The organism is Rhodoferax sp. GW821-FHT07G04, from assembly GCF_059418585.1.
This window is the reverse complement of the sequence record NZ_JBWKQD010000002.1, coordinates 340754-455201: the sequence shown is the minus strand read 5'-3', so window position 1 is coordinate 455201 and position 114448 is coordinate 340754. Positions and strand designations below refer to the sequence as shown.

Annotated in this window: 104 protein-coding genes (2 of these 104 cut by a window edge); 61 read left to right on the top strand and 43 right to left on the bottom strand. The window is 63.2% G+C overall.

The annotated features are described in order from the left end of the window. The 3 genes in view from AC07OO_RS11260 to AC07OO_RS11250 are tightly spaced (at most 54 nt apart) and all read left to right on the top strand, a layout consistent with a single transcriptional unit that may run on beyond the window. On the top strand, positions 1-2937 hold the 3' portion of the coding sequence (locus tag AC07OO_RS11260; RefSeq protein WP_495082199.1) for a hybrid sensor histidine kinase/response regulator. Its footprint begins 3 nt before the window's first position; 2937 of the gene's 2940 nt are visible here — the last part of the coding sequence; its start codon lies off the left edge, out of view; the stop codon is at positions 2935-2937. Positions 2938-2991: 54 nt separating this feature from the next. Continuing rightward, a complete protein-coding gene (locus tag AC07OO_RS11255) occupies positions 2992-4764 on the top strand; it encodes a GAF domain-containing hybrid sensor histidine kinase/response regulator (RefSeq protein WP_495082198.1) in 1773 nt (590 codons plus the stop codon). A gap of 37 nt (positions 4765-4801) precedes the next feature. Continuing rightward, the gene (locus AC07OO_RS11250) at positions 4802-6451 is read left to right on the top strand and encodes a SulP family inorganic anion transporter (RefSeq protein WP_495082197.1); all 1650 of its coding nucleotides are present in this window, start codon (positions 4802-4804) and stop codon (positions 6449-6451) included. 5 nt (positions 6452-6456) lie between these two features. Here the strand turns inward: AC07OO_RS11250 and ureG are convergent, their stop codons facing one another. The 7 genes from ureG to AC07OO_RS11215 form a co-directional block, all read right to left on the bottom strand. Then, positions 6457-7116: an urease accessory protein UreG gene (gene ureG, locus AC07OO_RS11245; RefSeq protein WP_495082196.1), complete on the bottom strand. Its 660-nt coding sequence runs from the start codon at positions 7114-7116 to the stop codon at positions 6457-6459. Between the two features lie 63 nt (positions 7117-7179). Next, positions 7180-7860 (bottom strand): urease accessory protein UreF, encoded by a 681-nt coding sequence (locus AC07OO_RS11240; protein ID WP_495082195.1) that lies wholly within the window; start codon positions 7858-7860, stop codon positions 7180-7182. 21 nt (positions 7861-7881) lie between these two features. After that, positions 7882-8529 carry an urease accessory protein UreE gene (gene ureE / locus AC07OO_RS11235; RefSeq protein ID WP_495083335.1) on the bottom strand — a complete coding sequence of 216 codons (648 nt, stop codon included), beginning with the start codon at positions 8527-8529 and terminating at the stop codon, positions 7882-7884. 2 nt (positions 8530-8531) lie between these two features. Continuing rightward, positions 8532-10250 carry an urease subunit alpha gene (ureC, locus tag AC07OO_RS11230; RefSeq protein WP_495082194.1) on the bottom strand — a complete coding sequence of 573 codons (1719 nt, stop codon included), beginning with the start codon at positions 10248-10250 and terminating at the stop codon, positions 8532-8534. A gap of 2 nt (positions 10251-10252) precedes the next feature. Beyond that, on the bottom strand, positions 10253-10558 hold the full coding sequence (locus AC07OO_RS11225) for an urease subunit beta (protein WP_495082193.1): 306 nt from the start codon (positions 10556-10558) through the stop codon (positions 10253-10255). A gap of 13 nt (positions 10559-10571) precedes the next feature. After that, on the bottom strand, positions 10572-11165 hold the full coding sequence (locus AC07OO_RS11220) for a HupE/UreJ family protein (RefSeq protein WP_495082192.1): 594 nt from the start codon (positions 11163-11165) through the stop codon (positions 10572-10574). Positions 11166-11187: 22 nt separating this feature from the next. Further along, complete coding sequence (locus AC07OO_RS11215) at positions 11188-11490, bottom strand: urease subunit gamma (RefSeq protein WP_495082191.1); 303 nt, start codon at positions 11488-11490, stop codon at positions 11188-11190. An 88-nt stretch (positions 11491-11578) separates the two neighbouring features. Here AC07OO_RS11215 and AC07OO_RS11210 point away from each other — a divergent pair, with 88 nt between their 5' ends. Together AC07OO_RS11210 and AC07OO_RS11205 are read left to right on the top strand one after the other, a co-directional pair. Further along, positions 11579-15229 (top strand): ATP-binding protein, encoded by a 3651-nt coding sequence (locus AC07OO_RS11210; RefSeq protein ID WP_495082190.1) that lies wholly within the window; start codon positions 11579-11581, stop codon positions 15227-15229. Continuing rightward, positions 15219-16250, top strand: a complete 1032-nt coding sequence (locus tag AC07OO_RS11205; RefSeq protein WP_495082189.1) for a response regulator — start codon at positions 15219-15221, stop codon at positions 16248-16250. The genes AC07OO_RS11210 and AC07OO_RS11205 overlap by 11 nt, the downstream gene beginning before the upstream one ends. Positions 16251-16414: 164 nt before the next feature. On the opposite strand, the gene AC07OO_RS11200 is transcribed toward AC07OO_RS11205, so the two are convergent. Beyond that, on the bottom strand, positions 16415-18565 hold the full coding sequence (locus tag AC07OO_RS11200) for a hypothetical protein (protein WP_495082188.1): 2151 nt from the start codon (positions 18563-18565) through the stop codon (positions 16415-16417). Between the two features lie 502 nt (positions 18566-19067). Here AC07OO_RS11200 and AC07OO_RS11195 point away from each other — a divergent pair. Beyond that, positions 19068-19934, top strand: coding sequence for a phosphate/phosphite/phosphonate ABC transporter substrate-binding protein (locus tag AC07OO_RS11195; protein WP_495082187.1), 867 nt, complete (start codon positions 19068-19070; stop codon positions 19932-19934). A gap of 31 nt (positions 19935-19965) precedes the next feature. Here the strand turns inward: AC07OO_RS11195 and AC07OO_RS11190 are convergent, their stop codons facing one another. Continuing rightward, complete coding sequence (locus AC07OO_RS11190; protein WP_495082186.1) at positions 19966-21891, bottom strand: sensor histidine kinase; 1926 nt, start codon at positions 21889-21891, stop codon at positions 19966-19968. A gap of 388 nt (positions 21892-22279) precedes the next feature. Here AC07OO_RS11190 and AC07OO_RS11185 point away from each other — a divergent pair, with 388 nt between their 5' ends. Together AC07OO_RS11185 and AC07OO_RS11180 are read left to right on the top strand one after the other, a co-directional pair. After that, on the top strand, positions 22280-24589 hold the full coding sequence (locus AC07OO_RS11185; RefSeq protein WP_495082185.1) for an EAL domain-containing protein: 2310 nt from the start codon (positions 22280-22282) through the stop codon (positions 24587-24589). A 15-nt stretch (positions 24590-24604) separates the two neighbouring features. Then, entirely contained in the window at positions 24605-25294 is a 690-nt protein-coding gene (locus AC07OO_RS11180; protein ID WP_495082184.1) for a methyl-accepting chemotaxis protein, read from the top strand. A gap of 29 nt (positions 25295-25323) precedes the next feature. Here AC07OO_RS11180 and AC07OO_RS11175 read toward each other — a convergent pair whose 3' ends face one another. Both AC07OO_RS11175 and AC07OO_RS11170 read right to left on the bottom strand, forming a co-directional pair. Then, entirely contained in the window at positions 25324-26124 is an 801-nt protein-coding gene (locus tag AC07OO_RS11175) for an MBL fold metallo-hydrolase (protein WP_495082183.1), read from the bottom strand. A 16-nt stretch (positions 26125-26140) separates the two neighbouring features. Beyond that, positions 26141-26803 (bottom strand): DJ-1/PfpI family protein, encoded by a 663-nt coding sequence (locus AC07OO_RS11170; RefSeq protein ID WP_495082182.1) that lies wholly within the window; start codon positions 26801-26803, stop codon positions 26141-26143. 150 nt (positions 26804-26953) lie between these two features. Between AC07OO_RS11170 and AC07OO_RS11165 the strand changes: the two genes are divergently transcribed. Beyond that, positions 26954-27925: a GlxA family transcriptional regulator gene (locus AC07OO_RS11165; RefSeq protein WP_495082181.1), complete on the top strand. Its 972-nt coding sequence runs from the start codon at positions 26954-26956 to the stop codon at positions 27923-27925. A gap of 43 nt (positions 27926-27968) precedes the next feature. On the opposite strand, the gene AC07OO_RS11160 is transcribed toward AC07OO_RS11165, so the two are convergent. After that, positions 27969-28637, bottom strand: a complete 669-nt coding sequence (locus tag AC07OO_RS11160; protein ID WP_495082180.1) for a TetR/AcrR family transcriptional regulator — start codon at positions 28635-28637, stop codon at positions 27969-27971. A gap of 246 nt (positions 28638-28883) precedes the next feature. On the opposite strand from AC07OO_RS11160, the gene AC07OO_RS11155 reads away from it, so the two are divergent. The 6 genes from AC07OO_RS11155 (at position 28884) to AC07OO_RS11130 (ending at position 35464) form a co-directional block, all read left to right on the top strand. Then, positions 28884-30884 (top strand): neutral/alkaline ceramidase, encoded by a 2001-nt coding sequence (locus AC07OO_RS11155; RefSeq protein WP_495082179.1) that lies wholly within the window; start codon positions 28884-28886, stop codon positions 30882-30884. A 13-nt stretch (positions 30885-30897) separates the two neighbouring features. Continuing rightward, positions 30898-31386 (top strand): DUF2147 domain-containing protein, encoded by a 489-nt coding sequence (locus AC07OO_RS11150; RefSeq protein ID WP_495082178.1) that lies wholly within the window; start codon positions 30898-30900, stop codon positions 31384-31386. Positions 31387-31448: 62 nt separating this feature from the next. Beyond that, on the top strand, positions 31449-32369 hold the full coding sequence (locus AC07OO_RS11145; RefSeq protein WP_495082177.1) for a TorF family putative porin: 921 nt from the start codon (positions 31449-31451) through the stop codon (positions 32367-32369). Beyond that, positions 32369-32734, top strand: a complete 366-nt coding sequence (locus AC07OO_RS11140; RefSeq protein WP_495082176.1) for a c-type cytochrome — start codon at positions 32369-32371, stop codon at positions 32732-32734. Before AC07OO_RS11145 ends, AC07OO_RS11140 begins: the two co-directional genes overlap by 1 nt. Next, entirely contained in the window at positions 32731-34179 is a 1449-nt protein-coding gene (locus AC07OO_RS11135; protein WP_495082175.1) for a D-arabinono-1,4-lactone oxidase, read from the top strand. The genes AC07OO_RS11140 and AC07OO_RS11135 overlap by 4 nt, the downstream gene beginning before the upstream one ends. Position 34180: 1 nt before the next feature. Beyond that, the gene (locus tag AC07OO_RS11130) at positions 34181-35464 is read left to right on the top strand and encodes an alanine racemase (protein ID WP_495082174.1); all 1284 of its coding nucleotides are present in this window, start codon (positions 34181-34183) and stop codon (positions 35462-35464) included. 101 nt (positions 35465-35565) lie between these two features. Here the strand turns inward: AC07OO_RS11130 and AC07OO_RS11125 are convergent, their stop codons facing one another. Continuing rightward, positions 35566-36789 (bottom strand): hypothetical protein, encoded by a 1224-nt coding sequence (locus AC07OO_RS11125; protein ID WP_495082173.1) that lies wholly within the window; start codon positions 36787-36789, stop codon positions 35566-35568. A 42-nt stretch (positions 36790-36831) separates the two neighbouring features. Here AC07OO_RS11125 and AC07OO_RS11120 point away from each other — a divergent pair, with 42 nt between their 5' ends. Further along, entirely contained in the window at positions 36832-37311 is a 480-nt protein-coding gene (locus AC07OO_RS11120) for a pilin (RefSeq protein ID WP_495082172.1), read from the top strand. Positions 37312-37339: 28 nt separating this feature from the next. On the opposite strand, the gene AC07OO_RS11115 is transcribed toward AC07OO_RS11120, so the two are convergent. Both AC07OO_RS11115 and pdxR read right to left on the bottom strand, forming a co-directional pair. Further along, a complete protein-coding gene (locus tag AC07OO_RS11115) occupies positions 37340-37798 on the bottom strand; it encodes a hypothetical protein (RefSeq protein ID WP_495082171.1) in 459 nt (152 codons plus the stop codon). A 62-nt stretch (positions 37799-37860) separates the two neighbouring features. Beyond that, a complete protein-coding gene (gene pdxR, locus AC07OO_RS11110; RefSeq protein ID WP_495082170.1) occupies positions 37861-39327 on the bottom strand; it encodes a MocR-like pyridoxine biosynthesis transcription factor PdxR in 1467 nt (488 codons plus the stop codon). Between the two features lie 227 nt (positions 39328-39554). Between pdxR and AC07OO_RS11105 the strand changes: the two genes are divergently transcribed. After that, a complete protein-coding gene (locus AC07OO_RS11105) occupies positions 39555-41879 on the top strand; it encodes a sensor histidine kinase (protein WP_495082169.1) in 2325 nt (774 codons plus the stop codon). On the opposite strand, the gene AC07OO_RS11100 is transcribed toward AC07OO_RS11105, so the two are convergent. Continuing rightward, positions 41876-44251 carry a sensor histidine kinase gene (locus AC07OO_RS11100; protein WP_495082168.1) on the bottom strand — a complete coding sequence of 792 codons (2376 nt, stop codon included), beginning with the start codon at positions 44249-44251 and terminating at the stop codon, positions 41876-41878. The two genes, AC07OO_RS11105 and AC07OO_RS11100, sit on opposite strands and share 4 nt — an antisense overlap. Between AC07OO_RS11100 and AC07OO_RS11095 the strand changes: the two genes are divergently transcribed. The 23 genes from AC07OO_RS11095 to AC07OO_RS10985 all read left to right on the top strand — a co-directional run bounded on the left by AC07OO_RS11095 (position 44238) and on the right by AC07OO_RS10985 (position 66114). Then, the gene (locus AC07OO_RS11095) at positions 44238-44420 is read left to right on the top strand and encodes a hypothetical protein (RefSeq protein WP_495082167.1); all 183 of its coding nucleotides are present in this window, start codon (positions 44238-44240) and stop codon (positions 44418-44420) included. The genes AC07OO_RS11100 and AC07OO_RS11095 overlap by 14 nt on opposite strands. A 157-nt stretch (positions 44421-44577) precedes the next feature. Then, positions 44578-46398: a hypothetical protein gene (locus AC07OO_RS11090; protein WP_495082166.1), complete on the top strand. Its 1821-nt coding sequence runs from the start codon at positions 44578-44580 to the stop codon at positions 46396-46398. Positions 46399-46523: 125 nt separating this feature from the next. Then, positions 46524-48074 (top strand): FecR family protein, encoded by a 1551-nt coding sequence (locus AC07OO_RS11085; protein WP_495082165.1) that lies wholly within the window; start codon positions 46524-46526, stop codon positions 48072-48074. A gap of 146 nt (positions 48075-48220) precedes the next feature. After that, on the top strand, positions 48221-48814 hold the full coding sequence (locus AC07OO_RS11080) for an RNA polymerase sigma factor (RefSeq protein WP_495082164.1): 594 nt from the start codon (positions 48221-48223) through the stop codon (positions 48812-48814). After that, on the top strand, positions 48814-49464 hold the full coding sequence (locus AC07OO_RS11075) for a hypothetical protein (protein ID WP_495082163.1): 651 nt from the start codon (positions 48814-48816) through the stop codon (positions 49462-49464). The genes AC07OO_RS11080 and AC07OO_RS11075 overlap by 1 nt, the downstream gene beginning before the upstream one ends. Positions 49465-49606: 142 nt before the next feature. Next, entirely contained in the window at positions 49607-50014 is a 408-nt protein-coding gene (locus AC07OO_RS11070) for a hypothetical protein (protein WP_495082162.1), read from the top strand. A 22-nt stretch (positions 50015-50036) separates the two neighbouring features. After that, the gene (locus AC07OO_RS11065) at positions 50037-51194 is read left to right on the top strand and encodes a S8 family serine peptidase (RefSeq protein WP_495082161.1); all 1158 of its coding nucleotides are present in this window, start codon (positions 50037-50039) and stop codon (positions 51192-51194) included. Between the two features lie 119 nt (positions 51195-51313). Continuing rightward, entirely contained in the window at positions 51314-52660 is a 1347-nt protein-coding gene (locus AC07OO_RS11060; RefSeq protein ID WP_495082160.1) for a sigma 54-interacting transcriptional regulator, read from the top strand. A 331-nt stretch (positions 52661-52991) separates the two neighbouring features. Beyond that, on the top strand, positions 52992-54071 hold the full coding sequence (locus tag AC07OO_RS11055; protein WP_495082159.1) for a PAS domain-containing sensor histidine kinase: 1080 nt from the start codon (positions 52992-52994) through the stop codon (positions 54069-54071). A 216-nt stretch (positions 54072-54287) separates the two neighbouring features. After that, positions 54288-54722, top strand: a complete 435-nt coding sequence (locus AC07OO_RS11050; protein ID WP_495082158.1) for a globin family protein — start codon at positions 54288-54290, stop codon at positions 54720-54722. Between the two features lie 96 nt (positions 54723-54818). Then, the gene (locus AC07OO_RS11045; protein WP_495082157.1) at positions 54819-55319 is read left to right on the top strand and encodes a hypothetical protein; all 501 of its coding nucleotides are present in this window, start codon (positions 54819-54821) and stop codon (positions 55317-55319) included. Positions 55320-55402: 83 nt separating this feature from the next. Beyond that, on the top strand, positions 55403-55816 hold the full coding sequence (locus AC07OO_RS11040; protein WP_495082156.1) for a hypothetical protein: 414 nt from the start codon (positions 55403-55405) through the stop codon (positions 55814-55816). 125 nt (positions 55817-55941) lie between these two features. Further along, positions 55942-57213: a hypothetical protein gene (locus tag AC07OO_RS11035; RefSeq protein ID WP_495082155.1), complete on the top strand. Its 1272-nt coding sequence runs from the start codon at positions 55942-55944 to the stop codon at positions 57211-57213. Positions 57214-57236: 23 nt separating this feature from the next. Then, positions 57237-57398: a hypothetical protein gene (locus AC07OO_RS11030; RefSeq protein WP_495082154.1), complete on the top strand. Its 162-nt coding sequence runs from the start codon at positions 57237-57239 to the stop codon at positions 57396-57398. A gap of 434 nt (positions 57399-57832) precedes the next feature. Continuing rightward, positions 57833-58315, top strand: a complete 483-nt coding sequence (locus tag AC07OO_RS11025) for a hypothetical protein (protein WP_495082153.1) — start codon at positions 57833-57835, stop codon at positions 58313-58315. A 30-nt stretch (positions 58316-58345) separates the two neighbouring features. Beyond that, positions 58346-58954, top strand: coding sequence for a hypothetical protein (locus tag AC07OO_RS11020; RefSeq protein WP_495082152.1), 609 nt, complete (start codon positions 58346-58348; stop codon positions 58952-58954). A 32-nt stretch (positions 58955-58986) separates the two neighbouring features. Continuing rightward, positions 58987-59277: a hypothetical protein gene (locus AC07OO_RS11015; protein ID WP_495082151.1), complete on the top strand. Its 291-nt coding sequence runs from the start codon at positions 58987-58989 to the stop codon at positions 59275-59277. Between the two features lie 189 nt (positions 59278-59466). Continuing rightward, positions 59467-59931 (top strand): OsmC family protein, encoded by a 465-nt coding sequence (locus AC07OO_RS11010; protein WP_495082150.1) that lies wholly within the window; start codon positions 59467-59469, stop codon positions 59929-59931. A gap of 27 nt (positions 59932-59958) precedes the next feature. Continuing rightward, a complete protein-coding gene (locus tag AC07OO_RS11005; RefSeq protein WP_495082149.1) occupies positions 59959-60600 on the top strand; it encodes an FMN-binding negative transcriptional regulator in 642 nt (213 codons plus the stop codon). Further along, positions 60597-61064 carry a GNAT family N-acetyltransferase gene (locus AC07OO_RS11000; RefSeq protein ID WP_495082148.1) on the top strand — a complete coding sequence of 156 codons (468 nt, stop codon included), beginning with the start codon at positions 60597-60599 and terminating at the stop codon, positions 61062-61064. Before AC07OO_RS11005 ends, AC07OO_RS11000 begins: the two co-directional genes overlap by 4 nt. A 127-nt stretch (positions 61065-61191) precedes the next feature. After that, positions 61192-61323, top strand: a complete 132-nt coding sequence (locus AC07OO_RS10995; protein ID WP_495082147.1) for an SDR family NAD(P)-dependent oxidoreductase — start codon at positions 61192-61194, stop codon at positions 61321-61323. A 23-nt stretch (positions 61324-61346) separates the two neighbouring features. Then, complete coding sequence (locus tag AC07OO_RS10990) at positions 61347-65258, top strand: PEP/pyruvate-binding domain-containing protein (protein ID WP_495082146.1); 3912 nt, start codon at positions 61347-61349, stop codon at positions 65256-65258. Between the two features lie 34 nt (positions 65259-65292). Continuing rightward, positions 65293-66114, top strand: a complete 822-nt coding sequence (locus AC07OO_RS10985; protein ID WP_495082145.1) for a hypothetical protein — start codon at positions 65293-65295, stop codon at positions 66112-66114. A 15-nt stretch (positions 66115-66129) separates the two neighbouring features. Here the strand turns inward: AC07OO_RS10985 and AC07OO_RS10980 are convergent, their stop codons facing one another. Then, the gene (locus AC07OO_RS10980) at positions 66130-66627 is read right to left on the bottom strand and encodes a hypothetical protein (RefSeq protein WP_495082144.1); all 498 of its coding nucleotides are present in this window, start codon (positions 66625-66627) and stop codon (positions 66130-66132) included. A 228-nt stretch (positions 66628-66855) separates the two neighbouring features. Here AC07OO_RS10980 and AC07OO_RS10975 point away from each other — a divergent pair, with 228 nt between their 5' ends. The 6 genes from AC07OO_RS10975 (at position 66856) to urtE (ending at position 76045) form a co-directional block, all read left to right on the top strand. Beyond that, on the top strand, positions 66856-70212 hold the full coding sequence (locus AC07OO_RS10975) for an EAL domain-containing protein (RefSeq protein WP_495082143.1): 3357 nt from the start codon (positions 66856-66858) through the stop codon (positions 70210-70212). Between the two features lie 203 nt (positions 70213-70415). Then, entirely contained in the window at positions 70416-71690 is a 1275-nt protein-coding gene (gene urtA / locus AC07OO_RS10970; RefSeq protein WP_495082142.1) for an urea ABC transporter substrate-binding protein, read from the top strand. A gap of 98 nt (positions 71691-71788) precedes the next feature. Next, positions 71789-73369, top strand: a complete 1581-nt coding sequence (gene urtB, locus AC07OO_RS10965) for an urea ABC transporter permease subunit UrtB (protein ID WP_495082141.1) — start codon at positions 71789-71791, stop codon at positions 73367-73369. Continuing rightward, positions 73366-74472, top strand: a complete 1107-nt coding sequence (urtC, locus tag AC07OO_RS10960) for an urea ABC transporter permease subunit UrtC (protein WP_495082140.1) — start codon at positions 73366-73368, stop codon at positions 74470-74472. The genes urtB and urtC overlap by 4 nt, the downstream gene beginning before the upstream one ends. Then, on the top strand, positions 74469-75350 hold the full coding sequence (gene urtD, locus AC07OO_RS10955) for an urea ABC transporter ATP-binding protein UrtD (RefSeq protein ID WP_495082139.1): 882 nt from the start codon (positions 74469-74471) through the stop codon (positions 75348-75350). The genes urtC and urtD overlap by 4 nt, the downstream gene beginning before the upstream one ends. 2 nt (positions 75351-75352) lie before the next feature. Continuing rightward, positions 75353-76045, top strand: coding sequence for an urea ABC transporter ATP-binding subunit UrtE (gene urtE / locus AC07OO_RS10950; protein WP_495082138.1), 693 nt, complete (start codon positions 75353-75355; stop codon positions 76043-76045). Here urtE and AC07OO_RS10945 read toward each other — a convergent pair. The 7 genes from AC07OO_RS10945 to AC07OO_RS10915 all read right to left on the bottom strand — a co-directional run bounded on the left by AC07OO_RS10945 (position 76042) and on the right by AC07OO_RS10915 (position 84907). Further along, the gene (locus AC07OO_RS10945; RefSeq protein ID WP_495082137.1) at positions 76042-77727 is read right to left on the bottom strand and encodes a response regulator; all 1686 of its coding nucleotides are present in this window, start codon (positions 77725-77727) and stop codon (positions 76042-76044) included. The genes urtE and AC07OO_RS10945 overlap by 4 nt on opposite strands. A gap of 84 nt (positions 77728-77811) precedes the next feature. Beyond that, positions 77812-78642, bottom strand: coding sequence for an urease accessory protein UreD (locus tag AC07OO_RS10940; RefSeq protein WP_495082136.1), 831 nt, complete (start codon positions 78640-78642; stop codon positions 77812-77814). Positions 78643-78669: 27 nt separating this feature from the next. Next, complete coding sequence (locus AC07OO_RS10935; protein WP_495082135.1) at positions 78670-80160, bottom strand: nucleobase:cation symporter-2 family protein; 1491 nt, start codon at positions 80158-80160, stop codon at positions 78670-78672. Between the two features lie 66 nt (positions 80161-80226). After that, complete coding sequence (locus AC07OO_RS10930; protein WP_495082134.1) at positions 80227-81450, bottom strand: M20 family metallopeptidase; 1224 nt, start codon at positions 81448-81450, stop codon at positions 80227-80229. Positions 81451-81484: 34 nt separating this feature from the next. Continuing rightward, positions 81485-83296: a 2-oxo-4-hydroxy-4-carboxy-5-ureidoimidazoline decarboxylase gene (gene uraD, locus AC07OO_RS10925; protein ID WP_495082133.1), complete on the bottom strand. Its 1812-nt coding sequence runs from the start codon at positions 83294-83296 to the stop codon at positions 81485-81487. A gap of 19 nt (positions 83297-83315) precedes the next feature. Then, positions 83316-84266 (bottom strand): allantoinase PuuE, encoded by a 951-nt coding sequence (puuE, locus tag AC07OO_RS10920; protein ID WP_495082132.1) that lies wholly within the window; start codon positions 84264-84266, stop codon positions 83316-83318. Then, positions 84263-84907 carry a GntR family transcriptional regulator gene (locus tag AC07OO_RS10915; protein ID WP_495082131.1) on the bottom strand — a complete coding sequence of 215 codons (645 nt, stop codon included), beginning with the start codon at positions 84905-84907 and terminating at the stop codon, positions 84263-84265. Before AC07OO_RS10915 ends, puuE begins: the two co-directional genes overlap by 4 nt. 79 nt (positions 84908-84986) lie before the next feature. Between AC07OO_RS10915 and uraH the strand changes: the two genes are divergently transcribed. Together uraH and AC07OO_RS10905 are read left to right on the top strand one after the other, a co-directional pair. Beyond that, entirely contained in the window at positions 84987-85340 is a 354-nt protein-coding gene (gene uraH / locus AC07OO_RS10910) for a hydroxyisourate hydrolase (protein WP_495082130.1), read from the top strand. Positions 85341-85469: 129 nt separating this feature from the next. After that, entirely contained in the window at positions 85470-85787 is a 318-nt protein-coding gene (locus AC07OO_RS10905) for a hypothetical protein (RefSeq protein ID WP_495082129.1), read from the top strand. Between the two features lie 38 nt (positions 85788-85825). On the opposite strand, the gene AC07OO_RS10900 is transcribed toward AC07OO_RS10905, so the two are convergent. After that, positions 85826-86113 (bottom strand): hypothetical protein, encoded by a 288-nt coding sequence (locus AC07OO_RS10900; protein WP_495082128.1) that lies wholly within the window; start codon positions 86111-86113, stop codon positions 85826-85828. 98 nt (positions 86114-86211) lie between these two features. Between AC07OO_RS10900 and AC07OO_RS10895 the strand changes: the two genes are divergently transcribed. The 3 genes from AC07OO_RS10895 to AC07OO_RS10885 all read left to right on the top strand — a co-directional run bounded on the left by AC07OO_RS10895 (position 86212) and on the right by AC07OO_RS10885 (position 88918). Further along, a complete protein-coding gene (locus tag AC07OO_RS10895) occupies positions 86212-87168 on the top strand; it encodes a LysR substrate-binding domain-containing protein (protein ID WP_495082127.1) in 957 nt (318 codons plus the stop codon). A gap of 37 nt (positions 87169-87205) precedes the next feature. Continuing rightward, on the top strand, positions 87206-88255 hold the full coding sequence (locus AC07OO_RS10890) for a response regulator (RefSeq protein ID WP_495082126.1): 1050 nt from the start codon (positions 87206-87208) through the stop codon (positions 88253-88255). A gap of 147 nt (positions 88256-88402) precedes the next feature. After that, on the top strand, positions 88403-88918 hold the full coding sequence (locus AC07OO_RS10885) for a Crp/Fnr family transcriptional regulator (RefSeq protein ID WP_495082125.1): 516 nt from the start codon (positions 88403-88405) through the stop codon (positions 88916-88918). Positions 88919-88922: 4 nt separating this feature from the next. Here AC07OO_RS10885 and AC07OO_RS10880 read toward each other — a convergent pair whose 3' ends face one another. The 6 genes from AC07OO_RS10880 to AC07OO_RS10855 form a co-directional block, all read right to left on the bottom strand. Beyond that, the gene (locus AC07OO_RS10880; RefSeq protein WP_495082124.1) at positions 88923-90200 is read right to left on the bottom strand and encodes a hypothetical protein; all 1278 of its coding nucleotides are present in this window, start codon (positions 90198-90200) and stop codon (positions 88923-88925) included. Positions 90201-90207: 7 nt separating this feature from the next. Next, entirely contained in the window at positions 90208-90954 is a 747-nt protein-coding gene (locus AC07OO_RS10875) for an outer membrane lipoprotein-sorting protein (protein WP_495082123.1), read from the bottom strand. A gap of 284 nt (positions 90955-91238) precedes the next feature. Continuing rightward, complete coding sequence (locus AC07OO_RS10870; RefSeq protein ID WP_495082122.1) at positions 91239-92546, bottom strand: ABC transporter permease; 1308 nt, start codon at positions 92544-92546, stop codon at positions 91239-91241. Continuing rightward, complete coding sequence (locus tag AC07OO_RS10865; RefSeq protein WP_495082121.1) at positions 92543-93244, bottom strand: ABC transporter ATP-binding protein; 702 nt, start codon at positions 93242-93244, stop codon at positions 92543-92545. The genes AC07OO_RS10870 and AC07OO_RS10865 overlap by 4 nt, the downstream gene beginning before the upstream one ends. Next, positions 93241-93903, bottom strand: a complete 663-nt coding sequence (locus AC07OO_RS10860; protein WP_495082120.1) for a hypothetical protein — start codon at positions 93901-93903, stop codon at positions 93241-93243. The genes AC07OO_RS10865 and AC07OO_RS10860 overlap by 4 nt, the downstream gene beginning before the upstream one ends. 186 nt (positions 93904-94089) lie before the next feature. Further along, positions 94090-94449 (bottom strand): hypothetical protein, encoded by a 360-nt coding sequence (locus AC07OO_RS10855; protein ID WP_495082119.1) that lies wholly within the window; start codon positions 94447-94449, stop codon positions 94090-94092. 276 nt (positions 94450-94725) lie between these two features. Here AC07OO_RS10855 and xdhC point away from each other — a divergent pair, with 276 nt between their 5' ends. From xdhC to AC07OO_RS10810, 9 genes are all read left to right on the top strand, one after another. Beyond that, positions 94726-95538, top strand: coding sequence for a xanthine dehydrogenase accessory protein XdhC (xdhC, locus tag AC07OO_RS10850; protein WP_495082118.1), 813 nt, complete (start codon positions 94726-94728; stop codon positions 95536-95538). Between the two features lie 147 nt (positions 95539-95685). Next, the gene (locus tag AC07OO_RS10845) at positions 95686-96081 is read left to right on the top strand and encodes a hypothetical protein (protein WP_495082117.1); all 396 of its coding nucleotides are present in this window, start codon (positions 95686-95688) and stop codon (positions 96079-96081) included. A gap of 33 nt (positions 96082-96114) precedes the next feature. After that, on the top strand, positions 96115-96501 hold the full coding sequence (locus tag AC07OO_RS10840; protein ID WP_495082116.1) for a VOC family protein: 387 nt from the start codon (positions 96115-96117) through the stop codon (positions 96499-96501). Positions 96502-96613: 112 nt separating this feature from the next. Beyond that, positions 96614-97264: a glutathione S-transferase family protein gene (locus tag AC07OO_RS10835; RefSeq protein ID WP_495082115.1), complete on the top strand. Its 651-nt coding sequence runs from the start codon at positions 96614-96616 to the stop codon at positions 97262-97264. Between the two features lie 237 nt (positions 97265-97501). Further along, complete coding sequence (locus tag AC07OO_RS10830; RefSeq protein ID WP_495083334.1) at positions 97502-98737, top strand: urate hydroxylase PuuD; 1236 nt, start codon at positions 97502-97504, stop codon at positions 98735-98737. 65 nt (positions 98738-98802) lie between these two features. After that, positions 98803-99171, top strand: a complete 369-nt coding sequence (locus AC07OO_RS10825; protein ID WP_495082114.1) for a PDZ domain-containing protein — start codon at positions 98803-98805, stop codon at positions 99169-99171. A 15-nt stretch (positions 99172-99186) separates the two neighbouring features. Beyond that, a complete protein-coding gene (locus AC07OO_RS10820) occupies positions 99187-99657 on the top strand; it encodes a GNAT family N-acetyltransferase (protein WP_495082113.1) in 471 nt (156 codons plus the stop codon). Between the two features lie 10 nt (positions 99658-99667). Further along, positions 99668-100210 (top strand): DUF1697 domain-containing protein, encoded by a 543-nt coding sequence (locus AC07OO_RS10815; RefSeq protein WP_495082112.1) that lies wholly within the window; start codon positions 99668-99670, stop codon positions 100208-100210. A 42-nt stretch (positions 100211-100252) separates the two neighbouring features. After that, complete coding sequence (locus AC07OO_RS10810) at positions 100253-102346, top strand: M13 family metallopeptidase (RefSeq protein WP_495082111.1); 2094 nt, start codon at positions 100253-100255, stop codon at positions 102344-102346. 66 nt (positions 102347-102412) lie between these two features. On the opposite strand, the gene AC07OO_RS10805 is transcribed toward AC07OO_RS10810, so the two are convergent. From AC07OO_RS10805 to modA, 9 genes are all read right to left on the bottom strand, one after another. Beyond that, positions 102413-103177, bottom strand: a complete 765-nt coding sequence (locus tag AC07OO_RS10805; protein WP_495082110.1) for a LytR/AlgR family response regulator transcription factor — start codon at positions 103175-103177, stop codon at positions 102413-102415. Beyond that, on the bottom strand, positions 103161-104258 hold the full coding sequence (locus tag AC07OO_RS10800) for a hypothetical protein (protein WP_495082109.1): 1098 nt from the start codon (positions 104256-104258) through the stop codon (positions 103161-103163). Before AC07OO_RS10800 ends, AC07OO_RS10805 begins: the two co-directional genes overlap by 17 nt. Position 104259: 1 nt before the next feature. Then, on the bottom strand, positions 104260-105363 hold the full coding sequence (locus tag AC07OO_RS10795; protein WP_495082108.1) for a sensor histidine kinase: 1104 nt from the start codon (positions 105361-105363) through the stop codon (positions 104260-104262). A 101-nt stretch (positions 105364-105464) separates the two neighbouring features. After that, entirely contained in the window at positions 105465-107033 is a 1569-nt protein-coding gene (locus tag AC07OO_RS10790) for a S10 family serine carboxypeptidase-like protein (RefSeq protein WP_495082107.1), read from the bottom strand. A gap of 184 nt (positions 107034-107217) precedes the next feature. After that, positions 107218-108309, bottom strand: coding sequence for a molybdenum ABC transporter ATP-binding protein (gene modC, locus AC07OO_RS10785; RefSeq protein WP_495082106.1), 1092 nt, complete (start codon positions 108307-108309; stop codon positions 107218-107220). Further along, positions 108306-108998, bottom strand: a complete 693-nt coding sequence (gene modB / locus AC07OO_RS10780) for a molybdate ABC transporter permease subunit (RefSeq protein ID WP_495082105.1) — start codon at positions 108996-108998, stop codon at positions 108306-108308. Before modB ends, modC begins: the two co-directional genes overlap by 4 nt. A 56-nt stretch (positions 108999-109054) precedes the next feature. Next, entirely contained in the window at positions 109055-109258 is a 204-nt protein-coding gene (locus AC07OO_RS10775; protein WP_495082104.1) for a hypothetical protein, read from the bottom strand. 38 nt (positions 109259-109296) lie between these two features. Then, positions 109297-109827 carry a hypothetical protein gene (locus tag AC07OO_RS10770; RefSeq protein WP_495082103.1) on the bottom strand — a complete coding sequence of 177 codons (531 nt, stop codon included), beginning with the start codon at positions 109825-109827 and terminating at the stop codon, positions 109297-109299. After that, a complete protein-coding gene (modA, locus tag AC07OO_RS10765; RefSeq protein ID WP_495082102.1) occupies positions 109824-110582 on the bottom strand; it encodes a molybdate ABC transporter substrate-binding protein in 759 nt (252 codons plus the stop codon). The genes AC07OO_RS10770 and modA overlap by 4 nt, the downstream gene beginning before the upstream one ends. A 71-nt stretch (positions 110583-110653) precedes the next feature. Between modA and AC07OO_RS10760 the strand changes: the two genes are divergently transcribed. Next, positions 110654-111424, top strand: a complete 771-nt coding sequence (locus AC07OO_RS10760) for a TOBE domain-containing protein (protein ID WP_495082101.1) — start codon at positions 110654-110656, stop codon at positions 111422-111424. Positions 111425-111443: 19 nt separating this feature from the next. Here the strand turns inward: AC07OO_RS10760 and AC07OO_RS10755 are convergent, their stop codons facing one another. The 3 genes from AC07OO_RS10755 to AC07OO_RS10745 form a co-directional block, all read right to left on the bottom strand. Next, a complete protein-coding gene (locus tag AC07OO_RS10755) occupies positions 111444-112154 on the bottom strand; it encodes a YebC/PmpR family DNA-binding transcriptional regulator (RefSeq protein ID WP_495082100.1) in 711 nt (236 codons plus the stop codon). A 40-nt stretch (positions 112155-112194) separates the two neighbouring features. Beyond that, a complete protein-coding gene (locus tag AC07OO_RS10750; protein WP_495082099.1) occupies positions 112195-113655 on the bottom strand; it encodes an 8-oxoguanine deaminase in 1461 nt (486 codons plus the stop codon). Positions 113656-113750: 95 nt separating this feature from the next. Then, on the bottom strand, positions 113751-114448 hold the 3' portion of the coding sequence (locus AC07OO_RS10745; RefSeq protein ID WP_495082098.1) for a TRAP transporter large permease. Its footprint extends 601 nt past the window's final position; 698 of the gene's 1299 nt are visible here — the last part of the coding sequence; the start codon falls outside the window, past its right edge; it ends in the stop codon at positions 113751-113753.

Sequence of the window (114448 nt, the reverse complement as noted above, 5' to 3'; positions counted from 1 at the left end):
ATTGCAGAACCCAGTGCGCCAGAGCGGCGTAGCGCGGCCCGGCCGGATGCGGACGTGGCGCGTTTGCAGGCGGCGGACAAGAAATTTGCGTTACTGGTCCAGTTCAACTGGGCCGTGGTGTTCTTCTCGGCCTTCTACGTGTTCGTCAGTTGGGCCATAGATTTCGAGCCCGGCATCTACATCATGGCCCTCAACGGCCTGCTGCTGCTGGCCAATTTGCTCTACATCGCCAAGGGTGGCAGCTACACGGTGGCGGCTAATGTGTATTTGTGCACCAACACGCTGGTGGCGGTGGCGGGCTGTACCTATTTTTCGGGCGGGCTGTATTCGCCGGTCATCCCCTGGTTTGCATTTGGCCCGGTCACGGCCACGCTGATGCTGGGCTTCAATCGCAACACCATTTTTTGGCTGCTCGTCAATTCAGCGTGTGTGCTGGTCTTTGGCATCATGGGCATGCTGGGCATAACCCTGCCCATGCTGTTCAACAAAGCCTATTCAGGCTTCTTTTTTGCAGCCTGCCAGATCGGCCTGGTGTTCACGCTGCTGATCCACACGCGGATTTTTGACTCCGAAAAGAACCGCGCTTTGGGCGAGGTGGAGAGCAAGAATGTGGAGTTGCACCTGGCCCTGCGCGACACGGCCCAGGCCCGCCAAAAAGCCGAGGCCGCCACGGCCACTAAGTCGGCCTTTCTGGCCAATATGAGCCATGAGATCCGCACGCCGATGAATGCCATCATTGGCATGTGCCACCTGGCGCTGAAGACGGACCTGACGCCGCGCCAGCGCGACTACCTGCACAAGGCCCAGCAGTCCAGCCAGCATCTGCTGGCCATCATCAACGACATTCTGGAGCTGTCCAAGGTGGAGTCGGGCAAGCTGGAGCTGGAGATTGGCGAATTCAGCCTGGAGCGCCTGTTGATCAAGGTGGCCGACCTGCTGGGCGACAAGGCTGAGGGCAAGGGGTTGGAGTTGCTGTTTGATGTGGCACAGGATGTGCCCGATGCGCTGAAGGGTGACGCCTTGCGCCTGAGCCAGATGCTGATCAATTACGCCGGCAATGCGCTGAAGTTCACCGATGCCGGAGAGATAGACATTCTGGTGCGCGTGCAAAGCAAGACCGATGACCAGCGCGTGGTGTTGCGCTTTGAGGTGCGCGACACCGGCATTGGTCTGACCGAAGACCAGATATCCAAACTGTTTCACAGCTTCCAGCAGGCCGATGTGTCCACCACACGCAAATACGGTGGCACGGGCCTGGGCCTGTCCATCACCAAGGTGCTGGCGCAGCAGATGGGGGGCGATGTGGGTGTGCACAGCGTGCCCGGCAAAGGCTCCACGTTCTGGTTCACGGTGAATCTGGAACTGGGCAGCCGCAGCACGCGCCGCCTCGAGCTGCAAAACGACATGCGGGGACGCCGGGTGCTGGTGGTAGACGATGTGGGAAACACCCGCCAGGTCTTGTCTGAAATGCTAAGCTGGATGCGTTTTGCGGTGGTCACCGTCGATACGGGCCAGGCGGCACTGCACGAGATTGCGCGCGCCGATGCCGCAGGCGAGCCCTATGAGGTGGTGTTGCTGGACTGGCACATGCCAGATGTGGATGGCGTCGCCACGGTGCGGGCACTGCAGGCCTTGTACTTGAAGCGTGTGCCCAAGCTGGTTGCGCTGACACAGCCGGGTGAAGACGTGGACATGCTGGCCGCGGCAAGCGGCGATGTGCAAGTTGGTGCCAAGCTGGGTAAGCCTGTGGCCCCGTCCAAATTGTTTGACACCTTGATGGACCTGCTGGCGGGTAGTCTGCAAAGGCTGGGCAGCGCCGCCGATGCGCGTGCCGGCCTGGCGCCTGATGCGCTGCAGGCGGTGCAGGGCGCCCGCATTCTGCTGGCCGAAGACAACGCTCTGAACCAGCAGGTGGCCAGCGAATTATTGCGCGATGCCGGCTTCATGGTCGACATCGCGGACGATGGCCGCATTGCCTGCGACATGGCCATGGCCGCCAGTGTTGCCGGCCAAGCCTATGACGTGATTCTGATGGATATGCAAATGCCCACCATGGACGGCCTGGAGGCCACGCGCCGCATACGGGCCACTCTGCAGGGTGGAGCCGTGCCCATTGTGGCCATGACGGCGAACGCCATGGCGTCGGACAAAGAGAAATGCCTGGCAGCCGGCATGGTCGACTTTGTGACCAAGCCCATAGACCCCGACGAGCTGTTCCGCGTGCTGCTGTACTGGATAGCCCCTCGCAGTGCGCCCGGGCCACAGACCACGGACTGGGCCAATACGACTGGGGGCTACTCCGCAGAATTTGTCGGTGAGGCTTTGCCGGCCTTTGTGGAAGGGCTGGACCAGGCCGCGGGCCTGCGTCGCGTCATGGGCAAGCAGCACCGCTACCTGGCGATGCTGCGCGCCTTTGCAGAGGCACAGGCCGGCACTCCCCAGGCCATCGCCCAGGCGCTGGCCGCCAACGACGTGCCCACTGCCACCCGCCTGGCCCACACACTCAAGGGGCTGGCCGGCAACATCGCGGCGGCGGAAGTGGTGCGCGCGGCCGAGGCCATGGAGCAGGCACTGCGCAGCCGTGCGGGCGAGGGCGTGCGGGCGGCCCTGCTGGACAACTTGACGACGGCGCTGCGTGCGCAAATAGCGGCCATCCACACGGCGTTGCCGCGCGAAGGCGGCCCCGATGCCGGCCGCCCGGCGCAGGCGGTGGACGCTGCGCGCTTGGCGGAGTTGTGCGCGCAGTTGGAGACCCTGTTGCGCAACGACGATGGCAATGCCGAGCGTTTGCTCAACGGGCACGCGAACCTGTTCCGGGTGGGTTTTGCGGCGCACTTCGCCGCCCTGCAAGCGGCGGTGAATGCCTTTGACAGCGAGCAGGCGCTGGTGGTGCTGCAAGAGGCCATGGCGGCGCAGCACATGGAGAGCGTACAGTGATAGCGCGCGTAGAATTTTCCAAAGCCCCATCCACCCCTTTGAAATGGTTTGGCTATGCAAATTGCAGAATTGCCGTCGACCGAACCCGCTAGATTGGCGGCATTGCACGCGCTGGATGTGTTGGACTCCGGGCCTGAGGAGGAGTTTGACGCGCTGATCAAGGTGGCATCGCTCGTGTGTGGCGTGCCCATTTCGTTGATCAGCCTGGTCGACAGCGAGCGCCAGTGGTTCAAGGCCAATCTGGGCTTGCCGGGTGTGTCGGAAACCTCACGCGACATTGCCTTTTGCGCCCACGCCATTCTGGACGACAGCCTGTTCGAAGTGCCCGATGCGACGCAGGACAAGCGCTTTGCCGACAACCCGCTGGTGACGGATGCGCCCGACATCCGCTTCTACGCCGGCGCGCCCATTGTGATGGACGACGGCAGTCGCATCGGCACGCTGTGCGTCATCGACCGCCAGCCGCGTCAGCTCAATGCTACGCAGCGCGAGATCGTCGGCAACCTGGCCATGGCCGCAGCCCATGCGCTGCAGGGGCGCCGCGCCATCCGTGCGCTGCAAGAGAATGCGATGGAGCTGGCTGCCAGCGAACTGAGCCTGAAGCAGGCGCGCGATAGTGCGCAGGCCGCCAATATTGCCAAGAGCCGCTTCCTGGCCACGATGAGCCACGAAATCCGCACGCCCATGAACGGCGTACTGGGCATGGCGCAGCTGTTGCAAGCACCGGGGCTGGCCGAGACGGAGCGCATCCAATACGCGCAAACCATTCTGACCAGTGGCCATACGCTGTTGGCGCTGCTCAATGACATCCTGGACCTGTCCAAGGTGGAGGCGGGCAAGCTGCAACTGGAGGCCAAGGCCTTTGACATGGCCGCGCTGCTGGGCAATACCCGCAACCTGTTTTCGGGTGCAGCCCAGGCCAAGGGCCTGCAACTGGATTGCCAGTGGCAAGGGCCGGTGGGGCAGCGGTACTCCGGCGATGTCCACCGCTTGGGGCAGATGCTGGCCAACCTGGTAGGTAACGCCATCAAGTTCACCACCACCGGCAGTGTGCGCATCGTTTGTGCAGAGCTGGGAGGGGACGCGGACTCGGACGGGGGCCGCAGGCGCCTCGAGTTTTCGGTGACCGACTCCGGGATTGGCATTGCGCCGGAAAACATAGGCCTGTTGTTCAAGCCGTTCTCACAAACCGACAGCTCAGTCACCCGCGAATTCGGTGGCACTGGGTTGGGGCTCTCGCTGGTGAGCATGCTGGCCCAGGCCATGGGCGGCGAGGTTGGGGTCAGTAGCACGCCGGGCAAGGGCGCGCGCTTTTGGTTCCGGGTTCCGGTGGAGGTATTGGCTTCGCAGCACGGCGATGGCAAAACCAGGGAGTCCACGCAGCCGAAGACCGACCTGCTGGGCTCGGGCGGGGCGTTGCGGGGTCACATCCTGGTGGCCGAAGACAACCCCGTCAATGCGATGGTGATGCGGTCGTTTGCCGCACGCCTGGGGCTCACGATGACGCTGGTGGGCGACGGGCAAAAGGCGGTGGACGCGATCACCCGGCAGGGTGCGGGCACACCGCACGCCCTGGTGCTGATGGATGTGCACATGCCGGTCATGGACGGCTATACGGCCATGGAGCAGATCCGCCAATGGGAGGCCGAGCAGCCCCAGCGGCCGCACATCCCCATCATCGCGCTGACGGCCGATGCCTTTGAAGAAGACCGCCAGCGCTGCCTGTCTGTCGGCATGGACGATTTCTTGTCCAAGCCCATTGCGATCGGCGTCTTGAAGACCGTGCTGGGCAAGTGGCTGGCGGCCACCACCGACAAGGTTTTGTAGAGCTGGGCCGTTGCGGCGGCTATAGTTCCGGGCATTTATGCACTGGATCAAACAGTACCGCAAAGAACTTCTGGCTGGCGATATGGCTGCCGGCGTCATCGTCGCGCTGATGCTGATCCCGCAAGGCATGGCCTATGCGCTGGTGGCAGGCCTGCCGCCAGTGACCGGGCTCTATGCCAGCCTGCTGCCGGCCGTGGCTTACGCGCTGCTAGGCAGCAGCATGGTGCAGTCGGTCGGGCCCATGGCCATCACGTCGCTGATGATTGGTACGGCCGTTGCCGCACTGGCACCCGCGAACAGCGCGCTGTTCCAGGTGCTGTCGCAACAACTGGCGCTGGCGGTGGGTGTGGTCCTGTTGCTGTGCGGCGTACTGCGCCTGGGTTTCTTGTCCAACTTCTTCAGCCGCCCGGTCATGAGTGGTTTTACCAGCGGTGCGGCGGTGGTCATTGCCGTGGGTCAGCTCAAGCCCTTGTTGGGGCTGTCGCATGGCTGGAGTGTGGCGGCCATCCATATGCCCAGCGTGGCGGTGGGCGCCGTGTCGTTGGCGCTGCTGGTGCTGGCGCGCTACGCTTTGCCCGCAGTGCTAAAACCATTGGGCGGCTGGGTGGCCGACATACTGCCCAAGCTGGCGCCGATATTTGTGGTGGTGGGTGCCACCGTTGCCGTGGCGGTGCTGGGGCTGGACGCAGCGGGTGTGCAAACGGTAGGTCAGATTCCGGCGGGTCTGCCCCACATTGGCATGGCGCTGTCGCCCGACCATTGGCGTAGCCTGTTGCTGCCGGCCCTGGTCATCGGTTTCATGGTCTTCCTGGCCAGCCAGTCGGCGGCGCAAGCGCTGGCCCAAAAGCGTGGCGAACGCATAGACACCAATCGCGAACTGCTAGGCCTGGGCGCGGCCAACCTGGCCAGTGCGGTCAGTGGTGGCTTTGTGGTGACGGGCAGTATTTCGCGTTCGGCGGTTAACTACGCAGCCGGTGCCAACACGCCGCTGGCGACCTTGTTCTCTGCGGGTCTGATCGCCATTGCGCTGTGTGTGCCCAATGCCTGGCTGTCACTGCTTCCCCTGCCGGCCATGGCGGCTACCATCATCATTGCGGTGCTGGGCATGGTGGATCTGTCCACCTTGTCCGAATCCTGGCGGCATGACCGCAGCGACGCCGCCACGCTGGTGGCCACCACCGCCGGTGTGTTGCTGCTGGGCGTGGAAGAGGGCGTGCTGATGGGCGTGGTGCTGTCCTTTGCATCGCTGATCTGGCGCAGTAGCCACCCGCACATCGCCATCGTCGGGCGCTTGCCGGGCACCGAGCACTTCCGCAACGAGGCACGCTATGCGGTGGAGACGCTGCCCCACGCGTTGATGCTGCGTATCGACTCCGACCTGGTGTTCAACAACACCGATGGCGTCGTGGACCGTATCGAACGCGAACTGCTGGCGCGGCCGGCCGTGAAGCACCTGGTGCTGGTGCTATCCGCCGTCAACATGGTGGACACGACCGCGCTGCTGGCGCTGAATGAGCTGAACAAGCACATGCGAGAGCAAAAGCGCTGCTTGCACCTGTGCGAGGTGAAAGGCCCGGTCATGGACCGGCTCAAACTCAGCAAACTGCTCGGCAAGGATTTGACAGGGCAGGTGTTCTTGAGCGCCGCACAGGCCTACGAACACCTTCTGGCCGAGAAGGCGGCTTAGCGTTTTCAGCCAGCGCGCAGCATGCCTTTGGTTTCGATAAAGGCGATGACGTCTTTCAATCCTGCTTGCGTTTTCAGATTGGTCATCACAAAAGGCTTCAAGCCCTTGGGCGTGGTGCGCATGCGGATGGTGTCCGCCTCCATCACCGCCAGGTCCGCGCCCACATAGGGCGCCAGGTCTGTCTTGTTGATGACAAACATATCGCTCTTGGTGATGCCGGGGCCACCCTTGCGCGGGATCTTTTCACCGGCCGCTACGTCGATCACGTAGATCGTCAGGTCACTCAGCTCGGGGCTGAAGGTGGCGGCCAGGTTGTCGCCACCGCTTTCGACAAACACGATATCGGCATTGGGGAAGTCCACCAGCATGCGGTCAATGGCCTCCAGATTGATGGAGGCGTCTTCGCGTATGGCCGTGTGCGGGCAGCCGCCCGTCTCCACACCCATGATGCGCTCGGCCGGCAGTGCGCCGCTGACGGTCAGCAGGCGCTGGTCTTCCTTGGTGTAGATGTCGTTGGTAATGGCCACCAGGTCGTATTGCGCGCGCATGGCCTTGCACAGCATCTCCAGCAGCGTGGTCTTGCCCGAGCCCACGGGGCCGCCTATGCCCACGCGCAGAGGGGGCAGGTGTTTGGTGCGGTTGGGTATGTGGTGCAGGGTAGACATGGTGCTTGGGGTGTTGGATGGTTGCTATTAATAGAAGAGCTACCTACGCAATACAGACGAGGGCTAGGACCTGAATAACCTGGAGTACTGTGTTTCGTGCTGGCTGCTGAGTATGGCCAGCATGGGCGTGAACGCCTGGCGGCTGTCGTCGGTGAAAGACAGAGCGTGGTCGATGGCGGCGGGTATCTCGGCCGTCAGCGCAGAGAGTATGCGTTGCCCTGCGCTCTGGCCCAGCGGGACTGATTTGATGGCAGCCTGGGCCATGTTCTCGGCCCAGCCAAAGGCGTAGGCCAGCAGGCACTCGCGTAGCGGTGCCTGTGTGGCACTGGCGGCCAGCGCGAAGGCGATGGGGTAGGTGGTGGGCGGCTGTTCGGCCAGCAGCGCAATCTGGGTTGGCGTGGCGGTGGTGTGGTTGCGCAGCCAGTCCAGCAGTGAGCGACCCATTTGCTCGGACTGCGCACGCAATTCGCTGCTCTCACGCGTTTGCAGCACCCAGGCATTCAGCGTGGCAACGCGGGCATGGTCCTGGTCGCGCCAAGCGGTGATGGCCTGGGCCACGGCGGGCAGGTCGGAGCGGCTCAGGCTCAAATGCAATTGGTCCACCAGCCAGGCCGAGGCATCGCCTTCCGTGGCGGCTCGCTCGGTATCCACGGCGGCTTCCAGGCATTCGGAATACGAGAAGCCGCCAATAGGCAGGGCCGGGGAGGCCAGCCACATCAGTTGCATCAGGCTGGAGTCGAGCATCGTCTTTCTTTTCGGAGAGGCTCAGTGTTTGTGGTCGTGGCCGCAGCCGGGGCCATGTACATGGGGCGCGGGGTCGGTAGCGGCGATGGGGATGGACGCAAGCTTTTGGCTGGCCGAGGGCTTGGCTTCGGCATGCTTGTGCGCGTGTCCCTGTTCATGGTCGTGACCATGCCCATGGCTGTGTTCATGCCCGGCATGCGCGTGCCCGTGCCCGCCCGACGCATAGGCGCCGCTCTCCGGCTCAAAGGCTTCGTCCACTGCGTGCACGATCAAATGCATGGCGCGCAGCATGTCGGCCAGCACATGGTCGGGCTCAATCTTCAGGTGGTCGGGTGTGAGCTCAATTGGCACATGCCGGTTGCCCAGGTGGTAGGCCGCGCGTAGCAGGTCAAAGGGCGTGCCATGCTCGGTGCAATGCGTGATCTTCAGCACCGCCTGCGGCGCGGCAATCACTTTGATCAAAGAGCCATCTTCCGCCACCAGCACATCCCCACCCCGCACGGCTGTGCCGCGCGGCAGGAACACGCCGATCTGCCGGCCCGCGGAGTCGGTTGCGTCAAAGCGGCTTTTTTGGCGGACGTCCCAGTCGAGCTCGACCGTGGAGGCGCGCTTCAGCAGAACGGAGGAGAGACCGGCGCCCTGCGGCAGGATTTTCGAGGCATGGATGATCATCAGAATAGAAAATAGCGTTGAGCCATCGGCAAGCTTACCGCAGGCTCGCACGTCAGCAACTGCCCATCCGCCCGCACGGTATAGGTCTGTGGGTCGATCTCCATCACTGGCAAGTAGCTGTTGTGCACCATGTGCTGCTTGCGCACGCCGCGCACGTTTTTCACGGCGGACACATTCTTGGCCAGGCCAAAACTTTCCTTCACGCCAGCGTCTAAGCCGGCTTGTGACACAAAGGTGAAGGAGCCCCGGTGCAGCGCGCCGCCGAAGGAGCCGAACATGGGTCGGTAGTGTACGGGCTGGGGTGTGGGGATAGACGCATTGGGGTCACCCATGGCGGCGTGGGCGATGAAGCCGCCTTTGAGAATCAGTGCGGGCTTGACGCCAAAGAAGGCGGGCTTGTAGATGACTAGGTCGGCCCATTTACCGACCTCGATACTGCCCACCTCGTGGCTGATGCCGTGGGCAATGGCAGGGTTGATCGTGTACTTGGCGATATAGCGCTTGGCGCGGAAGTTGTCATTGCGCGCACTGTCTTCGGGCAGGGTGCCGCGCTGGGCCTTCATCTTGTCCGCCGTCTGCCAAGTGCGGATGATGACCTCGCCGACGCGGCCCATGGCCTGGCTGTCGCTGCTCATCATGCTGATGGCGCCCAGGTCGTGCAGGATGTCTTCGGCCGCAATGGTCTCCTTGCGGATGCGACTTTCGGCAAAGGCCAAGTCTTCGGCAATGCCCGCGTCCAGGTGGTGACAGACCATCAGCATGTCCACATGCTCGTCCAGCGTGTTCTGGGTGTAGGGCATGGTGGGGTTGGTGGAGCTGGGCAGAAAGTTCGCCTGGCCCACCACGCGCAGGATGTCGGGTGCGTGGCCGCCGCCTGCGCCCTCGGTGTGGAAGGCGCACAGGCCTCTACCCTTGGTTGCGGCAATGGTGTCTTCCACAAAGCCCGACTCGTTGAGCGTGTCGGAATGGATGGCGACCTGCGTGTCGGTTGCATCGGCCACGTCCAGGCAGTTGCTGATGGCGCTGGGCGTGGTGCCCCAGTCCTCGTGCAGCTTCAAGCCAATGACACCGGCGTTGATCTGCTCGTGCAGCGCGGTGGGTAGCGATGCATTGCCCTTGCCCAGAAAGCCCAGGTTCATGGGAAAGGCATCGGCCGCCTGCAGCATGCGCTCAATATTCCAGGGGCCGGGGGTGCAGGTGGTGGCAAAGGTGCCGGTGGCGGGGCCTGTGCCGCCGCCCAACATGGTGGTGATGCCGCTGGAGAGAGCCTCTTCGATTTGCTGTGGGCAGATGAAGTGGATGTGGCTGTCGATGCCGCCGGCGGTGACGATGTTGCCCTCGCAGCTGATGATTTCGGTGCCGGGGCCGATGATGATGTCCACACCCGGTTGCGTGTCGGGGTTGCCGGCCTTGCCGATGGCGGCGATGCGCCCGCCCTTAAGCCCAATGTCGGCCTTGACAATGCCCCAGTGGTCGAGGATCAGCGCATTGGTCAGCACGCAATCCACAGCGCCCTCGGCGCGCGTCTTTTGCGACTGCGCCATGCCGTCGCGTATGGTCTTGCCGCCGCCAAACTTCACTTCTTCGCCGTAGCTGCCGGCTGCGAGTGTGTAGTCTTTCTCCACCTCGATCAGCAGGCCGGTGTCGGCCAGGCGCACACGGTCACCCACGGTGGGGCCAAAGATTTCCGCGTAGGCGCGGCGTCCTATGGTTGCCATGGCTAGAGTTTTCCTTGTACGAGGCCGCGAAAACCGTAGACGATGCGGTCGCCGGCAAAGTCCACCAACTCCACGGTGCGCTGCTGTCCAGGCTCAAAGCGCACGGCCGAGCCGGACGCAATGTTCAGGCGCATGCCTTGCGCGGCGGCGCGATCAAAACCCAGCGCGCCATTGGTCTCCGCAAAGTGGTAGTGCGAGCCCACTTGAATAGGGCGGTCGGCCGTGTTCTGCACCACCACGGTCAAGGTGCGGCGGCCGGTGTTGAGTAGGTGTTCACCGTCGTCGGTAATGATTTCGCCGGGGATCATGGTGGCGTGCCCCTCAGACTTGGCTGAACAGATACAGCCCGGCAAAGCCCAGCAAGGCGCCCATGCCGCCCAGCACCACCGTGTTGCGTGCGGCCAGCCAGCGGCGGAGGGCCAAGCCCACGCCCACGCCACCCAGGTGCAGCACGGCGGTTGTCAGAAGGAAGCCGATGGCGTAACCAGCAAAGCCGGCCTCCGGTGCCTCGGCGCCATGGGCCAGACCATGCAGCGAAGCGGCTGCGGCGATCAGTCCCAATCCCAGGGCCTTGGGCACGGGCCGGGTCGCCGCGATGAGCATGGCACCAAACAGCACAACAGACAGCGCAATCGCATGCTCCAGGAACGGTACCGTCACACCGCTCGCGCCCAGCAGGGCACTGGTAACCAGTGCCAACATGAACGTGGCCGGGCCCTGCCAGGCCTGGCGACCAGGCAGCGCGCTCACCGACCATACGCCCACGGCGACCATGGCCAGCAGGTGGTCCAGCCCGAAGGGGTGCACCACACCCGTGGCCAGGGTCTCGGTGCCATGATCAGTATGGGCCATAGCCCTCGTGGATATTACGTAGATAGCTAGCAAAATAATAGCATTCAGTGGCCTGTTGCGCATGGGGGCTCCTGCAGTGTGGGTATCAAATGATTGGTTGGTGCACGGTGACCAACTTGGTGCCGTCAGGGAAGGTGGCCTCCACCTGGATGTCGGGAATCATCTCGGCTATACCGTCCATGACGTCGGCGCGCGTCAGCACGGTGCGGCCCTCGCTCATCAGTTGGGCCACGGTCTTGCCGTCGCGGGCGCCTTCCATGACAGCTGCGCTGATCAGGGCCACGGCTTCCGGGTAGTTGAGCTTCAGACCGCGGGCCTTGCGCCGCTCGGCCAGCAGGGCTGCGGTGAAGAGCAGCAGTTTGTCTTTTTCGCGGGGTGTGAGTTCCATGGCGCTCTCAGAGGGTAGGCAGAAGAGGTTTGGGCATTATTAGGCAATATCCGTGCCCTGAAAAACCGCCGTATACGCCAAATGCCGGATGCCCTGGGGTGGTGTGGCATGGAATCTGCACGGCCCCAGCGTGCAGCCCGTACCCGACCTTCCGCCACAGCCCCAGGCGCCGCCCCAGCGGGTGGTGAAGATCCGCCGCGACTACAACAATTGGGTGGCCAGCGAGACCATGGAAGACTATGCGCTGCGCTTTGCACCGCAGCGCTTTCGCCGATGGTCCGAATGGCGGGTGGCCAACACGGCCTTTGGCGCGGCGTCCTTCCTGGTGCTGGAGGCCGTGGGTGCCACGCTGCTGGTGCAGTACGGCTTCGTCAACGCCTTCTGGGCGATTCTGGTAACGGGGCTGGTGATATTTTTAGCTGGCCTGCCCATCAGTGTCTACGCCTCGCGCTACGGCGTGGACATGGATCTGCTGACCCGCGGCGCCGGCTTTGGCTACATAGGCTCGACGATCACCTCGCTGATCTACGCCACCTTCACCTTCATCTTCTTCGCGCTGGAGGCCGCCATCATGGCCTATGCGCTGGAGCTGGCGCTGGATATCCCGCCCAGCTGGGGCTACCTGATCTGCGCGCTGGTTGTCATACCCCTAGTCACACACGGTGTGTCGGCCATCAGCCGGCTCCAAGTCTGGACGCAGCCGCTGTGGCTGCTGATGCTGGTTGTGCCATTCGGCTTTGTGTTGGTGCGCAACCCCGCCGCATTTGAGGGCATATCGCACTATGGTGGTGAACTTGGCGTGGGTGGGGCTTTCGATCTGCACTTGTTTGGTGCTGCGCTCACGGTGGGCATTGCGCTGATCACGCAGATGGGCGAGCAGGCCGACTACCTGCGCTTTATGCCCGCGCGCACGGCGCAGAACCGGCGGCGCTGGTGGCTGTGTGTGATGCTGGGCGGGCCGGGCTGGGTACTGCTGGGCGTGGCCAAGATGTTGGGCGGTGCCTGCCTGGCTTATCTGGCCATCACGCACAGTGTGCCCACTGACCGCGCGGTGGACCCCAACCAGATGTACCTGGCGGCGTATGAGCATGTTTTCACATCGCTGCAGTGGGCGGTGGCGGCTACCGCGTTGTTTGTCGTACTGTCGCAGCTCAAGATCAATGTCACCAATGCCTATGCGGGCTCGCTGGCGTGGAGCAATTTCTTCTCGCGCCTGACCCATAGCCACCCGGGGCGCGTGGTGTGGGTGGTGTTCAACACGCTGATCGCCTTCATGCTGATGGAGATGAACGTGTTCCGCGCGCTGGGCGATGTGCTGGGCTTGTATTCGAACATCGCCATCGCATGGATCATGACCGTGGTGGCTGATCTGGTCATCAACAAGCCGCTGGGCTTGTCACCCAAGGGCATCGAGTTCAAACGCGCGCATTTGTATGACATCAACCCGGTCGGTGTGGGGGCGATGGCGCTGGCGTCCGCGCTGTCAGTGATGGCGTATCTGGGATTGTTTGGAGCGGATGCCAAGGCGTTTTCTGCGGTAGTGGCACTGGTGACGGCTTTTGTGGCAGCGCCCGCGCTGGCCTGGGCAACAAAGGGCCGCTATTACATCGCCAGAGAAAGTCTCGGGAGCCTGGGCAGCGAAGCGTTTTACGCAGGTAAAGGAGCAGCCCGCGCAGCGGGCGGGGCGAGCTGTGGAAGCGGGGGAGCAAAACGCTTCGCTGCCCAGGCTCCAGCGCATGACGATATGCCACGCGTCCAGCGCTGCGTAATCTGCGAGAGGGAATACGAAGCCCCCGACATGGCCCACTGCCCCGCCTACCGCGGCGCGATCTGTTCGTTGTGCTGCACGTTGGATGCGCGCTGTGGCGACCTGTGCAAGCCCCACGCCAGCCTGTCGTCGCAGTGGTCGGCGGCCTTGCGCTGGCTGTTGCCCCAACGGGCCTGGCCCTATCTGGATACCGGTGTCGGGCATTTCATCCTGCTGATGCTCATCATCGTGCCGCTATTGGCCACCGTGTTTGGCATGTTTTACCGACAGGAACTCTCTGGCCTGGACGGGGCCACGGGCGTCAATGCCGCCATGCAGGATGCTTTGCGCTCGGGCTTCGTCAAGGCCTATATGGCGCTCCTGCTGTTGGGCGGCATCGTGGCCTGGTGGCTGGTGCTGGCGCACAAGAGCCGCCAGGTGGCGCAGGAGGAGTCCAACCGCCAAACCCATCTGCTGATGCAGGAGATTGAGTCCCACCGCCAGACCGACGAGGCCCTGCAGGCCGCCACCGCGCTGGCGGAGCGCGCCAAACAACAGGCCCAGCAGGCCAACCAGGCCAAGAGCCGTTACATCAGCGCCATCAGCCACGAGCTGCGCACACCGCTCAACAGCATCCTCGGCTATGCGCAGCTGATGGGCGAGGACGCGTCCATTCCCCCCCACCGCGTGCAGGCTGTCAGCGTCATCAAGCGCGGGGGCGAGCATTTGCTCTCGCTGATCGAAGGCACGCTGGACATGGCGCAGATCGAAGCCGGTAAGCTCACGCTCAACCCCAAGCCCATGCAGTTTGCCAACGGCATGCACGAGATCGCCAGCCTGTTCGAACTGCAGGCAGCGGCCAAGGGGCTGGCCTTCCGCTTCGAGGTGCAGGGCAGCATTCCCGAATGGGTCAAGGCCGATGAAAAGCGCGTGCGCCAGATCGTCATCAACTTGCTGGGCAATGCGATCAAGTTCACGCAGCAGGGCAGTGTCACCTTCCGCCTGCGCTACGCGCGCGAGATGGCGCAGGTGGAGGTGCACGACACCGGCCCCGGCATGCATGCGCAGGAGATGGAGCACATTTTTGACCCCTTTGGCCGTGCCGCCAGCGTCTTGGCCGTGGGCGGCGCCAGTGGTTCGGGCCTGGGCCTGACGATTGCAAAAATGCTGACCGATTTGATGGGCGGTGAGCTCACGGCCAGCAGCCAACTGGGCCAGGGTTCGGTGTTCAAGGTACGGCTGTTCCTGCCCGAGTTGCATTTGAAATCTGGCAACAGCCTGGAGCGCTTGACCCAGGCCGTGCGGCAGCCCCGCAAGGCCTATGCCGGCGTGCGCCGCAAGATTCTGGTGGTGGACAACGAAGAGGCCGACCGCGAGCTGCTGGTCAGCCTGCTGGAGCCCTTGGGCTTTGTGCTGCGCGTGGCCGCCAGTGGGCACGATGGCTTGGACTTATTGGCTGCGGGCTATGACCCGGATGTGGTGCTGCTGGACCTGGCCATGCCCGGCATCGACGGCTGGGAGACGCTGCGCCGCATCCGGGCCCTGGACGGTCGCCAACCGCAAGTGGCCATCGTGTCGGCCAATGCCTTTGACCGTGGTGCCGACAATGTGCTGGGCATTGAGCCGGATGATTTCATCGTCAAGCCGGTACGCCATACCGAACTCTTGGATTGGTTGGAGCGCAAGCTGGCGTTGGCATGGCTGGAAACAGCCGACGCGGTCGACGTTGCCCCCATGGTGCCACCCATCGCCGCAGCCGATACCACCGACGCCACACCCCCGCCGCGTGCTGACCTGCTGGCCCTCCAAGAACTGGTGCGCCTGGGCTTCTACCGCGGTATTACCAACAAGCTCGACAACATCGTAGCGGAGCACCCGGCCTGCGCCGGCTTTGTGCACGCCCTGGGTGCCATGGCGCGGCAGTTCCAGTTTGAAGCCATGCTGGCGCTGCTGCAAAAAGACCTCGACCGAGAAAACAACCATGCGCAATGACTTGCCACTACCATCACCAGCCGAGGGCAGCGGCGGCCCCCTGCACGGCACGCTGGACCGCGCCAACAGCGACGTGGTACTGATCGTCGACGACGTGCCCGACAACCTGTCCGTGCTGCATGACGCGCTGGACGAATCCGGCTACACCGTGCTGGTGGCGACATCGGGCGAGGCCGCGTTGCAACGCGCCACGCAAGCCGTGCCCGACATCATTCTGCTCGACGCCATGATGCCCGGCATGGATGGTTTTGACGTAGCACGCCGCCTCAAAGCTTTGGCGGCCACGGCGCATATTCCCATCGTCTTCATGACCGGCCTGACCGAGACCGAATACTTGGTGGCCGCGCTGGAGTCTGGCGGTGTGGATTACGTCACCAAACCCATCAAGCCGAAGGAAGTGCTGGCCCGCATGCAGGTGCACCTGAAGGGGGCGCGCGAACGGCGCCAGACGCGCAACGCGTTGGACGCCTTTGGCTACGCCACCATCACCGTGCGCTCCAGCGACGGCGCGCTGATGTGGCAAACACCACTGGCCCGTGAGCTGCTGGAGCGCTACTGCGGCACGCAGGCGCCGCATACGCCCGAGCCGGTGCTGGTTTGGTTGCGCAGCAGCCTTGCGTTTCTGGCGCAGCAGCCGCACCCTGGCGCCGAGCCACCCCGCTTTGCCATCGAGCAAGGCGCTCGTCGCCTGACTTTCAGATTGCACCAACAGATCGGCGACGGTGAGGGTGCCGCCGAGGGTGGGGACTGGTTGATCGTGATGCGCGAGGTGTCCGACACCGCCGTCATCGAAGCCATGAGCCTGTGCTTCAAGCTGACCGCCAAGGAGGCTGAGGTGCTGTACTGGGTGGTCAAGGGCAAGACCAACAAAGACATTGGCGACATCCTGGGCTCAAGCCCCATGACGGTGAAGAAGCACCTGGAGCGCATCTTCGTCAAGATGGGGGTGGAGACGCGTACTGCTGCCGCCGGCATGGCCATGACACGCATACGCCAGCTGCATCCGCAGTTTGAGGGGTAGGCTTAAGCGATTTTGGCCGCTAGCCCTCGTCGGATATATGTGAACAGCTATCAATTCAGGAGTGAATGGGCTTCGACGTCTGCAAGCCGTCAACACGCGTCCCAAAAGAATAGCCCCACAGCGGCCAAGCTGCGGGGCTGGTTCGATGGGGTCGCGCTACAGGCCTACCAGCCAAATACCGCGCTGTACTTGCCGTTGGTGGCGCCGGTGCCGCCAGAGTAGTAATACACCTTGGCGTACACCACTTTGGCGCTGCTTCCGGTGTTGCTGTAGGACACAACGTCCGCCGCCCCCTGTCCATTGGCGCTGGACGCCAACTTGGTGCCAGTGCTGCTGTACAACTCCAGGTCGTAGTCCGAGCTGCTGTTGGGCGTCATGGTCACTTTCAGGGTCTTGCCGACTGGCAGGCTCACCATGAAGTAGTCGACATCGGTGCCGTTGGCCATGTTGGCGTTGACGGTGGTGCCGGTGGTGGTGATGCTGTTGGCCGTCGCGGTGCTGTTGTTGCTTTCCGTTTCGTTGATGGTGGGTCCCTGTATGGGGCCGGTCGCCAAGATGTTTTGCGCTTCAAACTTGGTGCGGAAGGTGTTTTCATAGGCCACGTCGGTCGGGAACAGGTTGTGCGCCGCGTTCACAATCGCCGTCGCCATGGCTGGCATCTTGACGTTGGCGCCCAGGCCAAAGTGGCCTTCCAGAATGATCTTGTCAATGTTGGCGCGCGGCTTGCCGGCTGCCAACAGGCTTTTCATGGCAGCGAACAGCGGGGCCGACCACAGCTCGTCCGATGCGAAGCTTACGCCGCCCTCGGTAACCGATACGTGGGCATCATAGGTCTTGCTGCTGTTGTACTTGGCATCGGTGCGGTTGAGCATGCGCCCGGCCCAGCAAGCGCCATGGCCGTCCCAGCTAAAGGCCCAGTCCGGGTGATAGGTCGCGCCGTTGGGGGTGCTGTAGGAATAGGAAGCCGCCCAGTAGTCGCCAAAGCCTTCGCCCATGGCGCCGGTGTCACCGCCGCTCCAACTGGAGTTGATGTTGGCTTGAATGCCATGGCCATACTCGTGCAAGATCACGTCGGCATCTTCGGTGTCGTTGACGCAGCCGTGGCCAAACGCCAAGTAGTCGGTGGTGCCGCCGCTGTAGTGCGAGTTGTCGTCGCCATTGACGCCGTCGGTATCCACATCCAGGGGGCGGTTGATGATGGACTTGGTTCCGGTGAATCCCAGCGACTGGATGTAGCGCTGGTTTTGGTCCAGATGGAAATAGACGTTGGTGTCGTCAAATGCGTTGTTGCCGCGCTTGGCCGTCCACGCGCCATTGAGCGTGGTGCTGGGCGCGGTATTGGGGGCCTCGATGTTCTTGATGTTGACGTAAGGCCCCGACAGCTTGTAGACCCCATTGGCCACTGTCAGGTCGCGCAGCGGCTTGGTGAGATAGGCGGCATCGAAGGCCGATGCCGGCGAGGTGTCCGTCAAACTGTCGTTGTTGAGGCTGGTGCGCGGATCGGGGTCGAACACCAAGCCCGTGCCGTTGATGCCCGAGGGCGCGACAGCGGCCAGTGCTGCACTGGGTGACGCCGCGGAGACGCCACCGGTCTTGTTTTGCGTGGCCAGTGCTTCGGTAATTGCTGCCGTTTCGGTAAGGCGGTCGCGGGCCGGGCCGGGTGCTGCCATACGGGCCGCGATGGAGCGCGCCTCACCCTTCAGCCGTGGCATCGACAGCGTGTAGGAATCGATCAGGCTGCCATCTTGGGCGTGCAGGTATTGCACAAAACCGCCGGTCGGCATCTGGGCGGATATTTCGACCTTGTGCGCCAATTGAAAGCCATCGCCGACCGGCATCCAGACCATCTCGGACTTGGGCACTTGCACCAGGGGATGCTGCACCTTCATATTGGTCCAGGCCTTGTCCATGGCGTTGTCAGAGGTGATGTTCGTCTGCGCATGCAGTTGGTTCACTGCGTTGGCGTCGGCCTTGTCAGATACCGGCTTGGTTTCATTGAAGATCTGCAACAAGTCGCCATTGCGGCCGATGGAAACCACGATCTCCGATCGGTCCACCGGCAGGCCGCGCAGCATCTGCTGGTAGTGGTAATGGGTGGCCAACAAAGACTCTTTGGTGCGCACCAGCACCAGATTGTTGAGCGACTGCGGCAAGCCAAAGCGGTCGGCCTGTTCACGCAAGACGGACTGCGCCGAGCCAGCCTTGGTGTTGGTGAACACCGTGACGTTTTGCACGGTGGCATCGGCCGCGTGGGCCGCTCCACCAAAGGCTAGCAAAATGAGGGAGGCCAAAACGCTACGAGAAGGAGTATGCATAGTTATCCAATTCCATAAAATCGTTTTTCGGGGACTATCGCTTTCGCAAGACACGTCGCTGGGTAGAGTTGCCATGCTCTTTCGCTTTCGGCGAAGCGGCGTCGGCAGAGTCTATGCTTGGCTGTTGCGGCCCGGCCCATGAGGCAGCCTCCAAAAAATAGTAGGTTGATGCATGGTGTTCACAGGGAGAATCCCTAGCTTGCCCCGTGCAGGTTTTTCGGCCCACGGGGCGCGGCCCAAGGCCTTACCCGCGAATTGCTGGAGCGCTACTGCGGCACCAACGTTTGCAGGTAACAAGATCGGGATGCCCATGCTTCGGCGCAATGCGCTGTAATATTCCGAGCAATTCGTTATGCGCTAAAAGGGTTTCCAGGACCACTGTCGACGGATCTCGCTGTGTTTGTGGGGCACTGGGCTACTGAAGAAGCGATCGACCCACTTCATGCCCGTGTGTTGAAATGCTGTCGGAGTTTGGATTTACTCAACAACGCCGAGAAAACTCGTGTCGAAAATCATCCATGGAATCGCCATGCTGGCAATGGCGGGGCTGGCGCTCTGGTCGGTCGGCGTTTGCGCGCAGGGAAAAGGTCTCACCATCGCAGCCAATCCCAACCTATCCGCTATTGAGTTGATCAATAATTTTGGCGCCCTGGCCAAAGCCCTGGAGCAGGAGCTTGGCATGAAAGTCACAGTGGTCAGCGGCAAGGATTACGAAGACACCATTGACCAGCTGCGCAGCGCAAAGGTCGATATCGCCGGCACTGGTGCTTTTGGCTATGTCACTGCGCGGGAGGAATTCGGCGCCAAGCAGATCGTGCGCTATGTCGAAGAAGGGGGTGACGCCTACCACTCGATCATCATCGTGCGTACCGATTCTGGCATCGACACACTGAAGGACCTTAAAGGCAAACGCTTTGCATTTACCGACGCCAAGTCGACTTCCGGCTACCTGATGCCGGTGCTGGCGCTGGAGAAGCAGGGCATCAGCACCAAAGACCTGGCCAAAGTTGAGTTCGTCAAAAAACAACCCAATTCGGCCATCGCCGTGTTCACCCGCCAAGTCGACGCGGGGGCCATGGCCGACAACCAGCTCAACGAAAAATATGGCGTAAAGCTGGCCGAATTGAAGACTATTTGGACCTCCGCACCCATACCCCATGGTGTGTGGATGGCGCGTCCGGGCTTGGCGGACGCCGAGGTTCAGCGGATTGCGCGCGCGATTCTGAAAGTGGCCCAATACAGCGAGGTCAAGCAGTCTCTGGCGAAGGCCTCGGTCCATGGTTTTGTCGAAGGACGTGAGGCCGATTTTGACGGCGTACGCGCCGCCAAGCAATTGCTGGACAAACTGGAAAGTCGCGACAAACCATAGGCGCATTTGCCAAGGACGACGCAAGGCCGCACTACCCCGGGGCGCGGCGGGGCAGTGTGAGTGTCACTGTCGTACCCTGCCCCTCGACACTGTCGAGGACAATAGTTCCGCCCAGGGCCGCCGTCACCACGTTGTACAAAACGTGCAGACCCAGTCCCACATGGCCCGCGCTGCGGCGCGTGGTGAAGAAGGGGTCAAATACCTGGGGCAGTTCGGCAGGCGAAATGCCCCGACCGTTGTCCGCAATCACAATCTGCGCTTGTTGGTCGCCCTTTGGCCGGATGCTGATGGTCAGCATACCGCCACTGTTCGGGGCGAAAGCATGGTCGCGGGCGTTGTTGACCAGGTTCAGCAGCACCTGGGTCACAAGCCCTGGAAAATTGTCCATGTCGACCTCGGATTCGACGGTCAACACCAGGCCGATCCCATCCGCCTCAAACGCCGGCCTTTGATTGGCCAACAATTCCCCTGTCAGTACGCCCAGTAGGAACTGGCACCGCTCGTCGTGTGAGCGGTTAGCAGCAATGAGCTTGAATTGGTCAATCAGTTGTCCCGTGCGGTGTGCGCTGCGAACAATCAGTTCGCTGGCTTGGGTGCAGTCGCCTATCGCTTGATGGAGTGCGGAACGTGTCAAGGTCCCGCCCGCAACGGCGGCGCTCAGCACGTCCATGCGGTCGCCCAAGGCCGAGGCCGCCGTGACCATGTTTCCGATGGGCGTATTGAGTTCATGTGCGACGCCGGCTACTAAGCGCCCCAGGGACGCAAGCTTTTCGGCCTGCACCAACTCGGCTTGGGTCGCTCGCAACTGCGCCAGCGAGTCCTGCAAGGCCTCGGTGCGCAGCGCCAATTGCGCTTGCGCCACCTTCTGCGCGCTGATGTCTTGCAGCACCCAGATGCTGCCCTTGGACAGGTCTGCCGTGTCTATCGCCTTGCCTTGGTAGCTGCACCAGATCAACGTGCCATCACGCCGTTGAAACTGCCACTCGCCGACAGCGGCCAGCCCGTCAATGATCGCCGGATAGACCGTTTCGCCGTAGATCCGGTGCGATTCGTCCGAGGCAAAGTAGACACGCGTCGGTTGGCCCTGCAATTGATCCAGCGGGTAACCCAGAAGCTCGGCCCAACCTCGGTTGCAGCGCAAAACAATGCGCTCACGCACGAACACGATACCAATGATGGCGTTGTCCAGGATGGTCTGCTGCTCTTGCAGCGTCAGTGTCAGTTCAGCCGTGCGTTGTGCAACGTTGTGTTCCAACGCCGCGTTGAGTTCCTCCAAGGCCAGCATCTTTAGTTCAACTTCCTGGCCCATGCGATTGACCGCCCGGGCCAGTTCAAGCACCTCGTCATTGCCCACTTCTGCCAGGCGCAAAGAGTAGTTGCCGTCGCCGATGGCACGACTAGCCTGCGCCGCACGCTGCAAATGCCGGGTCAACCAGATGCCGATGGCGCTCAGCAATAGCACGCTGAGGAAAATCTCGACCAAAGCGATCAACAAACCCTGTTTGACGAGGGCAGAACGGGTCTCTGCCACGATGCGGGTCGACAGCCCCAGGCGCATGGTCCCCAGGGTCTGACCCGCCATAGCAATCGGCCGCTCCATATGGTAGACGCCAAGCTCCATGGCTTCGGCCACGCTGGCGCTGAGCGGCGGTAGGGCGGCGTTGGTTGGCAAACCCGCGCGGGCGACCCACTGCCCCTGCGGGTCGGCGATGTAGACATACACCAGTTCCCGCTCCTCCTCAGTAACGGTTGCAGCCAAAAAATCCTGCAATCCCGAATAATCGCGCTGCAGCAAATAGGGTGCGGCAGCAGAGTTGAGCATGGGCACCGCCTGTGCCTGTGCCGCTTTGACACTAGCCCGCGCCGCGTCATCGATCAAACGCACGGAATTGGCGATCATCACCGATAACACGGTGACCTCGATCAGGATGCTTGCGGCTATGAGACGAAACCGCAAAGAGCCGAAGCGAAAGTGCGATGAAATCAAACGCCGCATCTAGCTACCCTGCCATGTCCTGCGCAAAGTCCTTGAACTGGGTGGCTTGGTCATTATTGATTCTATGGGCTTGAAGGTCTGCGGTAAAGACGAGTGGCACCAAGAAAAGCACAACATGCCCACTCGCAGAACCTGGCGGAAAATGCGTCCCCTCCTCGGATATGCGTGACCAGCTATCAATTCAGGAGTCTCTGGAGACTGCAACTGCGAGCCGGACCGTGAAGGCACCAAATCAATCGTTGGCGCACCAAAACCGGTCAGGAAATGGCAAGTCAAAGGGTAAATACGGATAGCTAGGGGTGAAATCGGTTGCTAGGCCTTTGGCATGGAATGTGCTGCCTGGTCGGGCATGGCTACTTTGTCAAACCCTTTGCAGCCGGCCCTCGCTACAAGCCACGCGCCCAAGGCCTCGGGCTCGGCGGGACTGTCGCACCCACTATCGCAGGCCTTGACACAGAGTGCATCGCCCAGCGCTTTGGAAGAGGCGGCGGGCTTTGGCCGCTGGTGGTTCGATCCTGCAAGCTCGCACACCGTGCTGTCGGCGCTCGCCGCGCGTTTTCTGAACGTAGAGGCACTGCACCATACGGGGCTGGACAGCTGCTTCATCCATGTGGTGTCCGACGACATGCTGGGTCTGGTCGCGGAGCTGTCTGACGGGGCGCAGCGTACGGCCAAGCGCGATTTCCGTGTCGTCAGCGCGGTGGAGGGTATGCGCTGGCTGCGCATGACACACCTGCCGCTCGACCCCGCCAACCCGGGCCTGCTCAGCGGCATCCTGGTCGATGTGACCCCCCTCAAGCATGCTGCCATGCGCGAACGCCTGGGCTTTGAGCTGACCGAGTTCCTGGTGGGCACGCACTCGTTGGGCGACGCCATCACCAATGTGATCCAGTTGATCTGCAAGAACCTGGGTTGGGACTGGGGTGCGTATTGGGCGGCCGAGCCGCCTGCGGCAGGTCAGCCGCCCCGATTGGCATGCAAATACTTTTGGCACCAGCCGGAGCTGGACCTGGCCTCGTTCGGTGCCGAGAGCGCCAGCCTGTCGCTGCTACCGGGTGAGGGTCTGGTTGGCACGGTATGGCAAAGCGGTCGGCCCGATTGGGTGGAAGACATGGTCAATGACCTGCGCTTCTCGCAGCGTACCAGCGACCGTGAATGCAAGCTGTGGTCGGGATATGTGTTTCCGGTGACCTATGCGTCGGCCGATGGCCATACCCACAGCCCTGGTGTGCTGGAGTTCTACAGCTGCCTGTCGCGCCAGCCCGAGGCCCAGTTGCCACAGGTCTCGGCCAGCATTGGCGCCTTCATCGCGCAGATGGCGCAACGCATGGAGCACCAGGCGACGATCTTGTACCTGGCCCAGGTGGATGCGTTGACCGGGCTGGCCAACCGCAACTATTTCCACGATCTGGTGGGTCAGGCCTGCGCTGCCGCCACCAGGGACAGCAGCGCCTTCGGCCTGGCCTTTATCGATCTGGATCGCTTCAAGCCCATCAACGATGCCTTTGGCCACGAGGCTGGCAACCAGGTGCTGCGGGAGTTCGCGCAACGCCTGCGCGCGCTGGCCCCGGACGAGAGCAAGGTGGGCCGCTTGGGCGGTGACGAGTTTGCATTGCTGATACCGCCACACGCCCTGCCTGAAGCGGCCCAACTGCTGGAGAACATCTTGCAAGCCGCCCGTGCGCCCTTTGTGTACGAAGGCATTGAGCTCACGGTGTCGGCCAGTGTGGGTGTCAGCACCTTTCCGCAGTGTGGCCAAACGTGTCCGGCGCTGCTGCAAAGTGCGGATGCGGCCATGTACCGCATCAAGAACAATGGACGCAACGGTTGCCATTTCTCGTCCGTCAGCAACACACACGCATTGGCCGCGCAGCAGTCGTCCATCGCCCAACGCCTGGCATTGGAGACCGAGCTGCACCATGCGCTGGACGGCAACGAGTTGCGCCTGGTCTACCAGCCGATCTTCGATATTTCCAAGGGGCGCCTGGAGTCGGTCGAGGCGCTGATACGCTGGCATAAGCCAGACGGTACATCGGTGCCGCCCGATGTGTTCATCCCCATCGCCGAACAAAGCCATCTGATTGTGCAGATCGGCAAATGGGTACTGGGCCAGGCCTGCCGAGATCTGTCCATACTGCACGCGGCCGGCTTCACTGAACTGAAGGTGCATGTGAACATGGCCGCGCCCGAGTTCAGCAACAAGAGCCTGCCCGGTGAATTGCATGCACTGGTGGCCGCCTTTGGCTTGGAGCCGAACCGCCTGTCGCTGGAGCTGACCGAGGGCATGCTGATGAAGCGGCCCGACCAGGTGATACCGGTCATGCGCGCGCTGCGCCAACTGGGCTTTGGCATCAGCCTGGATGACTTTGGCATGGGCCACTCGTCATTGGCGCTGCTCAAGAACCTGCCTATCTCGTCGCTGAAGATTGACCGCTCGTTTGTGCGCGACCTGCCGCACCAACGCAACGACCGCGCCATCGTCAAAACCATCGTCGATTTGGGTGACCAGATGGGCCTGAAAGTGATTGCCGAAGGGGTGGAGACCGAGCCGCAACGCGAGATCCTGCGCGAAGCCGGTTGCAGCCTGATCCAGGGCTACCTGATGGACCGTCCCATGGCATTGGCCGACCTGTTGAGAAAGTACCCAGCACACACTTGAAAGGGAGGAACCACCATGTACTTAGCCGTAGCTGAACGTTCAATGCCCGCTCCAGCGGCCACCGCAGCAGATGCCCCGGCACTGACCGGGGAGGTGTTCGCAACACTGATCAACCTGTCGGGGCGACGGCGGTTTACCTCGCAGCGCGTGGTGTTGTACACCCTGCTGGCGGCCAGCCAGCATCCCGAAGCCAGCCGCATCGCCACCGAGGCGTTGGACCTGTTCCGCGATGCCCACACTACGCTGATCAAAGGCAACAAGGTCTTGCCCGGCGTCTTTGGCCAGCCCCTGCAGGATGCCTACTTTGGCCCCGCACAAGGCAATGCAAAAATTCTGGCGTTTATCGCGCTGGCCGAGCGGGTGCTGTTTGCCGTTGCCTCGGGCTGGCAGCGGCAGGTGCCTGCCCTGCTGGAGGAATTGGTTGAGTCTTCGTCGTCGCTGCTCGCCGTGCTCAATAGCTTGACCGCGTTGTATGAAACCGAAGCCCGCAGCCACGCACACCGTGTTGAGAAGCAGTTGCATGGCGCCATGGAAGAGATCAAAACCATCTCCAAGCAGGCGCAAGTCGTCGCCATGAATGCGCGCATCGTGGCCGCCCGCGCGGGTGCGGTTGGCAATGAGTTCGCCGTGGTGGCCACCGAGCTCATCACCATCACGACCGACATCGGGACGATTCTGCAGCGCGCCATGCCCAAACCAGGCTAGCTTGCGCGGTGCCCGCAGCGGTCGCGGCCTCAAGCAGCTATTGCGTGTCGCGTTGCAAACTCCAAGGCCTGCCCATCCTGCGGTGTGTGCAGGCGTTGGCTGACACCCGCACGCAGTGCGGCGGCCAGCAACTCGGCCCGCGTCACCGGGCAGTGGCTGATGGCCTCCAGGTGGTTGGCCACCACGGTACCGGTGGCCAACTGCGCGAAGGTGATCACATCGTTCACACCCATGATGATGTCTTGCCCAATATCAAAGCGGGCGCCGCCGGCGGGTATGACACTGACATTGGGTTGGTGCTGGCTGACAAAGGCCCGCACACGCGGTGTCAGGATGGTGTCACCGGCCAAGTACAGGCTGGGCTCACCCGGCATCTCTATAAAGTAACCCACGCCGTGCTCCATCATGCGGCCGACAACGCCCTCTCCATGCGTGCAGCGCACCGTGCGGATGCGGCCTTCAAAGAAGGGCTGGGGCTGGTCATGCCCCTCGCGCAAGGGCTGCACGTTCAGGCCACGTTTGAGTAGATAGGGGGCGTCGTGTGGTGTGCAGATCACGGGCACTTGCCGGTCGCGCAGCCACTGTTTTCCAAAGCCATCCAGGTGGTCAAAGTGGCCTTTCTGGCAATGGGTGATCAGGCAGTGTGTAACCCGGGTCAACGCAGCGCTGGCCTGCGCGGGCAGGTCCACCGTAGGGTTGCGCAGGCGCTTGCCATCCAGCAGGCGCAGCGGTGGCAACGCACCCAGGGGTGCCAGCATGGGGTCCACGAGGATGTGGCGGTCCCCGATGTGCACGATGACCGTGGCGTTGCGGAGTTGGGTGATGCGCATGGCGTTCTCCAGTGCGTTAAAACGCGGGCTGAAGCGCGTCCAGGCGTTCCAGATTGCCCTCTTCAAAGGCGCGTATCAACGCCTGGGCCGATGCCGGAGCGGTGTCGGGTGTGCCATTGCCAAAGGGTGGGTCGGGGTAGTACTCGATGCCCAGCTGTATGGTCTTGGCGACGTCTTCCCCGGCGATCAGCCCCGCCAGGTACAGACCCACATCAATGCTGGCCGAAACGCCTGCGCCTGTCACGAGCTTGCCATCGCGTTGGTAGCGTGCGGTGCTGATGGTGGCGCCATAGGCGGCCACCCGGTCGCGGGCAAACCAGTTGGTGGTGACACGTGATATGCCGATCACCCCGGCCGCACCCAGCAGCTCCACGCCGTTGCAAATGCCCACGGTCCAGGTGGACGTGGCGTGCAGGCGGCGAATCGCCTCCAGCAGCGCGGGGTCGTGCAAGGCCTTCTCCACACCGGGGCCGCCGGGTACATAGAGGATGCCGGTGCTGGTTGTTTCTTCCAGCGTGCGGTAGGCGTGCAGGGCCAAGCGGCGGGTATCGGCAAACACCGGCCCGGTGCGTGCTGCGATGAATTCGGTGGTGATGCCGGGCACATTGGCCAGCACTTCGTAGCCGCCGACGATGTCGAGCGTGGTGAAACCGTCAAACAGAACAATGGAGAGGCGCATGGTTTTCCTTCGTTGAATGCGTGGAGCAGGGCGCTGCACCACTGCATTGTCAAATCGGTGTGCCTTGAGGTAGAGTGGCGTTATTGCCATATTTAATGGTGTTATCGCCATATGCAAACCAAGCCCCTGTCGCCCAAAAAAAGCAGACCTATGCGCATTGCCATCCTGGCCTATGCGGGTTGCATGGCGACGGAAATCTTTGCCGTGGCCGATGTGTTGCTGATTGCCAGCCACATCGCCCGTGCGATGCGCAAGGCGCCAGCATCACCCTTTGATGTACAGGTGGTGGCTCTGGGGGGTCGCAACGTAGCGGTGGCCGGTGGCTTCTCGGTTGGGGCGCAAAAGCCTGCGGGTGCGTATGACCTGCTCGTCGTGCCGGGCTTGGAGATTCGCCGGCTGGACGAGTGGGATAGCAAGTTAATCCCCCTGCGCCGCGAGCTGGCCTTTGTCCGCAAGAGCTTTGCCAGCGGCACGCCGGTGGCCTCGGTTTGTATCGGTACCTTCCTGCTGGGCGAGGCCGGCTTGCTGGACGGCCGCAAGGCTACGACGGCTTGGTTGTGCGCGGCCGAGTTGGCCCAGCGCTATCCCGCTACCGACTTGCAGGCTGATGCTGTGCTGGTGGAGGACGGCGCGGTCACCACCACAGGGGCCGTCAGTTCTGCGTTTGACCTCGCCATCCACTTGGTGAAGAGGGCGCTAGGCGCCGAGGTGGCTACCGCCACAGCGCGGCTGGCCCTGCTATCCCAACCCCGCGCAAGCCAGGCGCCGTTTGTGGACAACGCCTTGTTAGGCCCTACCAGCCTGCCATCGTTTGCCCACAGCGTGGCGCAGTGGCTGGGCGCGCGCTTGACCGAGACCTACGATCTGGAGCGTCTGGCCCAGGCCTTCCATGTCAGCACGCGCACGCTGTTGCGCCGGGTCAAGGACCAGACCGGTGATTCGCCGCTGGCCCTGTTGCAACAGGCGCGGGTGGACAAGGCCAAGCAGTTGCTGAACAACAGCGCGTGGAGCCTCGCGCAGATCACCGAGGCCGTGGGCTATGCCGATGTGCCCACCTTCTCGCGCCTGTTTGCCAGCCATGTGGGGGAAACACCGGCGCGCTACCGGCGCCGGCAAGCCTGACTGAGGGAACCGACGGCCGGGGAAGGTTCATCCTGCGCCGCCATCACGCACTTTTGCGCCGCACAGCTACCACCTGTTGCGTCAGCATCTCGGCCAGCGCCATGCCCACGGCGTGGGCATCCAGCGACGGATCGTCAAACAGCATTTCCAACGCGGCGTAGTTCATCTCCACCGCCAGCCGCGCCAGGATCACGATCTCCTTGTGCGGCGCTTTTGGGTGGGCCTGCATGAAGGCGTCGACGATCAGGCCACTGACGAAACCATGCGACTCGATGCGCACCTGCGACAGCGCCGGCACCGCGCGCAAAGCGCGCGTAACCCACAAGCCGCCCGGTAAGGACTCGGTCAGCACGCGCGTCTGGTCGAACAGGTCGTAGATTTTCTGCGTCAGTTGTTTGGGCGGCAGCTTCAGCGTGGCCGGTGTCGCCCACACCAGCACCAACTCGTTTTGCGCCTGCATCAGGCGCTGGCCCAGTTCGCGCAGCAGGGCGTATTTGTTGGGGAAATAGCGGTACAGGGCTGGCGGTGAAATGCCGGCACGCTCGCATACCAGGTTGGTCGAAAGGCGCTCAATGCCGACCTCGGACAACAGTTCCAGCGTGGCACCCAGTATCAATTCGTAGGTGTCGTGCGCCCGTTGCTGGCGCGGTTGTGCCTTGCCCTGCAAGGTGGGCGCGGCGGTGGTCTGGCGCTCGGAAGGGGGTTTGGGCATGTCCAGGTGAGTCTACCAAGGGCTAGGGTTAGTCCCAGTGTTACAGCTATTATTGATCAATACACTAGCTATCACTAGTTAATAGTGATAACTAGCGTCATGAAGGATGGTTTCAAAAGGGGTTGAGCGAAGCGCGTTGGGTGCCCACCGGGGCACCATGTGCCGCAGTCTTTTTTCCCCACCGTGCCGCGGTCTGCGGCCGGTGGGGTCTTTTCTTTGGCTGGTCAAGCAAAACGGGAGAGAGACATGTCGATTCGTAAGCATTTGGCGGTCCTGCTGGGCGCCACACTGATCACCGGCGCCGCCTGGGCCGACCCCTACCTGGTGGGCCGTGGCATGGCCGACATCACCGGGGAGGCGGCCGAGGTCGGCATGATGGGTTATGCCTCGCCCTCGCAGATTACCGGTGGCATCCACATGCGCCAGCGGGCGCGCGCCTTCATCGTCGTGGACCAGGGCAATGGCAAGCGCATGGTGTTTGTCAACAACGACCTGGGCATGGTGTTCCAGGGCGTGCAGCAGGCGGTGATCAAACAATTGCAGGTCAAGTACGGCAGCCTGTACGGCTCCGACAACGTGATCCTTTCGGCCACCCACACCCACAGCGGACCGGGCGGCTTCTCGCACTATGCGCTGTACAACTTCACCACCTTGGGCTTCAACAAGCGCACCTTCGATGCCATTGTCAGCGGCATCGTGATGGCCATCGACACGGCGCACCGCGATCTCAAGCCCGGCAGTGTGCAGATTGGCAAGGGGGAACTGACCAACGCCAACAACAACCGCTCGCTACCCGCCTATGAGCGCAACCCCCAGGCCGAACGGGATCGCTGGGGCCGCGCCATCGACCCCGACATGACGCTGCTGCGTTTCAAACAGGGCGGAACCGATGTCGGTGTGATTAGCTGGTTTGCCACCCACGGCGTCTCCATGTCGCCCAATAACCACCTGATCAGCCCGGACAACAAGGGCTACGCCGCCTGGCGCTGGGAACATGAATTGAAGGGCGTGCGCTACCAGAGCGATAGCGACTTTGTGGCCGCCTTTGCGCAGTCGAATGCCGGCGACATGACGCCAAACCTCAATCTGGACGGCACAGGCCCCACCGCCAACGAGTTTGACAACACCCGCATCATCGGCGAGCGCCAGTTGCAAAAGGCGCTGGAGATCTACAACGGACCCCTGGTCACGCTCAGCGGGCCGCTCGATTACCGCCAGCGCTTCGTGGATTTCTCGCGCATCAGCGTGGATGGCCGCTTTACCGGCGGCACGGCGCACAGCACCTGCCCGGCCGCCGTGGGCTCGGCCTTTGCCGCCGGCACCGAGGACGGTCGCGGCCTGGACGGTATCACCGAGGGTGACCTGAACGGCAACCCCTTCTTCAATGCACTGGGCGGCATCATCGCCCCGGCGCCGCAGTGGGTGCGGGACTGCCAGGCGCCCAAGCCGGTGCTGCTGGCCACCGGCACACAAACGCCGTACCCATGGTCGCCGGAGGTGTTGCCGGTGTCGATCGTGCGCATCGGCCAGCTCGCCATTGTGGCGGCACCGGGCGAGTTCACCATCATGTCGGGTCGCCGCGTGCGCGACACGGTCAAGGCAGCATTGGGTGACAGCGTTCAGCACATCGTGTTGGCTGGCTATTCCAATGCCTATTCCGGTTACGTCACCACGCCCGAGGAGTACGACGCCCAGCACTACGAAGGCGCCTCCACCCACTTTGGCCGCTGGACCCTACCGGCCTACCAACAAACCTTCCATGAGCTGGCCACTGCGCTCCAGCAAGGCCTGCCGGCCTATGCCAGCGCCACACCGCGCGATCTGTCCGGCCAGCAAATGAGCTTTCAGACCGGGGTGGTGCTGGACAACGTGCCGGTGTTCAAGAGCTTTGGCGACGTTGTGCTGCAAGCCAACGCAAGTTACACCCGCGGCCAGCAGGTCAACGTGGAATTCTGGACCGGCCACCCGAAAAACAACCTGCGCCAGAACGGTACCTTCCTGGAGGTGCAGCGGCTGGATGGCGCCTTCTGGAGCACCGTCGCAACGGACGGAGACTGGAGCACCATTTACCGCTGGTTGCGGGTCGATCCGGTGTGGGGTACGTCCAAGGCCGCCATCTCCTGGGACATCCCTTTGAACGCGACACCGGGCCAGTACCGCATCCGCCATTACGGCAACTACAAGAACGGCTGGAACGGCACCATTGGCGACGTCAGTGGCACCAGTCGCACGTTTCAAGTCAACTGAACAGGACACCAACATGACAGCTTCAAATCTATTCCAAGGGACACAACACGGTGCGCAGACGCGCGCGGCCCGCACCTATGCGCTGGCGCTGGCCTGCCTCGCCAGCACCGGCGTGCACGCAGCCACCGCGCAAGATGCACACGGCCTGTGGCTCAGCGGAGACAAGGCCGCGGTGATCCAGTTCGCGCCCTGCGCCGACAAGCCCGATGCGCTGTGCGGCAAGATCGTGTGGGACAAGGATGCCAACACCCCGGCCGACGCCTGTGGCCTGACCATTGCCAAGCTGACGCGCTACGAAGACGATGCCTGGCGCAATGGCTGGGTGCTGGACCCGCGCACCAACAAGCACTACAAAGGCGCGCTGCGGGTGCGTGCCGATGTGTTGAATCTGCGGGCCTATATCGGTACCGAGCTGCTGGGTGAAACCGAACAGATGACCCGCGTGCAGGTGCTGCCAGCGGGTTGCAAGGCGCAGCCACCCGCCGAGAAGGCGCCCGCCTGAGGGGCGCCGCGCCCGCGCACGACCTCCCCCATGTTTCGACTCCACTACTTCCACATACGCCCATGAAACACACCCCATTGCTTGCCCTTGCACTCGCCGCTGCCACGCTGGCGTCCACCAGCCACGCTGCACCGCAGGAGGAACCCACGGTACAGAGCTACTCCTTGGACTTTGAGATCAAGGCCATGACGGACAGGCGCAACCGCGGCGTATCCGACAGCTACAACAACCCGGCCCTGGAGTTCACCGTCAACGCCGCGCACGAGTCCGGCTTGGTCGGTCTGTTGCAGATCGGAACGGCCAGCCAGACGGTATTTCCCAATGGCAACGGCATGTCGGTGCTGGGGGCAGTCGGCGTGCGCAAAGGGGACCCAGAGCGCTTTCACTACGGCTTCGGCATTGCCCAAGAGTGGTTTCCTGGTGCGCACGTAGAGGCTCCTACCGGCGTGGACTGGGAGACCACAGGCGCCACGGGTGTCCCCACATTCACGGGCCAATCTGACACCAAGTTCGACACCAGCTACCTGGTGGTCGAATTGGGCTGGGGCATTGTCGAGGCGCGCTACTTGTATGTGTTGTCGGATGACTTTCGCGGCAACAACACGGCCACGCTGTGCGGCAGCACTTACCTGGTTCCAGCCCTGATGGGTGGTGACTCCACGCAGGCCATCAACTGCTACGGCTCCGGACCGCGCAAGACCGGTGGCTCGCACCTGCTGGACCTGGACATCAAATACCCCTTGAACGGGCAGACCAAGCTGATGGCCCACCTGGGCTACCAAAGCGTGAAGAACTTCTCGGAAATCGACGGCTGGGACTACCGCCTGGGCGTGGTGCACACCCGCTGGGGCCTGGACTTCTCGGCCGATGTCGTGGGTGCTGCACTGCGCAACCGCGACTACGCCAATGTGGCCGACAGCAATGGCAACACGCGCCGCCTGGACAGCACAACACTCGTGCTGGGTGTGGCCAAGCGCTTCTGATGCGTGCCTTGCGTTGTGGCAGCACCGCGGTTGCTGCGCTGCTGTTGCTGCTCGCGTGTGAATCCCGCACGGTACCCGTGGCCACACCGTTTGCCAGCGCCATCGAATCCCTGCGACCGGCGGATGCCCGCCTCGCCGAAAAATACGAAAGATCTTGTATGACTTGCCACATAGCCGCCGCCAGCGGCGCTCCGCGCACGCACGATGCGCAGGCCTGGAGCCGCCGCGCCGACACTGGGCGCGACGCGCTCATCCAGAGCGCGCAGTGCGGCATCAACGCCATGCCCCCCATGGGCCTGTGCCCGGACTGCAGCCGCGACGACCTGGGCGCGCTGATCGACTTCATGCGCGGGGTGCAGCCATGAGCCGGCGCACGCGACGTCTGGTGTTGAAGACGGCGCTGGCAACCGGCATGGGTGTGGGCGCGGCCAGTCTGCACAGTGCACAGAAAGCCGCCAGTGCGCCCGCTTCTGCGGCATCCACTGCAACGCCGCTAGCCCCGCCCGCAGCGCCCGCCGCAGGCGCCAGCGCCACGGCCCCCAACACCGCCACCTGGCGCAATTGGAGCGGCATCCACAGTTGCCAGCCCAATAGCTGGCAGGTGCCGGCCACGACGGATGCGCTGGCCGATCTGCTGCGCCAGGCGCCGGGGCCGATACGCTGCGTGGGGGCAGGGCACTCCTTCACGGCGCTGGTGCCGACCCCCGGAACACTGCTGTCGCTGGATAGGCTCAGTGGTATCAGCGCCCATAGCGACCAGCAGGCCACCCTGGGTGCCGGTACGCGCCTGCAGGTTGCCAACCGCCAGCTGGATGCCAAGGGCTTGGCCTTGCACAACCTGCCCGATATCGATGCCCAAACCTTGGCCGGCGCCATGGCCACCGCGACCCACGGAACCGGTGTCAACTTCGGCGCGCTGCATACCGACCTGCTGGGCCTGACGCTGATGACACCGAACGGGCAGTTGCTGCAATGCTCCCCAAGCCAACGGCCTGACGTATTCGCCGCGGCGCAGGTGTCGCTGGGCGCGCTGGGCGTGCTGACCGACGTGACGCTGCGGGTGCGGCCCCGCTTCCACCTGCAACGCAAGGTCTGGCTGGCCAAGACAGAGGACCTGCTGGACCAGGCACCGGCACTGGCCGCGCAACACCGCCAGTTTGAGCTCTACCTGCTGCCCTTCACCGGCTACGGTGCCGCCATCACCCATGATGAAGTGCCGATCGGCCCCGTGCAGCGCGCTGCCGCGGCGGACGAAGACGTGCTGCACGATTTGCGCCTGCTGCGCGATTGGCTGGGCCGCTGGCCCGGGCTGCGGCGCTGGGCGGCACAGCGCGCCATTGACCCAGACCAGACCGAAAGCATGCGTGACCTGTCGTGGAAGCTGCTGTCCAGCGCACGCCCCACGCGCTTCAACGAAAGCGAAGGCCATGTGCCGCGCGAGGCCGGCATCGCCTGCCTGCGCGAGGTGTTGGCCACGCTGGAGCGCCGCAACGAGGTGTTTTTTCCGATTGAGTTCCGCTACATCAAGGCGGACAAGGCTTGGCTCAGCCCCTTCCACGGCCGTGATAGTTGCTCGATTGCCGCGCACGCACTGCAAGGCGAGGCGCATGACTACCTGGTGCAGGAGCTGGGGCCGGTGTTCCGCCGCCACGGTGCGCGCCCGCACTGGGGCAAGCTGCACAACTTCAGCCCCGCCGAGTTGCGCGCGCAGTATCCCGAGTGGAAACGCTTTGCCGAGTTGCGCCGCGAGCTTGATCCGCAGGGCCGTATGCTCACGCCGTATATGAAACAACTGTTGGGAGAGAGTTGATATGCCCTCGATGAAACGCCGCTACTGGTTGGCCGGTGCCGCTGCGCTGGGCGTGGGCGGTGCACTGGCGCTGCGCCCATCCGACCAGGGCGGTGCGCACGATGCGTACTTCACCAGCCTGCAGACCGCCTTGCGCGCGGCCGGTCCGGCCCTGCCCACACTGGTGGTGGACAAGCAACGTTACCTGGCCAACCTGGACAGCATCGCCAAGACGCGGCAGCCGGGTTTGGCGCTGCGCGTCGTGGTCAAGTCCCTGCCCAGCGTCAGCCTGATCGAGCACGCGCTGAAGGCCTGGGCCACCGAGCGGGTCATGGTCTTCAACGCCCCGCAGTTGCTGGCCCTGGCCCGCGCACGGCCCAGCGTGCAGGTGCTGCTGGGCAAGCCCATGCCGGTCTCCACCGCCGCCTGGGTGCTGGAGCAATTGGCTAATGTGCCGTTTGACCCTGCACGCCAAGTCGAATGGCTGGTCGACACGCCGGCCCGCGCCGCGCAGTACCGCGACTTGGCCCGTGCCCGCGGTGTGCCCATGCGCCTCAATGTGGAGCTGGATGTGGGTCTGCACCGCGGCGGCATCGAGGACGATGCGGCGCTGGTGGATCTGCTGAAAGTGGTGCAGGGCGAACCGCTGCTGCGCTGGAGCGGCTTCATGGGCTACGACGCCCATGTGGCCGCCATCCCCGACCTGCCGGGTGCGCGTGCGGGCGCCATCGCGCATGCGCGCAACGCCTACGCGCGCCACTTCGCGACCGCGCAAACCGTGCTGGGCGCCACGGCGCGCGATACGCTGACGCTGAACGCCGCCGGTTCGCTGACCTACCACCTGCACGATGGCAAGCAGGTGCCCAACGAGGTGAGCGTGGGCTCCGCTGCCGTGAAGCCACTGGATTTTGAACGGGACAGCACGGCGGCGCTGCAGGCGGCCAGCTTCATCGCGACACCAGTGCTCAAGACCATGGACAACTTCCGCCTGCCTAATGGTGTGGAATGGATCAGCCGTGCGACTGCCCTGTGGGACCCCAACCAGGCCCGCGCTCTGGCCATACACGGCGGCCACTGGCTGGCCGATCCGGTGTCGCCACCGGGCGTCAAGCCCAGCGGCCTGTACGGTGCCTCGTCCAACCAGCAGGTGATGGTGGCACCGGCCAGCACGCCGCTGGCGGTGGATGACTGGGTGTTCCTGCGTCCGCGCCAAAGCGAGGCGGTGTTTCTGCAGTTTGGCGATATCGCCGTGTTTGACGGCCAGCGCATCGTGGAGCGCTGGCCGGTGTTCGCCGCTTCCGCTTGATGTTATAAAAACCCTTATTTGGGGTTGTTGACCGACGCCTTATGAAGAATTGGCATGTAGCCCTCGTGAAATATAAAGAGTTTGCTATCAATAAAGTAGCATCAATCCGATCCGCCTGAGTAAGCCACCGGGTGCAGGTTGTACGCATCGTTGTCGGACGGGTAGCTGACGTAGCCACCACAGCCCAGTACCTGCACAGGCAGCAGGCACAGCGTGGTCACGAAGGCGTCGAAGCTGGGGTAACGCGGTTCTTCCGCACTGACATCGTCATTGGACAGCATCACCGTGCCTGCGAAGGGGCCCTCCACCGGCAGTATCCAGTAGCTGGCGTCATAGGGTATTTTTCCAAAGGGAATGGCGCTGCGCACCCAACGGGGCAGGGCGGAAGGGTCTCTCTGAAAGTCCACGCTGCTGAGCCAGTCCACGACCTGGGTGCTGGCGTCTTCCCATTGCTGTGCGGGCAGAAACACAAAGCCGGCGGACCACAAATCCCGGGCATCGGTGCAAAACAAGGCCGCACCATTCAGCGTTTGGTACACCGCAAGCAGTTGCGCCGCGGCGGGGTGGAGGGCCAAAGCCGCATTGCTCGCCGACGGCAGGCCCTGGCTGGGACCGAAATGGTGTACGGTGATGGCTGTGGCCTCCTTCGGGGCGCCCGTGTGCTGCATGTCCCATTCGCCGGCCTGGGCCATGACGCGGGGCGCGGGGTCGCTCAGCAGGGCTTGCAGCATCTGCAGGGCCGTGCGTTCGGACAGTGCCTGGCGCACATCCTGCTCGCGCTGCCGCTTCGCGCGCACAGTAGGCCCCCAGTCGAAGGCGATTGCATCGGCGTGCAGCGCCGCCTGGTCCAGCAGGCAGTCTTCAACAGCGCTCCAGGCCAGCGAAAGCTCCATATCGGCCTCGCTGTCCGGGCTGGCAAAGGCGACCTTGGAGAAACCCTCAATGAAGGCCGCGATGCTTTTGGCCTGCGCGGGTTCGACCTTGTCCAACTGCTCCTTCAGTCCCTGCTGGAAGGTGCCGGTGGGGCGTGGCTGGGCATCCATCACGGACTGCATCAGCTTGCACACGGCATCCAAGTCCGGCCCCTGGGCCTGGCAGAGCGCCAGCAGCGACTGTGCCGTCTGTGGGTAGCGCTTGAAGGCCTTGCCAAAGCTGCTCTCGCTGGCTTTGGTGTCCAGCTTGAAGAAATCCAACAGCAATTGGTGCGTGGCCGCACCAGCGCCGGACTGCGCGGCGGGGTGTGCCAGGCCCTCCCGTAGCTGTTGCAGGATCTCGCTGCTGGACAAGCGATCGCGTTGCGACAAGAGTTCGGTCAGTGGGGTCATAGTGGGGCGACAATAGGGCAGCACAATTGCCACAGTCCACGCATGAAAACACGCAACCCAGGCTTCACGCTGATCGAAACGATGGTGGTGGTGGCCATCGTCGCCATCTTGGCGTTGATCGCCATGCCCAGCTACCAGGGCAAAATCGTCCGGGACCAGATCGTCGAAGGCAGCACCTTGGCCACTCTCGCCAAGAGCCCGATTGCGGCCCTATGGGCCGCCACCAAGACCATGCCGGCCGACAATGCCGCCATCGGCCTACCGGTTCCCGAGAAGATCGTGGGCAATCTGGTGCGCGCCGTCACCGTGCAAGACGGTGCCATCCACATCACCTATGGCAACCGCGCCAATAGCAACATCAAGGACAAGATCCTGACGCTGCGCCCCGCTGTGGTCGAAGATGCGCAGATGGTGCCGGTGGCCTGGGTGTGCGCCGCAGCCAGCGTGCCGGACAAGATGACGGTCAAGGGTGAGAACAAGACCAGCATCCCCAAGGAATATCTACCGCTAAATTGCCGCTAGTGGGGCAGCGGCCGTTTGCTGGCCAGGCCTAGCCGCCGCAACGGCTACGGTAGGTTTCTTCGAAGCGCTGCAAGTCCGCTTTTTCGCCTTCGGTCAAATCCGTGCGGGCGCGCTTGTTGTAGAGGATGCGTTTGGATTCACCGCATTGCTGTGCATGAAGAAGGGCACGCTCTTTGTCCAGGTTTTCTTCCCTCTTGGCCGTCATGAGCTGGTCCCTCTTGTCCCTGCGCTCCTGCAGCAGCCTGGTCTGGGCTTCGCTCTCACTTTCGGCGCATTCCTGTATGTACTCCCGCTGCATCTGGACGACGGTGTCGTACTTCAGGCCCCGTGTTCCGGCCGTGCGTAGCGCGTCGTTGAGGGAGGCGCAGCGCGCGCTCAGGTATTTGAGATGCGGCGGCGGCTGTCCCATGTAGCGGCTGGGCACTTGTGCTCCCGCATCGGTGGCAATCCACGTCACAGCCCATGCAATGGCAAATACAGCTCGCACAACACCCTTCGCTTTCTTCCTTCTTAGCCCTAAATGTTAACAGTTTGTAACACGGTGCCGCCCTACGCCCCAGCTTGCTGCAATAGCTTGCCCAAGGCTGCAGCCGCCCTGCGTAGTGCCGCCGTGTCATACCCCGCGTAGCCAAACAACCACCCCCGCCGCCGTGACGCCATGGTGTAGCGCGACAGCGGAGCCAGCAGGATGCCGGCCTCTTGTGCGCGGGCCGATAGCGCTTTGTCATCCTGGCCGGCCGGCAATTCATGCAGCAGGTGCATGCCCTGTTCGCTGGGCTGCAGCGCCCACTGGCCCTTGCTGGCCTTGGCCAAAGCCTCGATCAGCACCTGCTGGCGCTGTGGATACAGCTCGCGCATGCGGCGCAGGTGGCGCAGCAGGTGGCCTTCGGTGATGAAGCGGGCCAGCACGTCCTGGGTATCACCCGGTGCGTGGCGGTCGGTCAATGCGCGGGCCATTGCAAAGGCGCCGGCCAATGCGTGCGGCAGCACGATGAAGCCCAGGCGCAGACCGGGGTGCAGCGTCTTGGAGAAGGTGCCCACATACAGCACGCGCTGCGCATGGGGCAGGCTGCACAGCGCGGGCAGGCGGTGCGTGCCGTACTGGAATTCGCCGTCGTAATCGTCCTCCACAATCCAGGCCTGCTGCGCGTTGGCCCAGTCCAGCAGGGCCAGGCGACGCTGCAAGCTCATGCGCACCCCGGTGGGGAATTGCGACGTGGGCGTCACCACGGCCAGTCGGGCCGTGGGCCATTGGGCTGCGGCGTGCTCCACGACCAGGCCTTCGCCATCGACCGGCACCGGTCGTACGGTCACACCGTGGCCCACCAAGCTGGCGCGTATGCCGGGGTAGCCAGGGTCCTCTACCCAGGCCTCGTCACCCACATCCAGCAGCAGCCGCCCGACCAGATCTATGCCCTGTTGCGAGCCCGAACACACCACCACCTGCGCCGCCTCGCAGCGTATGCCGCGCGACACCCACAGCCACTGCGCAATCGCGTCACGCAGTGCAGGGGAGCCCGCAGGGTCCAGGTACTGGGCCTGGGCCATGCGCTGCTCCTTGGAAGCTTGCCGCGCCAGCCGGTCCCATACGGTAAATGGAAACGTGGCGATTTCGGGGGCGCCGATGCGGAAGGGATGGGCCGCCACCAACGGCGGGTTCCAGCGCGACACGGTGTCGGCCACCAGTTGCCCGCGTTGCGACAAACCGGCTGCAACGGGCGGGCGCAGCGCCTTGGATGAGCGGCTGGAAGAGACCAGCGTGCCCAGGTTGTCGGCCACATAGCTGCCGTCTCCCACCCGCGCCACGATATAGCCCTCGGATTGCAGCCGCTCCAGCGCCCACAGCACGCTATTGCGCGACACGCCCAATGTGACCGCCTGTTCGCGTGACGCAGGCAGGCGGGTGCCGGGCTTGAACGTGCCCTGCTCGATGGCGCGGCGTAGTTCCAGATACACCTGCTGGCGCACGGTCTCGCCACGGGATCTATCGGTGGTGGCCTCCATGGCTTTTCGCATCATCTCTGATTGGCCCCTTCAAACTTGCCATAGATGGATAAATGAAGGAACCACTGTAGCAGCAGCAAACGCCTGGGGCAGGCACTTCAGTCTGTCAAATGCCGTTATGCTCGTTGGCTATGAAGAACACTCAGACTATTTGAGATGCTGTTGCAACGGCCATGTTCGTGCCGATGAGGCCACTCCATGCGCGTACAGGCGGCTGGGTCGGCCTGCTGAACTGCCACATGCACATTACTCTGGTGCTGCTGCTTTTGTTTTGGTCTCTGCCGAGCCGGAGCGCAGAGACACCCGCGCTGAGCATCGGCACGGGCAGCAGCTATGTGTTGTCCAACCACTTTGCGGTCTTTGAGGACAAGTCCGCCACGAAGACCCTGGACGACATCCTCACGCCAGACATTCAGGCCCAGTTCAAACCGGTAGCGCAGGGGCCGACGTCGACCAATTTTGGTGCCACGGATTCGGCCATCTGGCTCAGAATGTCTTTGCAGGTGGCTGCCGATGCGCCTCAGCGCTGGATGCTGGAAGTGGCGAATGCGCCCATGGACCGCCTGGATACCTTTGTATCCCGCGCCGACGGCAGCTATGACCACCAGGTGGGAGGCGATTCTCTGCCTTTTGTCGCGCGCAGCGTTGCGCACCACAACCATGTCAAGGCACTGGACCTGGTTCCGGGCACAACCGTGACCCTCTATCTGCGGGTTGCCTCGCAAGGCGTCGTCGCGGTCCCGGCCACGTTGTGGCGCCCTGCGGCGCTATGGCAAAGCGACCAGCAAACCTACTCCGTGTTTGCCCTGTACCTGGGCCTGCTGATCGGTCTGCTGCTGTACAACCTCTTGCTGTTCGTCTCCGTGCGTGATCCGGCGTACCTGTTCTACACCGGCATGGTGGCCTGCATCGGCCTGGGTGTCGCCTCGGCTGATGGGCTGGCCGCGCAATTCCTTTGGCCGGATTCCATCGCGTGGAACAACCGCTCGCCGCTGGTCTTCCAAACCGGTAGCGGCGCATTCAGCCTCTTGTTTGTGCGCAGCTACCTGGCCAGCAAGTCCAATGCTCCCCGTTTGGACGTGTGCATGCGGATACTGGTTGGCCTGTGGGTGATCACCTTTGCAATCGCACTGGGCGGGCCCTACAAGCTGGGGCGTGATCTGCTGGCCCTGCTCAGTCTTGTCGGCATTGTTGCGGTGGTAGCAGCGCTGGTGGTCAGCGTTCGGCGGCGGCACCCCGGCGCTCCCTACTTTGCGCTGGCGTGGACCGCGTTCTTGCTGGGCGTGCTGGTACAGGTCGTACATAACACGGGGTTGATGCCCTCGGGTGTGCTGGCCGCCAATGCGGTCGAAATAGGCTCGGTGTTTGAGATGGTCTTGCTGTCGCTGGCCCTGGCGGACCGCATCAACGTCGCCAAGCGGGAGAAGCAACTGGCTTTGGTGCAAGTCAGCACCGAGCAGGCCACGGTGCAGGCCTTGCAACAATTGCAAATGCGCTACCGCGCCGTGATCGAACACGTTGCTGAAGGCATGGTGGTCTTGCAGAACAACCATATCGTCTTCGTCAATATGCGTGCCACCGAAATCTTGGAGGCGAGCAAGGACCAGATCATTGCTGAAGGCGTTGTCCGACGGGTCCACCCCGACGACCGCGCCATGCTGGTGGCGCGTGCGCAGCGGCGCTTGGCGAACCAGGATGTCCCGGAGCGCTCGCAGGTTCGGCTTGAACTGCCCGGCAAGTCCAGCAAATGGCTGGAGTTCGGCGACAGCATGGTGCCCTGGGACGGTGGGCAGGGCTTGCTGGTCTTCTTTCTCGATGTCACGCAGCGCCGCGCGGCCGAGTTGGAGACCCGCGCCGCGGTGGAGCGGCAGCAGGAGCTCAATGCCCTGCGCTCGCGCTTTGTGGCCATGACGAGCCACGAGTTCCGCACGCCGCTGGCGGCCATTCTGTCTTCGCAGGACCTGTTGAAGACCTATGGTGACCGTATTGCGGAGCCCGAGAAGCTGGAGCTTCTGGGCCTGATCGAAGCCGGCGTCAAGCGCATGACCTCCATGCTGGAGCGCGTGCTGTTGCTGGGCCAGGTGGACGCGCACATGCTGGAATTCAAACCACAAAAACTGGATCTGGAGGCCCTGTGCCGCGACCTCGTTGCAGAAGCCATGGCCCAACACAAAGGCAGCCAGTGCCATGCTGTGGTGGAGTTTCAGCACACCACCGGCGAAGCGCTGTACGACGAAAAATTACTGCGCCATATCTTTGGCAATCTGCTGTCCAATGCCATCAAGTATTCACCCCAGGGCGGCGAAGTGCGCTTGAAGGTGCATGGGCAGGGAGATCACACCGTGTTCGAGGTTTCAGACCAGGGCATAGGCATTCCTGCGGACGAGCTGGATGCCTTGTTCGCGTCTTTCCATCGGGCCAGCAATGTGGGTGATATCCAGGGCAGCGGCTTGGGGCTGGCCATTGTGAAGCAATCCGTGGAATTGCATGGCGGAACGATTGAGGTCCGAAGCCGTGCGGGACATGGCAGTTGCTTCTCCGTGCGCTTGCACCAACCTGTCTAGGTCACGGCACCAAGGCGCACGATAAAGCAGCTTCCCTGGCCTACTTGGCTCTGCACGGCAATGGTCCCGCCATGCAATTCCACGGATTGCTTCACAATGGCCAGCCCCAAGCCAGTTCCGCGGATCACCCCGACATTGCTGGCTCGGTGAAACGTTTCAAACAAATGGGCGGTTTCTGCCTCGGGGACACCAATGCCCTGGTCGGAGACCGCAAACACCGTCTGCGGGCCCTCGGTGGAGACCCGCAGGCGCACTTCGCCACCCTGGGGTGAATACTTGATGGCATTGGACAGCAGATTGCCAAAGATATGGCGCAATAGTTTGTCGTCGTACAGGCCCTCCACCGGCACGGCCAGGAACTCCAGTTCCACCTGGCAGGCATTGCCGGGTTGCTGCTTGATGGCGTCGGCCACCAGCTCCTTGCACAGCACCTGAAGGTTCAATTGCCGTGGTTTGAATTCCAGCATGTGGGCCTCTCCCTCGTCCAGCAGCAGCACCCGCTCCAGCATCGTGGTCATGCGGTGCACGCCCGATTCGATCATGTCCAGCATTTCCATCTTCTGCGCGGGTGGCAAGCGATTGCCAAAGCTCTTGAGCAGGTCTTGCGCAGACAATATCGCCGCCAGCGGTGTACGGAATTCATGGCTGGTCATGGCCACAAAGCGCGAGCGCAGAGCGTTCAATTCCTGTTGCTGGTTCAAAGCGGTACGGATTTCCAGCTCCGCTGTTTGCCGCTGCGTAACGTCGAGGAAGGACACCAGCAAGCCCTGGCCGTTATCCCATGGGACCAGGGCCTGCCCAAATTCCAGCCATTTCAATGGCTGCTCCCCCGGCTGTAGCCGGACCAGGCAGCGTTCTGGTGCGGCCGGCTCTCCAGGCTGACGGCTCTGAAGGTGCTCGGCGAGCCGTGCACGGTCTTCGGCATGGACAAAGCTCTCCAGCCCGTGTTCGATGATGGCGGCCTTGGTCGCATCCAGAATCTCGGTGGCTCGGTAGTTGACGAACGCAGTGCGCCCGTCCTGCACCACCACCATGCCCTCGCCGACATGCTCTATCACCGCCTGGTAGCGCTGCTGGGATTGCTGCAGCACTTGCACCCTCTGCTGCTTGGAGGCGACCTGGGCCTGGGCCACTTCCTTTTCGCGGCGGGTGACATTGATGCGGTTGGCCAATGCAAACGACAACAGAACCATTTCGAATGCGGAGCCGATCAGCACAGCGTTGCCAAACACCGGATTGGCTGGCAGCACGCCATAGTTGTGTAACGACTGGACCAGAATACCGACCAGCAGCGCGCTCCAGGCCAATCCGAAGTAGGGCGCACCGGGGTGGCGTTGCCGTATGCTGATAGCTGCCGCCAGCACCACCGCCAGCACGGCGACCAGTGCCAATACCGTGACCAGCAAGATGGCCACGCGGTGGGGTATCACCAGAGACAGAAAGGCCGTCGCCATCCACGCCAGGACCGTGGCGCGCAGGAGCCGGTCCAGCCTCGGCATCTGGCTGCGGCTGGTCAGGAAACTGCGGGCAAACGATATGCCAAAGGTACCGCTGGCCGCATAGGTGACGTTGATGGCGACATCGCTCCACCAGACCGCGCCGGGCCACAGGAACTGGGTTGCCAGTCCCGAGTTGACGGCTTGCGACAAGCCAATGCAAACGACAAACAACACGTACACCAGGTAGGCGCTGTCGCGCACGGACACAAAGAGCAAGGCGTTGTACAGCACCAGCCCGATCAGCAGCCCGAAGTACAGGCTGAAGACAGGGTAGGTGTGCTGGTCACTGTGCCACAGTGCCGCGGGCTGCCACAGCGTCATGGGCGCCGTGACATTCCCCTCGGATTGCGCGCGCAGGTACAGCGTGGACGCACTGCCCGGAAACAGCTCAACGGGTTGGACATGGTTGCGGTGTGGCACGGGGCGTTCGGCAAACGGCAGGGAGTCGCCGCCGCTGCTGTGCACAAAACCACCGTCGAGTTTGGAGACGTAGAGGTCAAGGCGGTCCAGCGGCGGGTTCCTGACTTCCAGCATCCATTGCGCGGGCGCATCGGCCTGCGTCTGCAATTGCACACGCAGCCAGATTGCGGAGCGCGTCACGCCAAAATTCTTGGCCAGGGCGCCTTGCACCACGGGCTTGAACTGGCGTTGCACATCCGGTAGCACGATGTCCTCCAGTGTCAGCTTGGCACTGCGGTCTTCAAAGTACATGAATGAACGTGACAGCACATAGCTGTCGTCCATTCCAATCACGATGGAACCGGTTTGGGCCATCGTCGCCTGCACCCCCACCAGCAATAGCAACAAGCCCATGCATTGGCAGGCCAGGCGCTGCCAGACGGTCAGACGGGCGCGGGTCGTGGACAACATCATGGGCGGGCTTGGCGTCGCAATGGGACTGGTGGATTGGGGTGAACAGATGGATGCCGCGCCGGACCGGCAGGCGCTTGATCATACGGTTACTACCCAGCTCCGGGCTGTTGGATGGCCTGAGTACGCCGCCACCCAACTGTCGGGATTGGCCGACACGCTAAAGCAATGATGTTGTTACGTTTTTTAACAATCCCAGGGTCGGTGTCGGGATTGGCCGACAAAGCTTGGTGGTCCAAAAACCGTAAGCCGTTGAATTCATTGACTATTTCATGTGGCACGCAATTTGAGTGATTCGGGGCGAATCAATCTATTGACAGCGGATCACCATGCCACAGAAGAATGTATTTCGGCGACTCTCCGGCCCTGGCCTGCTCGGCAGCATGCTGCTTTGCCACGGCTATGTGCACGCCCAACTGAATCCACCTGGGTTGCCCATGCCTGGCATGACCACTCCGGGAATGACCACGCCAGGCACCAATACCCCGGGCACGAACAACAATACCACCGGGCCGAACGGAACCGCGCGTGGCGCCGCCAACGAGCAGGTTCTCAAGACCTGGCAGCAGAACAACCTGGGTGGCGCTGTGCCGACCCTGACCCGTGCTGAAGATGGCTCTACCAAGCTGGACTGGCGCGGTGGTGTCACGCTGGACGTGTACACCAACGATGTGCAGTCGGCGGGCGGCAGTGCCAACACGCCCCTGCGTTCGGGCAACTTCTACAGAAGCGTGGTGACCAGCGATCTGCGCGGGCTGACGGATGACGATGGCATTGCCCACTTCCAGTTGGCCGCAACCCAAAGCGATGACCGCGCTGTGCTCAGCCAAAACCCCTATCAGATCAACCAGCTCCAACTGGGCCGCACCGGGGCGGGCTACCAGGTGGCAGTGGGTGACATTGCGCCGAACTTCTCCAACCTGAGTTCGGCACTGGCCGTGCGCGGTGCCTACGGCCAACGCCAAGTGGGCGATACCACCATCCACGGGTTTTCCGGCCAGGTGGCGGAGAGTTGGGAGGCCTTGTCCGGTACTGTCCCCGCCAACCAGTACATCCGCGAGGTCCATGGCGTCAAGGTGGAGACCGTGTTCGGCAGCAACCTGCGGACCTATGCCACCGCGCAGTCGTTCGCCGAGCGCGAGGCTCCCACCATGGCCCAGCCCGGCTACCTGCCCGTGGGGGCTTCGCGCTCCATGAGCGTGGGCTTCCAGTACCAGAAAGACCAATGGAGCCTGGCAGGCGAAACGGCCGCCAGCAGCTTTGAGGACAACGGATATTCGGATCGGCAGGGTCGCGCCACCGTCATTGATGCGGCTTGGCGCGGCGAGAGCGTGGGCTTGCGCGGCGGCTACCACCACCTGGACAGCGAATTCACATCGTTGTCGCTGTTCGCCCAACCGGGTGTGCACGAGGCCTATGTGGGCGCCGACTGGATGGCTGCGCCCTGGCTGACGCTGACGACCGATATTCGAAAATCCAAGAACTCGACGCTGGCCAATGCCTATAGCGAGGCCACCTTTGTGGACACCGATGCCGTCACGCTGCGCGCCAACGTCAATTTTGGCCCGGACTATCCCGGTTGGATGTTGTCACTGCAAAACGTGGAGGCCCAGTCCGTAGATTCCTCCGCACAGGCATCCCGCCGCAGCGACGCGGCGATCATGCTCAACTATGCCTCGCCCGTTGTGACCGTGGGCCTGGGTTTGGGCCAGGGAAAAATCAGCAGCGAGGCGTACCCCTACTACGACTCGGCCACCAGCAACTGGTCGCTGAATATTGGTAGCAACTTCTCCAATGCGCAGCCCGACATGGCGGCCACCTGGAATGCTGGCGTCAATTTCTTCGCCGTGTCCCAAAGCCAGCGTCTGCTGGCAACCGATGGAACCAGCAACAATGCCAACTACACGCTGGCCTTGACCGGCCAGATGGTCGGCTGGGGCAGCCTCAATCTGCTGTTGAGCGCGGGAGAAACCACACAACCCGATGGACCCAGCCTGCATTTGCGTAGCGCGCAGTTGGAAGCGGTCTTTCCGTTCAAAGGGCAAAGCATGTTCAAACTCTTTGCGCGCACCACGCGGCGCTACATGGAAGATCCGCTGCTGTCCGCACAGGAAGACGCCTTTGGCGTGCAACTGATCTATGCCTTTTGAGGCCCCCCCCCCTTCTAGCGGACCCCATGATGCTTATGTCTGAAAAATTGAACCCCACTAAACTGACGCACGACCCAGCAGCAGGTCCACGCAGGATATTCCCGCGGACATCCCGAGACACCTCCATGAACAACACCCGACAGATTCACCGTAGCCTCTTCGCATTTGCCGCCAGCATGCTGCTCTTGCACACTGCCTACGCAGCCGGCCAGATCGACTTGGTGGAGGGCAACGTTAGCGTAACCACTGCGTCCGGCCAGTTGCGCATTCCCGGCAAAGGGGAGCGCATCGAGGCGGGCGACACCATTGCCACCGGCAAGGGCGGTGAAATCCATGTCCACATGGATGACAACGCGCTGATCGCCCTGCGCTCCAACACCTTTCTGAAAATCGAGGCCTACAAGGCCGAGGGCAAGGCAGATGACAGCGCTGTATTCCGCCTGCTGCGCGGGTCGTTTCGGTCCATCACCGGGTGGATCGGCAAGAACAATCCCCAGCGGTATGCCGTCAACACCCCCACAGCCACGCTCGGCATCCGCGGTACCGACCATGAGACCCTGGTCGTAGAGGGCGGCGCGGACGCAGGCACCTATGACAAGGTCAATACCGGCGAAACCGAGTTGCAGACCCGGTACGGCAAGGTCGCCATCTTGCCGGGGCGTTCGGCCTTCGCGCCCAAGGGCGGGACCGAAGCGCCCAAACTGCTCGCCAGCATTCCAGCGCTGTTTGTGCCCAGCAAAAATGAAGAGCTGATCGAAAGCAGCAAAAAGGCCTTGGAAGAGTCGCGCGACAGCCGCTTGCAGCAAAAACAACGGGAGAACGAAAGGGCCGGCGGTGGCAAGGACGGCGCCGCCAAGATTGGCAACCCCGAAGATGCACGCAAGGCATTGGCGGCGTTCGAGAACTTCCTGCGCGCGTTTGAGGCCGGTGATGTCTCACAAGTGCGGCAACGCCTGAATCCGACCATGATCGGCTACCAGCAGTTGTTGGACAACATCACGCTGGGCAACAACGAATGCAAGCAGACGCGGGTGAACCTGTTCAATACGCAGGTGCAGGCCGGCCCCGATCTGGCCGTGCTGCAAACGAATTGGGAAAAGCGTTGCCTGCTGCTGCCCGCATTCACGCCCCGCCTCAAGTCGGGTCACGCAACGGTCTTGATGCACCTGGAGCCCAGCGGCTGGACATTCGCGGCCATCACGGCCGGCAATATGTTTGACCGGGCCGATCCGCCGGTCATCCCCGCCGCCCGCCCGACCACCACCACGCCGACTACGCCCGGCACGACACCGGTAACCCCCACCACACCCGGCACCACGCCCGTGACCACGGACCCCACCCTACCGGGTACCACGCCTGGCACAACACCTGTGACCACAACGCCGGGAACCACACCGGTAACGCCTCCGGCCACGACGCCAACGACCCCCACGACCCCCACCACGCCTACGACGCCTACGACGCCTACCACCTGCCGCTCGGTCACAGGCGCACCCGTACCCTGCACGTCCACACCGACGACCCCAACAACGCCCACTACACCCACAACACCTACGACCCCCCGTAGCCCCACCACCCCCACTTCTTGCACGGTCGGCGGCCGCGTCGTTTCCTGCGCCAGCATCCGCAACCCGGCCGCCTGCACCATGCGCGGCACTGTGTTGGTCTGCCCTTAATTTCAAAAGAGCGCTTCAACAGGTGGCACCCTTCGACAACTATCTCTTCCATCCTTTGAACCGCCTGCGGGTCCGCAGCGACTCATGCGCAACGGAACGGGAGGCCAGCAGCCGACCGACCGGCGGTTCCGGGGTGTGATGACCCTATGGAAATTGTTCTGAACCCTGCACAGCAGCAGGACATTGAGCTTTGCCGCCTGATGCAACAGGTGGCGGTGCAAGACGAGGCGGCACTGGCCACGCTCTACCAGCGGATGAGCCGGATGATCTACGCCTTCTCCTTGCGCCGCCTGAATGCTGCAGACGCGGCCGAGGAGGTAGTCGTGGAGACCATGTACGAAGTCTGGAAAGGTGCTGCGCGATTCGCCGGCAAATCCTTGGTGACCACCTGGATTCTGGGCATTGCCCGGCACAAGGCGATGGATAAACTGCGTGCCCGCGGGGGCGAGCACTGGGACCCTTTGGGTGATGAAGCGGAGGCCGTGGCGGACGAAAGCCCGTCTGTGTTCGACCTGATCGCTAGCCGCCAGAGCGCGGGGCAGGTCGCCCTGTGCATGGAGGCCCTGCCGGACGCCCAGCGCGAATGCCTGCACCTGGTCTTCTACGAGGACACGCCGCTGGCAGATATCGCCACGCTGCAGCAGTGCCCGGAGAACACGGTCAAGACCCGCTTGTTCCATGCGCGCCGCAAAATGCGGGAGTGCCTGGAGCGGCAAGTCCGACGCATGGAGCGTGTGTGATGCCAAGCCAGCACGAACAAGAACAAGAACAGGCGCTGCGGGCCTTGTTGCCCTGGTATGTCAACGGCACGCTGGACATTGATACCCGGCGAGCTGTGGAAGAGCAACTGCAGCAGTCCGCACCGTTGCGGGCCGAGGTGGTATGGCTCAAGCGGGTGCGCGAGCAGGTGCAGGAATCCACCGCAGCGGATCTGGGGCAGCGGTCCGCCATCGCGGGGCTGGACACGCTGATGGCGCAGATCCATGCTGAGCAATCCGGCAAGCTGACGCCGCTGCGCCGGCGTGCCAGCCAGTGGATGGCGGCTGCAAGCCGGGTACCACGATCCATGGGCATCGCCGCTGCCGTGGTGCTGGCGCAGGCGGTGGTCATTGGCAGTTTGCTCGACCAGCCCAAGCCCGATCAGCTAACAACGCTGTCGGGTGGTACCGCTGCGAGCGGCGCTATCCTGCAAGTCACCTTCAGGCCCACCGCCACCGAAAGCCAGATCCGCATGGTCTTGTCCAGTGTGCAGGGCGACATCGTGTCCGGGCCGGGTGCGTTAGGTGTCTACGCGGTGCGGGTGCCCGAGCGCCAGGGCCAGCAAGCCCTGGAGGCACTGCGCAATGCCGTAGCGGTGGTCGACTCGGTGACGCTGTTGCCAGGCCGGTAGCGCGGCCGACCCACGCCTTGTAGTTGAAGATGATGGCGCACCGCATCCGATCCTGTGTTCTCCTCGCGGCGCTGGGTATTGCCGTGCGCGCGTGGGCGGACGATCCGCCCGACTGCGCGCGTTACCGGGCCGCAGGTTTGCCGTGCCCCACGGCTCCCGCCGGTGGAAGAACGCCAAACCCTTCGGCTTTGCGGCCCGCCTTCACAACCCCCGCCGCGCTGGTGCCCGCGCGTACCCCCGAACCGGTTGCGACCGCCCCGGCCAGCGCCCCGGTGCCGCCACGCACGCCGCCCCCGGTGGGTGCGACAGCGTCGCCTTTTGCGCCCGCGCCAGCCGCGCCCACTGCGGTAACGCCCTTGCCGCCGACGCCTGGCTTGCCACCGGCGACCCCGATGGCGCCAGCGCCGGCACCGGCTGCGCCGGTTGTGGGCGCTGTGGTGCCACCCAATCCGCCGCCGGGTGCTGGCCCTATGCCACCGACACCGACCGCGTTACCCGTGCAGCCTGGGTTGCCAGCGCCATTGACCGCACCGGTAGTACGTCCACGTGAATGGATGGCAAGCGGCAACGCGTTGAGCCCCCTTGCCGCGCCGCCGCTGCCACCCCCCATTGCGCCGCGCGAACCGACACGTGAGCTGCGTGAGCCGGGGCAACTCATCATCTACTGGACCACGGCTACGCAAGCCGAGGCAGGACTGGCCACGCTGCGTCAGAGCCACCAGTTGGAGCCGACGGACACCACGGCGCTGGCGCACCTGGGTGGCGTCATCGCCGTCTTCCAGCTGGCAAGCCCTGCCGAAGCAGCGGCGATGCGCGACCAGTTGCGCAAGGAGTTCCCGGACGCGGTGATTGACTTCCACATGCGTTACCGCCCGCTGTTGCAGTCCACATCGCCGGCTCGCATCTATTTGCCGCAGAAGGTGGACCAACCCCTGCCGGCATCCAGCCTGCCGAACACCGCAGGCATCCGCATTGGCATCGTCGATGGCCCGGTGGCCCGCGCCCCAGCCCTGGCGGGTGCCAGCGTCAGCCGCAAAAGCTTTCTGCAGGCCTCTGATACCCCGGCACCCACCACCCATGCGACGGCCATCGCCGCACTGATCGCGGGGCGTGAACCGGGCACGGGCTTTGTCGGCATCGCACCGCAGGCGCAGCTGTACTCGGCAGAGATCATGCGCAGCCTGGGACCGGATGACCTGACCAATAGTGCGGCCCTGGTTCGTGCACTGGATTGGCTGCTGTCCGAGAAGGTACACATCATCAACCTGAGCCTGGGCGGCCCGCCGGACTTGGTGATGGAGAAAGCCTTTGCCAAGCTGGCCACACAGGCCGTTGTAGTGGTCGCGGCCGCGGGCAACAGTGGGCCGGATGCTGCGCCAGCCTACCCCGCCGCCTACCCGGGCGTGATCGCCGTGACCGCCACCGATGCGGCCGACCGCCTGTATGTACAGGCCAACCGCGGCAGCTACATCACATTGGCCGCACCCGGTGTGGACCTGTGGGTGCCCGATGGCGAATCGGGCCGCTATGTCAGCGGCACCTCGTTCTCGGCGGCGGTAGTGACCGGTGCCAGCGCATTGTTGATCGCCCAGAACCCCCGGCCTGCAGCACGCAGCATGGCCACCCGGCTGTGCCGCGGCGCTCGGGACCTGGGCGCGCGCGGCGCCGATACGGCGTTTGGCTGCGGACTGGTGCAAATCGGTGCGGCACTGCGTGAGGACCGCTCCTGAGGCCCTGTCAACCTCGTTTTACAGCCCTGTAGACGTTATGCTTGCGGACAATTCCGCTAAAACCCGTTGGAGACCGCTTGTGCAGGGTGGTCGCCGCTGAACCTGACTGAAGAAAAAATATGGCGCGTATCCTGATTGTTGATGATGACCCCGCACTGCTGCGACTGCTGTCCTTGCGCTTGCATTACGAAGGCCACATTGCCATAGAAGCCGATAGCGGCGCCGCCGCGCTGGCCCTGCTGGACCGCGAAGTGCCACACATCATGATCACCGACCTGCGCATGCCGGGCATGGACGGGCTGCAGTTGTTCAAGGCCGTGCACCGGCGCTTTCCTTTGCTGCCGGTGTTGATACTGACCGCCAACGGCACGATACCGGACGCCGTCGATGCCATGCAAAAAGGCATCTTCGGCTACATCACCAAGCCATTCGAAGGCGCCGACCTGATGCGCGAGGTGGACCGTGCACTGGAAGTCTCATCCGCGCTGGGTGCCGACATGCCGGGCGAAGAAGCCGGTGAATCCTGGCGCGAAGCCATCATCACACGCAGCCCGCGCATGGAGAAGCTGCTGGCCGAGGCGCGTTTGATGGCCCAAAGCGACGCGGCCGTATTGATCCATGGCGAAAGCGGCACCGGCAAGGAACTACTGGCGCGGGCACTGCATGCATCCAGCGCGCGCTGCCAGGAAGCGCTGGTGGCGGTGAACTGCGGCGCCATTCCCGAGAACCTGGTCGAGTCGGAGCTGTTCGGCCACGTCAAGGGTGCGTTTACCGGAGCGGTGCGCGACAACGAAGGCCTGTTCACCAGCGCCCACCGCGGGACGATCTTCCTGGACGAGATTGCGGACCTGCCGATTGCGATGCAGGTCAAATTGCTGCGCGTGCTGCAGGAGCGTGAAGTGCGCCCGGTCGGTGCCGCCAAGTCCCACAAGGTGGATGTGCGGGTCATCTCCGCATCCAACCGCAAGCTGGAAGACGAGGTGGCTGCCGGACGCTTCCGGGAAGACCTCTACTACCGGCTCAACGTGGTCGGCCTGTCGCTGCCACCGCTGGCCGAGCGCCGCGAAGACATTGCGCTGCTGGCGCACCACTTCATGCGCAGCCTGTCCCAGCGCTACGGCAAATCGATCACGGCCTTTGCACCCGGCGCGCTGGAGCAGCTCAGCACCGCGTCGTGGCCCGGCAATGTGCGTCAGTTGCAAAACGTGGTCGAGAAATGCGTAGTGCTGTGCACCGGCACGCTGATACCGGTGTCCCTGGTGCAAAGTGCACTCTCCAGCCAGGGCGCGGAGCTTTTGCCGCTGGACGATGCCCGCAAGGAGTTTGAGCGGGACTACCTGACGCAGCTGCTCAAAATCACCAAGGGCAATGTGGCGCAAGCGGCCAAGCTGGCCAAGCGCAACCGCACGGATTTCTACGCCCTGCTGGCCCGGCACCAGCTGGAGTCCGCCAGCTTCAAGGCCTGATTCCGCGTGGGTGCGAGCCCTGTGGAAATGTGTGTGCTGCAAAAATAGTAGCGACATACGTATATCCCACGAGGGCTGACGCCAAGTTTTCTATATGGATGCCGGCTTGTCGGCATTGCCCGACAGCCTAAGCCCCTGATTCCAGAGGCTTTGCGCCGTTCGCTGCGAAATCTGTCGGCAAAGCCCGACAGGGGCCACCACCGCCCGGGCGCTAGTGTGTTGATTCCATTGCATATTTTGCGTGGCATGTTTTTTGGTTATCCCACAGACTGCCCCCGCGATACGAAACATGCCATGTCCAGCCACTCCACCCCTGTTACCGCCGGCGACGATGCCAGTACCCTCCGTCATCGAACACATCGGGGAGGGCTTGGTGGTCTTGCAGAACGACCGCGTGGTGTTCGTCAACTACCGGGCTACCGAAATACTGGAGGCGACCAAGGCCGAGATCATTGAAGCAGGGCTGGTAAGCCGCCTGCATGTGGACGACAGGCCTGCGCTGGCGCAGCGCATCCACTCCCGCCTGCTGGGTCAGGATGCGCCAGCGCACCGCCACGCCCGGGTGCCCTTGCCCAGTGGGCCGATGAAGTGGCTGGAGTTTGGCGACAACATCGTTCCTTGGGACGGAGGTCAGGGCCTGCTGGTCTACTTTCTCGATGTCACCGAGCGCCATAACGCCGAACTGGCAACCCGTGCTGCGGTGGAGCGCGAGCAAAACCTCAACGCCCTGCGCTCGCGCTTCATCGCCATGAGCAGCCATGAGTTTCGGACGCCGTTGGCCACGATACTGTCCGCCCAGGAACTGCTGCAGAGTTACGGGGAGCGCTTGCCTCCCGATGAGAAGGCGGAGCTGTTCAACATGATCCGCGCCAGCGTGACCCGCATGACGCGCATGCTGGAGCGCATTCTGCTGCTCGGCCAGGCCGAGGCCCACATGCTGGAGTTCAGACCCCAGTCGCTCCATCTGATGGCCCTGTGCGAGAGCCTGGCACGTGAAGCCAAGAGTCTGCAGCCCGACAGCCGGTGCACCGTGCGGGTGGTCTGCGCGCCGGAGCCCGGCCACCGTCTATTGGATGAAAACCTGCTGCGCCATATCCTGGGCAACCTGTTGTCCAACGCCATCAAGTATTCGCCCAACGGGGGCGAGGTTTGCCTGACGGTAGGCGTGCAGGGCGCAGACACGGTGTTCGAAGTGACGGACCAGGGTATGGGGATTCCCGAGGACGAGCTGGACGATTTGTTCGAGTCGTTCCAGCGCGCCAGCAATGTGGGCGCGATACAGGGCACCGGCCTGGGCCTGGCCATCGTCAAGCAGTCGGTTGACCTGCATGGCGGCACGGTGCAGGTACGCAGCCGCGTGGGTCATGGCAGTTGCTTCACGGTGCGTTTGGGGCCAGCCGCGGCGCCCTGATGCTGTGGTGTCGGCTTTGGCGGACACCGCCAAACCCTTGATTCCATTGGAGTTGCCGTTCCCCGCGGCCAGAGCTGTCGGAGAAAGCCGACACAGCTCAGTGGGAAAGGCTACGTAAGTTGTTGATTCATAAGGGCTTGCACGCTGGCACGCATCTTGGGTAATGCCTGTACTTATCCATTTACCTATCACGACTACTCACAAGGAAACCTGTCGATGAATTCCGAAGAAATCAACCTGGTGCAATCGTCCTTCGCCGAAGTGCGGCCCATTGCTGTTGTGGCGGCCGAGCTGTTCTACCACCACCTGTTCACGCTGGACCCCTCGCTGCGCCCGATGTTCAAGGGAGAGATGGCGCACCAGGGCCGCATGCTGATGTCCATGTTGAATGCGGCCGTCAACGGCCTGACCAACCTGGAAGCCCTGTTGCCGGTGGTGCGCCAGCTGGGCGCGCGCCACGTCAACTACGGCGTGCGCACCGAGCACTACGCCACGGTGGGCAGCGCCTTGATCTGGACGCTGGAGCAGGGCCTGGGCGACAAGTTCACACCCGCCATGCGCCAAGCCTGGACCAAGGCCTATGAGCTGCTGGCTGATGTCATGCAGTTCGGCGCCCATGAAGGGCAGTCGCAGCAAGCCGCCGCCGTGTGATGGCGCACAGGGCGAGTGAACCTTTTGCTGGCGCGCTCCGACACAGCTTCATAACGGGTATGCACCACCACCCCACCAACAAGGATTGACGTTCCCATGCACACACGCTACGCCCCCGTCGCCCTGGCCGCCGCCCTGTGGCTGGCCTGCCTGGCCCAAGCCGCCACGCCGGTGAACCCGGCCGGACCGACCATGGGCGCGCCCAGCCGGCCGGTCGGCAACAACCCGGGCCTTACCGTGCCCCATACGCGTATCACCAGCATGCAGGTGTCCAGCACCAGCCTGAAGGTCGGGGATACGCTGACCGTGCGCATGTATGGCACCGGCGTAGAAACACAGTGCCCGACCACGGTGCTGATTGCGCACAAGGGCAACAACTACTACAAGGTCAGCGACAAAGTGGGCACCGGCGGCTGGCCGCGGGTCAGCACCTTTGTACTGACCGAGCCCGGCCAGTACCTGGTGCGCAACCTGGCTACCGAGTCGGCCATGCTGAGCGAGGCCGAGAAGCAGGCCTGCGGCTTCCACTACTCGTACGGGACCAGCGGCATCCCCGGCGACAACGCGGTGATCGAAGTCGCCGACATACCCCGGTAACGCCGGGTACACAGCACGCAATGCCTGGTGCACACATCCAAACCTTCAACCCACAACCCATCCCAATCCACCGGAGAATCCTGATGAAATCTACAACCACCGCCCGCGCCATTGCACTGGTCTTGTTCGGCGCCAGCTTTGCGGCGATGGCAGCCGCGCCCAATCCCAACGCCCACCCCAGCGCGCTGAACCCGGCCGCGCAGTCCGCGCTGAAGCAAGGCGTCGTGATGCAGCCCGCCACACTGGTCTCAATCAAGCAGGTTCCCTATACCGACCAAGGCACCGAGACCTGGATCGAGGTGCAGGGCACCGGCCATTGCAACTACACGATAGAAGGCGGCGGTCTCGGTCCCCAGATGTTTGCCAGTTCGGCGGCCAAGCCCTTCCCCATGAAGGTCAAGATCCAGGGCGCGCCCTTGGGCTCTCACCTGTGGACGGCCAAGGGCACCGGCAATTGCACCGGCGCTGCGACCACGACGTTTTCGGTGAACGGCTAAGAACCGTCCACTTCCCCGTGTGAAAGTGCGCAGAGGTTTCTGCGCACTTTCACGTGACCCCCTGCGTGGTATGCCGCGACTCACTGTTGCCTATCCATCCAGATACCAACAGCGAGAGCACAGCAATGACATTACCCACGTTTAAAAAAGCCCTATGGGCATCCGCATGGACCCTCGCGGCCTGCCTACCGGGCTTTGCCCAGACCATAGGCTCACCCGCAGCCGCCCCCGGAACCGGCCCCGGTGCAGCGCATCTGCCGGCAGCGCCGGCCATGCCCATGCTGTCGGGGGTGGAGGCCAAGCCCGGCAACATCCTCTCCATCATGGTGCCGACCACGACCCTGGTCAGTGACCCCAAGCTGGCCGTGCATGTCATGGGCTCCGGCAAGCTGTGCCAATACCACCTGGTGGTCATCAATACCGATACCGGCAAGGAATCCTATTTCCCGCAGACCAGCAAGTTCCCTGCGCTGGTCCATGCCAACCTGCCCTTGGACCAGTTCGCGCACGGGCACTACAAGGTCGCGGCGTTGGCCTGGGGCAGCGACAAGGCCTCCGGCATGGCCTGCCAGGGCGGTGGCGAATACACGGCCTTCAAGATCGAGCGGCAAAAGATCAATGTGGGTGCCGATTGGCCCAAGATCACCGACCTCACGCTGACACCGGGCAAATCCGCCGCACCCAATACCTACCGCGTCGACGAAAGCCTGGGCTTTGCCGTGCAGGGCAGCGTGGATAACCAGGCGCCCCAGAATGCGGACAAGCGCTGCGGCTGGACCGTGCTGCTGGAAGGCAATGGCCAATCGACCCCACTGGGCAACGGCACCTTCTTCAAGATGCCGATCACTGCGAACCTTGCGGCCTTCAAGCCCGGCAATTACACGTTGACGGCCAAGTCCACTCCGGGTGACGACAGCCTGGCCAAGGTCTCCTGCCTGGGAGCCGCGAGCAAGACCATCGCCATCGTCGCCGTGCCGGGGCAGATCAAGGGCCTGAAGCTGGAGGCCCGCGGCGTGCACGGCAGCGGCTCCGACATTGCCAATGCCATGAACACCACTGCGGCCGATGTTTTGTTTGCGCCAGCATTGATCGCCAATGCCTTGACACCGGATAACGGCGTATTGCGGATCACCCCCATCATTGAAGGGCCCAAGTGCCTCTACCGCATCACGCAGCTCATCAACGGTGGGCAGGCGCCCTTTGCCGGGCCACGCGTGCACATGCCTGGCGTGTCGGACAAGCAGCCGGTGCAAGTGTTCTCGGCGGACACCACCAATGTGCAGGTGACGATTGAGGCAGGCGACATCGAAAAGGCCACGGGCTCTGCCTGCGAAGGATCGATCACCAAGTCCATCGTCGTCCATGACAACCCCAAATTCCCACCCGTGGTGATGTGAGGCGGTCAGAGATGGCGACGACGATGCCAAGCGGAGACGCTACGCCCGACGACATGCACCCGGATCCGGCAGTTACCGGCCCGGTGCATGAACCCCACAGCCCCGCGCTGCAGCACGGCGACGGCGAGCCCCCAGATCCGGGCGAGCCCAAGCTGGTGCAGCAATGGCGGCCCAGCGGAATGTAAGCACCCAGGCGCCCGTGTGTTCCCAAGGAGCACACGGGCGCTACGCTTTTGGTAGCTGTACGTCCATGACTGGCAAGGGCTAGGGGGCGATTTGTATCGCGGCCTACTCGAATAACCCTAAATTGGGTATTTAAAACCCTGCGCAGCAGCAACGCGGCGCCGTTGGCAAGTGTCTGCAGCCAGCGACTACGCAAGCCCTTGATTTCAATGGCCTTTTTTCCCAGGTGCCCAAGGCTGTCTGCGAATTCCGACACCGTGTGTTGTCGAAATTCATCTAAGTCTTTGATTTGATTGATTATTTTTTGTGGCACGCATATTGGATAGCTAGCTGGGTGAAGTGCGCACAGGGATCCCAAAGTGGTTTGAACCCTTGGCCCCCGGTGAACGACTTAACGCTGTATTGCACAACCCAACCTAACGAACGGAGAGACTTTATGAAAATCAATTTGATCCCCTGCGCCATCGCTTTGAGCCTGCTGGGCAATATGGGCGCCAGCTTTGCGGCTGGCGGCCCGGCAGTCGGTGCTGGCACCACGATGACGCCACACCCCCCCATCATGATGCCCATGATGCCCGACCAGGCAACGTGCCCAGCTCCCTACACCAAATCGACCGCGGGCTATGACGTCTCCAAGGGCGAATACCAGTGCATCAAGACCGCGGGCACCTGCGCCGACGGTTACGTCAGCCAGCGCAATGACCAGACCGGGCAACTCACTTGCACGCCCGCCGCGCCACCGGCTGCACCCATGGGTTGGATGCCTGGCCAAGGCCAAGCGGCCTTTGTCTTCAACTCGATCCCACAGCCCATGCTGAACTGCCCCAAGGCCACGAAGGACTGGCAGTGGGGCACCACCTACTTCAAGGAAAGCTGGAACCGCATGGGTTGCGTTGCCAACCTCAAGCCAGCGTATTGATCCCTTCGGATCGACAGCACAGGACGAACCATGAAAACACATCCCATGCAAAACATCGGCGTAGTGGATTGCGAAGAGGAAGAGCGCGAGATCAGCCGATTGGAGAAGAGGGCCTTGACACTGCTGTGCGTAGGCTTGGCCACGAGCCTGTTGATGGCCATGACCACACTGAACGCCTTGGCCGCACAGCCGGGCGCTGCGCCGGTGGCCACCCAGGCGCGGCCAGCACCCAGCATGCCCTTCACGGTGGCGCAAGCAGGTCCCGGCACGTTGACAGCGATGAAGGCCCCGGCCAGCATCGAGATGAACACGACATTGACCTTCAATTTTGCCGGCACCGGTTATTGCAAGATTGCACTCAACAGCGGGGATGGCTCCGTTACCGAGGTGAAGGGCGATCTGCCCTTCACGGCTACGCATTTCTACAGCAGTGGGTCCATGACATCGTTTGAAGCCTTCAAAAACTATACGGCCAGTGCCACGCCGTCCGGCAATTGCAAGACCGGCGGTGCAGGCCCGTTCACGGTGGTGGTGCAGGTGGTCAATCCCCATCCCCAAAGTGCAGGTGCTCCACCCAGCGGCAACACGGTGGGCATTGCGGGCTCTGGCAAACTCGACCTGTCCGCCAAACCGCGCTGACACCTGCTCATAGCCAACTGGAGAACTGAACCATGCTGATCAAGCTAACCCGTCTATTCCCTTTGCTGCTGGCGTCTTCCATCGTTGCCGCCAGCGCCGCTGGCGCGGCCGAACCTGTGGCTGGCGCCGAGAAAGACGCCCTGCGCGCCGTGCTCGCCGAGAGCAAGGAGAAGAACCGTGGTGTGACCATCTACACCCACGGCGCGACCATTGCCATGCTGGTCACAGCAATGGACGAGCACTATGTGGTGGGCCGCAGCCAACAGGCCACCCGCATCGTCGTGCGCATAGACCGTATCGACGGTGTAGCGGCCGCACTGTAGAGCAGGCCTGGGGCCTCAGGCGCCGCAGGGTGGTGTGCGGCGCCTTTTCGACTTTTTGGCGTGGTGCGGGCATGCGTTGACCCGCTGGGTCGCAATGGTTCTTTGCGTCCACGCAAATTGGTACCTCAGATGTTCGAAAGGACGCATAAACTGAGGAACCACTTTTGCAGACAACCGACGCACCCCACCATGTCCCACTACAGCAGCACCATCTTTTGGCAACGCGGTGACGCAGCTTTTTCCGACCACCGCTACAGCCGCCGCCATACCTGGAGCTTTGACGGGGGTACGGTGGTGCCCGGCTCGTCGTCGCCCCATGTGGTGCCGCTGCCTTATTCCGACCCCGCAGGCGTAGACCCCGAAGAGGCCTTTGTGGCCTCGCTGTCCAGCTGCCACATGCTGTGGTTTCTGGACATTGCCGCCCGCGCCGCTTGGGTGGTGGACAGCTACCGCGACGAAGCCATCGGCACGCTGGCCCGCAATGCCGAAGGCCAACAGGCCATGACCCAGGTCGTATTGCGCCCGGCCGTCCAGTTTGCGCCCGGCAAAGCGCCCACGGCCGAGGAGTTGCTGGCCCTGCACCACCGCGCCCATGCCGCCTGCTTTATCGCCAACTCGGTGAAGACCGAGGTGCTGTGCGAGCCCATTCTCTGACCCCATAACACCGAGGCCCCAACGACGATGACCTATTTGCCCCCACACTTCGCCGAAACCGACACCACTACGCTGCACGCCCTGGTACGCGCCAACCCGCTGGCCACCTGGGTGGTGCAGCACGAGGGCGAGCTGCTGGTCAACCACATTCCCATGCTGCTGGACGCCGACCGTGGCGAACACGGCACGCTGGTCGGCCATGTGGCCCGCGCCAACCCGGTGTGGCAGGCGCTGGCCGCGGGTGCGCCATCGGTTGCCGTGTTCACCGGTGCGCAAGCCTATGTGTCGCCCAACTGGTACCCCAGCAAACATGCCAACGGCATGGCCGTGCCGACGTGGAACTACGCAACTGTGCACGCCCACGGCGTACCCCAGGCCTTTGAGGATGCCGAACGCGTGCTCGATGTGGTCACCCGGCTGACCCAGACGCACGAGGCCGGCCAGGCGTTGCCCTGGCAGGTGTCCGACGCGCCGGCCGACTTCATCACCAAGCTGCTGCGCGTCATCGTAGGCATCGAGATACCGGTGCAGCGTTGGGTCGGCAAGTGGAAGGTCAGCCAGAACCGCCCGGCAGCCGACCAGCAGGGCGTGGCCGCCGGCCTGGCAGGCCAGAGCGGCGAAGCGGCCGCGCAGATGGCCGCACTGGTACAACAAAGGATCAAGGCATGACAGCGCAAATTTCAACGCAACAGGCGGCCATCACCGTCAACACGCTGAAGCCCTCGGACTACGCCGCCTGGCAGCGCCTGGCCGAGGGTTACAACCGCTTTTACGAACGGGAGTTCCCCGCAGCCACCTACGAGCGCACCTGGGCACGCTTGATGAGTGGTGATGGCATCCACGGCTTTGCCGCGCGGGTCGATGGGCGGTTGCTGGGCATCACGCACTACCTCTTCCAGCCCAGCGTCTGGACGGCCGATGTCTGCTACCTGCAAGACCTGTTTGTCGACGAGGCAGCGCGTGGCCATGGCCTGGCCCAGGCGCTGATCGAGCAGGTGGCCCAGGTGGCCAAGGCCTGTGGCGCCCCCAAGCTGTACTGGCTGACCCACACCACCAATGCACGTGCCCGGGGCCTGTACGACCGGGTCGCCAAACACCATGGATTTATCCGCTACGACTATGCCCTGGGCTGAAGTGCCCTAAGAAAATAGTGCCTCTAGCCCTCGTGTAATCTACCATGTTTGCTATCAATATAGTAGTAACGCTGCCTATATACTGCCCCAACCGAGTGTCCGGTGACCCTCTTGGCAGGAGCGTGCAATGGCGGCAGTATCGTGGTGGTCCAACAAAAGTGCGCTGGTTACCGGTGCGGCCTCGGGCATAGGCTTGGCCTTGGCCAAGGGCCTGCAGGCGCGCGGCGCCAAGGCACTGGCCCAAGAGCGCCGCAGCTGAGTTCTCCGTCGATACTTGCGCGCATGCGCTTGAAACTGCTGTTGCTATTCCCCCTGCTGGCCCTTGCGGCGCCGGCCTATGCCATTCCCTCGCCTGATCTGGTCATCAATGCCCTGGCATCAGCCGCCCAGATTGCGGGTTTGCTGACCGCAGCGTCGGGTGCGGCCTGGTTGCGGTGGCAGCGCCAGGGGGGTGCTGCCCAGGCGCACGCCGGCCGCTGGCAACTGGTATTTGGGGTGGTGGCGGTGCTGGCCATACTGCTCAATGTTTGGCAGTACGCCCGCCATGTAGGAGCCGACAGCCGGCGGCTGGAGACGAATCTGTGGCGCAAGCCCGCCGATTGGGACCGCCCCATCGCCGCGCCCCTGGTGGCCGGTTCCGAGTTGGCGGCCCGCATGGCCCGTGCCGAGCCCTTGCACATTGTCGACGTGCGGGAGCCCGAGGAATTCGAAGTCACCCACATACCCGGCGCCGTCAATATGCGCTATGCCGATCTGCTGCTGGGCGCGCGCAATCCACCGAGCGATGGAGTGCCCGTGGTCTTTGTGTGTGACTCCGGCAAGCGCAGCGGCGAGGTCTGTGAGCAGCGCGCACGCAGGGGCCTGCCCTGCCAGGTGCTGGAGGGCGGCTACCCGCAGTGGGTGCGTGAGGACCGCCCCCTTTCCACACCCAGCTACGGCGCCTGGCGGCCACGCTTCACGCCGCTGCCGCGCTATGCCCGCGACACGGTCTACCTGGACACCCCTGAAGTGGGTGAGCTGGTCCACCAAGACCAGGCGCGGTTTGTCGATGTGCGCAGCCCAGACGAATTCGCGCGCGGCCACCTGCCCGATGCAATCAACCTACCGATGCGCGGCATGGCCTCCGACCCGCTGGCCGAGGCGCTGGCCCACCTGCCACCCGAGCCGCTGGTAGCCGCCTGCTACGACAACCGCAGCTGCTTCCATGCCCGCGTGCTGGGCCTGAAGCTGACGCGATTGGGCCGGGATTTCCGCGGCCGCTACACCGTGCCGCAGGAGTACCCGGTGCCCCCGCAGATTGCCGCTGGTGGCACCTGGCCACGCGTGCAGCGCGTGCTGTCCACCGCCATCGACAAGGCGGTGGAGCCGCTGGCGCGCGGCCTGGCCTGGGGTGGCGCACACCTGGGCGGCCTGGTGCCCACCATGCTGGTGTTGCTGCTGCTGACACGCTTGCCACTGGCGCCCTTGGCGGCCAAGGCACAGCGCGACCGGCTGGCGCTGCAGGCGATCGCCGACCAGACCGCGCGGCTGCGCAGCCACTATGCGGACGATGCCTTTCGCCTGCAGCGTGCCGTCTTGCAATTGCGCCGCCAGCATGGGCTTACGCCGTGGCGCAACCTGGCGGTCAGCCTGCTGCAAATGGGCGTGTTTCTGATCTGCTTTGCAGCCGTGCGCGCGGCCGCGCAGTGGAGCGACGAATCCTTCTTGTGGCTGGAGCTGCTGCGCGAGCCCGACCCCTTGCAGGTCTTGGCCCTGGCCATCGCCGCCATGGCCAGCGCATTGACGCTGCGCCTGCTGGTGGGCAGCACGATGCGGCCAGCACTGAAGGGCGCGCTGGCAGGGGTGGCCGGCTTGTTGATGCTGTGGCTGAGTTGGGGCCTGTCTGCCGCCATCAGCCTGTACCTGCTGGCCTCCATGGCCCTGCTGTGGCTGCAGCAGCGGCCCTGGCACGAGCGCGCGGCCCAACTGCGGGTGTGGTGGACGGCGCGTGCGCTGCGGACGCGCGACCGGTCCTGTGTGGCGCGCGCCCTGGAGCATTGCACCGAGGCCACGGCGGTGGGCAACAAGGCCCTGCGCCAGGGCCAGATGCGCCTGGCCGGTCTGCCGGTGCCGCCGGGTTGGGCCTGGCCCGCTCATGACAGCGAACCCACCGATGCGCAGGTCGCGGCCGAGTTGGACGCGCTGGGGCTGGATAGTCAGGCCCGTTACGCGGTGCGCAGCTCCGGCATTGCAGAAGACTCGGCGACGCAGAGCATGGCGGGTATCTTCCGCAGCGAATTGCAGGTGTCGCTGTCCGACGTGCCCGCCGCGATGCAGCGCGTGCGGGCTTCTTACCGGGCCGCGGCGGGGGCGAATGGTGCCCACCAGGGCGGCGTCATCGTGCAGACCATGGTGCAGGCCGAGTACGCTGGCGTGCTGTTCACCTGCGACCCCGGCAACGCTGGCGCCATGCTGATCGAATGGGTGGCCGGTCTGGGTGAGGCACTGGCCAGCGGCCGCGCCACGCCCGGCGCGCTACGCGTGGGGCGGGTCTCGGGCCTGCCGCTGGATACGGCTATGCCGTGCCCCGTGGACATGGCGCCCCTGGTCGCCTTGGCACAGACCATAGAGCGCTTGTTTGGCCGCCCGCAGGACATCGAGTGGGCCTATGCCCAAGGCCGCTTCTGGATTCTGCAGGCGCGCGACATCGTGTCTGCGCCGCTGCCCGAGCCCGGAGCGGCGTGGGATGCCCATGGGGTGATCGAGGCGGAGCGTGCCCGCCTGCTGCAACTGCTGGCCGGCGACCATGGCCTGGGCCCCGACGCACCGGCATTGCTGCAGACCGATATGACGGCCGACCTGCCCCGGCCCACGCCCCTGAGCCTGTCGCTGGTGCAGCGCCTGCGGGGCGACGGCGGATCCATCGACCGCGCGTTTGAGCGCCTGGGTCTGCGTTGGGAGCCTGGCCAACACAGCGGGCCGCACGCACCGGCGGCCGTGCAAAGCGCCTTTGGCCAGACCTATGTGCTGCAAGCCCAGGCCCAGGTTCCGCCCATGGGCATGCTGGCGTCGTTCTACTTGTCGCGCAGCGCGGCAGCCATCGAAGCCCGTTTTTGTGAGGACTTTCTGCCTGGCCACCAGGAGGCCATGCGCTGGCGCGAAGTCATGGACTTGCAGGCCCTGTCCGATGCCGAGTTGATGGCTACGCTGCAAACCTGGGTGCGCCAGTTTGTCGAGGTCCACTATGTGGAGGCCGACGTCATCAATATTGCGGCCGAGTTCTATGTCCAGGCCAGCGCCAAGGCGCTGGCGGCACAGGGGCTGTCGCTGGCGCTATTGGCATCCGATGCCAGCGGACACGCCACGCATGCTGCTGCGCCCACTCTGGCCACACACGGCCACCGGGCTGTGCACGATTGGGAGCTGAGCGAGCCGCGCTATGGCGAAGACCCGGCGTTGTTGCAGCAGCACTTCGGCACGGCGCCCATCGTGGCTCCGGCCGCAACGCTGTCCGCAGCGCCGTCGCCCGGCACCGGCCGCAAGCTGTTGGACTCCAGCGTGCAGCGGGCCCAGCGTTTCGCCCGGCTCAAGGAAGAGGCCAAGCACGCCCTGCTGCGTGAATGGGCCCAGCTGAGGCGCCTGCTGCTGGTGCTGGACCAGCGCCTGGCTGGCGATGGCCTGGTGTTCTACCTGGAGTGGTCGGAACTGCCCGCCATGCTGGGGCCGGCCGCGGACGGACTACGCCAGCGCGCCCGGCACCGCCGCGCCCAGGTACAGGCCTTTGCCCATGTGGTGGTGGGCTCCAGCCTGTCGGTGCGCGAGCTGGAGCGCCGCACGGACTGGACCACAGCCTTTGTGCCGCAGGCTGCGGCTGGCGCGGCAACGCCCGACACGCTTCAAGGGTTGCGCGTGTCCGGCCGGAGCACCGTCACCGCCCCGGTGCGGGTGCTGCGCCATGCCGATGACCTGGTGCATCTGCGCGCCGGTGAGATTGCCGTCGTTGCTCTGGCCGACCCGGTGTGGCTGGGCGCCTTTGACCGCGCGGCAGGTCTGGTGACCGAGGTTGGCGGTTGGCTGGCCCATCTGGCTATCCTGGCGCGGGAGAAAGACCTGCCCGCCACGTTCGGCGTGGCACGGGCCACGCAGCTGCTGCGCACGGGCGATGTCGTGACCTTGGGTGTGGATGGCAGCCTGCGGCTGCAACAGCCCGGTTGAACCGGTTGATGTTTGCAATTTTGACGAACACCAGATGACCAACACCACTTTTTCCAATTGGCGTTCCGTTCGGATGTGGGAGCTGCGCGTGGTGCGCGATCTGCGCCAGCGGCGCATGCTGTGGTTGCACGGCCTGTGGATAGGGGCGATCACCCTCGGTGTGACCTGGGGGGTGTCGGCGCTGCAGGTGCAGTTGGGCCTGTCGTCGTCGATGGCGCTGCGCTACCTGGTTTCGCTGGGCGCGGGCTACCTTGTGTATCTGCTGGTATTGCGCATGTGGGCGGCGGCTTTGCTGGGGCGCGGCCATGGCGATATGCCGGATTTGTCGGGCGGCTGGCCGGGCTCGGGCTCGTCGGGTGATGGGGCAGGCCTGCCCCCGCTGCATAGCGGCGGCGGTGGCGACTTTGGTGGTGGCGGCGCTTCGGCGGACTTTTCCGTGGACCTGCCGGATGGCGGTGGCGTAGCCGATCTGGCGGGCGGTGCCATAGAGGTGGCCGCGGCCAGCGACGAAGCGGCCATCGTCGTGGTGCCGGTCGTGGCCGTCTTCCTGATGGCTTGTGCGCTTATTTTTGGCGCAGGGGCCCTGGCGCTGCTGTACTTTGGCTGGGAGGTGTTGCTGGCAGTGGCGGTGGAGCTTGCCTTCTCCTACGCGGCTGCCCGTGCCACCGTGCGGGTGGAGCGTGCGGGCTGGATGTCAACCGCAGTGCGCCTGACCTGGAAGCCATTGGCCGGTGCCCTGGTTTGTGCGGTCACGTTGGGGGCCACGCTGGACCATTTTGTGCCTTCGGCCCATACGCTGCCCCAGGCGCTCAAGCTGCTGCGTGCGCAGTGGGGTGCAGGCACCGCCAAGCCCTGAGCTTGGGCGGTGGCCTTATTCCAGGCGGTCTTCGGCGCGGCGTTTGCGCGCGCGCTGCACCAGCAGCGTGATCAACAGGGCGGCAGCGGCCGAGCCGGTCAGCACTGGAGAGGCGGCCAGCATATCGGCCAGTCCATCGACGGCGTGGAGGCTGACCTGCTGCACATAGTTCACCAGGGTGATGACATCACCGGGTTGGACCGTTTGCGCATCTTCGACGCGTACCTGCAGGTCGGACCAGGCGCTGCGAAGCCGGATATTGGCAAAGATGCCGTTGGCCACCGCTACCACGGACAGAACGCCCAGGGGTTTGAGCAGGTGTTCCAGCAGACGCCGGCGTTCGGCGGGGGGCGCTATGGCATATACCTGGCCTACCAGGTTGGCAATCGTGGCCTCTGTGGCGGTGCCGTCCAGGGTGGCCGTGGTGCTTGCCGCAGGCAGGTGGGGATGTTGGCGGGCTTGCATGTCTTTTTCTTCCTCCGAAAAGCCGGTGCGCGCACGTGGTGCGGGCATGGTGGCTGCGCCGTGTGGCAATGCCCAATCCATGGTGGGGGCAAACAGGCAGATATCAAGGGTAAACCAGGGTGGCTGGATTACAGTGTCAAAACCATGTTGAAATGCAATTTCTTGTAAACACGCGCAGTACCAGCCCAGCCAGCGTGCACAGTACGACCATGGCCAGGGATCTCGGGTGCTCCAGCATCTGCGGACAACGGTAAGAGCCAGGGAGGAAATTCTGTGGTGAGTGGCGGTTCCCGATTCGAGCGCAAGGTATTGTTGGCCTATGGGGCGGCGGCGCTGGTCGTGGCGGCACTGGCCAGTGCAACCTGGATGCTGGCGGGCAATGCCGACGAGGCCACACGCATGGTGGCCCATACCCATGAAGTGTTGGGCCGCGTGGGCGAGGTCCGCGCGGAGACGCTGCAGATCGAATTCAGCACCCAGGGTTTCCGTATCACGGGTGACCCCGCACGCCTGGTGGAGCGCGACAACGCGGTGGCTCGGCGCGAGGCCCTGCTTTTCCAGATTCGCAGCCTGACGTCGGACAACCCCCAGCAGCAAGCCCAATGGGAGCGGGTGCGCGCCGTCGTCGACGAGCGGCTGGCCATATCCCGCCAGGTCGAGGTCCTGCGCAAGACCCAGGGGCAGGAGGCCGCCTCTGCTTTTGCCGCCAAGGCGCCCCTGCAGGCCACCCGGGACCTGACCAACCGCTTGCTTGCCGAGATGGACCAGGAAGAGCGGCGCCTGCTCGAGCTGCGCATCGCCGAGCAGGCCCGTACGCGCTTTACCGTGCTGTGCATCGGCTCGGCGGTTTCGCTGCTGTTGTTTGGGGTGCTGCTCGTCAGCTACGCGCTGATCCGCCGTCAGGTGCGCATGGCCGAGGCCAGTCGCCAAGCCCTGGTGGAGAGCGAAGAGAGCCTGGCCACAACGTTGTACTCCATTGGCGATGCCGTGCTGGCTACCGACACGCAGGGCCGCATCACGCGCATGAATCCGGTGGCTGAGCGACTGACGGGTTGGACCCAGGCGCAGGCCGAGGGTCAATCGGTGGAAAAGGTTTTCGACATCGTCAATGAGTACACCCGCGAGCCGGCCGAGGTGCCGGTGTCCAAGGCCTTGGAAACCGGCGAGGTGCAGGATCTGGCCAACCACACCATGCTGATCGCGCGCGATGGCAGTGAACTCCCCATCTCCGACAGCGCCGCGCCCATACGCGACGCCAGCGGTGAGGTGCGCGGTGTGGTGCTGGTATTTCGCGACGTATCGGTCGCCCACCAGTTGCAGCAGTTGGCCCGCGACCAGAATCGCCTGCTGGAGCAGCGCGTGCAGGAGCGCACCGCGCGGATGGTGGAAAACGCTGAGCACCTGCGCAGTGTCATCAACAGTGTGCCGGCCTTGATCGCCTATGTGGATACCACACGGCACTATGTGTACGTCAATACCCAGTACAGCGAGCGCTTCGCGCCCGAGCTGGACGACATACGCGGCCGCAGCGTGCGGGAGATTCTGGGTGAGGAGCGCTATGCGATAGCGGAGCCTTTGATTACGCGCGCATTGGCCGGCCAGGCGCAAAGTTACGACTGGGAACCTTTTCCCGGCGTGTGGCAGGCCATCAACTACCTGCCCAAGTTCGATGCCAACGAACGTGTGGTGGGCTACTACGTCATGGGCTCCGACATCACCGAGCGCAAGGCCACAGAGCAGCGCGTGCAGGCGCTCAATGGCACGTTGGAGCGCCATGTGCGCGACCTGGAGCGCACCAGCCGCATTCTGCGCACCCTCAGCGCTGGCAACCGCACCATGCTGCGCGCCACCGATGAAATGGAGCTGCTGGAGAGCATGTGCCGCACCATTGTCGAGACCGGTGGCTATGCCGTGGCCGTCGTCTGGTACCGCAGCAAGGATGCCAACAAATCCGTACGTCCCATGGCGGGAGTGGGGCCGGCGGACGGTCTGGCGGCCCTGTACCAGCTGAAAGCCAGTTGGGCAGAAGGGGTGGGCGGCCAGGGCATGCTGGCCAGTGCCATCCGCACAGGGCAAACCCATGTGGCGCGTGACATGCTGAACGACCCGCACTACGCGGACCGGCGGCAGTTTCTGGTAGGCATTGCCTCGGGCATCGCGTGCCCGCTGCGCCTGGGCGACGAAACCATTGGCGCCCTGACCATCTACGCGCAGGACCCCCATGCGCTGGGCGCGGACGAAGAGTCCCTGCTGGCCGAGATGGCAGATGATCTGGCTTTCGGTATCGCGACACTGCGGGCACGGCAGCAGCGGCAGGAATTCCAGGCGGCCATGCACCGCCTGACCCACTACGACCTGCTGACCGGTTTGCCCAACGAAACGCAGTTCACAGAGTTCCTGACTGCGGCCATTGCGTCCGGCAAACCCTTCTCGGTGTTGCAGACCAATGTGGGTCGGCTCAACGAGATCAATGACATCATGGGCTTCAGCCATGGCGACCAGTTGCTGCGTGAGTTCGGCAACCGCCTCTGTATTGCAGCCCCCACGCCTGCCGTGGTGGCTCGCCTGCGCGGTGACGAGTTTGCGATCCTGCTGCCCGACAGCCGCGTCGACGGCGCGCTGGACCTGGCCAAGCGCGTGGAAGGTATGCTGGCCCAGCCTTTTCCGCTGGCTGACATTGCGATGGATGTGTCGGCGACCATTGGCATGGCCCTATATCCGGACCACGGCGAGACGCCGCACGACCTGTTCCGCCACATGGACAGCGCGCTGAACCTGGCCAAGAAGAAGGGGCTGAGCCACTATGTCTACGACCCGGGGCGCAGTCGGGGCCAGACCCACCGCCTCAATGCCGTCGGCGAGTTGCGCCGCGCCATCGACGGGGGCCAATTGCAGCTGTACTTGCAGCCCAAAGTGGAAATGCGCAGTGGCGCCGTGTGTGGCGTGGAAGGCCTGGTGCGCTGGAAGCATCCGGAGCGCGGCCTGATCCCGCCGGTGGAATTCATCGGCCTGGCCGAGCACACCGGCCTGATACGGCCACTGACCGAATGGGTGATCGAAACCGCTCTGCGGCTGAACCAGGCCTGGGAACTCCAGGCCTGTGCATTGCCCATCGCCGTGAACTTGTCTGCGCGCAACCTGCGCGACGAGAAGCTGGTCGACAAGATCCGCACGCTCAAGTCCACCTGGGGCACGGCCGCAGGTCTGCTGGAACTGGAGCTGACCGAAAGCACGGTGATGGACGATGCCGAATATGCACTCAACGTGCTGCACCGCCTGCGCGAAGAAGGCATTCCACTGTCCATCGACGATTTCGGCACCGGCTATTCATCGCTGACCTATCTGCAAAAGCTGCCGGTGGACTACATCAAGATCGACCAGTCCTTTGTGCGGGACATGACGGTCAACAAATCATCGCTGGCCATCGTGCGCTCCACGATCGACCTGGTGCACGACCTGGGCCGCAAGGCCGTGGCCGAAGGCGTGGAAACCCAGGACCATTGGGACCAGCTTGCTGCCCTGGGATGTGACCTGGCCCAGGGCTACTGGATCGCCAGGCCCATGCCGGCCGAGCAATTGCCCGATTGGCTAGCACAGTACAAACCGCCCAGCACTATGGAGCAGACTGGCTAGTAGCCCCCTGGCAGCGCCCACGCTGCCTGCCAGCCAGCCAGCAGCGAGCAGCCCGCTCTCGCCCCATACGCCACTCGGCGTATTTCGCCTTGGTGCGTCCTTCCCTACAGTCAAACCATCGTTGCGCATGGGCGTTGTTGGAGCCTGCAAGCCAGGCGCGGCGAAGTCGGTTTTCTCCCCTTATTCACTTCGGAAGGTTACCCATGCAATACCAAGCCAATCCCAGGCGCTTTGCGCTCAAGGCGCTGACCGCTGCCGTCGCGCTGTCCACACTGACGGCCTTGCCCGCCTATGCGGCCGACACCATCAAGGTCGGCATCTTGCACAGCTTGTCCGGCACCATGGCCATCTCGGAAACCGTGTTGAAAGACACCGTGCTGATGGCCATTGACGAGATCAACGCCAAGGGTGGCGTGCTGGGCAAGAAGCTGGAACCCGTGGTGGTGGACCCCGCGTCCAACTGGCCGTTGTTTGCCGAAAAGACCAAGCAGTTGTTGGGCCAGGACAAGGTTGCCGTCATCTTCGGCTGCTGGACCTCGGTGTCGCGCAAATCGGTGCTGCCGGTGGTGGAAGAAATGAACGGCCTGCTGTTCTACCCCGTGCAGTACGAAGGTGAAGAACTGTCCAAGAACGTGTTCTATACCGGTGCCGCGCCCAACCAGCAGGCCATTCCCGCTGTGGACTACTTGATGAGCAAAGAGGGCGGCGGCGCCAAGCGCTGGGTGCTGCTGGGGACCGACTATGTGTACCCCCGCACCACGAACAAGATCCTGCGCGCCTACCTGAAGAGCAAGGGCGTGAAAGAGAGCGACATTGACGAAAAATACACTCCGTTCGGCCACTCCGATTACCAGACCATCGTGGCCGACGTGAAGAAGTTCGCCGCCGGCGGCAAGACCGCCGTGGTATCCACGATCAATGGCGATTCCAACGTGCCGTTCTACAAGGAACTGGGCAATGCCGGCCTCAAGGCCAAGGACGTGCCTGTGGTGGCCTTCTCGGTGGGTGAAGAAGAGCTGCGCGGTGTGGACACCAAGCCTCTGGTGGGCCACCTGGCGGCATGGAACTACTTCATGTCGATCAAGAACCCCGACAACACGGCCTTCATCAAGAAGTGGTCCGACTACGCCAAGGCCAAGAAGCTGCCCGGCTCCGACAAGCCGCTGACGAATGACCCGATGGAAGCAACCTACATCGGCATCAACATGTGGAAACAGGCGGTTGAAAAAGCCAAGTCCACCGATACCGACAAGGTCATCGCCGCCATGGCCGGTCAGACCTTCAAAGCGCCCAGCGGGATCATGAGCAAGATGGATGAGAAGAACCACCATTTGCACAAGTCGGTGTTCATTGGCGAAGTCAAGGCCGACGGCCAGTTCAACGTGGTGTGGAAGACACCGGGCCCTGTGAAAGCCAAGCCATGGTCTCCGTTCATTGAAGGCAACGACAAGAAGCCGGATGAGCCCGTCACCAAGTAAGCCAGACAGGGACAGCAAGGTCTAAACAGGCAGGGGCCTGGCCGCCATTGCATTCGGGGCAATGGCGGCTTTCTTCAATTTGATGGGGATCGTGGCGCATGCCAACACATTTACACCAGTTGCTGTGCACAGCCGTTCTGTGCCTGGCAGCCAGCGCGCACGCACTCACGCCGCAGCAGGCGCAGGCCTTGGCGGTGGGCGAGGGTGAAGACCGCATTGCGGCCTTGCGCGCCGCTGTGGACGGTGCTGACGAAAAGACCCAGGTCTTCATACAAGCCTTGTCGGACGATGCGGTCAAGCTTGTGGCGGGCAAGCCCGTCATCGTGAAGGACGACAAGGCCGTCGACCCCGTGAGCGGCGCTCAAAGCGCTTTGCCAGACACAGCGGAAGATGTCATGAACAACAACCGCATGCGCGGCGAACTGGACACGGCGCTGGCCGCTTTCAAGTTGCTGTCGGGCGACGTGGCCACACGCCGCGAAGCGGTCAAGACCTTGCAGGGCGACGTGGATGAAAGCAAGCTGTCGCTGATTGACAAGGCCTTTGCGCAGGAGTCTGTTGCCGATATCAAGGAACAGTTGGGTTTGTTGCGTGCTGCCGCCCTGCTGGGCAGCGAAGACAAGGCCAAGCGCCTGGAGGCAGCCCGGTTGCTCGCTGATAGCGCGCAGGCTGCTACCAAGACCCTGCTGATAGAACGCGCGCAAGCCGAGACGGATGCCCAGGTCAAAAGCGCGTTGCAGCTGAGCCTGGGCAAGGTGGAGTCCCGCCTGGCCTGGGGCGACCGGCTGGGCGCCATTTTTAGCGGCGTCAGCCTGGGCTCTATCCTGCTGCTAGTGGCGCTGGGCCTGGCCATCACCTACGGTCTGATGGGTGTCATCAACATGGCTCACGGCGAGTTGATGATGATTGGCGCCTATGCCACCTACGTGGTGCAGGGCGTGTTCCAGAAATATTTTCCCGGCGCATTTGACTTGTATCTGCTGGCCTCGGTGCCAGTGGCCTTCATGGCGTCCGCGCTGGTGGGGGCTGCGCTGGAGCGCAGCGTGATCCGCTTCTTGTATGGCCGCCCCCTGGAGACCTTGCTGGCCACCTGGGGTATCAGTCTGATGTTGATGCAGCTAGTGCGCAGCATCTTTGGCGCGCAAAACGTGGGTGTGGAAAATCCGAGCTGGATGAGCGGTGGTGTGCAGGTGCTGGGAAATTTGTCTCTGCCCTACAACCGCCTGGTCATCGTCGGCTTCGCACTGGCGGTGCTGGGTGGTGTGGCCTTTCTGATCAGCAAGACGCGGCTGGGCCTGTTTGTGCGCGGCGTCACGCAGAACCGGCCCATTGCCAGTTGCATGGGCGTCAACACCGCCCGCATCGACACCTATGCGTTTGCGCTGGGTTCCGGTATTGCAGGCTTGGCGGGTTGTGCGCTGAGCCAGGTGGGTAATGTGGGGCCGGACCTGGGCCAGGGCTATATCGTGGATTCCTTCATGGTGGTGGTGCTGGGTGGTGTGGGCCAATTGGCCGGCACGGTCTACGCCGCACTGGGGCTGGGCATCTTGAATAAGTTCTTGGAGGGCTGGACCGGTGCGGTGTTGGCCAAGATTGCTGTGCTGGTTTTCATCATCATCTTCATCCAGAAGCGCCCACAGGGCATCTTCGCGATGAAAGGGCGGAGTGCCGAAGCATGAGCACCACGCTGACACTTCCCTCCCAGGCACCGCTGCTGACCCGCACCGGCTGGGGTGCCTGGCTGGTAGCCCTCATCGTGCTGTGCGCGCTGGTGCCCGTGCTGAACCTGGCTGTGCCTGCGAGCAGCATCTTCCACCTCAGCGACTTTGCCGTGGCGCTAGTGGCCAAAATCATGTGCTACGCGATCTGCGCCTTGGCCATGGATTTGATCTGGGGTTACACCGGCATTTTGAGCCTGGGCCATGGTCTGTTCTTCGCGTTGGGCGGCTATGCCATGGGCATGTATTTGATGCGCCAGATCGGCACCGACGGCAACTACAAAAGCAATCTGCCGGACTTCATGGTGTTCCTGGACTGGAAGGCTCTGCCCTGGCACTGGACCTTCAGCGACAGCTTTGTCGCCACGCTGTTCCTGGTGGTGGCCGTGCCGGGCATTGTGGCCTTTGTGTTTGGATATTTTGCGTTCCGCTCGCGCATCAAGGGCGTGTACTTTTCCATCATCACGCAGGCCATGACATTCGCCGCGATGTTGCTGTTCTTTCGCAACGAGACCGGCTTTGGCGGCAACAACGGATTCACCGACTTCAAACGCATCTTGAGTATTCCGATTGCCACACCCAGCATGCGCATGACGCTGTTTGTGATGACATCTGTGACGCTGTTGCTGTTCTTTCTGCTGGGCCGCTGGTTCGTCAATTCCAAGTTTGGCCGCGTGCTGCAGGCGGTGCGCGATGCCGAGACGCGTGTCATGTTCAGCGGCTACAACCCCATTGGCTACAAGCTCACCATTTGGACGGTATCGGCCATGATGTGCGGCGTGGCGGGGGCCTTGTATGTGCCGCAGGTGGGCATCATCAACCCCAGTGAAATGAGTCCCGCCAATTCGATCGAGATTGCGATATGGGCGGCGGTGGGCGGGCGCGCCACGCTGATCGGCCCCATCGTCGGCGCCTTTATCGTGAATGGCGCCAAGAGCTGGTTGACGGTGGCCTACCCGGAGTTCTGGTTGTACTTTTTGGGTGCGCTGTTCATAGGCGTCACGCTATACCTGCCCGATGGCGTTGTGGGACTGGTTAAGAAGTTGAAAGGGGGTAGAGGATGACTCCCGATCTATTGGAACAAGGTGCCAAGCGCGTAGAGGCCCATAGGGCGGCGCTGGCCGCACGCAAGGGACAAACTGAATCAGGTGGGCGCAAGGCTGGCTTCTCACGCGTGGTGACCCAGGGAGAGGTGGACATTGCCCATGGCCGCATTTTGTATCTGGAGGATGTCCACGTCAGCTTCGACGGCTTCAAGGCCATCAACGGTTTGTCGCTGGATATCGCTCCCGGCGAGTTGCGCTGCATCATTGGCCCCAATGGTGCGGGCAAGACCACGATGATGGACATCATCACCGGCAAGACGCGGCCGGACAGTGGCACGGTGTTCTTTGGCAGCACGATAGATCTGCTGCGCTACACCGAGCCCGAGATTGCGCAACTGGGCATTGGGCGCAAGTTCCAGAAGCCTACGGTGTTTGAGCAATTGACGGTGTTCGAAAACCTGGAGTTGGCGCTGCACACCAACAAGGGCGTCAAGTCATCCATGTTCTTCCGGCTGGATTCAGCCCAGGGTGACCGCTTGGCCGAGGTGTTGCACACCATCCATTTGGCGGATAGCGTGGGGCGGCAGGCCGGCAATCTGAGTCATGGGCAGAAGCAGTGGTTGGAGATTGGCATGTTGCTGATGCAGGACCCCAAGTTGCTGTTGTTGGATGAACCGGTGGCAGGCATGACGGATGAGGAGACCGAGCGCACCGCCGAACTGTTTCTGTCCCTGAAGGGCAAGCATTCGTTGATGGTGGTGGAGCATGACATGGGCTTCATCCGGACCATCAGCGACATCGTGACGGTGCTGTGTGATGGGTCGGTGTTGGCGCAAGGGACGCTGGACCAGGTTCAAAGTGATGAGCGGGTGATCGAAGTCTATTTAGGCCGTTGAAAATGTTAGTTGCCAAAAACATCAACCAATACTACGGCGGCTCCCACATCCTGCGCGATGTCAGCCTGGAAGCCCAACTCGGCAAAGTCACCGTCATCCTGGGCCGCAACGGCGTGGGCAAAACCACGCTGCTTAAATCGCTGATGGGCTTGGTCCCCATCAAGACTGGCTCCATCGAACTGGACGGCAAGTCCATCCACAAGGCCACACCCTACGAGCGCGCCCGCACCGGCATCGGTTTCGTGCCCCAAGGCCGCGAAATCTTTGGCCGCCTGACGGTAGAGGAAAACCTGCGCATGGGCCTGGCCTACAAAAGTGCTAGCACGCCCATACCGCCCGAGCTGTACGAACTGTTCCCTGTGCTGAAGCAGATGCTGGGCCGCCGCGGGGGTGATCTGTCGGGTGGGCAGCAGCAGCAACTGGCGATTGCCCGCGCGTTAGCCGCCAAGCCGCGCGTGTTGATCCTGGATGAACCTACCGAAGGCATTCAGCCCAGCATCATCAAGGACATCGGCCGCGTGATCCGCATGCTGGCAGACCGCGGCGATATGGCTATCTTGCTGGTGGAGCAGTACTACGACTTTGCGCAGGAACTGGCGGATCAGTATGTCGTGATGGAGCGCGGCGCAGTCGTGGCCAGTGGCTTGGGCAAGGACATGGAAGCCAACGGCGTGCGCAAGCTGGTGGCGATCTAAGCGACCTGATTGGGTGGAACCGTCAACCGATCAGCACCTTTGTTGGGGCCCGCAGCACCCGTTCGCAGCACCAGCCCGCCGGCCTGTCGCTTCTGCTCACCCAGCGAGGCCTTGACGTTCTGCAGCCCGTACTTGGCCCGCAGCTCCTGCAGGTCAACCGACAACTCTGCGGCGTTGGGTATCTTGCCCGTGTGTTTGAGCAGCAATTGGTGGGCGTTGTCGATCAGGCGCGCGTTCAGCGTATCGCGGCCATGCAGGATCAAGTTCTTGACGGCGGCGGTCGGGTTGCCGGACATGCTCAAGGACATCGCCGTTTCTGCCATTTCCAGCACCTTGGTCTGGCAGGCCCGCATGCGTTCGGCGAACGGCGGGTGGGCCAGGGCGCAGGCGGCCAGCAACTCGGTCTGCGAACGGTTGCTGCAAAACCGCAGGCCTATGGTGTCGACCATGGACTCCACCTCGTCCAGCTGTATGGCCTTGCTGGCCAATTGCGAGATCAGGGCCAGCACATTGCTGGCCGATTCAAAGTCAAACTCGCTGTTGCTGAGGGTCTTGGCCAAGCCGCGCACGGCTTCTACCGACTGGGCGAACTGGTGCTGTTGGATCAGGTTCAGCGCCACCACGATCTCGGACAGGCGCTTCACCCGGGGGCTGTCGGGCATGCGTTCCAGCAGGCGGTTGAAGTCGTCGTGGCAGCGCTGCAGGCCCTTGCGGTCGCCGTTTTCCAGACGGGTGAACGCCAGCAGCACCAGGCTCTGGCAATCGAACATCTTCGATTCCAGACCCATGCGGGCCGTGCGGTCCAATAACTTCTCGGCCTCCACATGGTCGCCGGCGTAATAGGTCATCATCGCCAGGTTTTGCAGGCGGCTGATGGAGGCGGGTGTCAGCGTGGAAGCCATCTTGTAGGTCTCCAAGGCCTTGTCGAACTTGCCCAGCTCGAACTGGGCGCGGCCCATGACGTCGTAGGCATCACCGTAATTGGGGTCGGCGCTGATCAGGTTCTCCAGTGTGCTGGTGGCCTGGGTGATCTGGCCTGCGTCCAATTGCGCGCGTGCCACGCCTAGCTTGGCCCAGGGCAGGGTCTTGGCGGCCACCACGGCCTGGTAGAGCTTTTGCGCATCGCCGGGGCGGCCCACGCGCAACAAGAGCTCGGCGCCTACGCGGGCGGCGTACAGCCAGAACTTGCCCTTGGTCTCAAAGCGCTCCATGCACAGGCGTGCGGCCTCTTCAAAATCTTCCTTCTCGATCGCGGTAAAAATGCCTTGCAGCGACACCTTGCGTACGCGGGCCTGGCGCAGCCGCTCGCCCAGGTGGGTGGCCTTGTGGGGCTTGAGCAGGTAGCCGTCCAGCGCCGATTCGGCCGCCTCGGCCACCTTGGCGTAGGTGGCCTCGCCGGTGATCATGATGAAAATGGTCGAGAAGGGCAGCAACTGGTTGCGCCGCAGGTCGTCCAGCAGGTCTTGGCCAGAACTGGATTCATTGGCGAAATGCAATTCGCACAGCACAAAATCGAAGGCGCGGAATTCAAGCTGGCGGCGTGCATCCACAGCACGTGCCGCTTGGACGATGGTGCCCACGCCAAAGTCGCGCAACTGCGAAACCAGAATGGAGCGGGACGTTGGATTCCCGTCCACCACGAGGGCAGAGCAAGCCGAAAAATCGTCTTCCAGTATGGCCATCAGATTGGCACAGTGTGCTCCAAATCATTGTGGTGTGCACCCTGGCCACGCGAGCCGATGCACCTTGTTATGAAAATGATAGCACTACATGGCCCAAATGCGAGGGCTGGACGGCGATATTTCCCAGAGCTCCTGGCGCCAGGTGTTGCGCAGAACCCGCAGCAGCGCCATGGCGGGCTCCACGACGGGTGCCAGCATGCGCACGACCAGCACCTGTGGGTGTGGGCTGGTGGCGCCGGCTGTGGCGGCTAGCGCATGCTGAGCGAGCAGGGTGCGGGCGCTGTCCAGGGCATGCTCCCGCCGCGCGCGGCTCAGCGGCTGGCCAGCGATGAAGAAGCATGTGGCCAGGCATTTGTGCCCCGCAAGCCCCACCGGGCTGTCCATCAGGCGCAGGTCACCCGCGTCCAGGGTGCCACGCTCCAGCCAGACGCCGGGCACCTCCAGGTGCTGGCGCAGGTGGCCGGACACGAATGGCTGATTGGCATGGGGCAGGCCCAGCGCGGTGACGTCCCAGCCCATCAACTCGGCGCCGGGTGCCAGTTCCATCGTCAGCCGGTTTTCGGCCAGACAGGCGCTGTAGCAAATGGCTTCCAGCGGCAGCCATTCCAGCCGCGCGTCGGCGTCCACCCGCAAATGGGTTTGTTGCAAGGCCGTCGGGCCGTCCGAACGGTAGAAGCGGCTGGCGCCCGGTGTGGTGATCAGCGCATGGCTTCCGGCCTGGGCGTGTACCCGGATGTCCAGCGTGTCGCCACCGACCAGGCCGCCCGGCGGGTGCACCAGCACGTTGTGGCAGACGCTGTCGCCCTCGGGGTACAGGCTTTGCAGGATGCGCAGCGGCCCGCTGTGGCTGTGGCGGGCCACGGTGCGGCCGGCTTCAAGGGTGTAGTCCAGCTGCAGCTGGGCGTGCCATGGCATATGGGAGTGAAATCTGAAGAGGGGGGCTTAGTGTGCGTCGGCCTGCTTGGCTGCCGCGATGGCATCGCTGGCATTGGCACCCGCGCCGTTGAAAAACAGATTCAGCAGCACAGCGCTGATGGATGCCAGCAGAATACCCGATTCGATCAGCGGGTGGATGCCGTGTGGCATCCACTGTTTGAAGTTGGGCGCAATCAGCGGGATCATGCCAATGCCCAGCGAAATGGCCAGCACCAGTGCGTTGAAGCGGTTGGTCTTGAAGTCCACCCCCGCCAGGATGCGGATGCCGGTGGCGGCCACCATGCCAAACATCACCAGGCCCGCACCGCCCAGCACCACGGTGGGCAGCGATTCCACCAGCGCCGCCATCTTGGGCAGCAAGCCCAGTACGATGAGGATCACCCCGCCGACTACGCAGACAAAGCGGCTGCGCACACCGGTCAGTGCGACCAGGCCCACGTTTTGCGAGAAGCTGGTGTAGGGGAAGGTATTGAACAGCCCACCGATCAGCGTGCCCAGGCCGTCGGTGCGCAGGCCGCGCGCCAGGTCGGGCTGCGTGACGGTCTTGCCGGTCATGTCGCCCAGCGCGAGGAACATGCCGGTGGACTCGATCATGACGACCACCATGACCAGCGACATGGTCAGTATCAGCACCGGGTCGAAAGTCGGCATGCCAAACTGCAAGGGCAGCACCACGCCAAACCAGGCCGCGTTGGCCACCTTGTCAAAAGTCATCAAGCCCATGGCGCTGGCTACCACGGCGCCGATCACAATGCCCAGCAGCACCGAGATATTGGCCACAAAACCTTTTGCATATTTGGCAATCAGCAGGATGGATACCAGCACCAGGGCCGCCACACCCACGCCGCCCAGGTCCGCGTACTTGGGGTTGGGCACGCTGCCCACCAGGGCCAGGCCCTTGGGTGGCGCTGGCAAGGCGGAGCCCGCGGCACTGGCGGCCGCTGTTGCATCGGCCAGCCACTTGGCATGCTCGGGGTTGACGATGCTGGGTGCGGTAGGCCCCACGGGGTTGCCAAAAATCCAGTTGATGCCAATGCGCATCAAGCTGACGCCGATGACCGTGATGATGGTGCCCGTGACCACCGGTGGAAAGAAGCGCAGCATGCGGCTGACCACCGGCGCAATCAGGATGGCCACGATGCCGGAGCCGATGATGGAGCCAAAGATCAGCTGTGCGCCGGCCGCACCGGGCGTCGCATTGGCCATGGCCACCATGGGCGCGACGGATGCAAAGGTCACACCCATCATGACGGGCAGCTTGATACCAAACCACTGCGTGGCGCCCAGCGACTGGATCAGCGTGACCAGGCCGCAGCAGAACAGGTCAGCCGAGATCAGCATGGCCACCTGCTCGGGGCTGAGCTTGAGCGCACGGCCCACGATCAACGGCACGGCGATGGCACCGGCGTACATGACCAGCACATGCTGCAGACCCAGCGCGGCGAGTTTGCCGGTGGGCAGGCGTTCGTCAACCGGGTGCACAGGGGGAGTGGTCATCAGGCTGTCCTAAAGTGTTGGGGACAGAGCTTGCCGCTTCGCGGCTGCGGACTGTCCCGCAAAGTATCAAGTTAGCAAGTCGTTCAGCGTGCGCGCGATCACCTTGGTGGCGCGGCGCAGGTCTTCCAGGTCCAACCGTTCGTCCGCCCGCTTGGCGTGCGACTCCAGCACCGTACGCGGGCCGGCGCCGTAGATCACACCAGGGATGCCGGCCTCGCAGAACAGGCGCACATCGGTGTACAGCGGTGTGCCCAGCGCGGGAATGGGTTCTCCGAATACTTGCTCCCCATGCTTTTGGATCGCGTCCACCAGCGGACGGTTGCCAGGCAAGGGTTGCAAGGCCCGTGCCAACAGGATGCGTTTGACGTCTACCGTGATGCCGGGCAGGGTAGTCGCGGTGTCCTGTATCAGCTGGCGTAGCGCGGCCTCTACGGTGGTGGGGTTCTCTTCAGGGATCATGCGGCGGTCCAGCTTGAAGCTGACGCGCCCGGGCACCACATTGGTGTTGGTGCCGCCTTCAATCGTGCCGATGTTCAGGTAGGGGTGGGTGATGCCCTCGACCTTGGATGTGATGCTCTTGTACAGCGTGTTTTGTTCATACAGCGCCGTCAGGATGCGGTTGGCGGCCTGCAGTGCGTCCACGCCGGTTGAGGGGATGGCGGCGTGCGCCATCTTGCCGTGCACGGTCACTTCCATCTGCAGGCAGCCGTTGTGCGCGGTGACCACCTGGTAGCTGAAGCCGGCCGCCACCATCAGGTCGGGTTTGACGATCTTGTGTTGCAGCAGCCAGGCCGGGCCGACTTCGCCGCCAAACTCTTCGTCGTAAGTGAACAGCAGTTCCACGCTGCCCTTGGTCGGCTTGGCCACGGCTTCCAGTGCGCGCACGGCAAAGGTGTAGGTAGAGAAGTCGCACTTGCTGACCGCTGCGGCGCGGCCGTAGATCTTGCCGTCTTCAATCTCGCCGCCATAGGGGTTCTTGGTCCAGCCCTCGCCGGGCGGCACCACGTCGCCGTGGGCATTCAGCAGCACGGTGGTGCCTGCCCCGTATTTGCGGCGCACGACGAGGTTGGTGATGGTTTCCAGCCCGGCCGCACGCACTTCGGCTTCGGGCACGGCGTGCTTTTCGGCATCCAAGCCAAAGCCGTGCAGCAACTCGGCAGCGCGTTCGGCGTGCGGTGCGTTGTTGCCCGGGGGCGTGTCGGTGGGCACGCGTATCAATTCTTGCAAGAAGCGGACTTGCTCGTCAAAGTGGGCGTCTATCCAGGCGTCGAGTTGTTCGTAGGTGTTCATACTGTGGGTCGTGTTGGAAAGGGGGCGACTGGGTTCAGTCCGCGGGCGATTGGGCGAGGTCGGCCAGCAAATGGGCAAAGGCGTCGATCGCCAGTTGCATGTCGTCGTTGGTGGAGGATTCCAGCGGGTTATGGCTGATGCCGGAGTTCAGGCCACGCACAAACAGCATGGCCTGGGGCATGATTTCGTGCAGCTTCATTGCGTCGTGGCCAGCGCCACTGGGCATGCGGTATAGCGGCACGCCCAGCAGAGACACAGCCTTTTCCCAGCGGGTTTGCCATTCGGGCGCACTGGGTGCGGCGCTGGCGCGCATGGTCTCCAGCACGCTGTGGTGCACGCCGCGTCGGGTGCAGATGGCGGCCAGTTCGGCCAGCACATCGGCGATCAGGCGGTCACGCTGCGCGTTGTTGGGCGCGCGCAGGTCCAGTGAAAACAGGCAGCGGCCCGGCACTACATTGATGGAGCCATTGGGTACCTGCAGCATGCCCACCGTACCGACCGAGTCGCCATCGGCGGCAGCCCGGCGTTCGACAAACAGCATCAGCTCAGCCACGGCTGCCGCCGCATCGCGCCGGCGGTCCATGGGTGTGGTGCCGGCGTGGCTGGCCATGCCGACCACCTCGCACTGGTAACGCACACCGGCGTTGATGGAGGTGACGATACCCAGCGGAATGTCCAGCTCGTTGAGGACAGGGCCTTGCTCGATATGCACCTCGATGAAGCCCTGGTAGTCGTCGGCATTGCGTTTCAGGCTGGGGATGTCGTCCACACACAGGCCGGCGTGCTGCATGGCGCTGCGCATGGTGATGCCGTCCACATCCACCTGGTCCAGCCAGGCGGGGTTGAAGTCACCGGTCAGCGCCCCGGAGCCCAAAAAGGTGGCCTTGTAGCGCTGGCCTTCTTCTTCGGCAAAGGCGACGATCTCCAGATCGAAGGGCAGGCGCTTGCCGGCCTGGGACAGCATCTGCACGCAGGCCAGCGGCACATAGATGCCCAGGCGGCCGTCGTATTTGCCGCCGTTGCGCACGGTGTCGTAATGGCTGCCGGTCAGCAATGCCTTATGGTGAATTTGGCCATAGCCCTCGTTGGATGGACCTATTACGCTATCTTTTTTATAACATCCGACCACATTGCCGACGGCGTCGATATGCACCGTGTCGCAGCCTGCGTGGCGCATGTCCATGCTGATGCGTTGGGCGCAAGCGCGGTGGGCGTCGGTCAGGTAGGTGACGGTAAGCTGGCCGAGTTCGGCATAACCGGGGTCGGTATGTTGGGCCAAGGCCTCTTGCCAGTCCCAGACCGTATTGCCCAGTTCGGGCGTGTAGCCAAACAGGTCGTTCAGGCGGATCTCGGCGATGCGGTGGATGTTGCGCAAACACTCCTGGCGCTCAAATTCCGGGTGGCCTTGCAGCCGCCGCTCAAAGGTGGCGATGATCTCGGCCTTGGAGAGGCCCGTGCCGCGCGGACCGCGCACTGCCAGGATGAAAGGGAAGCCAAAGCGGCTGTTGTAGTCGCGGTTGAGCTGCTGAATTTTTTCAAACTCTTGCGGCGTGCAGTGGGTCAGGCCCGCTTTGCTTTGCTCGTTGGTGGACTCGGCGGTGAGGCTCTTGTCCACCATGGCCTTGCCAGCCAACTCCGGGTGGGCGCGTATCAGCGCCAACTGGGGGTCTATGCCGGCGGCGTTCAGCACGCCGACCATCGCGTACTTGAGTTGGGCCAGGCTGGCGAAGGGGCGCTGGGCCAACGCAGCCTGCGGAATCCACGGGGAGTGTTCGTACAGGCCCGCCAGCCACTGGGTGGCCTCGTCCAGCGGGGCCTGGTTCAGTTGGGAAAGAGTCAGTGCCATGAAGTCTCTATCTATTTATTTATTCAGTGAAGGGATGGGTGGCTTTCCAGTGCCGTGCAATGTCCACGCGGCGTGCCACCCAGACGTTGGCGTGTTGACCGATATGGTCCAGAAAGCGTTGCAGCGCAGTGATGCGTCCGGGCCGGCCCAACAGCCGGCAGTGCATACCAATGCTCATCATGGCCGGGCGGTTATGGCCCGCCGGGTCCCCCTCGGCATACAGCACGTCAAAGGTGTCCTTCAGGTACTGGAAGAACGGGTCGGCGTGTGAGTAGCCTTGTGGCAACGCAAAACGCATATCGTTGCAGTCCAGCGTGTAGGGCACGATCAACTGCGGCACTACCGTGCCATCACTCTTTTGCACTTGCATCCAGAAGGGCAGGTCGTCCCCGTAGTAGTCGCTGTCGTATTCAAAGCCGCCGTAGTCGGCCACCAGGCGGCGCGTGCGGGGGCTGTCGCGGCCGGTGTACCAGCCCAGGGCGCGGTTGCCGGTGAGCTTTTCAATGGCCGCCATGCCCAGCTGCATGTGCTCGCGCTCGGTGGCTTCGTCGATGTTTTGGTAGTGGATCCAGCGCCAGCCGTGGCAGGCGATCTCGTGGCCCAGTTCCACAAAGGCGGCGGTCAGTTCGGGGTGGCGTTGTAGCGCCATGCCGACGCCAAACACGGTCAGCGGCAGGCCACGCTGCTCAAACTCGCGCAGGATGCGCCACACGCCGGCACGCGAGCCGTATTCGTAGATGCCCTCCATGCTGATGTGGCGCTCGGGGTAGCTGGCGGGGTTGAACATCTCGGACAGAAATTGTTCCGAACCCGCGTCGCCATGCAGCACCGCGTTCTCGCCGCCTTCTTCGTAATTCAGCACAAACTGCACCGCGATGCGAGCGCCGTTGGGCCATTGCGCGTGGGGTACATCTTTGCCATAGCCCACTAGGTCGCGGGGGTAGGCTGCGGTGGAGTCGTAGTGTTTCATGGTGCGGATGTTGTAGGTGCCAGCGTCAGCGAGGCTTCCACGTGCTGCAGGTGCTCGTCCATCAGCCGCAGGGCCAGGGCCTCGTCGCGCGCCTGCAGCGCTTCCACGATCTCGCGGTGTTCTTCGTGCGAGTGCTCGGCGGCGCCGGCGCTTTGGTACATCAGCGTGATCAGCGCGCAGCGCGACAGCAAGTCCATCAACAGATGGGCCAGCACCTCGTTGCCCATCAACTGCGCCATGCGCACGTGGAAGTCGCCCAGCAGTGAGGTACGGCCCGGCACGTCGCCGCGCATCACGGCGGCCTCTTCCTCGGCGATGTGGTCTTTCAGCGCATCCAGGTGGGCCTGGGTGGCCTGGCGCACAAAGGCCTGGGTCATGCCAGCCTCCAGCATGCGGCGCACGGCAAATACCTGCTGCGCCTCGGGGATCGACGGTGCCGCCACAAAGGCGCCACGGGCCGGTTCCATGCGGATCAGTCGGTTTTGCGACAGCTTGAACAGGGCCTGGCGTATCAGCGTGCGCGACACGCCAAACTGGTCGGCCAGCGTCTGCTCCACGAGTTTGGCGCCCGGTTGCAGCCGGTGCTCGATGATGGAGCGGGTCAGCGTTTCGACGATGAAGCCGGTAGTTGTGGAGTCCATGCGGTCATCATAGCGGCAAATCCAAAAAGTGTATACACTTTGCGGTATCGACTGGATTACCAACCACAAGGATGCCGTTATGGGCTTGAGCACACACGTACTGGACACCATGCATGGCACACCCGCTGCCGGCATGCAGGTGGCGCTGTACACCACGCGGGGCGAAGAGGCCACGCTGGTCAAATCATTTGTCTTGAATGCGGACGGCCGCAACCCCGACGGCATGCTGTACGACCATGCCAGCCTGCGCGCCGGCACCTACCGGCTGGTGTTTGATGTGGCGGCGTACTTCAAGGCCCAAGGCGTGGCGCTGCCCGAGCCCAACTTCTTGAACCGGGTGGCGCTGGACTTTGGCGTGGCCCATGCAGACCAGCATTACCACGTGCCCCTGCTGGTCAGTCCGTGGAGCTATTCGACCTACCGCGGCTCCTGAGACCAAGGTCCCTTGGGGCTGACCCCTCTCTTTTCCTTGCCAGCCGCGGGTGGGACGACTACCATTTGCCAGCCTGCCGCAGGGCCGGCTCCCGGTTCCGATCCACCCACCCAAGGAAGGACACTTGCCATGAAACGTTTGTTGTTCGTTGCCGCCGCGCTGTGCTTTGGTTCAGCCGGCTCCGCGTTTGCTGCCGAGGAATACAACGAGGTTCCCGCGGGCGACCCGCAGTACAAGCAGTGCATTGTTTATGCCGGAAAGCTGGGCTGGGAAGGTGGCAACGAGAAGAGCCCTATAAAGGGACAAACCAAGGTGCAGGCGTTTTGCACCTGCATGTGGAACGAAACCCCGGATGACTTCAAGGGCAACCTCGCCAAGCTGGCCGATAGCCCCCGGGGCAAGAAGATCAACAAGCTCTGCGAAAAATACGCTGACTGGGGCGACTGATCACTAGGGGCCCTCGCGGACCCCGGCCCCGTCGTGCCCTAGTACTTCAGGCGCGATATCGCCTTGAAGTGTTCATAGCATTCCAGCGCCTGGTGTGACTGTGCGCGCTGTTGCAACCAGTAGGGCGCGCCAATGTCTTGCAATTGGTGCGCGTCCATATTGCGCAGCGCCTGGGTTTCGCGCCGCGTGGCCCGCTGCGTGTGGACCCAATGGGAGGCCCAGGCCCCCAGGCTGGCCAGTCCATGCCAGACATTGAATGCCGGCAAACGCAGCGGGGGGCGGTCGTGGTTCACAACGGCGCAGGGGTGTGTGCAGGTAGTGGTCATGGTGAACTCCTTGGTGACGATCTGGGTAGCATATCTATCCAACTTTGGCGTGTATATCGGTCATTTCTGTGCAGTTTGGTTAGATATACTTACCAGTCATGAGCCGCATCCCGCTACAGACCCTGCCTACCTTCCGCGCGGTGGCGCAGCGTTCCAATTTGCGGGCGGCAGCCGAGCAACTGCACCTGACCCACAGTGCCATCAGCCAGCAGATCCGCCTGCTGGAAGAGCAACTGGGCTTTGAATTGTTCGACCGGCGTGGCCGGCGCGTGGTGCTGAACGCCGCGGGAACCGTGCTGTTGACGGCCGTGGAATCGGCGCTGGCACAGTTGGATGAAGCGGTGCATGCCGCCACCAACGCCACTGGCACTGAACACCGTCTGCGCATCACCATGCTGCCGTCCTTTGCCCAGCATTGGCTGCTGCCCCGCATACCCCGCTGGCGCGAGCGCCATCCCGACATCAACATCGAGATCCACACCTCGCACCAGGTGATGGACCTCAAGCGCGATGGCTTCCACGCCGCCATGCGTCAGGGCCGTGGAGACTGGCGAGGTTTGGAGGGCACCTGCCTGATCGACACCCCATTGATCGTGGTCGCCTGCCCCACGCTGGCACGGCGCCTGGCCGGTTGCACACCCGCGGTACTGGCGCAAGAGCCCTTGCTGGGTCACGCCGACCGCTGGGACCGCTGGTTTGCATTGGCGGGGCACCCCGGCCACACCAACCCGGTGGCCGTGTTCAGTGACATGGGCATGCTGGTGCAGGCTGCGGAGCAGGGCATGGGCGTCGCGCTGTGCCGCGAACTGGTGGCGGCCGATGCGGTGCGTGATGGCCGCTTGGTACGCTTGTCGCCACTGGCCCTCAGCGAACCGGGCTCCGACACCTATTGGCTGGTCCACCCGCCGGAGTTGACCGACTGGCCGCCGATGCGCGCACTGCGCGATTGGATGCGTGACGAGTTGCAGGAATCCGCACAGCAGATGCGGCGCAGCCTGCAACAAGTCGAGGTATCTGTGACAAAACCCGCACGCAAGCCCCGCCGGAAAGCCTGACAATGCAGGGGTATAGCGCCACACAGGGACTCCGCACGTGCTGACCAAGAAGAAATACACCGCCACACCTGAACACGCCCACTGCCGCATCCTGGTCTTCAACGACTCTCCAGTTGACGTGGCCAGTGTTGTCAACCTGCTCGAAGGCATGGGCTACCGGGCTGTGACCGCGATCACCGACCCGCGCCACCTGCTGACCACGTTGAGCGCGACCCCGTTTGACGCCATGCTGGTGGATCTGCGTATGCCCCACCTGGACGGGCTGAAGGCCATCTACCTGATACGCGAGACCTTCTCCGCCGCCGAACTGCCTATCCTGGCCATAAGCGACGACGGCCTGGCCGAGCTGTGCAATGCGGGCTTGCTGGCTGGTGCCAACGACCATGTGGTGCGCCCCATAGACCCCATCGATGTGGCCTTGCGCGTGCGCAACCTGCTGACCATCCGCGACATCTACAAGACCAGCCAAGACATCCAGAACAATTTGGAGCGCGAGGTGCAGGCCCGCACGGCCAAGCTCAACATGCTGATCGAAAACGGGCTGCTGATGTCGGCAACGAAGGACCGCACGCTGCTGATTCGCCACACCCTGTATGAAGGCCGGCGCCTGCTGCACTGCGACGCAGCCACGCTCTACCTGCGCACCGATCGGAACACCTTGCGCTTCAGCATGCGCACCCGGGATGACGATTTGGCCGAGCGCGAGATACCCCTTTACGACGCGACCGGCCTGCCCAACGAGCGCTTTGCGTCCACCTGGTGCGCGGTGAACAAGCGCTCTCTGCGCATCGACAACGTCTACGAGGAGACGCGGTTCGACCTCAGCGGCACCCGCGGTTTTGACGAAGCCAGCGGCTACAAAACCGTTTCCACACTGACCGTGCCGCTGATACCCCGCGGCGGCGATGTACTGGGCGTACTGCAGTTCATCAACAAGCTGGACCCCGCCACCGGTGCGGTCATCGCCTTCCCCCAGGAACTCGTGGCTCTGGTGGAAGCCCTGGCTGCCCAGGCCGCCGTGACCCTGGCCAACCTGGCGCTGCAAGATGCTGCATTGGCCCGTGCCGGCCAGCGCGTGGCGGCCTGAGCAACGGCCTTTTTCAACGGCCTTTTTTCCGGCGCTTTGCGTGGGCGCCATACCGGCCGAGGGCTGATTCGTGGTCGGTTGCAATTTGCTGCCATAGGGGGCAAGATGGCAGTGTCTGCGCACCTGTTGCGCCCCTGAAAGACTGCCATGACCATCTCCAGTCCTGCTGCACCCACGACCACCACACTGTCATCGAACCCGCCCGATGTCACCGCCCTGATTGCCGCCGTGGCGCGCAACACCGAGGCCGGCGGGCTGCGGAAGTTTCTGGAGCTGTACCGCTGGCGCGTGCTGGCCGACTACATACGCCCGGTCAAGCACCTGCGGGGTGAGCTGCTGATAGGCCAGGGCGAGCTGGACCGCAAGCTGTTCTTTGTGGAATCTGGCGATTTGAAGGTGGACATGCACACTGACAAGGGCATCATTCACTTGGCCATTGTGGGGCCGGGCAGCGTCGTAGGTGAGGGCAGTTTCTTCTCCCACCAACCCCGCCTCGCTGCGGTCTCGGCCTATAGCGACTGCAAGGTCTGGATGCTGACGCCCGAAGAGTTCGAGCGTCTGTCGCACAACAACGCCAATGTGGCCTTGGCCGTCAGCATGGCGCTGGGCACGCTGCTGGCCACACGCATGATGGACTTGAGCAAGCGGGTGACGGTGCTGTGATTGATCAGAAGGCCCAGGTCGCCACCACATAAGCCTGGCGCTGCACCGGCAGTTGGCGCAGCACGGCATCGTCGGGTCCGTAGTGGGCGCGCAAGCCGGCTTCCAGCTTGAGGCGTTCACCTGACCACAGCACAGAAGCCGTGACCATGGCCGCCTGGTCCGCTGGCGTGTACAGCACATCCAGCGCCGGTTGCCAACGGTCATGCTGCCAGCTCAGGCGCGCAAAGATGTTATCTTGGCGTAGGCTGCTGGATACGCCAAAGGCATTGGCCTGCCACGCGAGATTGCCAGCCACAGCGCTGGCGGGCACGCGCCGGGTCAGCCACAGCGGCAGGGCCTGGTTGCGTGCGGTCCAGTTGGACCACTGGGCGTCGCTCAGTGCGGTGTCGTCGTGCCAGGCCTCCAGCAGCAGGCTGACCTGGGCCTCGTTGGTCCAGGTGCCGCCCACCAGGATCTGCTGTCCCGCGCCGGTCAGCGTAGCTTGCCAGGGGTTGGCCGTGGAGAGGCCAGCGCCGGTATTGGTGCTGACGTTGCTGTCCACATGCTGGTAAGCCCGCACCGAGGCATGCAACTCAATCGCATCGCTGGCCACCCAGGCCACGGCTGCACCGATGCTGGTGCCCGTGTGCTCGCCTTGGCGGGCAAAGCCATGCCAGTCCACGGCGCCGTCGCGCCGGTACACGCGGGCTGCCAACGCGGTCTCTTGTGCTCCGGTATTGGCCTGTGGTTCCGCCGGGTTGACCCAGACCAGGGACCAAGCCGTATCGGCATCAAAGTGTTCAGCCATTAACAAGGGCCGGCCGGTCAAGGCCTCGGCCGCCAGTGTGCGCCGCACCTCCTGCTGCACCACATCGTTAGGCCTGAAGCCATAGCCCACATCCCACGACACCACCTTCTTGCCCGCACTCCACTGCCAGCCTAGCGCCTTGCCGGATGCAAAGGCTTCGTTGATCCAGCCATCGCTGTCATTGCCGCTGCCTTGCAGGCTGCGGGCCTGCACCGTGGCGATGGCGTTCAGTGTGATGCCCTCAATCGCACCGCCGGCGCGCAGCTCCGCCTGCACGCCAGCGACGGACGGCGTGGTGGCCGCCGTGCCGCTTTGCAGTCGGTTGGCCTGGGCCAAGGGGCCGGTGTCCGCTGCCTGGCGGTCAAAGCCATAGGCACGCAATTGTCCAGACAGATCGACACCCTCGGCATTCGCGCCGACCGACAGCAGGGCGCTGGTCCCCAGCACTGCGCACAGCCGGGTCCATGTGCCCAGCGAAAGGAAAGCGGTGGCCATACTGGATTTACTCCAAGGACGGGTTGCGAGCCAGGAACATGGGGTTGAGCCACTCGGCCGATACCGTGCGTTCCTTGCGGGCCAGGTACTTGATGTGGGTCTCCTTCTTGTTGCTCAACTGGTCGGTCAGCACCATCTCGGCAACGATAGTGGGGGAAGAGGGCTTGTCCATCACAAAGCGGGCCTGCTTGGCCAGCTTGTCGGATTGCACAAACAGATCGGCACGCACCGGCTCGTGGCGGGGCTTGCCAATCCACAACTCAATGCGTTGGTAGGTCACGCCCTTGCGGTTGGCTTGCATGCTCAGGTGCAGGCAGGTGGCCTTGCTGTTGCTGTCTGGCGCGCAGGGCTCTTCACCCACGACGGTGCCGGTGTAGTCGCCGGCCCAACGCATGGTCGCGATGTCGCCGGTGGAGGCATCACCCAGCAACTTCTGCATGGGCGTGATGCGCATGGGACGTTGGGTGTTGGGCATCAGCAGCCAGAAATCGTCGGCCAGCATCAGCACCTTCTGGCCTTTCTCCACAGGGCTTTGCATCAGCACCAGCGACTTGCGGTCGGATTGGGCGAATACCGTGTAGCGGCGCTCCTTGTCCTGGCTGCCGTCGGTGTTAAGCACCGTGACCTGGGTGTCGACCTGCAGATCTTCGGCGCTCATGCGGTAGCGGTCGGCGTCTTTGAGCAGCGGCGTGATGTCTTCGGCGTGGGCTGCTCCGAATTGGAGGGCCAGGGTCAGGGCACCCAGCAGCCACATTTGACCGCGCCGAGAAGTGAGGCCGTTTCGACGCGAAGGTGTTTCGTTTTGGGTGACTTGAGACAGAGTTGGTATTTGAGAAAACATGATGTAGCCCTCGTCGAATATGAATATGTAGCTATCAAAAATAGAGCGTCTATTAGAAGTAGGCAGTTGAGTCGTAGAAGCTTTACTGCTTGGCAGTAACCAAATCGGCTGTCCGCTTTAGCTCCCCCTCGCCCGGCGGGGCGAGGGGGCTTGGGGGGAGTGGGGGCAAGGATCCCAGGTAGTTGGAAGTCGGAAGTTCAGGTGTGGGCTAGCGCATCCACCACCGGCATATGCACCGTCTTTCGAGCCACCCAGCTAGAAGCCAGCATGGTGAGCAACACCATCGCAACCAGCGTCGCCACATACATCAGCGGATCAATCGCAATGTTCAGCGGATACCCCACCGAACGCCCCGGTGGCGGTGGCATGGTGACCGGCACCACATACAGCATCAGCGAGATGCCTAGCGAAAGGGCTGCACCAGCCAGAGCCCCCACACCGCCCAGCACCATGCCCTCCAAGGCCAGCGTGCGCAATAGCTGGCCGGGCAGCGTGCCCATGGCGCGCAGCGTGCCGATCTCGCGGGTGCGCTCGATGATGGCCATGGCCATGGCATTGGTCACCACGAACACGACGATGACGCCAATGATCAGCCCCAGCGCACCAAAGATGCGGTTGTACAGATCACGCACCGACTTGTAGAAGAAGGCCTGGTCCATCCACGTCTGCACCGTCATTTGCGGGAACTGCGCGGCCAGGCGTTGCTGCACCGGGCCGGTGGATTCCATGCGGTCCAGGAAGATGCCCAGGCTGGACACACGCTGGGTCACCAACAGCTTCTGCGCGGTCACGATGTCGGTGTAGACCAGGCGCTTGTCGATATCGGGCACGCCGGTGGAGAAGATGCCTTTGACGCGCACATCCATCGCGTTCATCGCGCCGTCCGTCGTGCTGGCCAGCAGGGTCAGGCCGCTGCCGGGCGTGGCCTTCAAGCTGCGGGCCAAACCTTCGCCCAGCATGATTTCCGCCTCGGTGCTGCCCGAGACCAGTACGCTACCGGCCGTCATTGTCAGGAAGGGGCCCTTGACGGCGAACTCGCCATCCGGGTCCACACCGGCGGCCAACATGATGGTGGACTTGTCGCCATTGCTGATCAGGCCGCTGAACTCCACCTTGGGCAGCACCTGGCGCACTGCGGGGTCGGCCAGCAAAGCGGTGCGCAGTTCGGCGACGTTGTCCATGCCATGCTGCAGCGGCGTGTCTTCGTCTTGTGTGAAGTGGGCTTGCGTGCCCAGTATCAGGTGACCGGTATTGCGTGCCGCCGCCTGGGCCAGGGCCTGGTAGGTGTAGAGCGCAAAGCCGCCGGCCAGCAAAATGGCCGCCGTGCCCAGTGCCGCTATCGACACCGTCACCAGCGAGCGGCGCCGGTTGCGCAGCGTGTTTTGTACGGCGAACTTCAGCCACGTATAGGTTTGGCCGACGGGCCGTCCCAGGGTTACAGCTGCCTTTGCAGGGGGAAGGGGCGCGCGCATTGCGGGCGAGCTTGGGGGTACGTCAGTCTTCATTGGATTCTCCCGTCCAAAAGGGCCACTACGCGGTCGCAGCGGTTGGTCAATCGGCTGTCGTGCGTGGCGATGACAAAGGCTGCGCCCTCGGCGTGGCCGCGTTCACGCATCAGGTCCAGCACCTGGTCGGCGGTGTGCGAGTCCAGGCTGGCCGTGGGCTCGTCGGCAATCACCAAGCGGGGGCGTTTGATCAGTGCGCGGGCAATCGCCACGCGCTGGCGCTGGCCGCCCGATAGGGCGTCGGGGCGGTGGTGCGCGTGGTCTTGCAGACCCACAGCGGCCAGTTGTGCGGCCACGCGTTCACGGCGCTCGGCGGCAGGCACGCCGGTCAGGAACAGCGGGTAGTCCACGTTCTCGGCCACGGTCATCACCGGCACCAGGTTGAAGCTCTGGAACACAAAGCCCAGGGCGTCGCGGCGCAGCAGCGTGCGCTGGTTTTCGTCCAGACCGTTGATGGACTGGCCGCCCAGTGCGATGTCGCCGGAGTCGGCTGTGTCGATCAAGCCACACAGGTTGAGGATGGTGCTCTTGCCGCTGCCCGAGGGGCCGGTCAGTGCCAGCAGCTCGCCGCGTTGCACGCTCAGGTCCACGCCTTGCAGCGCGGGGATCACGTGCTGGCCCAAGCGGTAGGTCTTGTGTACGCCGTGCATCGCGATCACCGGCTGGCTGCTGCCGTTGTTTTGGGTGGCTGTGCTCATGACGACAGACCCTTCAACATCGCCTGGGCTTTGGCGGCCTGGGGCGCTTGCTGGTCCACGATCAGATCCAGGTAGCGCTTGGCTTCCGCCGTGTTGTTGGCCTTGCTGGCCTCGCCGGCGGCCTTCAGCCAGACCGCGCCCTTAAAGCCCAGGGGTGCTGTCGCAAACAGCGGGCTGTTGACGACCTCGCCCAGCAGCTTGGTGCCGCGTTCCTTGCGGTTCATGAAGCCGGGCACGGCCAGAAAGGTGTTGGCGGCCACATACTTCACTTCCAGCACGCCGGGGGTTCCGCGTTGCACCGGTGCGTCGTGGCTGGGGTTGAGCATGGCCAGGGCCTTGTCCAATTGGGCGAGACCATCTTCGGCAAACGACATCTTCTTCCACGGCATCATCGTGGTCGATGCCTTCATGGCTGTGGATGCGCCGGCGTAGGCCATCAGGACCGGGTTGGCCGGTTCACCCTTGAGCAGGCCCGAGAAGGCCTCTGCCGCCTGTTCAATGGCGGCTGTGTCCCCTGCGCTGGCTTGCATGAATTGCTGGAAGGCGGTCTGGAATTGCGCCTCAGGCGCGGCGATGGCTGCGAGGCCCAGGCAGGCCACGCTGGCGGCCAGGGCGAAGTGGCGAAGATTGCGGATAAGGGTGGTGGTGCGCTGCTGCATGGCTGACTCCTAGCAAAATTGATTGAGGAGTGCAGTGTCTGAATCCATCGCACCGGACGCAGCCGGTTTGAGACGAAATGACCGCCAGCGGCGCGAAATGCTGCCGGGCTTCGCGAAAGTATTGGGCCCCCACGCTTCGCCGCTGCGGGGGAGGGGGCGCCGCCCCTCACTTCGCCGGAATGTGGCTTACAACTGGCCTTCGGTCAGTGTGTCGAGCTGGAAGCGTCCGCTCTTGTCCCACAGCCAGGTGTCGGTGTAGGTCACGCGGCCCATCTTCACCGGGGCGGGGAAGGGGGCTGCGGCGCGCACCGAGCGCTCAATCTCTGCCACCACCTCGGGTGCGTGGCTGGGTGCCCGCATCCAGTGCATACCGGTGATACCGCCGTGGGCGTTGATGTCTACCTGCAGCACGCCAATGGCATGCAGCAGCGGGGGCATCTTGCCGGGGTAGATGCGCTTGGCATGGACGGTGTACAGGTGCGAGGCACCGTCGCGGCGGTATTCGCGCGGTGTCTGCGCATCAGAAATTTTCGTATTGCTGCTCACTGGAGGTGTTGTCGGGCGTGCGGTGGGGGTGTTGGGCGCCTTGGCGGGCGCTTGCGTGGTGCTGCTGGGTGGCGCCGATGGGGGCGGGTTGGTACAGGCCGCCAATAGTAGGCTACCTAAGCTGCTACACAGACCAACGCGATATAACTTTTTGAATAGCATGGTTATGGATTCTGACTGTGGTGGGCGGGCAGGCGGATGCATACTCTTCGCTACTGCTTAACGTCCATTGTGTCGTGGACGTCTGCGCACAAACTGTGAAAAAGGTATCTGAATGTGAGCTTGCTACCGGTCTTGCTGGACCGCCTGGGCCACGAGGCCGGGGTACTGGTCACCGTGCAATCCACACGCGGTTCCGCACCGCGTGAGGTGGGTACCTGGATGGCCGTGTTCGCCAACGACACCGTGGCAACTGTAGGGGGAGGGCGCCTGGAGTTCGATGCGATAGCCCATGCCCGTCGGTTGTTGCAGCAGGGTAGTGGTGACGCTGTGGTGCGCTATGCGCTGGGCCCCAACTTGGGCCAGTGTTGCGGTGGCGAAATGGTTTTACATTTTGAAAGGCTTGGTGCGGCCGACGTGGCTGGGCTGCGTCAGCGGCTGACCCAGCACCATGTGCCCATTGCACTGTTTGGCGGCGGCCATGTGGGCCGCGCCGTGGTGCAGGTGCTCGCGCGCTTGCCGGTGGCGCTGACCTGGGTAGACAGCCGCGACGAAATTTTCCCTGCCGAGTTGCCGGCCAATGTGCAGTGCGAGCATTCCGACCCCGTGCATGCCGCTGTAGCAGATCTGCCCAGTGGCTCGCGCGTGCTGATCATGAGTTTCAGCCATGCCGAGGATTTGGACGTGGTGACTGCTTGCCTGGCGCGCCAGCGCGCCCATGGCGATCTGCCCTATGTGGGCCTGATCGGCAGCAAGACCAAGTGGGCCTCGTTTCGCAGGCGCTTGGAAGCGCGGGGCTGTACCCCGGCGGAACTGGCCCACATCACCTGCCCCATAGGTGTGCCCGGCATCAGCGGCAAGGAGCCTGAAGTTATCGCAGTGGCGGTGGCCGCCCAGCTCTTGCAAAGCGTGTACACCACAACGACATAAAAGCCCTGGGCCTGCCGTTGCTCAGACCTATTGCGCAGCGCGGCTATAGTGGGTGCCCTGCCTGCGCCGTTGGCGCAGGCATTCCATCCATATGGCTCACAAGCCATTTACAGGGCGCGTTTTGCTCTGAGCAGGAAGCAAAAAGCAATGGACCACTGGCGCAAACTGTACTTTCAAGCAACCGGTGCGGGCTTCCGGCCTGTCGACACGGGGATCAGCTTTTTGCATGCCTTCGAGCCGGGCACCGTTGCCACATTTGGTGGGAGCCGGGGCCAGGTGGCTGCGTTCGGCAGTGCCCTGTATGAAGTCCCCAAAGACACCCCGCAGGGTGAACGCGAGAGTGTGCTGGCCGCGGCCCTGCTGCACCTGCGCGCCCTGGTGGACACCCTGCGGGCAGCTGGTGCAACCCGCTTTGTATTGCACATGCACCGCATCCTGATGGGGCCGTGCAATGAGGAGTTTTCTCGGGACGAACTGCAGTTGCTCGCCGCCCTGGATTGCAGTTTGTTCTACTTGGCCCGCGAGGACGAGATCGCTGTTTAACAGGGCAGAGATAAGAAAGGAAGAGAGGACTCCATGAAACGCGTGACAGGCATAGGCGGCATCTTCTTCACGGCCAAGGATGCGCCCGCCTTGCAGGCTTGGTACAAGCGCCATCTCGGTATCAATGTCCAAAGCTGGGGTGGTGTTGCATTTCGCTGGGCGGATGCAGACGGCAAACCGGTCGGCGGCACAACCGCATGGTCCATCGGTGTTGCGGATGGTGAGGCCTTCGCGCCGAGCACATCCCCCTTCATGGTCAACTACCGCGTTGATGACCTGGACGCATTGCTGCAAGCCCTGCGGGACGAGGGCTGCCAGGTGCTGGACAAGCGGGACGACTCGGAATACGGCAAGTTTGGCTGGGTCATCGATCCCGAGGGCAACAAGGTGGAGCTGTGGCAGCCACCCGCCGGACAGTAATCGCCCCACTGCAACACGGGCTGCTGCCGACAGTCGCACAATAGCCGGCTTCTCCCCGCATGGCCTGCCCGTGCGGGCCAGGCCAACACGATTTCGACCAAGGAGCCACCGCTTGACACGGATACTGTATTCAGGGACCAAGAACGCTTCCAGTTGGGCCATGCGCGCATGGCTGGCGCTGCGTGAACAGGACATCTTTTTTGAGGAGCAGGTGGTCGACATCCGCCGCCCGCAACGCTTTGCCAACCTGGCCAAGATCGCAGCCTTTTCACCACCCGGCGCCGTGCCCGTGCTGGTGGATGGCGATGTCGTCATCTTCGACTCACTGGCCATCATGGAATATGCCAACGACCTGGGCGGCGGCACGCTGCTGCCGGCGGACATGCGCCAGCGCGCCCATGCACGCAGCCTGGTGGCCTGGGTGCATTCGGGCATGTCGGGCCTTTGCTCGGACATTTCGTTTGAAAGCTCCTTCCATGCGGAAAAGCGCTCCCTGGCCGAGGCCGAGATCGGCGAGGCCCAGCGCGTGTACGCCGTGTGGGATGCCGAGCTGGCGCGCAGCGGCGGGCCCTACCTGATGGGTGACTTGTCGCTGGCCGATCTGGCCTTTGTGCCGGTGGTCCGGCGTTTGCTGACGCACGGTGCCGACTTGACCGCATGGCCGCGCACCCGGGCTTGGACTGAGCGCTTGATGGCGCGCCCTGCGGTGATGGAGTGGATGCGGGTGGCAGAGGCCCAGCCACCCGTGGTTTCGGAGGACTGAGGGCCCGGATATTGCTTGGTTTGCGGGGCCCTTCAGGGTAATCCCTAGGCCGGACCCGCACCATGCCATCGCCAATATCTCCAAAAACTGTATACACTTTGATCCATCGTCGCAGCGGAGCGGGGCAAATTCCAACTGCCTTAGTTCGCGACCCATTTCTGCTTACAGCGCCCGCAGTGGTGAGCAGCTTGCATGCAACCGGTGCAGAACACCTGCACCGCAAAGGGTAAGACCGAAATGGAAAGCTACTACCTCGACTGGGCCAATCTGCTGCTGCGCTGGGTCCACGTCATCACCGCCATTGCCTGGATTGGCTCCTCCTTCTACTTCGTGTTCCTGGACAGCAGCCTCACGCCGCCCGAGGACGAAGACCTGAAACGCCAGGGCGTCAGCGGCGAGCTGTGGGCCGTGCACGGCGGCGGCTTCTACCACCCGGTCAAGTTCCTCGGCGCGCCGCCCCAGTTGCCAAAGCACCTGCACTGGTTTTACTGGGAGAGCTACAGCACCTGGCTCAGCGGTTTCTCGTTGTTCACCGTGTCCTACCTGTGGAGCGCGGGCACCTACCTGATCGACAAATCGGTGATGGACTGGTCGCCCAATGCGGCCATTGCCGTGGCGCTGGCCTTTCTGGCGGTGTTCTGGCTGGCGTATGACGGCATCTGCCGCATCTTTTGCCAGCGCAAGAACGGCGACGCGATTGTGGGCGCGCTGGTCGCCGTACTGGTGGCCGTGGCGGCCTGGCTGGCCTGCCACTGGTTTGCCGGGCGTGCGGCCTTCCTGCTGGTGGGCGCGATGATCGCCACCAGCATGAGTGCCAATGTGTTCTTCTGGATCATCCCTGGCCAGCGGACCGTGGTGGCCGATATCAAGGCCGGCCGGTCGGTGGACCCCATCCACGGCAAGCGCGGCAAGCAGCGCAGCGTGCACAACACCTACTTCACGTTGCCCGTGCTGTTCGCCATGCTCAGTGGCCACTACAGCTTCACCTACACGCACCCGCAAAACTGGCTGGTGCTGGTGGCCATGATGTTTGCCGGCGCCGCCATCCGCCAGTTCTTTGTGCTGCGCCATGGCTTCAAGCTGGGGCGCAATAGCCACCCCTGGCCCTATGCATTGACCGGTGTAGTGGCCATCGTGGGCCTGGTCGTGTGGCTCAAGCCCGCACCAGTGGTTGCAGCGACTGCTACCAATTCAGTAGCGGCACAATCAGATTTTACGGGGGCTAGCGCCAAAATTGACTACAAGGCTTTGCAGCCGGTGCTGGAGCAGCGCTGCTATATGTGCCACGGTGCGCAGACGCAGATGAAGAATGTGCGGCTGGATTCGCCCGAGGGTCTCAAGCTCCACGCCCAGGCGGTCTACCAGCAGGCGGTGGTCACCAAGGCCATGCCGCTGAACAATGCTACGGCCATCACCGATGCCGAGCGCGGCCTTATCAAGCAATGGTTTGAAAGTGGCGCGGCGCTGAACTGAGCGCTGCCGAGGCCAAGGTCTCGGCTGGTACAGTAGCGGCACTTTTTTTGGGGACGCTATTCACCATGCAAACACGACTCTTCGCCGCGGTCTTCGCGCTGTTGCTCTCGCTGACATCGGCCACCGCTTGGGCCGGTGAACGCGGCTACTTTGGTTTCAGCCCCGAACTCGACATAGAAGGTGCTTTCTGGAACCCCACGCTGCGCGCCGTGAAGATTGCCAAGGTAACGCCCAAGACGCCGGCTGAGACTGCTGGTATGCAGCAGGGCGACATGGTGCTGGAGGTCGCGGGCAAAGTGGTGGCTGGCGCCAAGGGCAAGGAGATCCAGGCCTTGATCGAGAAGGACATTGGCGAATCTGTACGCATGAAGCTCAAGCACCCCAACGGCGAGGTGGTTGAGATCACCATGGTGGCGGTTGCCAAGACCTGGTAAGTCTGTTGACACAGCATGCATCCCACACTCTCGTTCGCATCCGTCACGGCAGACGATGCCGAGGCCCTGGTCGCACTGCGCATTGCCGCCATGCGCGAAAGCCTGGAGCGCATAGGCCGCTTCGACCCCCAGCGGGCGCGCGACCGCTTTCTGGCCGGCTTTGACCCCGAGGCCACGCAGCACATCCTGCAAGACGGCGTGCGCATTGGTTTCTACGTGCTCAAACCTTCGGATGACGGGCTGCAGTTGTCGCTGGACCATTTGTACATCCAGCCCGGCCACCAGGGCCAGGGTGTGGGGGCGGCAGTGCTGGCACGCGTCTTTGCCGAGGCCGACGCCCAGGGCCTGCCGCTGCGCGTAGGCGCGCTGCGCGACAGCGACTCCAACCGCTTCTATGCCCGCCATGGCTTTGTGCTGGTGGAGCGGGCCGAGTTTGACAACTACTACGTGCGTGCGGCTGCATCCGCAGCGCCCGCTGCCACCTAGGGGCCTTGCGATGCCGCAATACGTCGCCTTCTTGCGGGCCATCAATGTCACGGGCCGCTTCATCAAGATGGTGGACCTGGCCGCCCATTTCCACAGCCTGGGCCATGCCACCGCCAAGACCTACATCAATAGCGGCAATGTGCTGTTCCAGTCACGCCAGCTGTCAACCGAGCGCCTGGCCGCCAGCCTGGAAGAGGGGCTGGAGCCGCTCTTAGGTTTTCGGTCCGAGGTGTTTGTGCGTTCCGTGCCGCAGTTGCAAGCCATTGCGGCCCAGGCCGACGCACTGCGCAGCCGCGTAGGGCCAGAGGGCGATATCAACGTCGCCTTTTTGCAGCGGGCTTGGACGGTCGAGGACGATGCTGCCATCGCGCCGCTGCGCAATGCGCAGGACGACTTCGAGTGCAATGGGCATGAGCTGTACTGGATCTGCCAGTCGCTGCAAAGCAAGTCCAAGTTTTCCAACACCGTGCTGGAGCGCAAGTTGCGCAGCCGCACGACCTTCCGCCGCGGCAGCATGCTGCAAGGTCTACTGGCCAGTCTGTCCGCTGGATAATCAGCCGCTGACATCAACATCCAACACATTGGGTACTTATTTATGCGCCGCAGCCTCCTTGCCTTGCTGATCTCCCAAGCCCTGTGGGTTTGCCTACCCAGTGCCGCGCAGACCAGCGCGTCCGCTGGCGCATCGCCCCCACCGCCGCAGGCACAAGACAGGCCGCTGACCGAGTTCCCCTACACGCCAGGGCTGGATGTGTCGGCCATGGACCAGACCGCCAACCCCTGCGAAGATTTCTACCAATACAGCTGCGGTGGCTGGATCAAGAACAACCCCATCCCTGCCGACCAGGCGCGCTGGAGCGTGTACGGCAAGCTCTACCAAGACAACCAGCGCTTCCTGTGGGGCATTCTGGATGCGCTGTCGCGCAAGACTGCGGGCAACACCGCCAACCAGCAGAAGATCGGCGACTACTTCGCCGCCTGCATGGATGAAGAAGCGGTCGAAAAGCGCGGTGCCACGCCGATGCAGCCCGTGCTGGACAGCATTGCCGCCATGCGCAGCAAGGCCGACCTGCCCGCCGTGCTGGCCAAGCTGCATTTGTCCATTGCCGACAACGGCCTGTACTTCGGTTTTGGTTCGGACCAGGATTTCTCTGCGTCCTCCAACGTAATCGCCTTTGCCACCGGCGGCGGCTTGAGCCTGCCGGACCGCGACTACTACACCAAGACTGATGCCAAGTCCAAGGATCTGCGCACCCAATACACAGCCCATGTGGCCCGCATGTTCGAGCTGATGGGCGAAGCGCCCGCGTTGGCCCAGCAGCACGCCGCGCTGGTGTTGCGCACCGAGACCACGCTGGCCCGCGCCACACTGTCGCGCGTGGACAAGCGCGACCCCTACAAGCTGTTCCACAAGATGGACGTAGCCCAGCTGCAAAAGCTGACGCCCGGCTTTGACTGGAACGTGTATCTGCAAACCGTGGGCCTGCAGCGCGATGGCGCACTCAACGTGACCGAGCCCAAGTTCTACAAAGTCCTGGCCCGCCACTGGCAGTCCGCGAGCCTGGACGACATCAAGGTCTACCTGCGCTGGCATGTGGCCCACGCCCAGGCGACGGCGCTGTCTAGTGCCTTTGTCACCGAGAACTTCAACTTCTTCAGCAAGACCCTGCGTGGCACACCGCTGCAGCAACCCCGCTGGAAGCGCTGTGTGGCGCTGGTGGATGCACAACTCGGTGAAGCCCTGGGCCAGGAGTTCGTGGACCGCGCCTTTGGCCCCGAGCTGAAAAAACAGACCCTGGTGATGACCGAGCAGATCGAACAGGCCATGCAGGACGAGCTGCAGCACCTGGACTGGATGAGCCCTGCCACCAAGCTGAAGGCTACCGAGAAGCTTAAGGCCATTGTCAACAAGATCGGTTACCCCGACCAATGGCGTGACTACAGCAGCGTGTCGATTGACCGCAATGACTTCTACGGCAACGTCAGCCGTGCCATGCAGTTCGAAGTGCGCCGCCAGTTCAACAAGATCGGCAAGCCGCTGGACCGCGGCGAGTGGGGCATGACGCCACCCACGGTGAATGCCTACTACAGTGCGCAGATGAACGACATCAACTTCCCGGCTGGTGTGCTGCAGCCCCCGTTGTTTGACCCCAAGATGGACGATGCGCCCGGCTACGGCAACACCGGTGGCACCATAGGCCACGAGCTGATCCATGGTTTTGACGACGAAGGCCGCCAGTTCGACGCCAAGGGCAACCTGAAGAACTGGTGGACGCCGCAAGACAACAGCAAATTCCAGCAGCGTGCCCAGTGCATCGTCAACCAGTACGCCAAGTACACCGTGGTCGACGACATCAAGATCAACAGCAAGCTGACGCTGGGCGAAGACATGGCCGACCTGGGCGGCATGGTGCTGGCCTGGACGGCATGGAAGGTGCAGACCACCCTCGTCAAACCTGAAAGCCGCGATGGTTTCACACCCGAACAGCGCTTCTTCATCGGCTTTGCCCAATGGGCCTGCGAGAACAACCGCCCCGAAGACCTGCGCGTACAGGCCGCGACCGACCCACACTCGCCGGGCAAGTACCGTGTGAATGGCGTGGTCGTCAACCTGCCCGAGTTCGGTCAGGCCTTCGCTTGCAAGCCCGGTGCGGCAATGACGGTGGCCAAGCCGTGCAAGGTGTGGTGATCGACGGACTGTGGCGCATCAGGCCGCACTGCGGCGGGCTGGCGTTGTCGAGAGTCGAGTCGCACCTCACATCTGCCTGAACCGCTGCACAAACGATTCCGACACAGGTAACTGCTCACGCCGCCGCTTGAGCTGTATGGTCAGTTGACCTGCAAGGTTGGGCTCCATGGCGGCGATTTCCAGCGCGTTGACTACGGTCGAGCGGTGGGTTTGCCAGAACTGGTCGGGGTCCAGCTCCGCCATCAGTTCTTTCAGCGTCTTCTTGACCAAAACCTCCGAATCTGCCAGCACCACCCGCGTGTACTTTGCATCCGATTGGAAAAACACCACATCGTCAATGGCGATCAGGCGCATGGCGCGGCCTACATTGGCGGTGATCCAGCGCAGCGGCCGCTTGCGCGTGGTGTGTGGCTGGAGCTGCTCAACGGTGCGCATCAGGTTGGCGGGAGCCTGCTGCTGCTTGGACTGCAAGCGTCGCACGGTGGTGCCCAGCCGCTCCAGGCTGATGGGCTTGAGCACATAGTCCACCGCGCCGCGCTCGAACGCTTCGATTGCAAACGCGTCGTAGGCGGTGATGAAGACGATGTGGGCGCGGTCACCAATCAGGCGCGCCACTTCCAGGCCGTTGGGATCGGGTATCTGGATGTCCAGAAACACGATGCTGGGCGCGTGGCGCTCGAACAGGCGCAGGGCGCTGGCGCCATCCGGCGCGGTATCCACAATGCGCAGATCGGGCCACAGCTGCGCCAGCGCGTCCTGCAACTCATCAGCCAGGGCCTGTTCATCTTCAACAATCAATGCCTGGCAAGAGGCGTTAGACGGTGGGGACATAGACGGTATAAGTGTGTTGACCTGCTAAGGTTTGGTATTGCAGCATGTTGGCACCCCCGGCTATTCGCGCCTGGAGATTTGTCAGCAGACGCTCCCATTGCGTTGGCGTCAGGGATTCGCCGCCTGTGTGCAATGCCACGACGGTATGGTCTGCGGCTGGGCTGATCTGCATCTCAATGCCGGTTTGTGTGGTTTGGATGACAGCTTCCAGCATGTCCCGCGCGACCAGGAATACCGGCCCAGCGGGCCGGCTCTCGGTCGAAAGACCGCTGCGCAGGTGCAGCTGCCGCCCGGTCTCTGCACCACGCAAAGCGAGGTAGGCTTGCAGCAGCGGCAGCTCTTGGGTCAGCCGGGGTTGCGGTTCACGCACGCGGTGCAAGGCCAAGCGCAGATAGTCAATCATGTGATCCATCAAGCGAGACGCCGCTTGGCCGTCGTGGTCATAGCGCGTGCGCACTTCGCGCAGAATGCGCACCACCATCGCCGGGTCCACTTGCGCGCGTGCCGCCACGATCTGCGACTGTGCCAGTTGGCGTGCCAGCAGCGCTCGCCGCGCCAGCAGCATGCCAAACCGAGCCTGGTCTTCCTGGCGGCGCAGGTAGAGAAAGTACATCCAGCCGAACAGGCCGCCCCAGAGCATGGAATCGGTCCAGCCGCTGTACAGCTTGAGCCAATCCATGTCGTCGGAAATAAAGGACGGAAGCCGCCCCAGGTACACGCTAAGCTGCCAAGACACCAGTACGCCCAGCGCCGTGCCAACCACCAGATAGGCAAGGAAGCGCATGGGCTTTTGCGTCATGCTCCTGCCATTGGGCGCGCTGATGCGCAGCACCAGCAGGATGACCGTGGCAATAACAAGGCTCGGGAACAGACTTTTTCCCAACCAATGCACAAGAAACGCTTCGACGCCCAGCGCGTTCAGGCGCTGCAAGTGCTGTGGCGTTTGCTCCATGTCGTTGCACAGAACGGCAAACACCAGAACCAACACTGCCGCCGCTGCACCGTATCGAAGCCGTTGGAATCGGCTTCGTGTGAATTGCCATGCCGACGACAGCACGGATGGCGTAGTGATCGAGTGCATCTCAGGTCGTGGCGACGTGGATGGAAGCCAGCACGCCACCAGAGTGCCGGGGCTCCACGGTCAAGCGAGCGCGGTCGCCAAACGTGTTCTTCAAGCGTGCCCGCACCGATGCCAGACCCAGACCGCTGCCCGATGCTTGGCGCAGGCCCAGGCCGTCATCGCGAACCTGAATCTCCAGATGGGTTGCACCGTGGCTCACCGCTACGCAAACCGTACCAACCCCGGCTTTGGGCGTCAGACCGTGGCGCACCGCGTTCTCCACCAGCGTGGCGATGGTGAGCGCTGGCAGGGCCAAGGTTCTGCTGGCAGCGGGAGTGGTGATCTCAAAGCGCAGACGCTGACCAAAGCGCTGCGAAAGAATCTCCAGATAGACCTGGACCAGATCCAGCTCGTCGCCCAGGGTCCAATCCGTGCGCTGCAATGCAGGTAGAGCGCGGTCCAGGTACTCGATCAGATCGCTGAGCATGTGGTTGGCGGCGTCGGGGTCAAGCCGGTACTGCCGCTTGACATGCGCCAAGGTGTTGAAGAGAAAGTGGGGTTCGATCTGGGCCTCGACCATGGCGAGTTCGGCCTGGGCCAGGTCCGCCGCCAATTGGTCGGTGTCTTGCAATGCACGGTTGATGCGGCCCGCTTGAGATGCAGATGCAGAACCCAGCAGCAGCCACACATAGACAGCTGCAGTGATCGCAGTAGCGTGAAACCACCATGGAAAAACGGCGGCAGGATTGATCGGCCGCCCCATGAGCAAAGGGAAAACTCCCCTGTACACCATGAAAAAATTGGCTGTGCTGCCCAGGCCTATGGCCAGCAGGCCGATAGGGAGCCGCATGCGCAGCGAGACAAGCCCACACCGCTCCAGCCATGGGTTCAGCCAGCGGATGCAGGCCCAGGCTACACAGCCCTCCACCATAAAGTAGACATAGCCGATGCCATGGCGGGTCCAATCCCCGATATGTTCGTTGAACAGCAGGTTTCCAAGGTAGCCAGGCAGGTGCAGTACGACGGCGCCCAACACAATGAGCCGCCACGGTGACCCAGGGTCACCTAACAGCAACTGCAGCAGCGATCGCCGGGGACCCGCCTGTGTGCGTTTGCGCTGTAGCATGGTCCCTGCTTGCCTTTTTTCGCTTCTCAATACGGACGCGCCGGGCATCATAGCCGAGCCGGCGCGCGCTGCGCGCGGCATGGGCTAAGGGGGTTCCCGGTCTACTGCGCGCTGCGTTGGTAGAAGGACGCCATGTCTGCTTTCATCTGCGGTCTGGCGGTGTTGTCCAGGAAGGTGTTATGGCCTGCTGCGTAGTATTTCCACAGGATGTTTGCGTTGGCCCCTAGGCGAGCCATGTCCAATTCGGTTTGGTAGAACGGTGTGACGAGGTCATAGTAGCCGTTGAGCGCGAGTATCTTGAGCGAGGGGTTTTGGGCCAGGGCACTAGCCAAATCAGGAACTGCGTCTGCTACCGGGCTGCCGTTGTGGCTGGTGTTCCAAGCCCGCACATTCGGCAGGCTGTCGGCGGAGGCACTGACGCTGCTGTATTTCAGTTCCTGGCTCACGTAGTTGGCATAGGAATTTCCGAACGTGGCGTTGAGGTAGTTCTGCGAGGGGTCTTGACCATTGCTGGCCAATGGGCTGGCCAGTGGAACAACCACGCGCGATTCGTGTAAACCGATCACCTGGTTGGGCAGCAGCAGGGTGGTGAAGTCGATCCCGGCAAGGCCCATGCGGGTCTGCCACACGGAACTGGCAATACCGGTGTAATTCGCCAGTTGCGTGGTCAAGCTCTGGTCTGGCGCCGTGTGCGTAGTGGCAAAAGCGGTGACTGCCGGAATGTAGCTCGCTGCGGTCAATGTGCGAACTTGCTGCAAATAGGCCGGCAGGTCTGCGGTGGCTGGCGTCGTCACCTTGTGGTACGCAGCGATGGCCGCGAAGGTGGGCAGTTCTCCACCGCAGTTGCCCGCTGCGCCCTGGGTCAGCACGTAGTACTGGCAGCTGGTATTGGCGTTGAGCAGGGCTGAGTTCAACACCAGCCCGGCCACCTGGACACCGGAGCCGGCCAGTATCTTCGCCATCAGCGCGGCGCGTGCCGTTCCATACGAATGCCCGTACAGATACAGCGGCGAACTGGAGCGCTGGTTCACCGTCAGGTAGCGTGTCACAAAGTTGCTGTGCGAGGCTGCGTCGGCGTCCACGCCCCATAACGTGGCATTGGTGTTGGGGGCAATTGCCTCGGAATAGCCGTTACCCACTGGATCCAGAAACACCATGTCGGTAATGTCGAGCAGGCTGTCCGGGTTATCCACCAACTGTGGCGACGTGGGCTCGTCCAGACTGGGCACATTGGTCACCAGGCGCCGGGGTGCAAAGGATTCGATATGCAGCACGGCCTGCGAATTGCCTGGCCCTCCGTTCAGGAAAATTGTCAGCGGCCGCTTGGCCGCGGTGGCGTTGTCGGCCGTGTAGGCGACGTAGAAGTAAGACGCTTCCGGTGCACCGGTTTTGGGATTGGTCGCCGTCAGGTGGCCCGCTGTCGCCGTGTATTTGATCAATTGACCGTTGACCGTGATCTGGTGGTGCGTGACCGCGGCAGCTTCAGTAGCGCTTGGCAGGCTGGCACCGGCCGCATCCGAATAGCCCACCGGGTCCCAATAGGGGCTGTCGGAGGATGCGGAAGGGCCGGTCGGAGCCACTGCGGGAGTGGCAGGGGCCGTGGAGTTGGCACCACTGCTGCCACCCCCGCAGGCTGAGAGACCGAACAAGAGGGCACCTGTGAGTGCCATAGAACAAATGGTGTTGACCGTCGTCATCGGGCTACCTTATGCGTTGCGTTGATCGAAAATGACCGACAAGCGTATGAGGAGCACCGTGCCGCTAGGGGCGGACATGGACGAAACCGGTTGTGACGGGGATGAATACCCGGAATCTGGGGATAAAGATGCCAGGGAGGCGGGTGCTGGCGCTTCGCTATTCGACCAAGGCCGCCGCCTTCACCTGCGCCCACACCGCCATGCCGGGCGCCAGTTGCAGTGCGTCCACAGCCCGCGCCGTGATGCGGGCCAGCAGCAGCGTGCTGTCACCACAGGCCATGCGCACCAGGGCTTGTGATGGGTGGGTGTCGGCGGCGATGGACTGCACCACGCAGGGGAGCAGGTTCTGGATGCTGGTCTGCTGTGGCTCCTGCGTGGCCACGCTGACGTCGCGGGCCAGCACGCGCACGCGTGCTGTGCGTCCCAGGGCCAAGCCGGTGTCGCGCAGCCACAAGCTGCCGCCGTGGAAGGCCAGCCGTGCCATGTGCCAGCGCGCGTCGCGCTCGGCCACAGTGGCGTCCAGCAGGGCGCCGGCATCGTCGCCCAGCACCATCGTGGCGTCAGCAGAGGCCAAGACTTCGGTCACCGGCCCGCAGGCGCGGACCTTGCCGGCATCCAGCACCACCAAGGTGTCGGCCAGGCGGGCGACTTCGTCGGAGGCGTGTGTCACATAGAACATGGGGATCTTCAGCTCGTCGCGCAGCCGCTCCAGCCAGGGCAAGATGTCTTGGCGCCGTGCCGCGTCCAGCGAGGCAAGCGGCTCGTCCAGCAGCAACAGGCGCGGCTGGGTGGCCAAAGCGCGGGCAATGGCCACGCGCTGGCGCTCACCGCCCGATAGCGCGCTGGTGTTGCGATCCAGCAGGCCCGCTATGCCCAGCAATTCGATAGCGGCATCCAAGGCGGCGGCCTGGGCCGGTGCGTGAGACCGCTTCAGTCCAAACTGCAGGTTCTTGCGCACATTGAGGTGCGCAAACAGGCTGGCCTCTTGAAACACATAGCCCAACGGGCGTTGCCAGGTGGGCAGGTAGATGCCGGCCGCATCGTCTTGCCAGGTCTGGCCCGCAATGGATACCTTTGCACCGGGCGTGCGCTCCAGTCCGGCCACGCAGCGCAGCAGGCTGGTCTTGCCCGAGCCTGATGCGCCAAACAGAACGGTGATGCCTTCGCCCGGCAAGTCCAAGTTCACATCCAGCGTGAAGGCCGGGCGGGTGAGCTGGAGGCGGATGTGGCTGCGGTCGGTGGCGTTCATGCCATGCCCCGCGTGGCTCTGCGGTTCAGTAGGTTCATGCCTAGTAGCACAAGGAAAGAGAACAGCAGCATGCTGCCCGCCAGCCAGTGGGCCTGGGTGTACTCCGATGCTTCCACATGGCCATAGATTTGCGTTGAAACCAGGCCCGTCTTGCCGGGGATATTGCCGCCAATCATCAGCACCACGCCAAACTCGCCCACAGTGTGGGCAAAGCTCATGATGGCCGCATTGAAGAGGCCCGGCAGTGCCAGCGGCAGCGCGACAGAGAAAAAGGCGTCCAGCGGTCTGGCGCGTAACGTGGCGGCCACTTCCAGAGGGCGCTCGCCCATAGCCTCAAACGCATGCTGAATGGGTTGCACGGCGAAGGGCATGGAATAGATCACCGACCCCAGTAGCAGGCCACAGAAGGTAAAGGCCAGGGGACCCCAGCCCAAGGCTTGTGTCAGTTGGCCTATTGGGCCATGGGGTCCCAGCGTGACCAGCAGATAGAACCCCAGCACAGTGGGTGGTAAGACCAAGGGCAGGGCGATGATTGCGCCCACCGGCCCGCGCCACCAGGATGCCGTACGTGCCAGCCACCAGGCAATGGGCGTGGCCACCAGCAAGAGCAACAACGTGGTCAGGCTGGCCAGCTGCAGTGTGAGCTTGATGGCCTGCAGGGCCTCGGGTTCAAACAGTGGGATGGACATGGCCGGTCGATTATGCAATTGGCACGGCATAGCGGATCCACCATCCGGTATCCGCCTCAGTGCGTGGCCATGCCCAACGCGAAGGCCTCCACCTCATAGTCTTGCAGCGCATTGACAACCTCGGAAAAATCCTGCTCGGGAAGCTCCAGTGCAATCGTTTCACCGGACTGGGTGGTGAAGTTGAGCACGATGGCATCGCCGGTCGGGCCATGCGCAATACTCCACGAGGCCACGCGTTGCGCTGTCGTTGGTTTTTGCATGGTGACTATCCTCCTTGCGTACTTCCGTGCGGAAATCTTCAAACGCCTTTGTGAACCAGTGTCAATGCATTCAACTGGCGCACCCACCGTCCGTGGCGCAGTTCCTTCTCAACGACCAGCCGCAATGGCCCTTCGTCTTCGGGAATGGGTGCGCCGTTTTTCTCAAAGCACAACTGGACCGGTGTATCGGTGAACGCAGGGTCCAGCTCGGGCAGAGCGAAGACCACTTCGTATCCGTCGCGTGCCGAGGCTTTGACATATTCCATGAAGCGCTGACCGCGGATCGCGGTGCCCATCTCCGCGCCTGCACTGGCCAAAGCAGCGGCCGCGGTGGTGCACCGGTACTGTGTCGCTACGCCTTTTTCGGACTGAACGGTGATGGTCTTGTTGGGGAGCCGCGCCAGTTCCGCCAGGTTGCGCATGGTGCTGGGTGTGTTACCTATCCCATGGATGCTCAGCGCCGTTACTGCGCCGTCTGCCAAAGCGGGATTGGCGCACACTGTGGTGAGCAAGGCCCAGAGCAGTGCCTGCCGAAAGGTGACTTGGCTCTGCGGGGCAGCCTGGCTCATAGATCGTAGCCAAAGGTCTTGATCAACGCCTTGACCTTGTCGGTGCGCAGGTAGCTCAGCAGGGCTGTTGCAGCCGGGTTGCCCTTGCCGCTTTGCAGCAGCACAGCGTCTTGCTGGATGGGCTGGTGCAGGTTGGCGGGCACGATCCAGGCCGAGCCTTCTTTGACGCGGCCATCGGCATAGACCTGCGACAGCGCGACAAAGCCCAGCGGGGCGTTCTCGGTGGCGATGAACTGGTAGGTCTGCGTGATGTTTTCGCCTTGTACAAATTTGGGTTGCAGGTTTTGCAGCAGGCCCAGCTTGGTCAGCGTTTCCATGGCGGCCAGACCGTAGGGTGCGAGCTTGGGGTTGGCGATGGCGATGCGCTCGAACTTGCCATTGCGCAGCACCTCGCCCTTGTCGTCCACCAGGCCAGGCTGCTTGCTCCACAGCACCAGTTTGCCGGTGGCATAGGTGAAGTGGGAGTTGGCCACGCCCAGGCCTTCCTTCTCAATGCGGGCGGGCGTCTCGTCGTCTGCGGCCAGCAAAATCTGGAAAGGTGCGCCGTTCTTGATCTGCGTATAGAAATTGCCGGTCGACCCAAAGGCCAGCACAGCCTTGTGCCCGGTGTCCTGTTCAAAGCCTTGCGCAATCTTTTGCATGGGTGCCGTGAAGTTGGCGGCTACCGCCACGCTGACTTCCGCGGCAAAGGCCGACCATGCGGCTGTAGTGGCAATTCCGATGGCCAGGCCAAGACTCTTGATCAAGCTGTTCATGCACTCTCGCTATTCCAAAAAGGGATAGCGCAAGTATAGCAACGCGACCACTTTGCGCTGACAATCCCCGCATGAAGAAAGCACCACCACTGCAGTTGGCCGAGGCCCTGGGGCAGCAGTCCACGGACAAGCGCATCGACATCCTGCGGCGCATAGGCCAGGTAGGGTCGATATCCGAGGCGGCGCGCGACGCTGGCGTCAGCTACAAGGCGGCTTGGCAGGCCATCGACACGCTGAGCAATCTGGCTGGCGTGGCCTTGTTGGAGCGTGCGGTGGGTGGGGCCGGTGGTGGTGGCGCACGGCTCACACCCGCCGGTCACAGTGTCTTGCTGGCAGCGGATCGGATCAACAAGGCGCGGCTGGATGTATTGCAGCAGATCGACGCGGAGTCACGTGGCAGCGGCGCTGTATCCAATCTGTCGGCATTGGCGCTGCGCACCAGCATGCGCAACCAGTTGCCTTGCACGGTGCATGCCCTCAAGCCACGCGCAGGCGCCATCCGTGTGGAACTGCGCCTGCCTGACCAGACACCGCTATGGTCGCGCGTCACGCGCGAGAGTGCGGAACTCTTGGGCCTGAAACCGGGGCTGGCGGTGTTGGCCCTGTGCAAGGCGACTGCGGTCAGCATGGGCGCGGCGTTTGAGCCGGGCGATGGGGTCAATCTATTGCCGGGCCGTGTCAGCCGAGCATCGCGCTCGGCATCTGGCGGCGAGGTGGCACTGGCGTTGGAATCTGGTCTGCACTTGGTGGGGTTCAGTCAGCCCGGTACCGTGCTCAAGACAGGTAGCCTGGGCATGGGCCGGGTAGACGAGGCGGCCATCGCGCTGGCGGTCACCAGCTGAGCCGCCCCCGTCAACAAGGCTAACCGGCCAAAGCTACATAGACGTTCTGCACGTCATCGTTACCGTCGATGGCAGCCAGGAAGGTTTCCACCTCTTCCAAATCCGCAGCACTCAGGCTGGCGGGGTCCACGGGGTTCTTGGGCTTGTAACCCAGTTTGGCCGACAGCACGGTAAAACCCTGGGCGGGCAGCGCGCGGCTGACGATGTCCAGATCGGTGGGGTCGGTCAAGAAGACGGTGGCCCCTTCTTCGCCGGGTTCAAAATCCTGGGCACCCGCTTCGATGGCTGCGGTTTCAGGGTCAGCGCCCGCTGCGGCGGGCTCGGCCTCGATCATGCCCACATGGTCGAAATCCCACGACACCGAGCCCGACGTGCCGAGCTGGCCCTTGCGGAACAGCACACGCATTTCTGGCGCCGTGCGCTTGACGTTGTCGGTCAGGCATTCCACCATCACGGCCACCTGGTGGGGCGCAAAACCCTCATAGATGACATGCTCGTAGTGGATGACTTCACCCGTCAGGCCGGCGCCCTTCTTGATGGCACGCTCCAGCGTGTCTTTGGGCATAGAGACTTTGCGGGCCTGTTCCACCACCAGGCGCAGCTTGGCGTTGGAGGCCGGATCGGCACCGCCGCGTGCGGCCACGGTGATTTCTTTCACCAGCTTGGTAAACAGCCGGCCTCTGGCATCGGCCACCAGGGCCTTGCCCTTTGCTTTCCATTGCGCACCCATTTCTGGTTTTCCTTGATCAGTTGTCTTGAGAGGGCCTCGGTTATACACCCAATGCCAGTTCAACCGCCAAAGCGTTGTGCCGTTCCACGATAGGCCCCAGGTCCAGGGTGGTGAGCTGACCCTTGCGGACCACCACGCGCCCGTTGATGACCGTGTAGTCCACTTGCGGGCTGGCGCACAGCAACAACGCGCCTACGGGGTCATGCACGGCGCCACCGGAAAAGCCCAGCGTGTCCAGGTCAAACAGGGCGAGGTCGGCGCACATGCCCACTGCGATGTGGCCGATGTCGTGTCCGCGGCCCAGCACCCGGGCGCCGCCGCGGGTGGCCATGCCCAGCACATCGCGGGCCGTCATCTCCGCCGGACCCAGATCGCAGCCAAAGAAGGTTTGGTTGCCGCGCACTTCGGGTGGCTGCATGGCACGGCCCACGCGGGCCAGCAGCAGGGCTTGGCGCGCCTCGTTGACCATATGCGCGGCGTCGTTGCTCGCGCAGCCGTCCACACCCAGGCCCACTGGCACGCCAGCATTGAGCATGCGGCGTATCGGCGCAATGCCGCTGGCCAGACGCATATTGCTGCAGGGGCAGTGCGCCACGCCCGTGCGGGTGGCGGCAAACAGGCTGATGCCGGCATCGTCAAGCTTCACGCAGTGGGCGTGCCATACATCCGGCCCCAACCAACCCAGGTCTTGCGCGTATTCTGCGGGTGTGCAGTTGAACTTCTCGCGGGAATAGGCCAGATCGTGGTCATTCTCTGCCAGGTGGGTGTGCAGGCGCGCACCCAGCGATCGTGCGAGCACGGCCGACTCGCGCATCAGGTCGCGGCTGACGCTGAACGGCGAGCAGGGGGCAACCGCGATATTGACCATCGCGCCGTGCGCGGCATCGTGGTATTGCTCGATCAGCCGCTGTGTGTCTTTCAGAATGAAGTCTTCGCGCTCCACGACGCTGTCCGGCGGCAGGCCGCCCTGGCTTTGGCCCACGCTCATGCTGCCGCGTGTGGCCACAAAGCGCATGCCAATCTGCTGGGCGGCGGCGATGCTGTCGTCCAGGCGCACGCCGTTGGGGTAGATGTACAAATGGTCGCTGCTGGTGGTGCAGCCGCTCAGCATCAGCTCGGCCATCGCCACCTGGGTGCTGACTTGCACCATTTCGGGCGTCAGGCCAGCCCAGATCGGGTACAGGCCTTGGAGCCAACTGAACAGCTCGGCGTTCTGCACGGCCGGGATGGCCCGCGTGAGGCTCTGGTACATGTGGTGGTGGGTGTTAACCAGGCCGGGCGTCACCAGGTGCTGGCGCGCGTCTATGACCTCGTCCGCCGCTTGCATGTCGGGTGGCAATTCGGCGGCCGGCCCCACATAGGCGATGCGGTGGCCGCGTATGTAGATGGATGCATTGCGCAGCTCGCGTGCCCGCGTGGGTTCGGTGTGGTCCTGCGTGGCCACGCAACGGGCGTTGTGGATCAGCAGGCTTGGTGGCGGAGTTGTGGCGGTGGACAGCATGGCCGCATTTCACCACGACACCATTGCGCGCCTATCGGCATTTGCCAATAGCCGTTAGCTGGGCCTCCATATGCCACGGCGGCCCGTGGCAGGCACTACAGCGTCTTGTAACCCATGGTCTGAGGCAGCCACAGCACGATCTGCGGGAAAAAGGTCATGGCCAGCAGCAGCAACAGCAGCATGAGCAGAAAGGGCCAACCCTCTTTCATCATCTCGCCAATCGGTATGCCGGTCAGCGCCTTGATCACAAACAGCAGCATGCCAAAGGGCGGGTGGATCAGTCCGATCATCATGTTCAGCACCACCAGCACGCCAAAGTGCACCAGGTCCACGCCCAAGAGCTTGGCAGCAGGCAGCAGCATGGGCACGAAAACCAGCAGCAGTACCGATACATCCAGAAAACAACCCAGCACCAGGAACATCACATTCACCAGCAGCAGAAACTTGATCTGCGACAGGTGCATGCTGTCCACCCACTGCGCCATAGCCTGCGGCACACCCTCTGCGGTGAAGGCATAGTTCAGCATGAAGGAGCCGGCCAGAATCAGTGTGATGATGGCACTGCCCCGCGTGGATTCCATGACCACGCCCCAGAAGCTGCGCCAGGTGAGCGCGCGGTAAACCACCCCTGCTAGTACGAGCGCGTGCAGGGCGGCCACCGCCGCTGCCTCGGTTGGTGTGAAGGCACCGGAGTAGATGCCACCAAGTAGCACGATGGGCATCGACAGGGGAAGTGCACCACGGAACAAAATGGCCGGCCACTCGCGCAATGGCACGGGTGCTTCGCGCGGCA

What these genes read in the sequence shown, in the direction of transcription:
- AC07OO_RS11255 (WP_495082198.1), top strand. Translation starts at nt 2,992, where the DNA reads ATGCAAATTGCAGAATTGCCGTCGACCGAACCCGCTAGATTGGCGGCA.
- AC07OO_RS11250 (WP_495082197.1), top strand. Translation starts at nt 4,802, where the DNA reads ATGCACTGGATCAAACAGTACCGCAAAGAACTTCTGGCTGGCGATATG.
- ureG (WP_495082196.1), bottom strand. Translation starts at nt 7,116, where the DNA reads ATGTCTACCCTGCACCACATACCCAACCGCACCAAACACCTGCCCCCT.
- AC07OO_RS11240 (WP_495082195.1), bottom strand. Translation starts at nt 7,860, where the DNA reads ATGCTCGACTCCAGCCTGATGCAACTGATGTGGCTGGCCTCCCCGGCC.
- ureC (WP_495082194.1), bottom strand. Translation starts at nt 10,250, where the DNA reads ATGGCAACCATAGGACGCCGCGCCTACGCGGAAATCTTTGGCCCCACC.
- AC07OO_RS11225 (WP_495082193.1), bottom strand. Translation starts at nt 10,558, where the DNA reads ATGATCCCCGGCGAAATCATTACCGACGACGGTGAACACCTACTCAAC.
- AC07OO_RS11220 (WP_495082192.1), bottom strand. Translation starts at nt 11,165, where the DNA reads ATGCGCAACAGGCCACTGAATGCTATTATTTTGCTAGCTATCTACGTA.
- AC07OO_RS11215 (WP_495082191.1), bottom strand. Translation starts at nt 11,490, where the DNA reads ATGGAACTCACACCCCGCGAAAAAGACAAACTGCTGCTCTTCACCGCA.
- AC07OO_RS11210 (WP_495082190.1), top strand. Translation starts at nt 11,579, where the DNA reads ATGCCCTGGGGTGGTGTGGCATGGAATCTGCACGGCCCCAGCGTGCAG.
- AC07OO_RS11205 (WP_495082189.1), top strand. Translation starts at nt 15,219, where the DNA reads ATGCGCAATGACTTGCCACTACCATCACCAGCCGAGGGCAGCGGCGGC.
- AC07OO_RS11200 (WP_495082188.1), bottom strand. Translation starts at nt 18,565, where the DNA reads ATGCATACTCCTTCTCGTAGCGTTTTGGCCTCCCTCATTTTGCTAGCC.
- AC07OO_RS11185 (WP_495082185.1), top strand. Translation starts at nt 22,280, where the DNA reads ATGGCTACTTTGTCAAACCCTTTGCAGCCGGCCCTCGCTACAAGCCAC.
- AC07OO_RS11180 (WP_495082184.1), top strand. Translation starts at nt 24,605, where the DNA reads ATGTACTTAGCCGTAGCTGAACGTTCAATGCCCGCTCCAGCGGCCACC.
- AC07OO_RS11175 (WP_495082183.1), bottom strand. Translation starts at nt 26,124, where the DNA reads ATGCGCATCACCCAACTCCGCAACGCCACGGTCATCGTGCACATCGGG.
- AC07OO_RS11170 (WP_495082182.1), bottom strand. Translation starts at nt 26,803, where the DNA reads ATGCGCCTCTCCATTGTTCTGTTTGACGGTTTCACCACGCTCGACATC.
- AC07OO_RS11165 (WP_495082181.1), top strand. Translation starts at nt 26,954, where the DNA reads ATGCGCATTGCCATCCTGGCCTATGCGGGTTGCATGGCGACGGAAATC.
- AC07OO_RS11160 (WP_495082180.1), bottom strand. Translation starts at nt 28,637, where the DNA reads ATGCCCAAACCCCCTTCCGAGCGCCAGACCACCGCCGCGCCCACCTTG.
- AC07OO_RS11155 (WP_495082179.1), top strand. Translation starts at nt 28,884, where the DNA reads ATGTCGATTCGTAAGCATTTGGCGGTCCTGCTGGGCGCCACACTGATC.
- AC07OO_RS11150 (WP_495082178.1), top strand. Translation starts at nt 30,898, where the DNA reads ATGACAGCTTCAAATCTATTCCAAGGGACACAACACGGTGCGCAGACG.
- AC07OO_RS11145 (WP_495082177.1), top strand. Translation starts at nt 31,449, where the DNA reads ATGAAACACACCCCATTGCTTGCCCTTGCACTCGCCGCTGCCACGCTG.
- AC07OO_RS11140 (WP_495082176.1), top strand. Translation starts at nt 32,369, where the DNA reads ATGCGTGCCTTGCGTTGTGGCAGCACCGCGGTTGCTGCGCTGCTGTTG.
- AC07OO_RS11135 (WP_495082175.1), top strand. Translation starts at nt 32,731, where the DNA reads ATGAGCCGGCGCACGCGACGTCTGGTGTTGAAGACGGCGCTGGCAACC.
- AC07OO_RS11130 (WP_495082174.1), top strand. Translation starts at nt 34,181, where the DNA reads ATGCCCTCGATGAAACGCCGCTACTGGTTGGCCGGTGCCGCTGCGCTG.
- AC07OO_RS11125 (WP_495082173.1), bottom strand. Translation starts at nt 36,789, where the DNA reads ATGACCCCACTGACCGAACTCTTGTCGCAACGCGATCGCTTGTCCAGC.
- AC07OO_RS11120 (WP_495082172.1), top strand. Translation starts at nt 36,832, where the DNA reads ATGAAAACACGCAACCCAGGCTTCACGCTGATCGAAACGATGGTGGTG.
- pdxR (WP_495082170.1), bottom strand. Translation starts at nt 39,327, where the DNA reads ATGCGAAAAGCCATGGAGGCCACCACCGATAGATCCCGTGGCGAGACC.
- AC07OO_RS11105 (WP_495082169.1), top strand. Translation starts at nt 39,555, where the DNA reads ATGCACATTACTCTGGTGCTGCTGCTTTTGTTTTGGTCTCTGCCGAGC.
- AC07OO_RS11100 (WP_495082168.1), bottom strand. Translation starts at nt 44,251, where the DNA reads ATGATGTTGTCCACGACCCGCGCCCGTCTGACCGTCTGGCAGCGCCTG.
- AC07OO_RS11090 (WP_495082166.1), top strand. Translation starts at nt 44,578, where the DNA reads ATGCCACAGAAGAATGTATTTCGGCGACTCTCCGGCCCTGGCCTGCTC.
- AC07OO_RS11085 (WP_495082165.1), top strand. Translation starts at nt 46,524, where the DNA reads ATGAACAACACCCGACAGATTCACCGTAGCCTCTTCGCATTTGCCGCC.
- AC07OO_RS11080 (WP_495082164.1), top strand. Translation starts at nt 48,221, where the DNA reads ATGGAAATTGTTCTGAACCCTGCACAGCAGCAGGACATTGAGCTTTGC.
- AC07OO_RS11075 (WP_495082163.1), top strand. Translation starts at nt 48,814, where the DNA reads ATGCCAAGCCAGCACGAACAAGAACAAGAACAGGCGCTGCGGGCCTTG.
- AC07OO_RS11060 (WP_495082160.1), top strand. Translation starts at nt 51,314, where the DNA reads ATGGCGCGTATCCTGATTGTTGATGATGACCCCGCACTGCTGCGACTG.
- AC07OO_RS11055 (WP_495082159.1), top strand. Translation starts at nt 52,992, where the DNA reads ATGCCAGTACCCTCCGTCATCGAACACATCGGGGAGGGCTTGGTGGTC.
- AC07OO_RS11050 (WP_495082158.1), top strand. Translation starts at nt 54,288, where the DNA reads ATGAATTCCGAAGAAATCAACCTGGTGCAATCGTCCTTCGCCGAAGTG.
- AC07OO_RS11045 (WP_495082157.1), top strand. Translation starts at nt 54,819, where the DNA reads ATGCACACACGCTACGCCCCCGTCGCCCTGGCCGCCGCCCTGTGGCTG.
- AC07OO_RS11040 (WP_495082156.1), top strand. Translation starts at nt 55,403, where the DNA reads ATGAAATCTACAACCACCGCCCGCGCCATTGCACTGGTCTTGTTCGGC.
- AC07OO_RS11035 (WP_495082155.1), top strand. Translation starts at nt 55,942, where the DNA reads ATGACATTACCCACGTTTAAAAAAGCCCTATGGGCATCCGCATGGACC.
- AC07OO_RS11030 (WP_495082154.1), top strand. Translation starts at nt 57,237, where the DNA reads ATGCCAAGCGGAGACGCTACGCCCGACGACATGCACCCGGATCCGGCA.
- AC07OO_RS11025 (WP_495082153.1), top strand. Translation starts at nt 57,833, where the DNA reads ATGAAAATCAATTTGATCCCCTGCGCCATCGCTTTGAGCCTGCTGGGC.
- AC07OO_RS11020 (WP_495082152.1), top strand. Translation starts at nt 58,346, where the DNA reads ATGAAAACACATCCCATGCAAAACATCGGCGTAGTGGATTGCGAAGAG.
- AC07OO_RS11015 (WP_495082151.1), top strand. Translation starts at nt 58,987, where the DNA reads ATGCTGATCAAGCTAACCCGTCTATTCCCTTTGCTGCTGGCGTCTTCC.
- AC07OO_RS11010 (WP_495082150.1), top strand. Translation starts at nt 59,467, where the DNA reads ATGTCCCACTACAGCAGCACCATCTTTTGGCAACGCGGTGACGCAGCT.
- AC07OO_RS11005 (WP_495082149.1), top strand. Translation starts at nt 59,959, where the DNA reads ATGACCTATTTGCCCCCACACTTCGCCGAAACCGACACCACTACGCTG.
- AC07OO_RS11000 (WP_495082148.1), top strand. Translation starts at nt 60,597, where the DNA reads ATGACAGCGCAAATTTCAACGCAACAGGCGGCCATCACCGTCAACACG.
- AC07OO_RS10995 (WP_495082147.1), top strand. Translation starts at nt 61,192, where the DNA reads ATGGCGGCAGTATCGTGGTGGTCCAACAAAAGTGCGCTGGTTACCGGT.
- AC07OO_RS10990 (WP_495082146.1), top strand. Translation starts at nt 61,347, where the DNA reads ATGCGCTTGAAACTGCTGTTGCTATTCCCCCTGCTGGCCCTTGCGGCG.
- AC07OO_RS10985 (WP_495082145.1), top strand. Translation starts at nt 65,293, where the DNA reads ATGACCAACACCACTTTTTCCAATTGGCGTTCCGTTCGGATGTGGGAG.
- AC07OO_RS10980 (WP_495082144.1), bottom strand. Translation starts at nt 66,627, where the DNA reads ATGCCCGCACCACGTGCGCGCACCGGCTTTTCGGAGGAAGAAAAAGAC.
- urtA (WP_495082142.1), top strand. Translation starts at nt 70,416, where the DNA reads ATGCAATACCAAGCCAATCCCAGGCGCTTTGCGCTCAAGGCGCTGACC.
- urtB (WP_495082141.1), top strand. Translation starts at nt 71,789, where the DNA reads ATGCCAACACATTTACACCAGTTGCTGTGCACAGCCGTTCTGTGCCTG.
- urtC (WP_495082140.1), top strand. Translation starts at nt 73,366, where the DNA reads ATGAGCACCACGCTGACACTTCCCTCCCAGGCACCGCTGCTGACCCGC.
- urtD (WP_495082139.1), top strand. Translation starts at nt 74,469, where the DNA reads ATGACTCCCGATCTATTGGAACAAGGTGCCAAGCGCGTAGAGGCCCAT.
- urtE (WP_495082138.1), top strand. Translation starts at nt 75,353, where the DNA reads ATGTTAGTTGCCAAAAACATCAACCAATACTACGGCGGCTCCCACATC.
- AC07OO_RS10945 (WP_495082137.1), bottom strand. Translation starts at nt 77,727, where the DNA reads ATGGCCATACTGGAAGACGATTTTTCGGCTTGCTCTGCCCTCGTGGTG.
- AC07OO_RS10940 (WP_495082136.1), bottom strand. Translation starts at nt 78,642, where the DNA reads ATGCCATGGCACGCCCAGCTGCAGCTGGACTACACCCTTGAAGCCGGC.
- AC07OO_RS10935 (WP_495082135.1), bottom strand. Translation starts at nt 80,160, where the DNA reads ATGACCACTCCCCCTGTGCACCCGGTTGACGAACGCCTGCCCACCGGC.
- AC07OO_RS10930 (WP_495082134.1), bottom strand. Translation starts at nt 81,450, where the DNA reads ATGAACACCTACGAACAACTCGACGCCTGGATAGACGCCCACTTTGAC.
- uraD (WP_495082133.1), bottom strand. Translation starts at nt 83,296, where the DNA reads ATGGCACTGACTCTTTCCCAACTGAACCAGGCCCCGCTGGACGAGGCC.
- puuE (WP_495082132.1), bottom strand. Translation starts at nt 84,266, where the DNA reads ATGAAACACTACGACTCCACCGCAGCCTACCCCCGCGACCTAGTGGGC.
- AC07OO_RS10915 (WP_495082131.1), bottom strand. Translation starts at nt 84,907, where the DNA reads ATGGACTCCACAACTACCGGCTTCATCGTCGAAACGCTGACCCGCTCC.
- uraH (WP_495082130.1), top strand. Translation starts at nt 84,987, where the DNA reads ATGGGCTTGAGCACACACGTACTGGACACCATGCATGGCACACCCGCT.
- AC07OO_RS10905 (WP_495082129.1), top strand. Translation starts at nt 85,470, where the DNA reads ATGAAACGTTTGTTGTTCGTTGCCGCCGCGCTGTGCTTTGGTTCAGCC.
- AC07OO_RS10900 (WP_495082128.1), bottom strand. Translation starts at nt 86,113, where the DNA reads ATGACCACTACCTGCACACACCCCTGCGCCGTTGTGAACCACGACCGC.
- AC07OO_RS10895 (WP_495082127.1), top strand. Translation starts at nt 86,212, where the DNA reads ATGAGCCGCATCCCGCTACAGACCCTGCCTACCTTCCGCGCGGTGGCG.
- AC07OO_RS10885 (WP_495082125.1), top strand. Translation starts at nt 88,403, where the DNA reads ATGACCATCTCCAGTCCTGCTGCACCCACGACCACCACACTGTCATCG.
- AC07OO_RS10880 (WP_495082124.1), bottom strand. Translation starts at nt 90,200, where the DNA reads ATGGCCACCGCTTTCCTTTCGCTGGGCACATGGACCCGGCTGTGCGCA.
- AC07OO_RS10875 (WP_495082123.1), bottom strand. Translation starts at nt 90,954, where the DNA reads ATGTGGCTGCTGGGTGCCCTGACCCTGGCCCTCCAATTCGGAGCAGCC.
- AC07OO_RS10870 (WP_495082122.1), bottom strand. Translation starts at nt 92,546, where the DNA reads ATGAAGACTGACGTACCCCCAAGCTCGCCCGCAATGCGCGCGCCCCTT.
- AC07OO_RS10865 (WP_495082121.1), bottom strand. Translation starts at nt 93,244, where the DNA reads ATGAGCACAGCCACCCAAAACAACGGCAGCAGCCAGCCGGTGATCGCG.
- AC07OO_RS10860 (WP_495082120.1), bottom strand. Translation starts at nt 93,903, where the DNA reads ATGCAGCAGCGCACCACCACCCTTATCCGCAATCTTCGCCACTTCGCC.
- AC07OO_RS10845 (WP_495082117.1), top strand. Translation starts at nt 95,686, where the DNA reads ATGGACCACTGGCGCAAACTGTACTTTCAAGCAACCGGTGCGGGCTTC.
- AC07OO_RS10840 (WP_495082116.1), top strand. Translation starts at nt 96,115, where the DNA reads ATGAAACGCGTGACAGGCATAGGCGGCATCTTCTTCACGGCCAAGGAT.
- AC07OO_RS10830 (WP_495083334.1), top strand. Translation starts at nt 97,502, where the DNA reads ATGGAAAGCTACTACCTCGACTGGGCCAATCTGCTGCTGCGCTGGGTC.
- AC07OO_RS10825 (WP_495082114.1), top strand. Translation starts at nt 98,803, where the DNA reads ATGCAAACACGACTCTTCGCCGCGGTCTTCGCGCTGTTGCTCTCGCTG.
- AC07OO_RS10820 (WP_495082113.1), top strand. Translation starts at nt 99,187, where the DNA reads ATGCATCCCACACTCTCGTTCGCATCCGTCACGGCAGACGATGCCGAG.
- AC07OO_RS10815 (WP_495082112.1), top strand. Translation starts at nt 99,668, where the DNA reads ATGCCGCAATACGTCGCCTTCTTGCGGGCCATCAATGTCACGGGCCGC.
- AC07OO_RS10810 (WP_495082111.1), top strand. Translation starts at nt 100,253, where the DNA reads ATGCGCCGCAGCCTCCTTGCCTTGCTGATCTCCCAAGCCCTGTGGGTT.
- AC07OO_RS10805 (WP_495082110.1), bottom strand. Translation starts at nt 103,177, where the DNA reads ATGTCCCCACCGTCTAACGCCTCTTGCCAGGCATTGATTGTTGAAGAT.
- AC07OO_RS10800 (WP_495082109.1), bottom strand. Translation starts at nt 104,258, where the DNA reads ATGCACTCGATCACTACGCCATCCGTGCTGTCGTCGGCATGGCAATTC.
- AC07OO_RS10795 (WP_495082108.1), bottom strand. Translation starts at nt 105,363, where the DNA reads ATGCTACAGCGCAAACGCACACAGGCGGGTCCCCGGCGATCGCTGCTG.
- AC07OO_RS10790 (WP_495082107.1), bottom strand. Translation starts at nt 107,033, where the DNA reads ATGGCACTCACAGGTGCCCTCTTGTTCGGTCTCTCAGCCTGCGGGGGT.
- modC (WP_495082106.1), bottom strand. Translation starts at nt 108,309, where the DNA reads ATGAACGCCACCGACCGCAGCCACATCCGCCTCCAGCTCACCCGCCCG.
- modB (WP_495082105.1), bottom strand. Translation starts at nt 108,998, where the DNA reads ATGTCCATCCCACTGTTTGAACCCGAGGCCCTGCAGGCCATCAAGCTC.
- AC07OO_RS10775 (WP_495082104.1), bottom strand. Translation starts at nt 109,258, where the DNA reads ATGCAAAAACCAACGACAGCGCAACGCGTGGCCTCGTGGAGTATTGCG.
- AC07OO_RS10770 (WP_495082103.1), bottom strand. Translation starts at nt 109,827, where the DNA reads ATGAGCCAGGCTGCCCCGCAGAGCCAAGTCACCTTTCGGCAGGCACTG.
- modA (WP_495082102.1), bottom strand. Translation starts at nt 110,582, where the DNA reads ATGAACAGCTTGATCAAGAGTCTTGGCCTGGCCATCGGAATTGCCACT.
- AC07OO_RS10760 (WP_495082101.1), top strand. Translation starts at nt 110,654, where the DNA reads ATGAAGAAAGCACCACCACTGCAGTTGGCCGAGGCCCTGGGGCAGCAG.
- AC07OO_RS10755 (WP_495082100.1), bottom strand. Translation starts at nt 112,154, where the DNA reads ATGGGTGCGCAATGGAAAGCAAAGGGCAAGGCCCTGGTGGCCGATGCC.
- AC07OO_RS10750 (WP_495082099.1), bottom strand. Translation starts at nt 113,655, where the DNA reads ATGCTGTCCACCGCCACAACTCCGCCACCAAGCCTGCTGATCCACAAC.